The organism is Mesorhizobium sp. M0410, assembly GCF_040321435.1.
Taxonomy (GTDB): Bacteria; Pseudomonadota; Alphaproteobacteria; order Rhizobiales; family Rhizobiaceae; genus Mesorhizobium.
Genome location: NZ_JAMYRN010000005.1, coordinates 219,316 through 327,057, shown reverse-complemented (window position 1 = coordinate 327,057; position 107,742 = coordinate 219,316). Strand labels below are relative to the sequence as shown.

Annotated in this window: 118 protein-coding genes, 2 tRNA genes, 1 pseudogene and 1 riboswitch (2 of these 122 cut by a window edge); of the genes and pseudogenes, 64 read left to right on the top strand and 57 right to left on the bottom strand. The window is 63.4% G+C overall.

Translation table 11 applies throughout. The annotated features are described in order from the left end of the window. The 5 genes from NKI63_RS09800 to NKI63_RS09780 form a co-directional block, all read left to right on the top strand. A protein-coding gene (locus tag NKI63_RS09800) for a lipopolysaccharide biosynthesis protein (RefSeq protein WP_352821246.1) crosses the window boundary here: on the top strand, positions 1 to 566 show its end. Its footprint begins 835 nt before the window's first position; the window shows 566 of its 1,401 coding nt (coding positions 836–1,401); its start codon lies beyond the left edge, outside the window; the stop codon is at positions 564 to 566. After that, the gene (locus NKI63_RS09795; protein WP_352505132.1) at positions 566 to 1,846 is read left to right on the top strand and encodes a GNAT family N-acetyltransferase; all 1,281 of its coding nucleotides are present in this window, start codon (positions 566 to 568) and stop codon (positions 1,844 to 1,846) included. The genes NKI63_RS09800 and NKI63_RS09795 overlap by 1 nt, the downstream gene beginning before the upstream one ends. Before the next feature lie 216 nt (positions 1,847 to 2,062). Next, positions 2,063 to 2,671, top strand: a complete 609-nt coding sequence (locus NKI63_RS09790) for a hypothetical protein (RefSeq protein ID WP_352505131.1) — start codon at positions 2,063 to 2,065, stop codon at positions 2,669 to 2,671. A 210-nt stretch (positions 2,672 to 2,881) separates the two neighbouring features. Then, positions 2,882 to 3,358: a hypothetical protein gene (locus NKI63_RS09785; protein WP_352505130.1), complete on the top strand. Its 477-nt coding sequence runs from the start codon at positions 2,882 to 2,884 to the stop codon at positions 3,356 to 3,358. Positions 3,359 to 3,540: 182 nt separating this feature from the next. After that, the gene (locus NKI63_RS09780) at positions 3,541 to 3,747 is read left to right on the top strand and encodes a sugar phosphorylase (RefSeq protein ID WP_352505129.1); all 207 of its coding nucleotides are present in this window, start codon (positions 3,541 to 3,543) and stop codon (positions 3,745 to 3,747) included. A 94-nt stretch (positions 3,748 to 3,841) separates the two neighbouring features. Here the strand turns inward: NKI63_RS09780 and NKI63_RS09775 are convergent, their stop codons facing one another. Next, positions 3,842 to 4,615: an SDR family NAD(P)-dependent oxidoreductase gene (locus NKI63_RS09775; RefSeq protein ID WP_352777795.1), complete on the bottom strand. Its 774-nt coding sequence runs from the start codon at positions 4,613 to 4,615 to the stop codon at positions 3,842 to 3,844. Between the two features lie 113 nt (positions 4,616 to 4,728). Then, positions 4,729 to 5,547: an antibiotic biosynthesis monooxygenase gene (locus tag NKI63_RS09770; protein ID WP_352777796.1), complete on the bottom strand. Its 819-nt coding sequence runs from the start codon at positions 5,545 to 5,547 to the stop codon at positions 4,729 to 4,731. A 150-nt stretch (positions 5,548 to 5,697) separates the two neighbouring features. On the opposite strand from NKI63_RS09770, the gene NKI63_RS09765 reads away from it, so the two are divergent. Further along, complete coding sequence (locus tag NKI63_RS09765; protein WP_352777798.1) at positions 5,698 to 6,129, top strand: winged helix-turn-helix transcriptional regulator; 432 nt, start codon at positions 5,698 to 5,700, stop codon at positions 6,127 to 6,129. Positions 6,130 to 6,655: 526 nt separating this feature from the next. Here the strand turns inward: NKI63_RS09765 and NKI63_RS09760 are convergent. Next, positions 6,656 to 6,740: transfer RNA gene (locus NKI63_RS09760), tRNA-Leu, on the bottom strand. Positions 6,741 to 7,013: 273 nt separating this feature from the next. Here NKI63_RS09760 and NKI63_RS09755 point away from each other — a divergent pair. Next, positions 7,014 to 7,601 carry a YqaA family protein gene (locus NKI63_RS09755; protein ID WP_023677958.1) on the top strand — a complete coding sequence of 196 codons (588 nt, stop codon included), beginning with the start codon at positions 7,014 to 7,016 and terminating at the stop codon, positions 7,599 to 7,601. A gap of 29 nt (positions 7,602 to 7,630) precedes the next feature. Further along, positions 7,631 to 8,149: a disulfide bond formation protein B gene (locus NKI63_RS09750; RefSeq protein ID WP_352777800.1), complete on the top strand. Its 519-nt coding sequence runs from the start codon at positions 7,631 to 7,633 to the stop codon at positions 8,147 to 8,149. 220 nt (positions 8,150 to 8,369) lie between these two features. Here the strand turns inward: NKI63_RS09750 and NKI63_RS09745 are convergent, their stop codons facing one another. Both NKI63_RS09745 and NKI63_RS09740 read right to left on the bottom strand, forming a co-directional pair. Next, entirely contained in the window at positions 8,370 to 8,927 is a 558-nt protein-coding gene (locus tag NKI63_RS09745) for an HNH endonuclease (RefSeq protein ID WP_254816681.1), read from the bottom strand. A 129-nt stretch (positions 8,928 to 9,056) separates the two neighbouring features. Beyond that, entirely contained in the window at positions 9,057 to 9,698 is a 642-nt protein-coding gene (locus NKI63_RS09740; RefSeq protein ID WP_352777802.1) for a DNA-3-methyladenine glycosylase family protein, read from the bottom strand. Positions 9,699 to 9,821: 123 nt separating this feature from the next. On the opposite strand from NKI63_RS09740, the gene gluQRS reads away from it, so the two are divergent. Continuing rightward, complete coding sequence (gene gluQRS, locus NKI63_RS09735) at positions 9,822 to 10,697, top strand: tRNA glutamyl-Q(34) synthetase GluQRS (protein WP_352777804.1); 876 nt, start codon at positions 9,822 to 9,824, stop codon at positions 10,695 to 10,697. A 149-nt stretch (positions 10,698 to 10,846) separates the two neighbouring features. Then, complete coding sequence (locus NKI63_RS09730; protein WP_352821238.1) at positions 10,847 to 11,722, top strand: DMT family transporter; 876 nt, start codon at positions 10,847 to 10,849, stop codon at positions 11,720 to 11,722. 44 nt (positions 11,723 to 11,766) lie between these two features. Here the strand turns inward: NKI63_RS09730 and NKI63_RS09725 are convergent, their stop codons facing one another. After that, positions 11,767 to 12,618, bottom strand: coding sequence for a YihY/virulence factor BrkB family protein (locus NKI63_RS09725; protein WP_254816677.1), 852 nt, complete (start codon positions 12,616 to 12,618; stop codon positions 11,767 to 11,769). A gap of 57 nt (positions 12,619 to 12,675) precedes the next feature. Here NKI63_RS09725 and NKI63_RS09720 point away from each other — a divergent pair, with 57 nt between their 5' ends. The 7 genes from NKI63_RS09720 (at position 12,676) to NKI63_RS09690 (ending at position 18,087) form a co-directional block, all read left to right on the top strand. After that, a complete protein-coding gene (locus NKI63_RS09720) occupies positions 12,676 to 13,542 on the top strand; it encodes an SDR family oxidoreductase (RefSeq protein WP_352777809.1) in 867 nt (288 codons plus the stop codon). Between the two features lie 23 nt (positions 13,543 to 13,565). After that, complete coding sequence (locus tag NKI63_RS09715; protein ID WP_352505113.1) at positions 13,566 to 13,757, top strand: twin transmembrane helix small protein; 192 nt, start codon at positions 13,566 to 13,568, stop codon at positions 13,755 to 13,757. A gap of 25 nt (positions 13,758 to 13,782) precedes the next feature. After that, positions 13,783 to 14,364, top strand: a complete 582-nt coding sequence (locus NKI63_RS09710; RefSeq protein WP_352777810.1) for a cob(I)yrinic acid a,c-diamide adenosyltransferase — start codon at positions 13,783 to 13,785, stop codon at positions 14,362 to 14,364. Between the two features lie 22 nt (positions 14,365 to 14,386). Then, positions 14,387 to 15,190: a rhomboid family intramembrane serine protease gene (locus NKI63_RS09705; RefSeq protein WP_254816674.1), complete on the top strand. Its 804-nt coding sequence runs from the start codon at positions 14,387 to 14,389 to the stop codon at positions 15,188 to 15,190. Positions 15,191 to 15,396: 206 nt separating this feature from the next. Next, positions 15,397 to 16,146 (top strand): electron transfer flavoprotein subunit beta/FixA family protein, encoded by a 750-nt coding sequence (locus NKI63_RS09700; RefSeq protein WP_352777811.1) that lies wholly within the window; start codon positions 15,397 to 15,399, stop codon positions 16,144 to 16,146. 18 nt (positions 16,147 to 16,164) lie between these two features. Next, positions 16,165 to 17,094 carry an electron transfer flavoprotein subunit alpha/FixB family protein gene (locus tag NKI63_RS09695; protein WP_352777813.1) on the top strand — a complete coding sequence of 310 codons (930 nt, stop codon included), beginning with the start codon at positions 16,165 to 16,167 and terminating at the stop codon, positions 17,092 to 17,094. Positions 17,095 to 17,208: 114 nt separating this feature from the next. Further along, positions 17,209 to 18,087, top strand: a complete 879-nt coding sequence (locus tag NKI63_RS09690; protein ID WP_352777815.1) for a 3-hydroxybutyryl-CoA dehydrogenase — start codon at positions 17,209 to 17,211, stop codon at positions 18,085 to 18,087. Positions 18,088 to 18,096: 9 nt separating this feature from the next. On the opposite strand, the gene NKI63_RS09685 is transcribed toward NKI63_RS09690, so the two are convergent. After that, complete coding sequence (locus NKI63_RS09685) at positions 18,097 to 18,735, bottom strand: NrsF family protein (RefSeq protein ID WP_352777816.1); 639 nt, start codon at positions 18,733 to 18,735, stop codon at positions 18,097 to 18,099. 2 nt (positions 18,736 to 18,737) lie between these two features. Continuing rightward, entirely contained in the window at positions 18,738 to 19,280 is a 543-nt protein-coding gene (locus tag NKI63_RS09680; RefSeq protein ID WP_254816670.1) for a sigma-70 family RNA polymerase sigma factor, read from the bottom strand. A gap of 201 nt (positions 19,281 to 19,481) precedes the next feature. Between NKI63_RS09680 and NKI63_RS09675 the strand changes: the two genes are divergently transcribed. From NKI63_RS09675 to NKI63_RS09665, 3 genes are all read left to right on the top strand, one after another. Beyond that, the gene (locus NKI63_RS09675) at positions 19,482 to 20,489 is read left to right on the top strand and encodes an iron ABC transporter substrate-binding protein (RefSeq protein ID WP_352821233.1); all 1,008 of its coding nucleotides are present in this window, start codon (positions 19,482 to 19,484) and stop codon (positions 20,487 to 20,489) included. Between the two features lie 166 nt (positions 20,490 to 20,655). Further along, a complete protein-coding gene (locus NKI63_RS09670) occupies positions 20,656 to 22,239 on the top strand; it encodes an ABC transporter permease (RefSeq protein WP_352704397.1) in 1,584 nt (527 codons plus the stop codon). Then, on the top strand, positions 22,236 to 23,318 hold the full coding sequence (locus NKI63_RS09665; protein ID WP_352505106.1) for an ABC transporter ATP-binding protein: 1,083 nt from the start codon (positions 22,236 to 22,238) through the stop codon (positions 23,316 to 23,318). Before NKI63_RS09670 ends, NKI63_RS09665 begins: the two co-directional genes overlap by 4 nt. Positions 23,319 to 23,340: 22 nt before the next feature. On the opposite strand, the gene ugpC is transcribed toward NKI63_RS09665, so the two are convergent. The 4 genes from ugpC to ugpB form a co-directional block, all read right to left on the bottom strand. Continuing rightward, complete coding sequence (ugpC, locus tag NKI63_RS09660) at positions 23,341 to 24,408, bottom strand: sn-glycerol-3-phosphate ABC transporter ATP-binding protein UgpC (protein ID WP_352691036.1); 1,068 nt, start codon at positions 24,406 to 24,408, stop codon at positions 23,341 to 23,343. Between the two features lie 7 nt (positions 24,409 to 24,415). Beyond that, entirely contained in the window at positions 24,416 to 25,264 is an 849-nt protein-coding gene (ugpE, locus tag NKI63_RS09655) for a sn-glycerol-3-phosphate ABC transporter permease UgpE (protein ID WP_254816666.1), read from the bottom strand. An 8-nt stretch (positions 25,265 to 25,272) separates the two neighbouring features. Next, positions 25,273 to 26,157 (bottom strand): sn-glycerol-3-phosphate ABC transporter permease UgpA, encoded by an 885-nt coding sequence (gene ugpA / locus NKI63_RS09650; protein WP_352691050.1) that lies wholly within the window; start codon positions 26,155 to 26,157, stop codon positions 25,273 to 25,275. An 81-nt stretch (positions 26,158 to 26,238) separates the two neighbouring features. Continuing rightward, complete coding sequence (ugpB, locus tag NKI63_RS09645) at positions 26,239 to 27,549, bottom strand: sn-glycerol-3-phosphate ABC transporter substrate-binding protein UgpB (protein ID WP_352691037.1); 1,311 nt, start codon at positions 27,547 to 27,549, stop codon at positions 26,239 to 26,241. A gap of 292 nt (positions 27,550 to 27,841) precedes the next feature. On the opposite strand from ugpB, the gene NKI63_RS09640 reads away from it, so the two are divergent. Then, the gene (locus NKI63_RS09640) at positions 27,842 to 30,274 is read left to right on the top strand and encodes a bifunctional diguanylate cyclase/phosphodiesterase (RefSeq protein ID WP_352821228.1); all 2,433 of its coding nucleotides are present in this window, start codon (positions 27,842 to 27,844) and stop codon (positions 30,272 to 30,274) included. A 2-nt stretch (positions 30,275 to 30,276) separates the two neighbouring features. Here NKI63_RS09640 and tlpA read toward each other — a convergent pair whose 3' ends face one another. Then, complete coding sequence (gene tlpA / locus NKI63_RS09635; RefSeq protein ID WP_352691040.1) at positions 30,277 to 30,960, bottom strand: thiol:disulfide interchange protein TlpA; 684 nt, start codon at positions 30,958 to 30,960, stop codon at positions 30,277 to 30,279. A gap of 35 nt (positions 30,961 to 30,995) precedes the next feature. Between tlpA and argH the strand changes: the two genes are divergently transcribed. The 3 genes from argH to lysA all read left to right on the top strand — a co-directional run bounded on the left by argH (position 30,996) and on the right by lysA (position 33,960). After that, on the top strand, positions 30,996 to 32,396 hold the full coding sequence (argH, locus tag NKI63_RS09630) for an argininosuccinate lyase (protein WP_352691041.1): 1,401 nt from the start codon (positions 30,996 to 30,998) through the stop codon (positions 32,394 to 32,396). 71 nt (positions 32,397 to 32,467) lie between these two features. Next, positions 32,468 to 32,674, top strand: coding sequence for a hypothetical protein (locus NKI63_RS09625; protein ID WP_023677931.1), 207 nt, complete (start codon positions 32,468 to 32,470; stop codon positions 32,672 to 32,674). Between the two features lie 17 nt (positions 32,675 to 32,691). After that, positions 32,692 to 33,960, top strand: a complete 1,269-nt coding sequence (lysA, locus tag NKI63_RS09620; protein WP_352691042.1) for a diaminopimelate decarboxylase — start codon at positions 32,692 to 32,694, stop codon at positions 33,958 to 33,960. A 10-nt stretch (positions 33,961 to 33,970) separates the two neighbouring features. Here the strand turns inward: lysA and NKI63_RS09615 are convergent, their stop codons facing one another. Beyond that, positions 33,971 to 34,273 (bottom strand): ArsR/SmtB family transcription factor, encoded by a 303-nt coding sequence (locus tag NKI63_RS09615; protein WP_352691043.1) that lies wholly within the window; start codon positions 34,271 to 34,273, stop codon positions 33,971 to 33,973. A 63-nt stretch (positions 34,274 to 34,336) separates the two neighbouring features. Here NKI63_RS09615 and NKI63_RS09610 point away from each other — a divergent pair, with 63 nt between their 5' ends. After that, positions 34,337 to 35,278, top strand: a complete 942-nt coding sequence (locus NKI63_RS09610) for a threonine/serine dehydratase (protein WP_352691044.1) — start codon at positions 34,337 to 34,339, stop codon at positions 35,276 to 35,278. A 212-nt stretch (positions 35,279 to 35,490) separates the two neighbouring features. Further along, the gene (locus NKI63_RS09605; RefSeq protein ID WP_352704395.1) at positions 35,491 to 38,106 is read left to right on the top strand and encodes a TIGR02302 family protein; all 2,616 of its coding nucleotides are present in this window, start codon (positions 35,491 to 35,493) and stop codon (positions 38,104 to 38,106) included. Positions 38,107 to 38,176: 70 nt separating this feature from the next. Here NKI63_RS09605 and NKI63_RS09600 read toward each other — a convergent pair whose 3' ends face one another. Next, the gene (locus tag NKI63_RS09600; RefSeq protein WP_352649318.1) at positions 38,177 to 39,034 is read right to left on the bottom strand and encodes a LysR family transcriptional regulator; all 858 of its coding nucleotides are present in this window, start codon (positions 39,032 to 39,034) and stop codon (positions 38,177 to 38,179) included. Positions 39,035 to 39,257: 223 nt separating this feature from the next. On the opposite strand from NKI63_RS09600, the gene NKI63_RS09595 reads away from it, so the two are divergent. Beyond that, positions 39,258 to 40,208 carry a DMT family transporter gene (locus tag NKI63_RS09595; RefSeq protein ID WP_352821223.1) on the top strand — a complete coding sequence of 317 codons (951 nt, stop codon included), beginning with the start codon at positions 39,258 to 39,260 and terminating at the stop codon, positions 40,206 to 40,208. Positions 40,209 to 40,226: 18 nt separating this feature from the next. Here NKI63_RS09595 and NKI63_RS09590 read toward each other — a convergent pair whose 3' ends face one another. The 3 genes from NKI63_RS09590 to NKI63_RS09580 form a co-directional block, all read right to left on the bottom strand. After that, the gene (locus NKI63_RS09590) at positions 40,227 to 40,598 is read right to left on the bottom strand and encodes a response regulator (RefSeq protein WP_352691048.1); all 372 of its coding nucleotides are present in this window, start codon (positions 40,596 to 40,598) and stop codon (positions 40,227 to 40,229) included. A 191-nt stretch (positions 40,599 to 40,789) separates the two neighbouring features. Then, the gene (gene hpt, locus NKI63_RS09585) at positions 40,790 to 41,332 is read right to left on the bottom strand and encodes a hypoxanthine phosphoribosyltransferase (protein WP_352821220.1); all 543 of its coding nucleotides are present in this window, start codon (positions 41,330 to 41,332) and stop codon (positions 40,790 to 40,792) included. 182 nt (positions 41,333 to 41,514) lie between these two features. After that, positions 41,515 to 41,805 (bottom strand): hypothetical protein, encoded by a 291-nt coding sequence (locus NKI63_RS09580; RefSeq protein ID WP_352683073.1) that lies wholly within the window; start codon positions 41,803 to 41,805, stop codon positions 41,515 to 41,517. Positions 41,806 to 42,041: 236 nt separating this feature from the next. Here NKI63_RS09580 and ftsE point away from each other — a divergent pair, with 236 nt between their 5' ends. The 3 genes from ftsE to NKI63_RS09565 all read left to right on the top strand — a co-directional run bounded on the left by ftsE (position 42,042) and on the right by NKI63_RS09565 (position 44,530). Continuing rightward, positions 42,042 to 42,701, top strand: a complete 660-nt coding sequence (ftsE, locus tag NKI63_RS09575) for a cell division ATP-binding protein FtsE (RefSeq protein WP_023677923.1) — start codon at positions 42,042 to 42,044, stop codon at positions 42,699 to 42,701. Next, entirely contained in the window at positions 42,694 to 43,677 is a 984-nt protein-coding gene (locus NKI63_RS09570; protein WP_352616030.1) for a cell division protein FtsX, read from the top strand. Before ftsE ends, NKI63_RS09570 begins: the two co-directional genes overlap by 8 nt. 88 nt (positions 43,678 to 43,765) lie before the next feature. Beyond that, positions 43,766 to 44,530, top strand: a complete 765-nt coding sequence (locus tag NKI63_RS09565) for a YdcF family protein (RefSeq protein WP_352687400.1) — start codon at positions 43,766 to 43,768, stop codon at positions 44,528 to 44,530. Between the two features lie 29 nt (positions 44,531 to 44,559). Here the strand turns inward: NKI63_RS09565 and NKI63_RS09560 are convergent, their stop codons facing one another. Then, complete coding sequence (locus tag NKI63_RS09560) at positions 44,560 to 45,180, bottom strand: pyridoxamine 5'-phosphate oxidase family protein (RefSeq protein ID WP_352471424.1); 621 nt, start codon at positions 45,178 to 45,180, stop codon at positions 44,560 to 44,562. A gap of 132 nt (positions 45,181 to 45,312) precedes the next feature. On the opposite strand from NKI63_RS09560, the gene NKI63_RS09555 reads away from it, so the two are divergent. Next, positions 45,313 to 46,221 carry a LysR family transcriptional regulator gene (locus NKI63_RS09555; protein WP_352687398.1) on the top strand — a complete coding sequence of 303 codons (909 nt, stop codon included), beginning with the start codon at positions 45,313 to 45,315 and terminating at the stop codon, positions 46,219 to 46,221. 106 nt (positions 46,222 to 46,327) lie between these two features. Continuing rightward, a complete protein-coding gene (locus NKI63_RS09550; protein ID WP_352687396.1) occupies positions 46,328 to 47,128 on the top strand; it encodes a lysophospholipid acyltransferase family protein in 801 nt (266 codons plus the stop codon). Positions 47,129 to 47,155: 27 nt separating this feature from the next. Here the strand turns inward: NKI63_RS09550 and NKI63_RS09545 are convergent, their stop codons facing one another. Next, the gene (locus tag NKI63_RS09545) at positions 47,156 to 47,776 is read right to left on the bottom strand and encodes a LysE family translocator (protein ID WP_352687394.1); all 621 of its coding nucleotides are present in this window, start codon (positions 47,774 to 47,776) and stop codon (positions 47,156 to 47,158) included. Between the two features lie 78 nt (positions 47,777 to 47,854). Continuing rightward, entirely contained in the window at positions 47,855 to 48,802 is a 948-nt protein-coding gene (locus tag NKI63_RS09540) for an aldo/keto reductase (RefSeq protein ID WP_352821215.1), read from the bottom strand. 344 nt (positions 48,803 to 49,146) lie between these two features. On the opposite strand from NKI63_RS09540, the gene NKI63_RS09535 reads away from it, so the two are divergent. Together NKI63_RS09535 and NKI63_RS09530 are read left to right on the top strand one after the other, a co-directional pair. Next, the gene (locus tag NKI63_RS09535) at positions 49,147 to 49,467 is read left to right on the top strand and encodes an alcohol dehydrogenase catalytic domain-containing protein (RefSeq protein WP_352821212.1); all 321 of its coding nucleotides are present in this window, start codon (positions 49,147 to 49,149) and stop codon (positions 49,465 to 49,467) included. Between the two features lie 5 nt (positions 49,468 to 49,472). Beyond that, positions 49,473 to 50,126 (top strand): zinc-binding dehydrogenase, encoded by a 654-nt coding sequence (locus tag NKI63_RS09530; protein ID WP_352821209.1) that lies wholly within the window; start codon positions 49,473 to 49,475, stop codon positions 50,124 to 50,126. Between the two features lie 44 nt (positions 50,127 to 50,170). On the opposite strand, the gene NKI63_RS09525 is transcribed toward NKI63_RS09530, so the two are convergent. After that, positions 50,171 to 50,704: a gamma-glutamylcyclotransferase gene (locus NKI63_RS09525; protein WP_352687388.1), complete on the bottom strand. Its 534-nt coding sequence runs from the start codon at positions 50,702 to 50,704 to the stop codon at positions 50,171 to 50,173. A gap of 114 nt (positions 50,705 to 50,818) precedes the next feature. On the opposite strand from NKI63_RS09525, the gene NKI63_RS09520 reads away from it, so the two are divergent. Beyond that, complete coding sequence (locus NKI63_RS09520) at positions 50,819 to 51,820, top strand: DUF2125 domain-containing protein (protein ID WP_352687387.1); 1,002 nt, start codon at positions 50,819 to 50,821, stop codon at positions 51,818 to 51,820. A 31-nt stretch (positions 51,821 to 51,851) separates the two neighbouring features. Here NKI63_RS09520 and NKI63_RS09515 read toward each other — a convergent pair whose 3' ends face one another. Then, positions 51,852 to 52,787, bottom strand: a complete 936-nt coding sequence (locus NKI63_RS09515; RefSeq protein WP_352687385.1) for a prephenate/arogenate dehydrogenase family protein — start codon at positions 52,785 to 52,787, stop codon at positions 51,852 to 51,854. A 6-nt stretch (positions 52,788 to 52,793) separates the two neighbouring features. Next, positions 52,794 to 53,903, bottom strand: coding sequence for a histidinol-phosphate transaminase (gene hisC, locus NKI63_RS09510; protein ID WP_352687383.1), 1,110 nt, complete (start codon positions 53,901 to 53,903; stop codon positions 52,794 to 52,796). A gap of 138 nt (positions 53,904 to 54,041) precedes the next feature. Beyond that, positions 54,042 to 54,119, top strand: a riboswitch (SAM riboswitch). A gap of 94 nt (positions 54,120 to 54,213) precedes the next feature. Here hisC and metX point away from each other — a divergent pair. Together metX and metW are read left to right on the top strand one after the other, a co-directional pair. Further along, on the top strand, positions 54,214 to 55,383 hold the full coding sequence (metX, locus tag NKI63_RS09505) for a homoserine O-acetyltransferase MetX (RefSeq protein ID WP_292661143.1): 1,170 nt from the start codon (positions 54,214 to 54,216) through the stop codon (positions 55,381 to 55,383). A 58-nt stretch (positions 55,384 to 55,441) separates the two neighbouring features. Further along, complete coding sequence (gene metW, locus NKI63_RS09500) at positions 55,442 to 56,056, top strand: methionine biosynthesis protein MetW (protein ID WP_352687412.1); 615 nt, start codon at positions 55,442 to 55,444, stop codon at positions 56,054 to 56,056. Between the two features lie 25 nt (positions 56,057 to 56,081). Here the strand turns inward: metW and NKI63_RS09495 are convergent, their stop codons facing one another. Further along, complete coding sequence (locus tag NKI63_RS09495) at positions 56,082 to 56,402, bottom strand: DUF1330 domain-containing protein (RefSeq protein ID WP_352687381.1); 321 nt, start codon at positions 56,400 to 56,402, stop codon at positions 56,082 to 56,084. Between the two features lie 272 nt (positions 56,403 to 56,674). Here NKI63_RS09495 and NKI63_RS09490 point away from each other — a divergent pair, with 272 nt between their 5' ends. The 3 genes from NKI63_RS09490 to NKI63_RS09480 all read left to right on the top strand — a co-directional run bounded on the left by NKI63_RS09490 (position 56,675) and on the right by NKI63_RS09480 (position 58,486). Beyond that, positions 56,675 to 57,154 (top strand): SDR family NAD(P)-dependent oxidoreductase, encoded by a 480-nt coding sequence (locus NKI63_RS09490; RefSeq protein WP_352821203.1) that lies wholly within the window; start codon positions 56,675 to 56,677, stop codon positions 57,152 to 57,154. Then, complete coding sequence (locus tag NKI63_RS09485) at positions 57,129 to 57,389, top strand: hypothetical protein (protein WP_352821200.1); 261 nt, start codon at positions 57,129 to 57,131, stop codon at positions 57,387 to 57,389. The genes NKI63_RS09490 and NKI63_RS09485 overlap by 26 nt, the downstream gene beginning before the upstream one ends. Before the next feature lie 71 nt (positions 57,390 to 57,460). After that, positions 57,461 to 58,486 (top strand): RNA polymerase subunit sigma-70, encoded by a 1,026-nt coding sequence (locus NKI63_RS09480; protein ID WP_352821198.1) that lies wholly within the window; start codon positions 57,461 to 57,463, stop codon positions 58,484 to 58,486. A gap of 18 nt (positions 58,487 to 58,504) precedes the next feature. Here NKI63_RS09480 and NKI63_RS09475 read toward each other — a convergent pair whose 3' ends face one another. The 3 genes from NKI63_RS09475 to NKI63_RS09465 all read right to left on the bottom strand — a co-directional run bounded on the left by NKI63_RS09475 (position 58,505) and on the right by NKI63_RS09465 (position 62,137). After that, a complete protein-coding gene (locus tag NKI63_RS09475) occupies positions 58,505 to 59,311 on the bottom strand; it encodes a DUF1194 domain-containing protein (protein WP_352687375.1) in 807 nt (268 codons plus the stop codon). 75 nt (positions 59,312 to 59,386) lie between these two features. Next, entirely contained in the window at positions 59,387 to 61,219 is a 1,833-nt protein-coding gene (locus tag NKI63_RS09470; protein WP_352687374.1) for an ABC transporter ATP-binding protein/permease, read from the bottom strand. Positions 61,220 to 61,354: 135 nt separating this feature from the next. Further along, a complete protein-coding gene (locus NKI63_RS09465) occupies positions 61,355 to 62,137 on the bottom strand; it encodes a class I SAM-dependent methyltransferase (RefSeq protein ID WP_352687372.1) in 783 nt (260 codons plus the stop codon). Positions 62,138 to 62,235: 98 nt separating this feature from the next. On the opposite strand from NKI63_RS09465, the gene gloB reads away from it, so the two are divergent. Both gloB and NKI63_RS09455 read left to right on the top strand, forming a co-directional pair. After that, positions 62,236 to 63,003 (top strand): hydroxyacylglutathione hydrolase, encoded by a 768-nt coding sequence (gloB, locus tag NKI63_RS09460; RefSeq protein WP_352821193.1) that lies wholly within the window; start codon positions 62,236 to 62,238, stop codon positions 63,001 to 63,003. Positions 63,004 to 63,024: 21 nt separating this feature from the next. Next, positions 63,025 to 63,453 carry a cupin domain-containing protein gene (locus tag NKI63_RS09455; protein WP_352687368.1) on the top strand — a complete coding sequence of 143 codons (429 nt, stop codon included), beginning with the start codon at positions 63,025 to 63,027 and terminating at the stop codon, positions 63,451 to 63,453. A 4-nt stretch (positions 63,454 to 63,457) separates the two neighbouring features. Here NKI63_RS09455 and NKI63_RS09450 read toward each other — a convergent pair whose 3' ends face one another. The 3 genes from NKI63_RS09450 to NKI63_RS09440 are packed head-to-tail and all read right to left on the bottom strand — an operon-like array spanning position 63,458 to position 65,845. Then, positions 63,458 to 64,126 carry a lysoplasmalogenase family protein gene (locus NKI63_RS09450; protein ID WP_352737943.1) on the bottom strand — a complete coding sequence of 223 codons (669 nt, stop codon included), beginning with the start codon at positions 64,124 to 64,126 and terminating at the stop codon, positions 63,458 to 63,460. Beyond that, entirely contained in the window at positions 64,126 to 65,013 is an 888-nt protein-coding gene (gene yddG, locus NKI63_RS09445) for an aromatic amino acid exporter YddG (protein ID WP_254816632.1), read from the bottom strand. The genes NKI63_RS09450 and yddG overlap by 1 nt, the downstream gene beginning before the upstream one ends. A 40-nt stretch (positions 65,014 to 65,053) precedes the next feature. Then, complete coding sequence (locus NKI63_RS09440) at positions 65,054 to 65,845, bottom strand: DUF3108 domain-containing protein (RefSeq protein WP_352821188.1); 792 nt, start codon at positions 65,843 to 65,845, stop codon at positions 65,054 to 65,056. Between the two features lie 600 nt (positions 65,846 to 66,445). Between NKI63_RS09440 and rpmB the strand changes: the two genes are divergently transcribed. The 3 genes from rpmB to NKI63_RS09425 all read left to right on the top strand — a co-directional run bounded on the left by rpmB (position 66,446) and on the right by NKI63_RS09425 (position 68,235). Further along, positions 66,446 to 66,742, top strand: a complete 297-nt coding sequence (gene rpmB / locus NKI63_RS09435) for a 50S ribosomal protein L28 (protein WP_006328411.1) — start codon at positions 66,446 to 66,448, stop codon at positions 66,740 to 66,742. 82 nt (positions 66,743 to 66,824) lie between these two features. Beyond that, on the top strand, positions 66,825 to 67,505 hold the full coding sequence (locus tag NKI63_RS09430; RefSeq protein WP_254816630.1) for a queuosine precursor transporter: 681 nt from the start codon (positions 66,825 to 66,827) through the stop codon (positions 67,503 to 67,505). A 55-nt stretch (positions 67,506 to 67,560) separates the two neighbouring features. Further along, the gene (locus NKI63_RS09425) at positions 67,561 to 68,235 is read left to right on the top strand and encodes a polyamine aminopropyltransferase (RefSeq protein ID WP_352821185.1); all 675 of its coding nucleotides are present in this window, start codon (positions 67,561 to 67,563) and stop codon (positions 68,233 to 68,235) included. 56 nt (positions 68,236 to 68,291) lie between these two features. On the opposite strand, the gene NKI63_RS09420 is transcribed toward NKI63_RS09425, so the two are convergent. The 6 genes from NKI63_RS09420 to NKI63_RS09395 form a co-directional block, all read right to left on the bottom strand. Continuing rightward, the gene (locus tag NKI63_RS09420; RefSeq protein ID WP_352687358.1) at positions 68,292 to 68,777 is read right to left on the bottom strand and encodes an SRPBCC family protein; all 486 of its coding nucleotides are present in this window, start codon (positions 68,775 to 68,777) and stop codon (positions 68,292 to 68,294) included. After that, a complete protein-coding gene (locus tag NKI63_RS09415) occupies positions 68,755 to 69,234 on the bottom strand; it encodes an ArsR/SmtB family transcription factor (protein WP_502900466.1) in 480 nt (159 codons plus the stop codon). Before NKI63_RS09415 ends, NKI63_RS09420 begins: the two co-directional genes overlap by 23 nt. Positions 69,235 to 69,336: 102 nt before the next feature. Continuing rightward, positions 69,337 to 70,362, bottom strand: a complete 1,026-nt coding sequence (locus tag NKI63_RS09410; protein ID WP_352687356.1) for an esterase-like activity of phytase family protein — start codon at positions 70,360 to 70,362, stop codon at positions 69,337 to 69,339. Then, positions 70,359 to 72,257 (bottom strand): cobaltochelatase subunit CobT, encoded by a 1,899-nt coding sequence (gene cobT, locus NKI63_RS09405; RefSeq protein WP_352505070.1) that lies wholly within the window; start codon positions 72,255 to 72,257, stop codon positions 70,359 to 70,361. Before cobT ends, NKI63_RS09410 begins: the two co-directional genes overlap by 4 nt. A gap of 11 nt (positions 72,258 to 72,268) precedes the next feature. After that, the gene (gene cobS / locus NKI63_RS09400; RefSeq protein ID WP_352505069.1) at positions 72,269 to 73,255 is read right to left on the bottom strand and encodes a cobaltochelatase subunit CobS; all 987 of its coding nucleotides are present in this window, start codon (positions 73,253 to 73,255) and stop codon (positions 72,269 to 72,271) included. A 122-nt stretch (positions 73,256 to 73,377) separates the two neighbouring features. Beyond that, a complete protein-coding gene (locus NKI63_RS09395) occupies positions 73,378 to 74,007 on the bottom strand; it encodes a J domain-containing protein (RefSeq protein WP_254816626.1) in 630 nt (209 codons plus the stop codon). Positions 74,008 to 74,140: 133 nt separating this feature from the next. Here NKI63_RS09395 and NKI63_RS09390 point away from each other — a divergent pair, with 133 nt between their 5' ends. Next, positions 74,141 to 74,443, top strand: a complete 303-nt coding sequence (locus tag NKI63_RS09390; RefSeq protein ID WP_352687354.1) for a BolA family protein — start codon at positions 74,141 to 74,143, stop codon at positions 74,441 to 74,443. A gap of 1 nt (position 74,444) precedes the next feature. On the opposite strand, the gene NKI63_RS09385 is transcribed toward NKI63_RS09390, so the two are convergent. The 4 genes from NKI63_RS09385 to NKI63_RS09370 are packed head-to-tail and all read right to left on the bottom strand — an operon-like array spanning position 74,445 to position 77,926. Next, positions 74,445 to 75,251 carry an alpha/beta hydrolase gene (locus tag NKI63_RS09385; RefSeq protein ID WP_352505068.1) on the bottom strand — a complete coding sequence of 269 codons (807 nt, stop codon included), beginning with the start codon at positions 75,249 to 75,251 and terminating at the stop codon, positions 74,445 to 74,447. A 40-nt stretch (positions 75,252 to 75,291) separates the two neighbouring features. Then, the gene (locus NKI63_RS09380) at positions 75,292 to 76,188 is read right to left on the bottom strand and encodes an HlyC/CorC family transporter (RefSeq protein ID WP_352505067.1); all 897 of its coding nucleotides are present in this window, start codon (positions 76,186 to 76,188) and stop codon (positions 75,292 to 75,294) included. Continuing rightward, complete coding sequence (gene aroB / locus NKI63_RS09375; protein ID WP_352476243.1) at positions 76,185 to 77,327, bottom strand: 3-dehydroquinate synthase; 1,143 nt, start codon at positions 77,325 to 77,327, stop codon at positions 76,185 to 76,187. Before aroB ends, NKI63_RS09380 begins: the two co-directional genes overlap by 4 nt. Next, positions 77,324 to 77,926, bottom strand: coding sequence for a shikimate kinase (locus NKI63_RS09370; protein WP_352505066.1), 603 nt, complete (start codon positions 77,924 to 77,926; stop codon positions 77,324 to 77,326). Before NKI63_RS09370 ends, aroB begins: the two co-directional genes overlap by 4 nt. A gap of 158 nt (positions 77,927 to 78,084) precedes the next feature. Between NKI63_RS09370 and NKI63_RS09365 the strand changes: the two genes are divergently transcribed. The 5 genes from NKI63_RS09365 (at position 78,085) to NKI63_RS09345 (ending at position 82,010) form a co-directional block, all read left to right on the top strand. Next, positions 78,085 to 78,234, top strand: coding sequence for a hypothetical protein (locus NKI63_RS09365; protein ID WP_023677884.1), 150 nt, complete (start codon positions 78,085 to 78,087; stop codon positions 78,232 to 78,234). After that, positions 78,231 to 79,148, top strand: a complete 918-nt coding sequence (locus NKI63_RS09360) for a site-specific tyrosine recombinase XerD (protein WP_352505065.1) — start codon at positions 78,231 to 78,233, stop codon at positions 79,146 to 79,148. The genes NKI63_RS09365 and NKI63_RS09360 overlap by 4 nt, the downstream gene beginning before the upstream one ends. 99 nt (positions 79,149 to 79,247) lie before the next feature. After that, positions 79,248 to 80,198: an acetyl-CoA carboxylase carboxyltransferase subunit alpha gene (locus NKI63_RS09355; protein ID WP_352505064.1), complete on the top strand. Its 951-nt coding sequence runs from the start codon at positions 79,248 to 79,250 to the stop codon at positions 80,196 to 80,198. Between the two features lie 211 nt (positions 80,199 to 80,409). After that, positions 80,410 to 81,735: a L,D-transpeptidase family protein gene (locus tag NKI63_RS09350; protein ID WP_352505155.1), complete on the top strand. Its 1,326-nt coding sequence runs from the start codon at positions 80,410 to 80,412 to the stop codon at positions 81,733 to 81,735. A 5-nt stretch (positions 81,736 to 81,740) separates the two neighbouring features. Continuing rightward, the gene (locus NKI63_RS09345) at positions 81,741 to 82,010 is read left to right on the top strand and encodes a sulfurtransferase TusA family protein (RefSeq protein WP_352505063.1); all 270 of its coding nucleotides are present in this window, start codon (positions 81,741 to 81,743) and stop codon (positions 82,008 to 82,010) included. Between the two features lie 167 nt (positions 82,011 to 82,177). Here NKI63_RS09345 and NKI63_RS09340 read toward each other — a convergent pair whose 3' ends face one another. Then, entirely contained in the window at positions 82,178 to 83,332 is a 1,155-nt protein-coding gene (locus tag NKI63_RS09340) for a CobW family GTP-binding protein (protein ID WP_352505062.1), read from the bottom strand. Between the two features lie 4 nt (positions 83,333 to 83,336). Next, a complete protein-coding gene (locus tag NKI63_RS09335; protein ID WP_352505154.1) occupies positions 83,337 to 84,515 on the bottom strand; it encodes a D-alanyl-D-alanine carboxypeptidase family protein in 1,179 nt (392 codons plus the stop codon). Between the two features lie 270 nt (positions 84,516 to 84,785). On the opposite strand from NKI63_RS09335, the gene NKI63_RS09330 reads away from it, so the two are divergent. Further along, the gene (locus tag NKI63_RS09330) at positions 84,786 to 85,949 is read left to right on the top strand and encodes a M20 aminoacylase family protein (protein ID WP_352505061.1); all 1,164 of its coding nucleotides are present in this window, start codon (positions 84,786 to 84,788) and stop codon (positions 85,947 to 85,949) included. A 15-nt stretch (positions 85,950 to 85,964) separates the two neighbouring features. Here the strand turns inward: NKI63_RS09330 and NKI63_RS09325 are convergent, their stop codons facing one another. The 3 genes from NKI63_RS09325 to NKI63_RS09315 form a co-directional block, all read right to left on the bottom strand. Then, positions 85,965 to 86,255 (bottom strand): hypothetical protein, encoded by a 291-nt coding sequence (locus tag NKI63_RS09325; protein ID WP_352505060.1) that lies wholly within the window; start codon positions 86,253 to 86,255, stop codon positions 85,965 to 85,967. Between the two features lie 120 nt (positions 86,256 to 86,375). Beyond that, entirely contained in the window at positions 86,376 to 86,906 is a 531-nt protein-coding gene (locus NKI63_RS09320) for a hypothetical protein (protein WP_352574899.1), read from the bottom strand. 121 nt (positions 86,907 to 87,027) lie between these two features. Next, the gene (locus NKI63_RS09315; protein ID WP_023677873.1) at positions 87,028 to 87,354 is read right to left on the bottom strand and encodes a DUF1330 domain-containing protein; all 327 of its coding nucleotides are present in this window, start codon (positions 87,352 to 87,354) and stop codon (positions 87,028 to 87,030) included. A gap of 174 nt (positions 87,355 to 87,528) precedes the next feature. Between NKI63_RS09315 and NKI63_RS09310 the strand changes: the two genes are divergently transcribed. Next, a complete protein-coding gene (locus NKI63_RS09310) occupies positions 87,529 to 88,221 on the top strand; it encodes a winged helix-turn-helix transcriptional regulator (protein ID WP_352505059.1) in 693 nt (230 codons plus the stop codon). Between the two features lie 47 nt (positions 88,222 to 88,268). Then, positions 88,269 to 88,345 (top strand) — tRNA-Arg (locus tag NKI63_RS09305). Positions 88,346 to 88,660: 315 nt separating this feature from the next. Here the strand turns inward: NKI63_RS09305 and NKI63_RS09300 are convergent. Next, positions 88,661 to 89,083: a RidA family protein gene (locus tag NKI63_RS09300; RefSeq protein ID WP_352687352.1), complete on the bottom strand. Its 423-nt coding sequence runs from the start codon at positions 89,081 to 89,083 to the stop codon at positions 88,661 to 88,663. A gap of 109 nt (positions 89,084 to 89,192) precedes the next feature. Continuing rightward, positions 89,193 to 90,041: an SDR family oxidoreductase gene (locus NKI63_RS09295; RefSeq protein ID WP_352649277.1), complete on the bottom strand. Its 849-nt coding sequence runs from the start codon at positions 90,039 to 90,041 to the stop codon at positions 89,193 to 89,195. A gap of 97 nt (positions 90,042 to 90,138) precedes the next feature. On the opposite strand from NKI63_RS09295, the gene NKI63_RS09290 reads away from it, so the two are divergent. Further along, the gene (locus tag NKI63_RS09290) at positions 90,139 to 91,041 is read left to right on the top strand and encodes a LysR family transcriptional regulator (protein WP_352687351.1); all 903 of its coding nucleotides are present in this window, start codon (positions 90,139 to 90,141) and stop codon (positions 91,039 to 91,041) included. A 190-nt stretch (positions 91,042 to 91,231) separates the two neighbouring features. Here the strand turns inward: NKI63_RS09290 and NKI63_RS09285 are convergent, their stop codons facing one another. Then, positions 91,232 to 91,624 carry a VOC family protein gene (locus tag NKI63_RS09285; RefSeq protein WP_352687349.1) on the bottom strand — a complete coding sequence of 131 codons (393 nt, stop codon included), beginning with the start codon at positions 91,622 to 91,624 and terminating at the stop codon, positions 91,232 to 91,234. Then, positions 91,608 to 91,784, bottom strand: coding sequence for a hypothetical protein (locus NKI63_RS09280; RefSeq protein WP_352687347.1), 177 nt, complete (start codon positions 91,782 to 91,784; stop codon positions 91,608 to 91,610). The genes NKI63_RS09285 and NKI63_RS09280 overlap by 17 nt, the downstream gene beginning before the upstream one ends. A 51-nt stretch (positions 91,785 to 91,835) precedes the next feature. Here NKI63_RS09280 and NKI63_RS09275 point away from each other — a divergent pair, with 51 nt between their 5' ends. From NKI63_RS09275 to NKI63_RS09265, 3 genes are all read left to right on the top strand, one after another. Then, complete coding sequence (locus NKI63_RS09275; RefSeq protein WP_352821171.1) at positions 91,836 to 94,112, top strand: hybrid sensor histidine kinase/response regulator; 2,277 nt, start codon at positions 91,836 to 91,838, stop codon at positions 94,110 to 94,112. Positions 94,113 to 94,519: 407 nt separating this feature from the next. After that, a complete protein-coding gene (locus NKI63_RS09270; protein ID WP_352821168.1) occupies positions 94,520 to 96,265 on the top strand; it encodes an adenylate/guanylate cyclase domain-containing protein in 1,746 nt (581 codons plus the stop codon). A 447-nt stretch (positions 96,266 to 96,712) separates the two neighbouring features. Then, positions 96,713 to 97,294, top strand: a complete 582-nt coding sequence (locus NKI63_RS09265) for a dienelactone hydrolase family protein (RefSeq protein WP_352805149.1) — start codon at positions 96,713 to 96,715, stop codon at positions 97,292 to 97,294. A gap of 307 nt (positions 97,295 to 97,601) precedes the next feature. Here the strand turns inward: NKI63_RS09265 and NKI63_RS09260 are convergent, their stop codons facing one another. After that, positions 97,602 to 98,558, bottom strand: a complete 957-nt coding sequence (locus tag NKI63_RS09260) for an alpha/beta fold hydrolase (RefSeq protein ID WP_352505047.1) — start codon at positions 98,556 to 98,558, stop codon at positions 97,602 to 97,604. Positions 98,559 to 98,763: 205 nt separating this feature from the next. On the opposite strand from NKI63_RS09260, the gene NKI63_RS09255 reads away from it, so the two are divergent. Together NKI63_RS09255 and NKI63_RS09250 are read left to right on the top strand one after the other, a co-directional pair. Next, on the top strand, positions 98,764 to 99,756 hold the full coding sequence (locus tag NKI63_RS09255) for a hypothetical protein (protein WP_352505046.1): 993 nt from the start codon (positions 98,764 to 98,766) through the stop codon (positions 99,754 to 99,756). Position 99,757: 1 nt separating this feature from the next. Continuing rightward, a complete protein-coding gene (locus NKI63_RS09250; protein WP_352687337.1) occupies positions 99,758 to 101,233 on the top strand; it encodes an FAD-dependent oxidoreductase in 1,476 nt (491 codons plus the stop codon). Between the two features lie 24 nt (positions 101,234 to 101,257). Here the strand turns inward: NKI63_RS09250 and NKI63_RS09245 are convergent, their stop codons facing one another. Both NKI63_RS09245 and NKI63_RS09240 read right to left on the bottom strand, forming a co-directional pair. Continuing rightward, positions 101,258 to 101,728 (bottom strand): YbhB/YbcL family Raf kinase inhibitor-like protein, encoded by a 471-nt coding sequence (locus NKI63_RS09245; RefSeq protein ID WP_352505044.1) that lies wholly within the window; start codon positions 101,726 to 101,728, stop codon positions 101,258 to 101,260. A gap of 49 nt (positions 101,729 to 101,777) precedes the next feature. Next, positions 101,778 to 102,215: a DUF2267 domain-containing protein gene (locus tag NKI63_RS09240; protein ID WP_352505043.1), complete on the bottom strand. Its 438-nt coding sequence runs from the start codon at positions 102,213 to 102,215 to the stop codon at positions 101,778 to 101,780. Between the two features lie 240 nt (positions 102,216 to 102,455). Here NKI63_RS09240 and NKI63_RS09235 point away from each other — a divergent pair, with 240 nt between their 5' ends. The 3 genes from NKI63_RS09235 (at position 102,456) to NKI63_RS09225 (ending at position 104,502) form a co-directional block, all read left to right on the top strand. After that, a complete protein-coding gene (locus tag NKI63_RS09235) occupies positions 102,456 to 103,190 on the top strand; it encodes a phosphoribosyltransferase (RefSeq protein WP_352821163.1) in 735 nt (244 codons plus the stop codon). An 11-nt stretch (positions 103,191 to 103,201) separates the two neighbouring features. Beyond that, positions 103,202 to 103,879 (top strand): dienelactone hydrolase family protein, encoded by a 678-nt coding sequence (locus NKI63_RS09230; RefSeq protein WP_352505041.1) that lies wholly within the window; start codon positions 103,202 to 103,204, stop codon positions 103,877 to 103,879. A gap of 122 nt (positions 103,880 to 104,001) precedes the next feature. Then, the gene (locus NKI63_RS09225; protein ID WP_352505040.1) at positions 104,002 to 104,502 is read left to right on the top strand and encodes a DUF6496 domain-containing protein; all 501 of its coding nucleotides are present in this window, start codon (positions 104,002 to 104,004) and stop codon (positions 104,500 to 104,502) included. A 73-nt stretch (positions 104,503 to 104,575) separates the two neighbouring features. Here the strand turns inward: NKI63_RS09225 and NKI63_RS09220 are convergent. From NKI63_RS09220 to betI, 3 genes and pseudogenes are all read right to left on the bottom strand, one after another. Further along, positions 104,576 to 104,767, bottom strand: a pseudogene (locus tag NKI63_RS09220) (aspartate aminotransferase family protein); the annotation flags it as partial. A gap of 27 nt (positions 104,768 to 104,794) precedes the next feature. Further along, positions 104,795 to 106,096 carry a flavin monoamine oxidase family protein gene (locus tag NKI63_RS09215; RefSeq protein WP_352505039.1) on the bottom strand — a complete coding sequence of 434 codons (1,302 nt, stop codon included), beginning with the start codon at positions 106,094 to 106,096 and terminating at the stop codon, positions 104,795 to 104,797. Between the two features lie 76 nt (positions 106,097 to 106,172). After that, positions 106,173 to 106,868: a transcriptional regulator BetI gene (gene betI / locus NKI63_RS09210; protein ID WP_352821272.1), complete on the bottom strand. Its 696-nt coding sequence runs from the start codon at positions 106,866 to 106,868 to the stop codon at positions 106,173 to 106,175. Positions 106,869 to 107,220: 352 nt separating this feature from the next. Here betI and NKI63_RS09205 point away from each other — a divergent pair, with 352 nt between their 5' ends. Continuing rightward, positions 107,221 to 107,481, top strand: coding sequence for a hypothetical protein (locus NKI63_RS09205; RefSeq protein ID WP_352505038.1), 261 nt, complete (start codon positions 107,221 to 107,223; stop codon positions 107,479 to 107,481). Between the two features lie 42 nt (positions 107,482 to 107,523). Here the strand turns inward: NKI63_RS09205 and NKI63_RS09200 are convergent, their stop codons facing one another. Continuing rightward, on the bottom strand, positions 107,524 to 107,742 hold the end of the coding sequence (locus NKI63_RS09200) for a dipeptidase (RefSeq protein ID WP_352821158.1). 840 nt of this gene lie beyond the right edge of the window; 219 of the gene's 1,059 nt are visible here — the last part of the coding sequence; its start codon lies off the right edge, out of view — the gene reads right to left on this strand; the stop codon is at positions 107,524 to 107,526.

Below are 107,742 nucleotides of genomic sequence, written 5' to 3'. Positions count from 1 at the left end.
TGATGGTCGGCGCCTACCTCGATCCCAACGACGTCGCCGTCTATTTCGCCACCGTCAAGACGCTGGCGCTGGTGCATTTCGTCTATTTCGCCGTCAAGGCCGGCGTCGCCCAGCGCTATGCGCAGTTCACCCATGGCGAGCCGCACAAGCTCGCCGCCTTCGCCCGCGAAACCGTGTCGTGGACCTTCTGGCCGTCGCTGGCGATGGCGCTGCTCGTGCTGGCCCTGGGCGAGCCGATGCTGACCCTGTTCGGCCCGGAATTTTCCGCCGGCTATCCGCTGCTGTTCCTGCTGGTGTTCGGCGTCGTCGCGCGGGCCGCCGTCGGCCCTTGCGAAAGCCTGCTCACCATGAGCGGCAACCAGAACATCTGTGCTGCCGTCTACGCCATGACGCTGGCCTTCAACATCGCGCTTAGCGTCGTGCTGATCCCGCTCTTCGGCCTGTGGGGCGCGGCGATGGCCACCGTCTTCGCCATGATCTTCGAGGCCGGCGCGCTGTCCTTTACGGTCTGGCGCAAGCTCGGCATCGCCATGGTCATTTTCGTGCCCGCCAAAGGAGCCGCCTGATGGCTGCCGTCCCCTTGCTCGAGGAAACCAGCGGCGGCCCGGCCGGCGCCATGGTGTCCGGCCTTGCCGGGCTTGCCCGCGAAGCCGATCCCGCCCATGTCGAGATCCTCGCCAACAACCGGCCCGAGCGCAAGCTTGCCATCTATCCGGCCTCCGCCGGCTTCGACCTGGTCGAGGAGCTCGACTATCTCTGTACCCGCACGATCGAGCCCAACGTCTTCTTCAATCCGCGCTTCCTGGCGCCGGCCATGCCCAGGCTCGAGGACCGTGAGGTGCGGCTGGCCGTCATCCGGGACGGCGACCAGTATCGCAACCGGCTGCGCCTGCTGGTGCCGTTCTCGGTCGAGCGACCGGTGGTGCCGCTCGGCGTTCCCGTCATGCGCACCTGGTCGAGCCCGTTCGGCCCGATCGGCACGCCCCTGGTCGACCGCGACGATCCGATCGGCGTCATCGAGGATTTCTTCGCGATGCTGTCGAGGCCGCATCTCAAGCTGCCGAAGGTCTTCGTGCTGCCCGACATAAGGCTGGACGGCCCGGTGGCGAGCCTGCTCGCCAGCGTCGCCGAGACGCGCGGCCTGACGCTGGTCACCACCGGCAAGGCCGACCGACCGGTGCTCGAAAGCGCGCTCGATGGCGAGGAATATCTGAAAGCTTCGCTGCGCGCCCACCATTATCGCGAGTTCCGCCGCCTGAAGCGCCGCCTCGCCGACCTCGGCCGGCTGGAGCATGTCGTGGCGCGCGGGCCTGACGAGATCCGCCACGCCATCGAAAATTTCCTGACACTGGAGGCTGCCGGCTGGAAAGGCCGCGAGCGCACCGCCATGGCGATCGACCGCTACCGCGCCGCCTTCGCCCGCGAAGCGGTGCACCGGCTGGCCGAGCAGGATCTCTGTCGCATCCATTCGCTGACGCTCGACGGCCGCACCGTCGCCTGCCTGGTCGTCTTCGTCGAGGCCGGCGTCGCCTACACCTGGAAGACCGCCTATGACGAGACGCTCGCTGCCTATTCGCCGGGCACGCTGCTGATGATCGAGGTGACCAGGCAGCATCTCGACGACCCCAACATCATGATGACCGATTCCTGCGCGGTGCCCGACCATCCGGTGATGAGCCGGCTGTGGACGGAGCGCAGGCCGATGGGCACGCTGGTGATCGGGCTGACGCCGGACGCCGACCGCCCCGCCCGCCAGGCGGCGTCGCAGCTTCACCTCTATCGCGAGACCCGCAACATGGCGCGCCTGCTGCGCAACCGGATGAGGAGCCTGTTGCGCCGGCGCTAGTGCATGGGGTCCAAAGCGGGACCCGGCCCGGCCGTCCGTCTCCGCACCGTCGGCTCTCTCGGGCCTAGGTCGTCAGGGTTAATTCTCCCGATCAGCGGAAAGGATTAGCATCGACGCAGTCCCAACCGGGATGAGGCGATCAATTACGGCCGCGCGTCCAGCATCACTGCCGCCTCGGTCCTGCACGGCCAGAAGAAAAAAATCTGGGAGGAATGCATGATGAAAACAACTCACTTCAGGCGTGTCGGTATCCTCACCTTGGCAGGTCTCGTTGGCGCGTGTCTGAACGCCGCCACTCCTCGGGCGGCCGAACCCGACAAAGCCGAGATCGATGCCCTGCGTAAATCGCTGTCCAGGTATGAAGACTACAAGGTTGCCATTCGCGAGCTTTATCTATCGACGGTAGGATGCGTCTTCTACAGCGGCGAAAAGGTAGAGGGGGCGATGGACTACCCGAAGGGCGCGATGGGCATCCATTTCGTCAACGTCACGACTGTCGGCCCGACCGCGGATCCGACGCGCCCCAATGTGCTGATCTATGAGCCGGTCGGCGGCGAATTGCGCCTGGTCGGCGCGGAATGGCTCGTGCCCTTGACGCCGGACACAAAGGAGCCGCCGAAGCTCTTCGGCCAGACATTCCAGGGGCCGATGGAGGGGCATTACCCGCTCATCCCGAAGGAGTTCCACCACTACGACCTTCACGCCTGGCTGTTCAAGGACAACCCGCTCGGAATGTTCAGCCCGACGAACCCGGACGTGAAATGCGACAACTATCCGTTTCCGATGCCGGAGCAGCCAACCAAGATGGTGCCGGGGCCGATGTAATAGCGGCCTGGCTGCGATCCGAGCTTGCCAGGAAAGGCAGCCGGACCTCAAAGGCGTTATCCCGGAGGACGCTCCTGGGATAACGTCCAACCAAAAGCCCGTTCCCGGAACCTTCGGACTCGTTTCGCCGTTTGGCAATCACGACTCGACCCTGCCGCGGGTTGACAAAAGGCGTTCCAAGGAGCCGACCGCGAAACGACGGAGGACCAAGTGAAAAGCCTGATCCAGACAGGATTGTCCGCAGCCGTTTCGGGTACGATCGTCAGCTTCGCCACGACAGCTGCGCTGGCCCTGCTTGCAAGGCGGGAAGGCAAAGGCGCCCTGCAGCCCACGAATGCGACCAGCCACTGGCTCTACGGCGAACAGGCCGCGTCGGTGCGGCGGGGTGACGTGGCGCACACGCTCGTCGGCTATGGCACGCATCACGCTTCCTCCATCTTCTGGGCATTCCTTTTCGAACTATGGCTCGCCTCGAGGCCGCCGCGTCCGTCGCTTCTGATATTTCGCGATGCGTTGGCGGCAGCGGCCATTGCCGCGGCAACAGATTATGGCTTCGTGCCGAAGCGGTTGACGCCAGGTTGGGAGACGGTGCTGCCGAAGCGATCTATCGCGGCGACTTTTGTGGTGATGACGGTCGGTCTAGCGATGGGCGGCATGATCAACAAGGAATTGCACCGCCAGCATTAGGGACAGGGATTTGAGACAGATGCTTCGCACGGCGCGTTCACATCATCGCGACGGGCGGATCGCCGCGCTCGTCCCATTCTGCGGCATCTCCACCTCATCGGGAACCTTTCTCAAGGGACATGGTTCCGAATGTGCGGCGAAAGCGTGCTGCTCATTCCTGCTATCGCCAAGGAGATTCGACCATGAAGCTTCGCGAGTTGTTGGATCAAGTAAAGGACCTGCCGCCGGACACCTTGGTCTGTGCCGCCGAAATCGATGAAGCCTTTGCAGTCAACATTGTTGGCGTTGAAGCTGTCGAGAGCGCCAGAATCCAAAGCCGCAAACCGGATGGCACCGAAGCTGTCGAACTCGCCAACGGGACCGACAAAGTCATCGTGATCCGCTGGTGAAAACCGGGGAAGTTGCGTTCAACAGCATGACGTTCCGCTCCACTGTGGGGCGCTGAATTGCAAATGCTGGCAGCCTATCGATGGCGGCGGTCGCCTATGGCTTGGTGGGCATGGCTTGGACGAAAGCCGCCATTTGGCGTTCGAGCGCTTTGAACGCGCTTCCGCGCCAGCTCTCGGCCATGGATGCCGATTTTGGATCAGGGAAGATTTCCTCTTCCCCTCGCGCCATGCCGTCCAGGATGCCTTTCGCGACGCTCTCCGCGGAGCTCTTCGGTATATCGGCGTCTCTGCTCATGTCGGTGTCTATGGGACCGGACAGGACTGCATGAACGCTCACGCCACGAGCGCCGGCGAGAGCACGTACCGATTGCGTCATGGAAAACGCGGCGGCCTTCGACAGTGAGTAAGACGGAATAATCGGGAAGGGAACGAGAGCCGCTTCCGACAGGATGTTGACCACGGCGCCGCGCGAATGCGTGAGCAGCGGCAGGAATGCGTGGGTTACGCCATGCACGCCGAGCAGGTTGACGGCGAGGTGTCGCTCAAGCGCAGCACGATCGCCAAGATCGTCGTAGAGCCCGATGCCGGCGTTGTTGATGAGGATATCGAGAGACCCGATCCGCTCGACAGCCGCCCCAATCTGCACCGCATCGGTCACGTCCAGGATCAGCGGCGTGACGCGCCGATCCGCGTGGGCGAGCGGTTTGCGCGCGCCGGCATAGACCCGGTTCGCACCCCGTCTCAATATTTCCTCGACCAGCGCCTTGCCGAGGCCGCGGTTGGCCCCGGTCACGAGAACGGCTTTGTTTGTGACTTCCATCGATTTCGGCACGACGATCTCGCCTCCTCTTGCATGAATGCAAGCCATTCGTTCTTGCATCATGCAAGTAGGCTATGGTTTTCTGTTCCACGCTTGGACGCCGTCTCCCCCGTTGCATTGCTCCAGGGCAGCCGGCGCTATCGCCGGGCGAACCCTTGCAACTAGGACCCGACTTCCAACGTCGTGTAGGAGATCGGCGAAGGCCGCTCCAGGAAGGCGCCGGTTATGGCCGAAACGAAATTCTTAGCGTCCGCCGAGCGTAGAAAAGCGTCGCGCTCCTGCTTCGATGCCCAGCGCTCGACGCAGATGGTAACATGGGGCTCTGCCTCCGAGCGAAAGACGCTATAGTCGATGCACCCGCTTTGCTTGCGGGCCGCCCCCGCCACGTCCCGCAGGGCATTCCGCACCTTGCTTTCGATGCCGGGCTTCGCCGCTGCCGTCGTCATGACGATCATCCCGGCGCCATCGCCTGCCGCCTTGCGCTCGACGGCGCCGAGGTCCTCGTTTTGCGGCACAACCGTTGGGTTGGCGTTCTCTTCGCCCTTGTTGGGTTGCCCCTTGCCCGTCGAAATCAGGTCGCGGAGACTCGCGACATAGAAGCGCCACGAGTCATGGCAGACATCGTAGCATTCTTCACTCGGCTTCAGCCCGACATGGGTGAAACGCAGTTCGGTCCCCTTATCAGTCGGCGCGATCTCGAAGACCACGTCCGTGCCGGTCCACTCGGTCGCATCCTTGACGAAGTTGAAGTAGTTCTGAGCGACGTGCCAGACGACCTTCTTGCCAGGCACAAGCTCCGTGACCTTGAATGTGCCGCGGTGGATATCCTTGAAATGATAGTAGAATATCGCACCGAGCTTGTTGGTATCGCCATCTATATCTTCCGACCACCAGGCTCGCGGATTGACAATCGCGGCAAAAACCTCTTCGGGGCTTTGCTTAACGACGAATGACGTCGTGTAATCTTCTTTCTTTTTCATAGCATATCTCCTGTCTGGATCTGATTGGTTGATGGACACCCGAAATCTCGGGCGATGAAGTGGAGCGACGCTCTCTCGACCTCTGTCGCTTGCATCATGCAAGCACAATGCATACTTGCATGATGCAAGTCAATAGGGTATGTTCACACCATGCTTGGTCGTCTCTATGAAAAACAAAACTGCTCGGCCTCACGCGCCCTGGAACTGGTCGGCGAGCGCTGGAGCCTGTTGATCCTGCGCGACGCGATATTCGGCGGCTGCACGCGCTTTTCGCAATTCCAGAAGAGCCTGGGGATCGCCACCAACATCCTGGCCAAGCGCCTCGAGGATTTCGTCGAGGCCGGCCTGATGGACCGTCGCCCGGGTGCCCCCGGCGAGCAGGCCGAATACGTCCTGACCCGGAAGGGGCTGGAATTCAAAACGGTCATTATCGCGCTGACCGAGTGGGGCGACAAATGGGTGCGGCCCGGACCCATCGTCTATTGCGACCAATCCGACGGCAAGCCGGTCGAGGTGCAATTGCGTCGCGCCGGCAATGGCAAACAGGCCGACGTCGGCGACGTCGTGGCGGTCCTCCGCTAGAGCAATTCCAGGAAAGTTGTAGAACGGTTTTCCGTCCGGAATTGTGCAGAAACAAAGGGATAGAGCGGTTCGGCCTTTCCGTGAAACGATGAACCGCTCTAGGCGTGGCGGCGGGGCGAGGCCGCAGCACGATCCAGACGAAGCCGTTTCGCGTTGTGCCACAACGTTACCGCATAGCTCACTTCTCCAGGTTGCATCCGGGGCTCGGGTCTGGTGGATAGTTCGCGGGAGGAAACACGTCCGTCGGACAGCGATCGAGTATGCGGCGGCGTCTTTTCGCGTTTCTCGTCGCCGGCCTTGGTGGACTGTCCGGTTCGGCTATACCGGTGCTGACCGCGGACGTTGGCGGCGCATCCCTCGCAATGACCGAGACCGCGGCACGTCAGATTGCGTGTGGTGAGGAACGCCCGGTTGAGCAGCTTGCGGCAGCAGCAAGATGCGATCATCGGCCGCCGTCGAGCGCATCGGAGGACAATCCCAGCCACGCCATTGGGTTTAATACGAAATAGCGTGGGGATTTAGGAAATGGTGCCCCTAGCCGGGATCGAACCAGCACTCCTTGCGGAACTCGATTTTGAGTCGAGCGCGTCTACCAATTCCGCCATAGGGGCTCAGGCCGGACGGCCTGGATGGCGCGGACTATACGGTTGGAGGCCTGTTCGTCAACTGGCCAAATCCCGACATCTGGGCTCGCTCAAGCCTCAGCCTTTCGATTTCGTGAAGCAGCTGCCATTGTGCAGCGCGGAAAATCTTTCTAGACAGGCGGCGCATGTCATTGAAGCGCACCTTGTCCGACGAGGGTGATGCGGGGCGCTTCCAAGTCTTGTTTGTACATGTCGTGATCCCAAGACCGGTTCTGGTTTGGGCGTGCATTAGGAGTGCCGATGCTTCGCGGACTTTACGACTGGACCTTGTCTCTGGCGGCGAGCAAATCCGCCGAATGGTGGCTGGCCTTCATCGCCTTCGTCGAGAGTTCGGTGTTCCTGGTGCCGGCCGACGTCCTCTATCTGCCGATGGCGCTGTCGCGGCCGGATCGCGCCTATCGTTACGCGCTGGTCGCCACCGTCGCCTCGGTGCTCGGCGGCATCGCCGGCTGGTTCATCGGCCATTATGCCTATGATGCGGTGGCGCGGCCGATCCTCGAATTTTATGGCAAATATGACGAGTTCGAAGCGATGCGCGTCTCATCGGGTGTCGGCTTCATCATCCTGATGCTGGTCACCTCCGGCCTCGCCCATCTGCCGCCGATCAAGGTAGTGACGATCCTGTCGGGCGTCATCGGTGTTCCTTTGCTGCTGTTCATCGTGCTGGCAATCGTGGCGCGCGGTGCTCGCTTCCTGTTTCTCGCGTGGCTGTTGCGCCGCTATGGCGAGCCGATCCGCCACTTCATCGAAAAGCGCCTTGGCCAGATTGCGGGCGCCGCCGCCGCTGCCCTGATTTTGCTCTATATCGTCGTCAAATACGCCGTCTGAACGGCATCGAACCGAACGGACTGAGCCCGATGACAGCGACCGTGAATGCCGATACCGGACGCCAGCGGCTGCGCACCGCCCTGTTTCTCGCCGTCGCCATGGCCGCCACGGTCGGCTCGGCGCTGGCCTTCCAGTATGTTGGCGGCTACATCCCCTGCAAGCTCTGCCTCGAGCAGCGCACGCCTTACTACGTCGGCGTGCCCTTGATGCTGCTGGCGGTGCTTGCGTCGGCGCTTCGGGCACCAGCCTGGGTAAGCCGTGGCCTGCTGGCCATTGGCGGCCTGCTGATGCTCTACGGCGTCTATCTCGGCGTTTATCACTCCGGCGTCGAATGGGCGTGGTGGCCAGGCCCGACCGATTGCACCGCAGCCGCAGGGCCGGTGGACACCGGCGGCAAGGGCGTGCTCGACGCGCTCGACAAATTTGTCCCGCCTTCCTGCGACAAGGCGGCGCTCCGCATCCTCGGCCTGTCGCTGGCGGGCTGGAATGCCATCGCCAGCTTTGTCCTCGCCGCCGTCGCGTTCCGCGGCGCCTTCGCCCGCGACTGAGTGGCACAACGCAGAATTCGTTCAGAAATTCGTCAGGCCGGAGTGCATGACGTAGCTTTCGAGAACCGGAGCGGAGCGTGCTAAACTACGTGAGCACCGGCCTACGCCGGCCGTAGCCTTAACTACCACGCCACGACCGCTCATGAATGCTTCGGCCGGCGAAGGCCGGAAGCGTAGAAAGCTGCGTCAGGCGACCGGCATGGCGGATTTCTGCCGAACTCTATGGTTCGAGTTCGACATCCCAGTAAAGATAATCCATCCAGCTTTGGTGCAGATGGTTGGGTGGGAACAGCCGGCCGTTATTATGCAAATCATGCACCGTCGGCTGGTAGGGCTTCTGCAGCGGCCACATCTTGGCGTGGGCCGGCATCATGCCGCCCTTCCTCAGATTGCAGGGGGAACAGGCAGCGACGACATTCTCCCAGGTCGTGGCGCCGCCGCGATGGCGCGGAATGACATGGTCGAACGTCAGATCGTCCGGCGTACCGCAATATTGGCACTGGAAACGGTCGCGCAGGAAGACGTTGAAACGGGTAAACGCCGGATGCCTCGACGGCTTCACGTAAGCCTTCAGGCTGACGACGCTCGGCAGCTTCATCGAAAAGGTCGGCGACGAGACGGCGTGTTCGTATTCGGCGACGATGTTCACCCTCTCGAGGAACACCGCCTTGATGGCATCCTGCCAGGACCAGAGCGACAAGGGGTAATAGCTGAGCGGACGGTAATCCGCATTCAGCACCAGCGCTGGAAGCCCATCCGGAGATACGGCAACCGTCACGTCGTTGACCTCCTTCACCCTAGAACCGGTCGACGCGGATACTGTAAGCCCGACATGACAGGGATGTGAAGCGGATTGTCGATCATGCCCGGTCTCAAAAACGCATGATTTCAATGCTTTTTTGCGGATTCAGGCCGGAGGCGCGGCATCCCTGCCCTTCAATTCTCGATAATAAGCCCAGAAAAGCCGCGATGCGACACCGCGCCACGGGCTCCATGATTCGGCAAGCCGGATCAGCATTTTCTCCGGCGGACGCGGGTCGATGCCGAGCGCATGGCCGACCGCGCTCTGCAATGCAACGTCGCGCGCCGGAAAGATGTCCGGGTGTCCGGCGGCAAACAAAAGGTAGACTTCAGCCGTCCACGGGCCGATGCCCGGCACCCTGGTCATGGCCGCGATAGCCTCGCTTGCATCGAGCCGGCAGAGGTGATCGAGGTCGAGCCCGTTGGCCACCGCCTGGGCGACGGCAATCAGTCCGCGCTGCTTGGGCCGCGATAGTCCCGCGTTGCGAAAGATCGCCTCATCGGCGGCAAGGATCGCCTGCGGCGTCAGCGGATCGAGCAGTTCCGTCAGGCGGCCGAAGATGGCATCGGCGCTCGCGCGGGACACTTGTTGCGAAACGACGATGGAAGCAAGGCTCCTGAACCCCGGCTCCGACAGCCTGAGCGGCACCTCGCCGGCCATGCCGCGCACTTTTTCCAGGCGTGGGTCGAGCAAGCATAGCCTATCCAGCCCTTGCGCAATGTCGTCGAGGCTGGCGATGCGTTGCATGTCTGCTTATTCCAAAATCAAAAGTGCCGCACGTTTCGTCACGTGTCCCTCTGGACGCACGACGCTGCCGGCGCAAAGTAGCAATTGGCGAAAGCGCCGCACAACCCGATTGCCCGCCGGACAATGACACTGCTGACATTCCGCTTCGCGCCGAGCCCGAACGGCGAACTGCATCTCGGCCATGCCTATTCGGCGCTGCTCAATCAGAAATTGGCAAAGGCGGCGGGCGGACGCTTGCTGCTGCGCATCGAGGACATCGACACGACGCGCTGCACGCCGGAATTCGAGGCAGGCATTTTTCGCGATCTGAAATGGCTGGGGCTTGGCTGGGAGGAACCGGTGCGCCGCCAGTCCGAGCATTTTGCCGAATATCGGGCGATGCTCGAGCGGTTGATCGAAGCGGAGCTTGTCTATCCGGCCTTCATGAGCAGAAGTGAGATCCGCGCCTTCATCGCCGACAGCGAAAAGCGCGGCCGCGACTGGCCGCGGGACCCGGACGGCGTGCCGCTCTATCCCGCCGCCGACAAGGCGCTGCCGACGAGCGAACGCAAGCGGCGCATCGCCGAAAATGTGCCATTTGCCTGGCGGTTGAACGTCGATGCGGCAATAGAGCGCGCCGGCAAGGACCTGTCATGGGCCGAATACACGGACGAGACGCTCTCCGCGGCGCGTCGTGTCGAAGCCCATCCGCACGAGTGGGGCGATGTGGTCGTGGCGCGCCGCGAAATCCCGACCAGCTATCACCTCGCCGTCACCGTGGATGACGCGCTGCAGGGCGTCAGCCATGTCGTGCGCGGCCAGGATCTTTATTCCGCGACCAGCGTGCAGCGGCTGCTTCAGCAGCTGCTTAGCCTGCCGCAGCCGGCCTATTTTCACCATCGCCTGATCCTCGGCCCGGACGGACGAAAACTGTCGAAGAGTCTTGGCGATACCAGCCTTGCCGCCCAGCGTGCGGCGGGCGCCTCGCCCGACGATGTTAGGCGGCTGGTCGGTCTCTAGCTAGACCTGCGAGCTGACGGCCATCAACGGCGCTCCTTCAATTCAAATGACTCTATGGATCAACCGTTTGGTTTTGCTTGCCGGCCCGAACGGCATTAAGCAGTCGCCGCAGTCGATCCCTCACCCGAATTCACCGCGGCCTCCTGAAAATGCACAGCCTCAAGCGGTTCATCCCCGCCTCTTTCGTCGTCCTGTGGGCGACCGGCTTCATCGGCGCGCGCTATGCCATGCCGTGGGCGGAGCCCTTTACTTTCCTGGCCGCGCGCTTTGTCCTGGCCGCAATCCTGCTTGTCGCTTTGATGGCCGCATTAGGTTCGAGCCGCGCCACCCGTGATGAGGCGCTGCACGCGACCGGCGCCGGCATCCTGATGCATGGGGTCTATCTCGGCGGCGTGTTCTGGTCCATCCACCGGGGCATGCCCGCTGGGCTTTCAGCCCTGATCGTCGGCCTTCAGCCGCTGATCACGGCAGTGCTCGCCGGCCGGCTTCTGGGCGAGGCCATCCTGCCGCGCCACTGGGCCGGTCTCGGTCTCGGGTTGATCGGCGTGGTAATCGTGCTCTGGCCGAAGCTCGGCGCGCTCGGCGGCGGGGTGACGGCCGAAACACTGGGCGCCTCGCTGGTCGCCGTACTCGGCATGAGTGCGGGCACGATCTGGCAGAAGCGTTTCGCCTCCGGCGGCGATCTGGTGGCTGCCACGTTCTGGCAATATGTCGGCGGCGCATCGGTGATGGCTCTGGCCTCGTTCGCCTTCGAGACCCGAACGGTCATCGTCAACGGCGAACTGATTTTCGCCATGGCCTGGCTCGTGCTGGTGCTATCGATCGGCGCCATCTTCCTGTTGATGGTGATGATCCGCGACGGCGAGATGTCGAAGGTCGCCTCGCTGTTTTACCTCGTGCCGGCCGTCACCGCGGTCATCGCCTGGGCATTGTTCGGTGAGCAGTTGAGCCCGCTCCAGATCGCCGGCATGGCAATCGCGACGCTCGGCGTCGGGCTGGCGACCGCTCAGCCGCCAAAAGCATGATCCCAAAAAGTGGGAACCGGTTTTCGGAAAAGATCATGCTTAACTCAGCCGACTCTCGCACGCGCCTCTAAATAGCGGCTGATCGCGGCGTTGAGCTCGCCACCGAGGATGAAGATCGCCGAGACGATATAGAGGAATACGACGGCGATCATGATCGAGGCGAGGCCGGCATAGGTCGTCACATAGGACGAGAAATGATCGAGATAGGCGGCGAAGATGGTCGACCCGATAAGCCAGCCGATCAGCGTGAAGATGATGCCAGGCACGATCGAAACGAAGCGGCGCTTGCCGGCCGGCAACCAGAAATGCACGGCGAACAGACCGCCGATGATGACGACCGAGGCGATGACGTAACGCCACAGCGTGATCGTGCCCATGTAGGGCTTTATCCATTCGAAATGCGACTCGGCCAGCCGTGCCAGCAACGGCGCGAAGACCAGCAGCACGCTGATCGCCAAAAACCCGGCCGTCGCGATCAGCACGAAGATGATGCTCTGCACCCGCCGGTAGATGATGCCCCGCGTTTCCGAGACACGATAGGCGCGGTTGAGCGAAGTGCGCAGCGCCTCGATGCCGTTCGAGGCGAAGTATCCGGCAAGCACGATACCGTACGTCAACAGGTCGCTGCGCCTAACGGTAAGCACGTTGAGCACTTCGCGTGCGATCGGTTTGGCGATCTGCTCGGGCCATGTGTCGAACACAAGGTGCACGGCGGTGTCGGCGAAGGCCTGCGCGCCGAAAAAACTCGCCAGCGTCGTAGCGAAGATCAGGAAAGGAAAAAGCGCCATCAGCGCGGTGATCGCCAGATGGCTGGCCATTGCCCAGCCGTCGTCGGTGTTGAAATGGCCGAGCGCGTCGTAGAGGACGCGTTTAAGGGCTACGATCTTCCGCAACAAGAACCGCGTTCCCTTCGATTGTCCGGACGCCGCGAATATGGGAAGGGTTTGCAGTAAATGACAACCCTAGGTCAAACCACCATTCCTCCCGGAAAAGAGTTGCGCACCATCATTGTCACAGGTGCCTCTTCCGGTATAGGCGCCTATTGCGCCCATGCTCTTAAGAAGGAAGGCTGGCGGGTGTTCGCAACGGCCCGAAAGCCCGAGGATATCGCCGCGCTCGAGGCCGACGGCATTGAGGCCTTCTATCTGGACTACACCGAGCCCGGATCGATCGAGGCGCTGGTGACGTCGGTGCTGGAACGGACCGGCGGCCGACTCGATGCGCTCTTCAACAATGGCGCATACGGACAGCCCGGCGCCGTCGAGGACCTGCCGGTCCAGGCTTTGCGGCAGCAGTTCGAGGCCAATGTCTTTGGCTGGCATGATCTCACTCGCCGCGTCGTACCGGTGATGCGCCGCCAGGGCCATGGTCGTCTCGTTCATTGCTCATCGATCCTCGGCCTCGCGCCGGTGCCTTTTCGCGGCGCCTACTCGGCATCGAAGCACGCTATCGAAGGGCTGATGCTGTCCCTCTATCAAGAACTCCGGGGTAGCGGCATCCATGTTTCGCTGATCGAGCCGGGGCCGGTAAGATCGAAGATCGCCAGCAACAGCCTCGCATGGTTCCTGGCGAATATCGATCACGAGAATTCCGTTCATCGCCTCGCCTATGCGGCGCAACTCAAACGGCTGCGGGCCGGCGGCAGCACATCGCGGCTGAAGCCCGGGCCGGAGGTGGTTTATGCCGCCTTGCACCATGCGCTTCTGTCGCGGCGCCCGCGCCCGCATTATGTGGTAACAGTGCCGGCCAGGATCGGCGCGATCTTTAAACGCATCCTGCCGGCATCTGCACTCTACCGTCTGCTCGCCAAACGCGCCTGAACGCAATTCAACTGGAACACACCATGGCAACCGTCTTCAACATCCTCGCCGTTCTTGTCATGGTCGCAGTGGTGATCGTGCTGATGCGCGGCCTCATCAACATGATGCGCGGCGGCTCCAGCATGACCTCCAACAAGCTGATGCAGACGCGCGTGCTCTTGCAGTTCGTGGCCTTGGTGCTGATCATGCTGGCGGTGTATTTCACCCGTAAGTGACGCAGCACCAGTCGGGAGGTACCCCGTGGTCAAGCTCAACAAGATCTACACCCGCACTGGCGACGACGGCACCACCGGTCTCGGCTCCGGCGAGCGGCGGCTGAAATCCGACCTTCGCATCGACGCCTACGGCACCGTCGACGAGGCCAATGCCTGCATCGGCATGGCCCGCATCCATACAGCGGCAGTAAATCCGGCGATCGATGCGATGCTCGGCCGCATCCAGAACGATCTTTTCGATCTCGGCGCCGATCTGGCAGTCCCCGATAATGGCAAGCCGCTGGACTACGAGCCGCTGCGCATCGTCGCCTCGCAGACCGACCGCGTCGAACAGGACATCGACCTCCTCAATAAAAATCTGCGGCCGCTCAAATCCTTCGTGCTCAATGGCGGCACGCCGGCCGCCGCCGCCCTTCACCTCGCCCGTACGGTCGCGCGCCGCGCCGAGCGCATCATGGTGGCGCTGTCGCAAGACCCAAACGAGCCCGTCAACCGCGAGACAATAAGGTACATCAACCGCGTCTCGGACTTCTTGTTCGTTGCCGCGCGCGCGGTCAATGACAACGGAAACGCCGACGTGCTATGGGTTCCTGGCAAGAACCGCTGAAATCCGCCGAGCTGGGGACCCGATGTTCATCCCGCTTTACGACACCAACAGGCTGCGGCACATCAAGCTGCAATATGTGACCATCGGCCTGATCGCGCTCAATGTGTTGATCTACCTTGTCACCACGCTTGGCGGTGAGGACTTCTCCAACGCCGCGGTGCTGGGCCTCGGCTTCATCCCGTCGGTCGTGCATGACAGCGTCGAGCTCGCTCCGCAATTCGTCGTCATTCCCGAGAGCCTGAGCTACCTGACCTATTCCTTCCTGCACGCGGATATCTTCCACCTCGGCGGCAACATGCTGTTCCTGTGGGTATTCGGCGACAATGTCGAGGATGCACTCGGCCACATCCGCTACCTCATCTTCTACCTGCTTTGCGCCATTGCCGGCGCTTTCTTCCAGGGTCTGGTGGCCTGGGATTCGCAAGTGCCGCTGATCGGTGCGTCGGGCGCCATCGCCGGTGTCGTCGCTGCCTATCTGATCCTTTATCCGCGCGTGAAGGTGTGGGTGCTGGCCTTCGCCCGCATCCCGTTGCGTATCCCGGCTTTCATCCCGCTCATCCTGTGGATCCTGTTCCAGATCTTCATGTTTGCCCAGGGAGGCGAGGATCAGGTCTCCTGGGCCTGCCATATCGGCGGCATCATCGCCGGAGCCGTGCTGGTGCTTGTCTTGCGCAGCCGCGGCGTGCCGCTGCTCGCCGCTGCGGATGAAGAGACTGTGGTGGTCGCCGGCCATGTGCCCGTTGCCGTAGAGCCGGCGCCAAGCGAACCACAACCTGCGCAGCAGGCGCCGCGCTGGGGCCGAGGAAGCGTTTCCGGTCCGGACTGAACTGATTTGAGTGCTTCGCCGAGGATCCGAGTGCGCCCGGATATTGACGCGCGGGGTCGCCGCAACTACGGAAGCGCCACCCTACTGGCGTGGCGAAGACCAGAATTCCGTCCGGAATGTCGGCTTTCGACAACTCTGAAGAGGTGCACGCTGCTATAGCGCGTCCGACGAGCGTGAGAGACTATCGTGAAAGAGGTGACAGGCAAATGAAGATCCTTGTGCCCGTGAAGCGGGTTGTGGATGCGAACGTCAAGGTCCGGGTGAAAGCGGACGGTTCGGCGGTGGAACTCGCCAACGTCAAGATGGCGATGAACCCGTTCGACGAGATCGCGGTGGAAGAGGCGATCCGGCTGAAGGAAGCTGGTAAGGCCGAAGAGATCATCGTGGTGTCGATCGGGCCGCAGCAGGCACAGGAGACCTTGCGCACGGCGCTCGCCATGGGCGCCGACCGCGCCATCCTGGTCAAGACCGACGAGCAGACTGAGCCGCTGGGCGTCGCCAAGGTGCTGAAGGGCGTCGTCGAGGCAGAACAGCCCGACCTTGTCATTCTCGGCAAGCAGGCGATCGACGACGATTCCAACCAGACCGGCCAGATGCTGGCCGCACTTCTCGGCTGGGCGCAGGGCACCTTCGCCTCCAAGATCGTGCTCGACGGTGAAAAGGCCACGGTGACGCGCGAGGTCGATGGCGGCCTGCAGACGCTGGAACTGAAGATGCCGGCAATCGTCACCGCCGATTTGCGCCTGAACCAGCCACGCTACGCGTCGCTGCCCAACATCATGAAGGCCAAGAAGAAGCCGCTCGACGAGAAGAGCCCTGCCGACTACGGCGCCGACGTCAAGCCGCGGCTGAAGGTGATCAAGACCGAGGAGCCGGGCGGCCGCAAGGCGGGCGTCAAGGTCAAGAGCGTCGCCGAACTGGTAGACAAGCTGAAAAACGAAGCCGGCGTGCTGTAGGCCAGGAAGGGATAAAAAATGACAGTTCTTCTGATCGCCGAACACGACAACGCTGCGCTTTCCGACCAGACCGCCAAGGCGCTTTCGGCGGCGCTGCAGATCGGTTCGGACGTGCATGTGCTAGTTGCCGGCAAAGATGCCAAGCCGGCAGCGGACGCAGCCGCCAAGCTCAAGGGCGTTACCAAGGTGCTGCTCGCCGACGCTGACGAACTGACCGAGCGTCTCGCCGAACCGCTGGCGGCACTCGTCGTTTCGCTTGCTGAGCCATACGAGACGATCATCGCGCCGGCGACCTCGTCGGGCAAGAACGTCGCGCCCCGCGTGGCGGCGCTGCTCGATGTCGCCCAGATATCGGAAATCATCGAAGTCTTGTCGCCCGACACCTTCAAGCGGCCGATCTATGCCGGCAACGCCATCCAGATGGTGCAGTCGAGTGACGCCAAGAAGGTCATCACGGTGCGCACCGCTTCCTTCCAGGCAGCACCCGAGGGTGGTTCCGCGCCGGTCGAGACGGTTCAGGCGGCGGCCAATCCCGGCCTGTCGAGCTTTGTCGAGAACAAGCTCTCCGAGACCGACCGTCCAGAGCTGACCTCGGCCAAGATCATCATCTCGGGCGGCCGTGCGCTGGGCTCCTCCGAGAAGTTCCAGGAGGTCATCCTGCCGGTCGCCGACAAGCTCGGTGCGGCGGTTGGCGCATCTCGCGCCGCCGTCGATGCCGGCTATGCGCCGAACGACTGGCAGGTCGGCCAGACCGGCAAGGTAGTAGCGCCCGACCTTTATATTGCCGTCGGCATCTCCGGTGCCATCCAGCACCTTGCTGGCATGAAGGATTCGAAGGTGATCGTTGCCATCAACAAGGACGAGGAGGCGCCGATCTTCCAGGTCGCCGACTACGGTCTCGTCGGCGATCTCTTCGTCATTCTGCCGGAACTGCAAAAGGCGCTTTGACGCCTTCTGCCAAAGCGTATTAAATTCCGAGGGGTGGGGTAGACGAGTCGCCCCGCCCTTTTAGTTTGCACTGCACAAAAAAACGGGCCGCAAAGGCCTCGACGGGATCGGGTAATGAGCAAGATCGAGACGATCGGCATCATCGGCGCGGGCCAGATGGGTGGCGGCATCGCCCATGTGTCGGCGCTGGCGGGCTATAGGGTGCTGGTTTACGATATTTCGCCCGACCGCATCGAAAAGGGCATTGCTACGATCAGCGGCAACATGGCCCGTCAGGTCGGCTCCGGCAAACTCGAGGAAACGCTGCGCAATGAGGCGATGGCGCGTATTTCGGCGGCGCCGGCCATGGCCGACCTTGCGGGCGCCGATCTGGTGATCGAAGCAGCGACCGAGGACGAGACGGTCAAGCGCAAGATTTATGCCCAGCTCTGCCCGCAGCTCAACCCCGAGGCCATCCTGGCGACGAACACATCATCGATCTCGATCACACGGCTGGCTTCGCAGACCGACCGGCCGGAACGCTTCATCGGCATACATTTCATGAATCCGGTTCCGGTGATGAAGCTGGTCGAACTGGTGCGCGGCATCGCCACCGAGGACCAGACCTTCGAGGCGGCAAAAACCTATGTGAAGCAGCTCGACAAGACGATCACCGTCTCGGAGGATTTCCCGGCCTTTATCGTCAACCGCATCCTGCTGCCGATGATCAACGAGGCGATCTACACGCTCTATGAAGGTGTCGGCTCGGTCGACGCCATCGATACCGCCATGAAGCTCGGCGCCAACCATCCGATGGGGCCGCTGCAGCTTGCCGATTTCATCGGGCTCGATACCTGCCTGTCGATCATGCAGGTGCTGCATGACGGGCTGTCCGATTCGAAATACCGCCCCTGCCCGCTGCTGGTCAAATATGTCGAGGCCGGCTGGCTCGGCCGCAAGACCGGGCGCGGCTTTTACGACTATCGCGGCGAGCATCCCGTTCCGACACGCTGATCCTTATCGCTACCAGCGCACAAAAAGTCGTCCGCCGAGCGCCCCGAGCACGGCAAGGATGGCGACCGCGATCGTATACCAGGTGCCGACGAAAAGCGGCGAATCGTCGAAGCAATGCGCCGCATAGAAGGTCGCCGCCAGCCCGCCGGCAAGCAGGCCCGCGGCCGCACCGGCAAGCACCGGCCTTGTCGGCGCGCCATGGCGCAGGACCGCGAGAAAGACGGCAAGCGGGCCGATCCCGATCAACGGAATGAAGGTCAGGCAGATGACCATGTTCGTCCCGACCAGGCGTGTGCCCCAGTCGGACGCAGGCACGGCGAAGAGTTCGAGAATCACGGCCACAATCACCAGCAGCGGGGCGGCGATCATGCAGCTTGCCGCTCGGCGGGTCGATGCACCGGGGGTCGACAGCGCATGCACCAGGGCAAAGGCGCTGGCCGAAAGAGCGATCGTGAAGACGAATTTGGACAGGAACCGCATCGTGTGCATGGCGATCGCAATGTCGGGGCGCGGGCCGATCGTCAGCCAGAAAACCGCGGCCGCGATCACCATGGCCGCACCGGCGGCAAGCCACCAGGCGGCGCCTAGCGGCAGCGCCTTGCTGCGGGCATCGGCGTCGAGCGCCTTGATGAGATCTTCGGTCCTCATTTTTATTCCCGCCTCGCCCCGAACCGTTTGGCAATGGCGGCAAGCCCGCGGTGCAGTGACACCCGCACAGCCGTCTCGCTAATGCCGAATTTTGCCGCCGTCTCGCCGATCGAACGGCCTTCGACCGATACGGCCGAGACGACGGAACGCTGTGCCGGCGACAGGCTGTCGAGCGCCCGGTTGACGTCGCGCTCGCTCACCGTCTCCGATTCCGGCTCGGCAAAGGTCTCGGCGATTTCGTCGATCTCGACCTCGATCCGCCGGCCGCGCCGCCGGAACGCGTCGATCAGCTTGAAGCGGGCTATTGCATAGACCCAAGGCAGCACCGGCGCATTATCGCGCCAGGTGTGTCGTTTCACATGAATGGCCAGCAAGGTTTCCTGCACGACATCCTCGGGATCCACCCCACCCTGCACGATCTTGCGCCGGGCAAAGCCACGAACGAGCGCGGCGATCCGGTGCAGAAAGTCGGCATAGGCCCTTTCGTCTCCGGCGATCGCGGCCCGCAGCAGCCGTGAAAGCTCGGCTTCGTCCTTGCCGCTCACAAGAGTTCACTCCCCGATATTCGCGTCTCGGCGCTGATTTGTTACGGGGCCGGCGAAATAATGTCCAAGGCAAATTAGCTGAGCATCACGAAAGTTTGGCCTTTTGAGCAATTGAGTGGGCCAGCAATGTTGACTGCGCTAGTCATGTATTGGTAGGTGCAGCGTGCCAAGCCAACGACCATCGAAATCGAGGACGACGCCATGAAATATGCTCTTTCCGCCCTTGCCGGTGCGACAGCACTTGCAATCAGCCTGATCGCCGGCCCGGCAATAGCAGAGGACGAGGGTATCGTCGTCTACAACGCCCAGCACGAAAACCTGACCAAGGCCTGGGCGGAGGGATTCACCAAGGAAACCGGCATCAAGGTTACCGTCCGCAATGGCGGCGACAGCGATTTCTCCAATCAGATCGTTGCGGAAGGCACCGCTTCGCCCGCCGATGTATTCCTGACGGAGAATTCGCCGGCCATGGCATTAGTCGAGGCGGCCGGCCTGTTCGCACCGGTCGACACCGAGACGCTGGCCCAGGTTCCGCAGGAGTACCAGCCGGCGAGCGGCAAATGGGTCGGCATCGCCGCGCGCAGCACGGTCTTTGCCTACAACAAGACCAAGCTGGCCGCCGACCAGCTGCCCAAATCGCTTCTCGATCTCGCCGATCCGAGCTGGAAGGGCCGTTGGGCCGCATCGCCCTCCGGCGCCGATTTCCAGGCGATCGTCAGCGCGCTTTTGCAGCTCAAGGGTGAGGCAGCGACGGCCGAATGGCTAAAGGCGATGAAGGAGAATTTTACCGCCTATAAGGGCAACAGCACGGTGATGAAGGCGGTCAATGCCGGCGAGGTCGAAGGCGGCGTGATCTATCACTATTACTATTACGGCGATCAGGCCAAGACCGGCGAGAACAGCAAGAACGTCGAGCTGCACTATTTCAAGCACCAGGATCCCGGCGCTTTCGTCTCAGTGTCCGGCGGTGGCGTGCTGGCCTCGAGCAAGCACCCGAAGGAAGCGCAGGCTTTCCTGAAATGGGTCACCGGCAAGGGCGGCCAGGACGTACTGAAGACAGGCGATTCGTTCGAATACGCAGTCGGCAAGGGCGCTGAGTCCAATCCGAAGCTGGTGCCGCTGGCCGATCTGCAGGCGCCGAAAGTCGACCCGACGACGCTGAACTCGAAGAAGGTCACCGACCTGATGACGGCGGCCGGCTTGCTTTAGCCGGCGTTCGTCCTAAAAGGGCAACCGACTGCGCTCCTGTGGGAATTCGCTTTCCGCGGGAGCGCTCTGTTTTCAAGATGGCATTTGTCCATGACCACAAGCTGCTCGCCGCATTCGCCGACGATTGTTTCCGCCTTCGGGCGGAAACGGCACAACGTCTGATCTGATGCAGTCGGCGATCGATCTTGCACCTTCAGGCTTGCCAGCCGATACGACGGCCGTGCGGGCACGTCGTTGGTCGGTCTCATGGATTGCACTGGCTGCCGTCTTTGTTTCGCTTTTCGCGCTGCTGCCACTTGCCTTCATCGTCTGGGTGGCGGTGCAGACTGGCTGGGAAACCGTGGCGGCGCTGGTGTTCAGGCCGCGCGTCGGGGAACTTCTGGTCAACACCAGTCTGCTGGTGGTGCTGACCGTGCCGATTTCGATCGTGCTGTCGGTGGCGCTGGCCTGGCTGACCGAGCGCAGCGATCTGCCGGGGGCCCGCCTATGGGCCTGGTTGTCGGTGGCGCCGCTCGCCATTCCCGCCTTCGTCCACAGTTACGCCTGGATCACCATGGCGCCCAGACTGCACGGCCTGTGGGCCGGCGTGCTTGTATCCGTCATCGCTTATTTCCCGTTCCTCTATCTGCCGATAGCGGCAGCTTTGCGCCGGCTCGATCCCGCTCTCGAAGATGCAGCAGCGGCCCTCGGGCTTGGCCCATGGCGCGTGTTTCGGCGTGTCGTGCTGCCGCAGCTCCGACTCGCCATTTGCGGCGGCTCGCTGCTGGTCGGCCTGCACCTCCTGGCCGAATACGGGCTCTATGTCTTCATCCGCTTCGACACCTTCACCACCGCGATCGTCGACCAGTTTCAGTCGACCTTCAACGGTCCCGCCGCCAACATGCTGGCCGGCGTGCTGGTGACCTGCTGCCTTGTGCTGCTCGGGCTGGAGGTGCTGGTGCGCGGCGAAGAGCGCTATGCCCGCGTCGGTTCGGGTGCCGCGCGCCAGCAGCAGCGCACGAGCCTTGGGCGCGCCACCATTCCTTGCCTGCTGCTGCCTGCCATTACCACGCTACTGGCGCTCGGCGTGCCGTTCGCCACCATCGGCCGCTGGCTCATGGCCGGCGGCGCCGATGTCTGGCGGCTCGACGAGATCGGCCTGGCGCTTGGCCAAACGCTGTTCCTGGCGATTGCCGGGGCGCTGCTCGCCACCGTCGCGGCAATGCCGATGGCGTGGATTTCGATCCGCGCACCGGGGCGGCTGCAACGCGTCCTGGAGGGCTGCAACTATATCGTCGGCGCGTTGCCCGGCGTTGTCATCGCCCTGGCGCTGGTCACCATCGCCGTGCGTGTCGCCATGCCGCTCTACCAGACCCTGTTCACCATCCTGGTCGCCTATGCGCTGATGTTCCTGCCGCGCGCCCTGATTAGCCTCAGGGCGTCGATAGCACAGGCGCCAGTCGAGCTCGAACGCGCCGCCTCCAGCCTCGGCCGGTCGCCGCTCAAGGCGCTGTGGTCGACGACCATCCGCCTGTCGGCGCCGGGCGCCGCAGCCGGCATGGCGTTGGTTGCCCTTGGTATCATGAACGAATTGACCGCAACCCAAATGCTGGCGCCCAACGGCACCCGCACGCTGGCCATGGCGTTCTGGTCCTATAGCGGCGAGATCGACTATGCGTCGGCGGCGCCTTATGCCCTGATCATGGTGGCGATGTCGCTGCCTTTGACCTGGCTGCTCTACGTCCAGTCGAAGCGGATGGCCGGGCGATGAGCTTTCTCGAGCTGAGCGGCATCCACAAGCACTACGGCCCCGTCGCAGCACTTGCCGGCGTCGACCTCAGCGTGGCCAGCGGCAGCCGTACGGCAATTGTCGGGCCATCCGGTTGCGGCAAGACCACGTTGCTGCGGCTGATCGCCGGCTTCGAGGCGCCGGACCAGGGCCGCATCGTGCTCGATGGCGAGATGCTGGCCGATGGCGACACGGCCGTGCCGGCGCATCGCCGCGGCATCGGGCTGGTGGCGCAGGACGGCGCTCTGTTCCCGCATCTGAGCATCGCCGCCAATATCGGCTTCGGCATGGGGCGTCACGAGGAAAAGCGCAGCGAGCGCATCGCCGAGCTCGCCTATGTCGTCGGGCTGGACAAAGGTATCCTGAAGCGCCGTCCGCACGAACTCTCCGGCGGCCAGCAGCAGCGCGTCGCGCTCGCCCGCGCCATGGCCATGAAGCCGCGGCTGATGCTGCTCGACGAGCCGTTCTCGGCGCTCGACACCGGCCTGCGCGCCTCGATGCGCAAGGCCGTGGCCGAGCTCCTTGAAACCGCCGGCATCACCACCATCCTGGTCACCCATGATCAGGCCGAGGCGCTGTCATTCGCCAGCCAGGTCGCGGTGATGCGCGACGGCAAATTCTCGCAGATCGGCACGCCGCGCGAGCTCTATTTCAGGCCGAAGGACAGGATGATCGCCGAGTTCCTCGGCGACGCCATCGTCTTGCCGGCCAGGATCGCCGATGGCTTCGCTACCTCGCCGCTCGGCCGCATCGCCGTCGACAGCACCGAGCGGCGCGACATTGCCCGCATCATGCTGCGGCCCGAGCAGGTGCTGCTGAAACGAACCTCGCGTGAAGGCATGTCGGGCACGCCGGACATGCTGTTCGGCGAGGTCACGGAATCCGAGTTCGCCGGCTCGATGTGCACCATCGCCGTGCGTCTCTTGAACAGTCCCGATCCGCCCGACGCGGCCGCCATCGGCAACACGCCATTGATCCTGCGCAAGCCGGGCATGGACGCGCCGGCGGTCGGCGAGATCGTGCGGCTGACCGTGTCGGGCAAGGCGCATGTGTTTGCCTGAACGGTTTTGCGCAAGGCCGATTTCAATCGACCCGTTTGCCCGCCTGATCGAACCAATGCAGCGTTTCGGACCTGGCCACGACGCGCAATCGGTCACCTGGCTTGGCGTTGGCGCGGCCTGAGACGCGCACCACGATGCGGCTGCCGGCTGCCACGCAATGGAGAAAGCTTTCGGCACCGACCGGTTCGACCGCTTCCACTGTCGCAGGCAGCGCGAGCGCGCCGGCCGGCGCCTCTGCCGCGAAGGTGATATCGGCGTCCTCCGGACGAAAGCCTAGTGTCACCACCTTGCCCTGTCGAGGCGCCAAGCCAATCACCGTACCGTCGGCCAATACCGAGCTTGGGGAGGCCCCTGTGAGCGCCAGCAGATTCATCGGCGGTGCGCCTATGAACGAAGCGACGAAGGTCGAAGCCGGTTTCTCGTACACATCAAGCGGAGCGCCGGTCTGCTCGACCAGTCCGGCGTTCATGACGACGAGGATGTCGGCCAGCGTCATCGCCTCAAGCTGGTCGTGCGTGACATAAACCGAGGTGACGCCAAGCGAGCGCTGCAGATTCTTGATCTCGATGCGCATCTGCCCGCGCAATTTCGCATCGAGGTTGGACAGTGGTTCGTCGAACAGGAAGACCTTCGGGTTGCGCACGATGGCGCGACCCATGGCGACGCGCTGGCGCTGACCGCCTGAAAGCTCGCGCGGGCGCCGGTCGAGCAGCGCCGAAAGCTCCAGCACCTTGGCCGTCGAGCGTACCCTGCTATCGATCTCGTCCTTCGGCGTGCCGCGGTTGCGCAGGCCATAGGCCATGTTGTCATAGACCTTCATATGTGGGTAGAGCGCGTAATTCTGGAACACCATGGCGATGTCGCGCTCGGTCGGGCCGATGGCGTTGACCACCTTGCCGTCGATGGCGACTGTACCGGCCGAAATGGTCTCCAACCCGGCGATCATCCTCAGCAGCGTGGACTTACCGCAACCTGACGGCCCGACCAGCACGCAAAGCTCCTTGTCGGGAATGGCGATGGAGACGCCCTTCACGGCTTCGACGCCGCTGGGATAGACCTTCTTCACGTCCTTCAGATCGACGGTCGCCATCAGAGTCTCACTTTTCGGATTCGACCAGGCCGCGCACGAACCAGCGTTGCATCATCACCACGACGAGGATCGGTGGCACGATGGCCAGCATTGCCGTGACCATCACGAGGTGCCATTGGGTGTCGGCGTCGGCGAACGAAACCATCTTTCTCAGCGCGATGACGATGGTGTTCATGTCGTTGCTGTTGGTGACGAGCAGCGGCCAAAGATACTGCGTCCAGCCATAGATAAAGAGGATCACGAACAGCGCGGCGATGTTTGTCCGCGACAGCGGCAGGAGGATATCGAAGAAGAAGCGCCATGGCCCGGCACCGTCGACACGCGCCGCCTCGACCAATTCGCCCGGTATGGTCATGAAGAACTGGCGAAACAGCAGCGTTGCGGTGGCTGAGGCGATCAGCGGGACGATCAGGCCGGCATAGGTGTCGATCATGCCGAGATCGACCATCACCTTGTAGGTCGGCAGGATGCGCACCTCGACTGGAAGCATCAAGGTGATGAAGATCAGCCAGAAGAAGGTCATGCGCAGCGGAAAGCGAAAGAACACGATCGCGTAGGCCGACAGGATCGAGATGAAGATCTTTCCGACCGCAACGCCGAGCGCCATGATCGTGGTGTTGAGGAGCAGCCTGCCGACGCTGACCCCGCCGATACGGCCGATGCCGCCGAACAGCGCCTCACTGTAGTTGTTCCATAGCTGGCCGCCCGGCAAGAGCGGCAGCGGCGGCCTGAGGATCGTTTGCAGCGTGTGCGTCGAGGCAACGAAGGTGTAGTAGATCGGAAAAGCCACGATCAATATGCCGAGGATGAGCACGGCATGGGCGATGAAGGTGCGGAGCGGGGACTGGCCGATCATCGCTGCCCTCAGCCGTAGTGGACTTTGCGTTCCACATAGCGGAACTGGATCGCTGTGAGCGCGATGACGATAGCCATCAAAATGACCGACTGCGCCGCCGAGTCGCCCAGGATCAGATTGACAAAGCCGTCATTGTAGACCTTGTAGACCAGCGTCTCGGTCGTCTTGCCCGGCCCGCCGCCGGTGACGGCATGAACGATGCCGAACGTGTCGAACAGGGCATAGACGGTGTTGACGACCAGCAGGAAAAAGGTTGTCGGCGCAAGCAGCGGGAAGACGATGGTCCAGAAGCGCTTGGTTTCGCCGGCGCCGTCCATGGCCGCCGCTTCGATCAGCGTTTTCGGCACCGCCTGCAGGCCGGCGACGAAGAACAGGAAATTGTAGCTGATCTGCTTCCAGGCAGCCGCCGACACCAGCAGGATCATGGCGTGGGTGCCGTTGAGCAGTGGGTCCCATGCGATGCCGAGGCTTCTCAGCAAATAGGCCAACGAGCCTATCGAAGGGTTGAACAGAAACAGCCACAGCATGCCGGCAATCGCCGGCGCCACGGCATAAGGCCATATCAACAGTGTGCGGTAGAGGCCTTTGCCGCGCATGGCCTTCTCGGCCATAACCGCGAGCAGCAGGGCCGCAACCATGGCAACGATCGCGGTCGCAAGCGAGAACACCACCGTGACCTTGATCGAGTTGAGATAGGCCGGATCGGCCAGCACCTTCCGGAAATTGGCAAACCAGACGAACCTGCTCTTCAGCCCGAACGGGTCTTGCCTGAGCATCGACTGGTAAAGCGCCTGACCGGCCGGCCAGTAGAAGAAAACCAGGGTTATGGCGAGCTGTGGCGCCACCAGCAGGTAGGGCAGGATATTGTTGGGAAAGACGACGCGTGGAGACAGGCTGATTTCCCTCGCTATCCAGGCATCGCCCACACGCGCGCGCGTGGGCGATATTCCAACCGACTGACCGAGACGATCTCGTTAGTTGTCCAGGGCTTCCTTGATTGCGGCGTCGCCGCGCGCGACCGCATTGTCGAGGGCCTGCTGGGCGGTTTGCTGGCCGGCCAGCATCTTCTCCAGCTCCTCGTTCTGGATATCGCGCACCTGCGGCAGATTCGGCAGGCGCACGCCCTTCGAATTGTCGGTCGGCGGCTTGCCGATCATCTGCAGGATGGGTGTCTCGCGGCCGGGGTTCTTTTCATAGAAGCCTGATTTCTTGGTCGCCTCGTACGCGGCGAGCGTCACAGGCAGGTATCCCGACTTCTGGTGCAGGTATTCCTGCACATCAGTCTTGGACAGATAGGCAAAGAAGGCGGCAACGCCCTTGTATTCCTCGTCCGACTTGTTGCCGAACACCCATAGGCTGGCACCGCCCGGCGTTGTGTTCTGCGGGGCACCCTTGGCGTCACTGTCGTAGGGAAGCTGGCCGATGCCATAATTCATGCCGGACTTGACGATATCGCCGAGGCCGCCCGACGATTCGGTGAAGATGCCGCATTCGCCGGCGAGGAATATCTGCTTGGCTTCGGAGGTGCGTCCGCCATATTTGAACGTGCCGTCCTTGGCCAGGTCGGCGAGCGCCTGGAAGTGGTTGACGAAAATCGGCGCATTGATCTTGAGTTCGACGTCGCCGCCGGCCAGGCCATTCTGCTGGGTCGCCCAAGGCACGTCATTCCACGCCGCGAAATTCTCCAGATGGATCCAGGTCAGCCAGGTCGAGGTATAGCCGCAAGAGGCGGCGCCGCTCGTTTTGATCTTCTTGGCGGCTTCCCAAACCTCGTTCCAGGTCTTGGGCGGATTGTTCACGTCGAGGCCTGCCTTCTGGAAGATGTCCTTGTTGTAGTAGAGGATCGGCGAGGAGGAGTTGTAGGGGAAGGACAGCATGGTGCCGTCCGGCTTGGAATAATAGCCGACGATGCCGGGCAGATACTGGCTCTTGTCGAAAGTCATCCCGGCGCCGGTCATCACATCGGCCACCGGCTTTATCGCACCCTCGGCCGCCATCATCACGCCGGTGCCGACGTCGAACACCTGGAGGATATCGGGCGCTTGCCCGGCACGAAAGGCAGCGATGCCGGCATTCAGCGTCTCCGGATAGGTGCCCTTGAACACCGGAACGAGCTCATATTCGCTCTGGCTGGCGTTGAAATCCTTGGAGATCTTGGCGACGACCTCGGCGTTGGCGCCGGTCATGGCGTGCCACCAGCTGATCTGCGTGACGGCGAAGGCGGAGGTGGTGGAAAGCAGGGTCACGGTGGCGGCGATACCGGCCGCAAAGCCGAAGAACTTCATGTTTCATCTCCCGTTTGTCATTGGCGAAAGGGGCACCTCCGCAAAGCCAATATGTGGCGCTGATGACAATCGGACAACGGTTTTGTTGCCGATCAATGAACACCATTCCTTCCTAAAGTGCACTCGCTACCGAAACCGGGCGTCAGAAACGACATCACCGCCTTTTCGGCGCAGCGGCATCGGTTTTCCCCCGAAAAGACCCGCCTCATGGCCTACGGGTTAACTATTCGTTAAAATCTCCAAGAGCTAATCCGTCACACCTCCCCTGTTAGTTTTGACCGAGTGAACCAGGATGCTGACGGTCTATAATTGTATCGTAAATCAGCACGACCTGAGACTGGTTGCGCTCGCCGCACTCGTCTGTGGAATTTCTTGTTTCTCAGCAGTTAATCTCCTTAAGCATGTCGGCCGATCGACCGAGCGAAACCGGCTTGTCTGGCTGATGATCGCCGCGGCCTCGACCGGGTTCGGCATATGGGCGACGCATTTCATCGCCATGACCGCGTTTACGCCGGGAATACCGAACGCATACAATCCGGGATTATCCGCCTTTTCGCTTGCCGCCGCCGTCATCCTGACCGCGCTTGGGATGTGGGTCGCCACCTTGCGCCGCGGCATCGACCATTTCCTCGTCGGTGGTGCCATTCTGGGCGGCGCCATCGCGACGATGCACTACATCGGCATGGCGGCTTTCGAGGTCGAAGGCCGGGTCGTATGGAACCTGCTCCTTGTCGCGATGTCGCTTCTGGCCGGCGTGACCCTTGCGGCACTGGCACTCCTGGTCGTTTTGCGCCGCCCGTCAGCAGTCGCGACTCTCGGCGGCGCCGCGCTTTTGACGCTGGCCATTTGCAGCTTGCATTTCATCGCGATGGCCGCGGTGTCGATCATTCCGGGTTCCTCGATTGAAATATCCGAACATTCCATCGAGCCCATTTCCCAGGCCTTTGCCGCAGCGGTCGCCAGCCTTGTAATCCTTGTGCTGTCAGGTGCCGCGCTGTGGATCGATCTGCGCTTTCGCCACCAGAAGCTCGAGGCCGAGCGCATGCACGATCTCGCCAATGCGGCGGTGGAAGGTCTGATCGTTTGCGATGGCACCCGCATCGTCAGCGCCAATGACAGTATGGCGAAGCTGACCGGAACAGCGACAGCCACCCTGAACACGATGCAACTCGGCGAGCTTTTCGACGGACAGAGCGCAGCCGCTATGTCCGGCTTCGGCGAACAGGCGCAGGAAGCGAAATTAAGGGGCAGCGACGGCGCGAGAATTCCTGTCGAGCTGATCGCCAGGAAGATCACCTACTGCGGCAGGCCTCATACGGTGCTTGCCGTTCGCGACATCCGTGAGCGCAAGAAGGCAGAAGAAGAGATTCTCCGCCTCGCGCATTTCGATCCGCTTACCGGGCTTGCCAATCGGCGGAGCTTTTCTTCCCGGCTGGAAGCAGAAGTCGCCTCGATGGATCGTGGCGGCAAGGATGGATATCTGGCGCTCCTGCTGCTTGACCTCGACCGGTTCAAGCAAGTCAACGACCTCTACGGCCACAGCGCCGGTGACGCGATGCTGCAGAAGCTCGCGCACTGCATCTCCGGCATCCCGCGCAACGGACAGATGCTCGCGCGTCTCGGCGGTGACGAATTTGCCATCATAGCTCCGAACCTCCCCGACCCCTTGGCCGCAGGCCGGATAGCCGAGGACTTGCTGGCGGCGATCTGCGAGGAAAACAGGGTTTCGGTCGGCTCCGGCCTCGTCTCGGCCAGCATCGGCATCGCCTTCTTTCCGCTGGATGCCGAAGACCAGGCCGGCCTGATCAGCCATGCCGACACGGCACTCCATCGCGCCAAAACCGAAGGCAGGGACACTTACCGGTTTTTCGAGATAGCCATGGGCACCGCGGCCCGCGACAAGCGCGTGATGGAGCATGAATTGCGCCAGGCCATCGCCCGCAAGGAGTTCCACCTCGTCTACCAGCCTCAGAAGGAAATCCGCGGCGGCAGGATGATCGGCTTCGAAGCCCTGGTCCGGTGGCAGCACCCTGAGCGGGGTGATATTTCTCCGGCTGTTTTCATCCCCGTGGCCGAGGACAGTGGCGCGATCGCCCAGATCGGCGACTGGGTGCTGACGACGGCTTGTAACGATGCTGCTCGCTGGACAAATCCGCTGATGGTCGCCGTCAACGTCTCCGCCGTGCAGCTTCACAATCCGAACTTCAGCCGCAAGGTGCATGATGCACTGGCGAGGTCCGGCCTGGCACCCGGCAGGCTGGAACTGGAGATCACCGAAACAGCCCTGGTGAAGGATATGCCCCGCGCGCTGGCGGCCTTGAGGCAGGTCAAGGCGCTTGGCGTGCATGTAGCGATGGACGATTTTGGCACCGGCTACTCTTCGCTGTCCAACCTTAGCGCCTTTCCCTTCGACAAGATCAAGATCGACGGGTCGTTCATCAAATCGGTCGACAAGAACGCCCAGTTCGCGGCGATCGTCCGCGCCGTGCTGGGGCTTGGACGCGGTCTCGGCCTACCGGTCCTTGCGGAGGGCATCGAGACGCCGGGTGAATTGCAGTTCTTGGATGCCGAGGCTTGCGAGATCGGGCAAGGCTATTACCTCGGCAAACCGGCTCCGATCGAGACGTTCGGCGAACTGACGGGCGTGGCTGCTCCGGCAATCCGCACAGCCAGCCGACGCGGCGCAAGCATTGCCGTGCTCAAGCCGCGCCTGCGCACGGTCTGAGCCTATCCCGGCTGAAGCGCCGCCTCGACCAGACGCTTGGCATCCGGCCCCGACCATTCGGCCGGGCCGTTCATATGGGCGATGAGGCAGCCTTGCCCATCGATCAGCATGGTGACGGGCAGACCTAGCGCCAGGCCGCGCGTCTTGACGTCGTTGAACAGCGACATCGTGGCATCGCGATAGTAGCCGAGCGACTTGACGCCGGTGTCCTCCAGGAATTTCTTCGGTTTGGCATCGTCGCCGGCATCGACGTTGACGGCAACAACCTGAAACGCATCGCTGCCCATCTCCTTCTGCAGCGCATCGAGCGCCGGCATTTCGGCGCGGCAAGGTGCACACCATGTCGCCCACAGATTGAGCAGCACCGTCTTGCCGGCATGATCGGCGATCGTCGTCGGCTTGCCGTCGGGGCCGTTGAAGGCAAGGCTTTTCAGCGATTGCGGCGGATCCGCCGGCAAAAGCGCGGCAACCTGGCCGGTAGCAGCGGCGGCGATCTTCTTGGCACGGTCGGTCTTGGCGACGCAGGCGGCGTCGTCCTTGCCGCCGCCGGCGGCCACTTGCGCGGGCGCCTTGTTGCCAGAACTGCTTTCCCTGACATATACCGCGACCGCGCCGGCCAGCACGCCCGCAACCAAAGCGGCGAGGATGAGACGCAAAGCCGGGAAGAATCTATTGCCGTCTGCCATTTTTTAAAAACTGCTCCGGAGCACGGGTTATAGCGATGAACGACAAGAAGGCCAGCAACCAGATGTGGGGCGGACGTTTTGCCTCGGGTCCGGCCGCAATCATGGAAGCGATCAACGCGTCGATCTCGTTCGACCGCAAACTCTATGCGCAGGATATTCGCGGCTCGATCGCCCATTGCCAGATGCTGGCGCAAACGGGCATTATTTCGGCGGCCGATCAAGAAAAAATCACTCACGGGCTGAACACGATCCTGGCAGAGATCGAGACCGGCACATTCGAGTTCTCCACCAGGCTGGAAGACATCCACATGAATATCGAGGCCCGTCTGGCCGATTTGATCGGGCCCGCAGCTGGCCGCCTGCATACCGCCCGCTCGCGCAATGACCAGGTGGCGGTCGACCTCAGGCTGTGGGTCAAGGACGAGTGCTTTCGCGTCGCCGAGGCGCTGAAGGGCCTGATCACGGCGTTCCTGGATCGCGCCGAGGAGCATGCGGCAACGGTGATGCCGGGCTTCACCCACATGCAGGCGGCGCAGCCGGTGACCTTCGGCCATCACTGCATGGCCTATGTCGAGATGTTTGCGCGCGACCTGTCTCGCGTCCGCGATGCGATTGAGCATATGGATGAAAGCCCGCTCGGCGCTGCCGCCCTTGCCGGCACCAGCTTTCCGATTGACAGGCACGAGACAGCGAAGGCGCTTGGCTTCCGCGAGCCGATGCGCAATTCGCTCGACAGCGTTTCGGATCGCGATTTCGCGCTCGAGTTCCTGGGCGTAGCAGCGATCTGCGCGACGCATCTGTCGCGACTGGCTGAAGAGATCATCATCTGGTCGACGCCGCAATTCGGCTTCGTCAGGCTGTCGGATAGTTTCTCGACGGGTTCGTCGATCATGCCGCAGAAGAAGAATCCCGACGCTGCCGAACTGGTGCGCGGCAAGACCGGCCGCGTCACCGGGCACCTCGTCGGCTTGCTGACAGTAATGAAGGGCATGCCGCTGACCTATGGCAAGGACATGCAGGAAGACAAGGAATCCGTCTTCGACGCGGCCGAGACGCTCGACCTGATGCTGGCGGCAATGACCGGCATGGTGCGCGACATGACGGTGAACACCGCGGCGATGAAAAAGGCTGCCGGCGCCGGCTATTCGACTGCGACCGACCTCGCCGACTGGCTGGTGCGCACGCTCGGCCTGCCGTTCCGCGAGGCGCACCATATCACTGGCCGGGCGGTGGCGCTGGCCGACGACAGGAAGATCGGGCTCGACAGGCTTTCGCTGGAGGATCTGCAGTCCATTCACCCCGGTATCAGCGCCGACGTGTTTTCGGTTCTTGCCGTGCAGAATTCTGTAAAGAGCCGCACGAGCTTCGGCGGCACCGCGCCGTCCGAGGTGCGCAAGCAGATCCGCTACTGGAAAAAGCGGCTCGCCAAGGCGTAAGACGCGGGGTGCAATGGCCGCAAAACTCGGCTAGAAGCGGCTGCGGGCAACAGTTTCGGACGGATGGCACGATGACCGGAAGCAGGATTTTGGTGACGCTGACGCTGTTGGCAGCAATGGCCACCGTTGCGGCCTGCGGCAGGAAGGCTGCGCTCGATACGCCCTACGCGGCCGCCGTGCAGGCCCGCAAGGACGCCGAGAAGGCCAAGCAACCTTTGCCGCCGGAGCCGGAAAAACCTGTTGAGGACAAGAAATTCATCCTCGACCCGCTGCTCTGATTTTTCGGACCAATCTCGTGAACCATTTCGACTACCGCGACGGCGCGCTGCATGCCGAGGACGTGGCGATATCAGACATCGCCGCCAGCGTCGGCACGCCATTCTATTGTTATTCGACGGCGACGTTGACCAGGCATTTTCGCGTCTTCACAGAGGCCTTTGCCGGGCTCGACGCCCTCGTCTGCTATGCCATGAAGGCGAATTCGAACCAGGCCGTGCTGAAGGTGTTGGCAAGACTCGGCGCCGGCGCCGACGTGGTCTCGGAGGGCGAATTGCGCCGCGCTTTGGCGGCCGGCATTCCGGCAAGCAAGATCCTGTTTTCGGGCGTCGGCAAGACCGCGCGCGAAATGGATTTTGCGCTCTCGGCCGGCATTCTCTGTTTCAACGTCGAATCCGAACCGGAGCTGGAGCTGCTGTCGGCCCGCGCGACCGCGCTGGGCAAGATCGCGCCGATCTCGCTGCGCATCAATCCGGATGTCGATGCCAGGACGCACAACAAAATTTCGACTGGGAAGGCCGAGAACAAGTTCGGCATTCCCTGGCAGCAGGCACGAAAGGTTTATGCCCGCGCGGCTGAGCTGCCGGGCATCAAGGTCACCGGCATAGACACCCATATCGGCAGCCAGATCACCGAATTGCAGCCCTTCGACGAGGCCTTTGCGCTGCTGGTGGAGCTGGTCGGCGCCCTGCGCTCCGACGGTCATGCCATCGAGCACATCGATCTCGGCGGCGGCCTTGGCATTCCCTACCGCGTCGACAACAACCCGCCGCCTTTGCCCGATGCCTATGCCCGGATCGTCAGAAAGCATGTCGCCGAGCTCGGGCTGAAAGTGATGTTCGAGCCAGGCCGGTTGATCGTCGGGAATGCCGGCATCCTGGTCTCGGCGGTGATCTTCGTGAAGGAGGGCGACGCCAAGAACTTCCTCGTCGTCGACGCCGCGATGAACGACCTGATCCGGCCGACGCTTTACGACGCTTTCCACGACATCAAGCCGGTGGTGCAGCAGCCGGCCGCAGCACCGCGCATGAAGGTCGACGTCGTCGGCCCGGTTTGCGAGACCGGCGACTATCTCGGGCTCGACCGTGACCTGCCCCGGCTGAAATCCGGCGACCTGATCGCTGTCGCCACCGCCGGCGCCTATGGCGCCGTCCAGGCTGGCACCTACAATACCAGGCTGCTGGTACCGGAAGTGCTGGTCGACCGCGACCGCTTCCACGTTGTGCGCCCGCGCCAGACCTATGACGAGCTGATCGGACTGGACTCGGTGCCGGACTGGTTGGAGTAGAACTCTGCAGCTACAGGCGGTGCTGAATGAGCGCCCTGGTTTCGGCGATCCTGTTCTCGTTCCGGCGATAGAATGTCCACTGCTTGATGCGCTTGCTGCGCAAAAGCCCTGCCTGGGTCAGCACGCGCATATGTTCGCTGAGCGTCGCCTGGGTGATCCCCAGCTTTTCCGCGATCAGCAGCGCGCAGACTCCGTCGTCGACCAGATCGCCGTCCGCCTGCGGCGGAAAATGCGCGCGCGGGTCCTTGAGCCAGTCGAGGATCTGCAGCCTGCGCTCGTTGGCAATCGCTTTGAAGAGGTCGACCTCTTGCATTTAGCCACTTTGCCAAGTTACTAAGTAATGTCAACTCTGAATGTCAGCCCTGGGAGTGAAAGCATGCTGCACGGCCACACGATCACACGCGAGCGCATTGCGGCGATGGAACCACGCATCCGACCCTTCGTGCGCCACACGCCGGTGCTGCGCGTCGACATGGCCGATTTCGGCCGCCCGGCTCTGCCGGTCGACCTGAAGCTTGAGTGCTTGCAGCATTCCGGCTCGTTCAAGGCGCGTGGTGCGTTCACCAATCTCCTCGAACGGCCGGTTCCTGCGGCCGGCGTCGTCGCCGCATCGGGCGGCAATCACGGCGCCGCCGTCGCCTATGCCGCCATGCGACTCGGCCACAAGGCGACCATCTTTGTTCCCGAAGTGAGCCCGCAGGCCAAGCTGGACCGCATCCGTGGCTACGGCGCCGAGCTGATCGTCGGCGGCGCCCGTTATGCCGAGGCGCTGGCCGCCAGCGAGAGCTTCGCCGAAAAATCCGGCGCCCTGCAGATCCACGCCTTCAATCAGGAGGAGACGCTGGTCGGGCAGGGCACGCTCGGCCTCGAAATCGAGGCCGACCTGCCGAAGCTCGACACCCTGCTGGTCGCTGTCGGCGGCGGCGGCCTGATCGGCGGCATCGCCGCCTGGTTTTCCGGCCGCATCAGGATCATCGCTGTTGAGCCGGAGGGTGCGCCGACGCTTCATCGCGCGTTCGCGGCGGGCCGACCCGTCGACGCGCCGGCTGAGGGCGTCGCCGCCGATTCGCTCGCGCCAAAGCGTGTCGGCGAAATGATGTTTCCTATCGCCGAGGCATTCGTCGAGCGCTCGATCCTGGTCGGCGACGACGACATTGTCGCCGCCCAGGCGGCGCTGTGGGACCGCGTGCGAATCATCTCCGAGCCGGGCGGTGCGGCCGCCTTCGCGGCGCTCCTGTCCGGCCGCTACGCACCGGCTAGAGGCGAGCACGTTGCCGTACTGGTCTGCGGCGCAAACGCCAATCCGGCGAAATTCTGACAATATCCGGGGCATTATTGTTCACGTTTTGGGGAACCGCCTCGCCTTCGCCGTGTTTGTTGGTATCCTTAGGGCGATGTGCATCCGCTTGGACGCACGAAGTACGCGCTAAGATTTTAGGTCTTCGCATCGTGCTTCCCGGAAATCGACTTTTCGGGCCCATGCGATAGACTCGTGAGGCCTGGGCTATCCCGCCCGGCCAGGAAGGGCCGATGACGCAACGACCCATTTTCACCAGCGATCGCAGTCTGGCCAGGCGCCTTGCCTTGAGCCGGCTGGGGACGCAGGTCTCGATAATCGTCGAACGCGGCTGGCCATTGCTGCTGCCGCTGATCATCGTCGCCAGCCTGTTCCTCAGCATTTCGTGGCTCGGCCTGTTCCCATTTTTGCCCGATCTGGCGCGGATCGGTCTTATCACGGCATTCGGCGTCGCAGCGCTTGCCGCACTCTACCCGCTGCGTTTCTTCCGCACGCCATCCAGTGCCGAGGTCGACCGCCGCATCGAGGCGGCCAACCGGCTGCTGCACAGCCCGGTGCAGGTCCAGACCGATCGCCCGAGCGGCAAGGAAAGCATTTTTTCGCAAGCCCTGTGGCGCGAGCATCAGCGGCGCATGGCTGACCGGCTGGGCGAGCTTGGCGGCGACGTGCCGCGCACACGCGTGCCGGAACGCGACCCGTGGGCGTTGCGCGCCGTTGCCGCGCTTTTGTTGGTCACTGCCTTTGCCTTCTCCTTCGGGCCGTCGGGCGGCAGGCTGGGCGACGGCTTTGTTGCCCGTGCCGCCCGCGACGTCGTGCCGCCGCGCATTGATGCCTGGGTGACGCCGCCGGCCTATACCGGCAGGCCGCCGATATTCCTGAACGCCCCAGTCCTTGCCAACAACGCCACTCAAACGGCGCCGACCTTCACCGTTCCGGAGGGCAGCGATGTGTCGCTGCGCGTCACCGGCGGTTCGGGCGAGGAAACGCTGAGTTACGCCGACACCGGCGGCAACACCCGCGCCATCGATCCGACCGGGCCGCAAGCCGCCAAGACTGAGGCAGCTCCGGCAACGCCTTCCACCGTGCGCCAGTTCAGCGGCAAGTTGACGGCCGACGGCACGCTGACGCTGCAGTCCGGCGACGGCGAGCTCGGCCGCTGGGCCTTCGCCATAATTCCCGACAAGCCGCCGCAGATCCGCTTTGTCGGCGAGCCGAAGCGCGCCGTCAACGGCGCCTTCGAACTCAACTACCAGATTGACGACGACTATGGCGCGGCCTCCGCCAAGGCCGTTTTCGCATTGGCCGATCCGCAGGCACCCAACGCGCATCCGCTCTATGGCCCGCCGGAAATGCCGCTGACGTTGCCGCGCCGCGGCGGGAAGGCGAATGCCGCTAAGACGACGAAGGACCTGACCGACCATGTCTGGGCCGGTGGTAACGTCAAGCTGTCGCTTGTCGCCACCGACGGTGCCGGACACACGGCGACCAGCGAAACCAAGACGCTGGTGATGCCGGAGCGGCCATTCTCCAACCCGTTGGCGCGGGCTGTTGTCGAGCAGCGCCGCATGCTGGCGCTCGACGCCTATGCCAAGGACCGGGTGCTCGACCTGATGGATGCGATCACGCTCAGGCCCGAAGACACGTTCGACAACATGACGCACTACCTCGCCATCATGAGCGCCCGCACCCGGCTGAAGATGGCTGACAGCGACGACCAGTTGCGCGACGAGGTCGCTTACCTCTGGGAGATCGCGCTCGGCATCGAGGAAGGCAATCTGTCGGCGGCCGAGAAGCGGCTGCGCCAGGCGCAGCAGGCGCTGCAGGATGCGATCAAGAACGGCGCCAGCGACCAGGAGATCGAGAAGGCGATGAAGGAACTGCGCGAGGCGATGAACCAGTTCCTGCAGGAATTCGCTGCGCGGGCGCAGCAGAATCCGAATGCGCCACAGATGCAGCAGAACGGCCGGGAACTGCGCCAGAGCGACATCGACCGCATGATGGACCAGATCGAGAACCTGGCGAAATCCGGCAATCGCGACCAGGCGCAGCAATTGCTGTCTGAGCTGCAGGACATGATGAACAATCTGCAGGCAGGCCGCCAGCAACAAGGCGGTCAGCAGGACAGCGAGATGCGTCAGCAGATGGATAAGCTGGGCGAGATCATGCGGCGCCAGCAGGAGATGATGAACGACACCTTCCGCATGGACCAGATGCAGCGTGGCCAGCAACAGCGCGGGCAGAACCGCGACGAGCAGCTCGGCGAGAACGGTGAGCCGGGCCCGATGGACGAACAGGGCAAGCCCGGCCTGGGCGACGACCGCGATCCGCTCGGCCGGCCGGGGCAGATGACGCCGCAGGAATTCGCCGATGCGATGAAGCAGTTGCAGGAAGGCCAGGGCAAGCTGCAGAGCGAGCTCGATCAATTGAGGAAGAGCCTCGAAGGCATGGGCCTCGACTCCAATGAGGGGTTTGGCGAGGCCGGCAAATCCATGGGCAATGCCGAACAGGCGCTCGGCGAGGGCGAAGGCGACCAGGCCGTCGGTCACCAGGGCCGCGCATTGGAAGCCTTGCGCAGGGGCGCCAAGGACATGATGAAGCAATTGCAGGCAATGCAAGGCGACCAGGGCGGCAACGGCCAGGGCGGACGACAGCAGAATGCCGACCGTGACCCGCTCGGGCGGCCCCGCACCAGCGAGGGTCCCGATGACGGGAGTTCGGTGAGAGTGCCTGACGAGATCGACGTGCAGCGTGCCCGCCAAATCCTCGAAGCGATCCGCAAGCGGCTCGGCAATGCACTCAGCCCCGATATCGAGCGCAGCTATCTGGAGCGGCTGCTGGAGCTGAAGTAAGGCTGCCTGTATTCGGAAGATCGCCGCGCGCGGTCCGTGCTGGCCGCTACCGCCGGACTGAGCGGCATTCTTAACGGTTGGTGAACGCCTCGCGGATAGCCTCTTCCATGCCGTCGATAGCCTCGCCGGAAGCGTTCGGGTTGCGCCGCAGCACCACGTTCGAGGAATCGATGTCGCCGAACCCGTCGGCGGTCGTAAGCTCGCGGCAGCCGGCCGGGATGTTGCTGCGCGAGATCGGCGCAATCGCCAGCCCGGAGGTGACGGCGAGCCGCAGGCCGCCATTGGTATCGCTGGTGTAGGCGACACGATAGGCGAGATCGCGCTGTTCCAGCGACTTTATCGCGAAATCCTTGCACCAACCGGCACGGTTGTAGAGCGCGATCGGCACCGGCCGCTCCTCATGCATGTGATGCAGCTCTGACGTCACCCATACGGTCGGGTCATGCATCAGCACCTCACCCCCCGACAGATCCTGCCATTCGAACACCACCGCCAGATCGAGCTCGCCAGCGGCGAGCGCCGCGATCTGCGCACCGGAATGCGCGTAGCGGACGGTGATGTCGACCTGAGGATGGCGCTTGGCAAAGGCGCCGAGCGCGCGCGACAGGATCGCGTGGCCATATTCCTCCGGGATACCGATGCGCACCGGCCCGCCAAGCGGCGCCGCGACCATCGATGCCGCCGTCTCGTCGAGCAGTGAAACGATGCGCCTGGCGTTGGCGATGAGCTCGCCGCCGCGCCGTGTCAGCGCCACACCGCGCGAGCCGCGCTCGAACAGGCTGTCGCCGATCATCCCTTCAAGCTTCTTCATCTGCATCGAGACCGCCGACTGGGTGCGGCCGGCCCGCTCCGCCGCCTTGGTGAAATTGCCACTGTCGGCGACCGCCACGAAGGTTCGCAACAGGTCGCTGTCGAGATTGGGTCGCATGTGCCCGCCATAAGAAAATCTGATTGCTGGCATCATTCCAATTCGTTTGCAACATGTCAAACGGCGGACGATAGTTCGCCTTACCCATTGGATATGCGGCCGCGAAATCGGCCGCGGACCAATCAAAAGTCCTCACTCGTACCCGCTGCCCGAAATGGCGGCGGGTTCTTTTTACCCGGATGCAGGCCTGCGTTCGGCCGCGCACGCGGGGACAGGAGCGCCTATGCAGAATCGGCTTGTGCTCGGCATCCTCAGCCTCTGTCTCGGCGTACTGGTCTTTTCGCTGCAGGACCCGCTGGTCAAGGCGGTGTCGAGCCACTATCCGGTCACCGAGGTGATGGCGATCCGCTCGATCGTCGCCTTGCCGATCCTGGTTTTCCTCGTCCACGCCGATGTCGGATTGCAGGCAATCCTGTCGAAGCGGTTCGGCATGCTGACGATGCGCGCCTTCATCCAGTTCACCTCCTACACGGCCTACTATCTGGCAATCGCCGCCCTGCCGCTGGCTGACGCGGTGGCGCTCTATTTCATGGCGCCGCTGTTCATCATGGCGCTGGCCGGCCCCTATCTCGGCGAACGCGTGTCCTGGCAGGCGCTCGCCACCGTCCTGGTCGGCATGCTCGGCGTGCTGGTGATGGTGCGCCCGGGCGCCGGCTTGTTCGACTGGGCAGCGCTGCTGTCGCTAGGTTCGGCTCTGCTCTACGGTTTCTCGCAGCTGATGGCACGCAAGATCGGCGACACCGAATCCTCGACTGTCATGGCGTTCTATCAGAACGGCGCCTATCTGGTCGGCGCCGCCTTGGTGGCGGCATTGTTTTGGCTGGCAGGCATTGACCACGCCGTGCATCCGAGCCTCGAATTCCTCGTCCGGCCATGGGTCTGGCCGGCGACGCCGGATCTCCTCAAGATGGGGACATGCGGCTTCGTTGCCTCGGCCGGCATGATCCTGTTGTCGCAGGCCTACCGGCTGGCGCCCGCCAACAGCGTCGCCACCTTCGAATACACCGGTATCATCTGGTCGCCGCTATGGGGTTTTCTGTTCTTTGCCGAGGTGCCGCGACCAGCGACGGCGGCCGGCGCAGCCCTCATCATCGGCGCCGGGCTTTTTGCGCTCAATGCCGGCCGGCGCCGGAGCGGCGCGCCAGCCAATACGGTGACCTGCGACCCTGCCTGAAGGCGGTCGGCCTTGGGCTTAGGCGAAGCAGGCGAGCGCCTGTTCGACGCGGGCGCGGATTTCAGCCAGCGTGAACGGCTTTTGCACGACGTCGAGAATAATGCCGTCCAATTCCTCGGCGCGCTCGCGCTGGTCGGCATAGCCGGTCATCAGCATGATCTTCATCGCCGGGAACAGCGCTGCTGCCGCCTTGGCCATCTCGATGCCGTCCATCTCCGGCATGCGGATGTCGGACAGCACAAGGTCATAGCTCCCTTGCGCCGCCCGGATCAGAGAAAGGCCATGTGCGCCGTCCGCGGCGACAGTGACATTATGCCCGGCGCGCTCGAGCGCGCGAGCGGCGAGAGTGCGGACGGATTCATCGTCCTCGACGATCAGGAGCTTTGCCATGGGCAAGATATTTGGCGAGGAAAAGTTGATGTTTCCTGAAAGCCAGGAAGGCCATGAGGCCTTTTCAGAATTCGCTCCGCCGAGTCATATGACGTGGTTTTCGAGACCCGGAGCGGACGTTCGAGTCCGTGAGCACCGGAAGCGCAGAAAACCGCGTCAGATGACCGCCGGAGTAGAATTTTCAAAAGGCCTCAGGCGTCGCCCTTGACGATGCCGACGAACGGCAATTCGCGAAACGCGTGGGCGACGTCCATGCCATAACCGACGACGAAATAATCGGGGCAGTCAAAGCCGACATAGTCGGCGTTGAGCGTGGTCTGGCGGCGCATGCGCTTGTCGAGCAGCACGGCGATGGCACAGTTCCTTGCGCCGCGCGACAGCATGAGGTCGCGGGTGAAACTCAGCGTCTTGCCGGATTCCAGAATGTCGTCGATCAAAAGCAAATCGCGACCGGCGACCTCGTTGTCGATGTCGCGCAGCACCCTCACCTCACCGCTGGTCGTGCCGGCGCCATAGCTGGAGATGAAGATGAACTCGACCTCCGGCGACAGGCCGACATCGTGCATGGCACGGATAAGATCGGCGGCGAAGATGAACGATCCCTTCAGCACCGAGATTACCAGAAGGTCGTGGTAGTCGTGCCCGGCGATCTCCTTGGCAAGTTCCAGGTTCCGCCGCGCGATGGCGGACGCCGAAAACAGGACTTCGATGTCCTTGCCGCGCACAACTGGCATTGGCTGCCCTTCCAGAATGATCGCCTTTGTAGGCGAAGCCGACCGAAACGGTCTTCAACCCGTTTCTAGGCATGTCGTGCCGTCTGGCAAGGCCAAATCTTTCGCAGGGCACCCGCGAACGGTCGGATGTCCCACCGTCGCGAATCGTTTATCTGGTGACCTGTTGATTTTCTGGCGCCGCTCTAACGAACCAGCGCATGGCCGCCCGAAATCCAGAAGGCGGCAAAGACGGCACCGACGCCGACAATCCAGAAGATCGGCCCACCATGCACCCACAACGGCCGTTCGACGGCGGTTTCGGGCTTGCGCAACATGTCCATGCCTTCGATCGAAGGCATGGAAATCATGCGCGCAGGCGGCGGCGCAAAGTCTTGACGTGTAAAATGGCGGGGCAGCACCTCATAGTCGGCATCGATGACCTCGGCGGTCACGTCGCGCATGATGCGTTCCGGCTCGGCGGCCGGATCGGTCATGATTTCGCCGGAAACCGGGCGCGCGGTTCGATCCTCAGCCATCATGGCCCAACACTACCGAACCTGTTCGCTGTTCGTTTCTTTTGGGTAAACGGAAATGGTTAACGCTTCCCCACCGGAACCCCTGTGACTCGCTCGAAAAGCCCCCAAATTAACCGTCGGTTAACCATGCCGGCCGATGGTCTTTCCACAGAAAGGGCTGGCATCTTGCCGCCGAGAATTTCAGGTCGTCGAAAGTGATCCGCTTCGAAAATGTCGGCCTCCGCTATGGCATGGGTCCGGAGATTCTCCGCGACATCTCCTTGCACATTCCGGAGCGCTCCTTTCAGTTCCTGAGCGGACCTTCAGGCGCCGGCAAGACGACGTTGCTGCGGCTTTTGTTCATGTCGCTGAAGCCGACGCGCGGCCTGATCACCATTTTCGGCAAGGACCGCTCGCGCATCTCGCGCACCGAATTGCCGCATCTGAGACGTCGCATCGGCGTGGTGTTCCAGGATTTTCGCCTGCTCGACCATATGACCACCTACGAGAACGTGGCATTGCCGCTGCGCGTGCGCGGCCGCGAGGAGGCGACCTATCGCACCGACGTCACCGAGCTGCTGAAATGGGTCGGCCTCGGCGAGCGCATGCATGTGCTGCCACCGGTGCTGTCTGGCGGCGAGAAGCAGCGCGCCGCCATTGCCCGGGCGTTGATCGAGCAGCCCGAGATCCTGCTCGCCGACGAGCCGACCGGCAATGTCGACCCGCCGCTGGCGCGACGCTTGCTGCGGTTGTTCATCGAGCTCAACCGGCTGGGCACCGCCGTGGTGATCGCCACACACGACCTCGGCCTGATGGAACAGGTCGACGCACGGCGAATGATCCTGGCCGGCGGAAGGCTGGACATCTATGACTGAGCTCTCCGTCGAACATTTCGAGGGTCAGGACGCCGCGGCGGCAAAGCCCCGCGTCCAGCGCAAAATGGCGCCGATCGTGCCGGCGCAGAACATCGCCGGCCGGGCGCTGGTGCTGGTCATTGCCATCATGACGTTTCTGTCCTGTCTGACGTTTGGCGCAGTCACGCTGGTGCGTGACACCGCCTCCGTCTGGGAGAACCAGATCTCGCGCGAAGCGACCATCCAGATCAAGCCGGTCGACGGCCTCGACATGGAGGCCGCACTTGCGCTGGCCTCGCAGATCGCCGGCGAATTCCCTGGCGTGAAAAGCGCCAGGATCATCGATCGCGAAGCAACGGCCCGACTGCTCGAGCCTTGGCTAGGCTCGGGCCTGAACATCGATGAGCTGCCGGTGCCGCGCTTGATCATCATCACCATCGACGAGAATAGTCCGCCCGATTTCGCCGCACTGCGCGCGGCAATCACGCCGAAGCTGCCGAGCGCCTCGCTCGACGATCATCGCACCTGGGTCGACCGGCTGGTTGCCATGGCCCGCACCACGGTAACGATCGGTATCGCAGTGTTGGCGCTGATGCTGTCGGCGACGGTGCTGACCGTTGTATTCGCGACGCGCGGCGCCATGGCCGGCAATGGCCACATCATCGAGGTGCTGCATTTCGTCGGCGCCGAGGCGCGCTTCATCGCGCGCGAATTCCGCCGGCATTTTCTGGTCACCGGCATGAAGGGCGCCGCGGCAGGCGGCGCCGCAGCGATCCTGGTCTTCATCGTCTTCTCCTGGTGGTCGTCACACAACATGGCAACGCCGCAGGCCGACCAGGCGACCGCCCTGTTCGGCAATTTCGCCATCGGCTCGGCGGGTTATCTCGGGGTCGCTGTCATGGTGCTGGTGATCGGCGCGCTGACGGCGGCAACCTCCCATTTCACCGTGGTTGCTTATCTCAGCGACATCGACATTCGCCAGCCGGACGCCGGCTAAAGGAAAGATCGATCACGGATGAAAACGCATCGTCACGAAAATTGCATTTTTTTCCTACCAAAGGCCGTATTTCGGGATTAACCATTTCATGATGGACGTTCGGGACTCGACCGATACCGCTGGATGCATGCCAGTGCTGGTTGCGCGCCCGCCTGTATTCGCCGAGCCTGATGAATTTGCCAAGCCGGATCAGTTTGCCAAACATGGGCGGCTGCTGGCAGGCCGCTCCTTGCGCATCTCGGCTCTCCTTCTGCTCGCCTTTATGGCGCTGTTTGTCGCCGGCTTCGGCTGGTTCGCCAATACCGTCAGCCGCCTGACTACGCCCGCCAATCCGGCAAGGGCCGACGCTATCATCGTGCTGACCGGCGGCCAATCGCGCCTCGACGCTGCGATGGGCCTGCTTGCCTTAGGCAAGGGCGAGCGGCTGCTGATCAGCGGCGTCCATCCCTCCGCCAGCCGCCGCCAGCTTCAGGCCGCGACCGGCGGCGACAAGAGGCTGTTTTCCTGCTGCGTCGACATCGACCGCGCCGCGCTCGACACGATCGGCAATGCCGAGGAAAGTGCCAAATGGGTCGAGGACCATGCCTACGGCACCGTCATTCTCGTCACCAATAATTATCATATGCCGCGTAGCCTGCTGGAAATGGGCCGGCTGCTGCACGGCGCAAGGCTCGAGCCCTATCCGGTGGTCAACACCAACCTCGAGAATGGCGGCTGGCTGACCAAGCCGGAAGCGCTGCGCGTGCTGTTCACCGAATACAACAAATACCTGCTGGCGCTGGCGCGCGGCATCATGCCGGTGAAGCAATCGCCCAACGGCGTCACGCTGGCCGACGCCGCGGGCGGAAACTGAACGGCACCGGCACTTTTATTCCCTAGCTCTTATTCCCTGGCTGCTGCATCTGATCGCAAGCGTGCGATCTCCTGTTCGAGCCGTTCGATGCGCTTGTCGCGTTCGCCCAGCGCCGCCGCCACGTCGGCCGCTTCGAAACGCTGCGGGATGTGCTGCGAGCAATTTGAATCCCAAGCCGAAACCGTAAACAGGATGACCTGCTCGGGTCGCGCCTTATAGTCTTGCGGCATCAGCTTTGCCGTCAGCTCGGCATCGCCCTCGACGACTTGCGCTTTGCCCCAGATCTTGATGCGCTGCCGGTGCGCATAATCGATCAGGAATAGGAAAGCCTGTGGGTTGTCGCTGAGGTTGCCCTGGGTGATGAACTGCCTGTTGCCGGAAAAATCGGCAAAGCCGATCGTCCGTTCGTCGAGCACCGTGAGGAAACCGGCAGGCCCGCCGCGATGCTGGATGTAAGGCTGCCCGTCCGCATTGGCGGTCGACAGAAAGACGCTGGTCTGCGCCTCGATGAAGGCGGCGAGATCGGGCGTAATTGCCGCCTGCCAGCCGCCACGCTCCTCGACACGGGCATAGGCCTGGCGCGAGCCCTTGCGCGCCTGAATCGCCTTCACCGTCGGGGTGAAAGCAACATCGCTGGTGTGAGCGTTCATGGAAGCCTCCTCAGGCGCCGAGCTGCGCTGCATTGCTAGTCAGGAAAATACGTCCTTCCATCTTCGAGATGCAGATGCCATATCTGCAATCCATCCTTCCGCTTTCCGGAAGGGCAAATTTTCGGGAGAGCTATGGATCGCCTCCAGTCCATGTCGCTTTTCGTTGCCGCGGCGGAGACAGGCAGCCTCTCGGCTGCCGGGCGCCGCTTCGGCATTCCGCTGACGACGGTCAGCCGCAAGGTTTCGGACTTGGAAAAGCACCTGAAGACACGGCTGTTGAACCGCTCGGCGCGGCAGCTGTCGCTGACCGATGCAGGCCACGCCTATCTCGCCGCCTGTCGTCGCATTCTCGATGAGGTCGGCGAGGCCGAGCGAATAGCCGCCGGCGAATACAGCGCCCCGACCGGCGAACTGATCGTCACTGCGCCGATCGTCTTCGGCCGCCTGCATGTGCTGCCGGTCGTCACCGGCTTCCTCTCCGTCTATCCCGAGGTAGGTGTGCGGCTGACACTCGCCGACCGGATAACCCAGCTGGTCGAAGAGCACATCGACCTCGCCATCCGCATCGGCGAGCTTGCCGATTCGGCCCTGATCGCCACCCGCCTGGGTTCAATCCGCCGCGTCGTTTGCGCAAGCCCGGCCTATCTCGCCGAGCACGGCACACCGAAAACGCCGCAGGAGCTTGCAGCACACAGTGCCATCACCTTCGAAGGGCTCACCGCCGCAGCCTGGAGCTTCGCCACCGGCAAGACCGAATTCAGCGTGCCGATCCGCTCCAGGTTACGGGTCAACACGGCTGAGGCAGCGATCGATGCGGCGATTGCCGGCGTCGGCGTGACGAGGCTGCTTTCCTATCAGATTGCCGCCGCAGTCCGGTCGGGTACGCTGCGCCCGGTGCTGCAAGAGTTTGAGCCAGACCCATGGCCGGTGAGCCTCGTCCATGCCGGCCAGGGGCTACTGCCGGTGAAGCTGCGCGCATTCCTCGACTTCGCCGCCCCGCGCCTGAGACAGCGCCTGCTGCAGGCCGCGTGGGAAACGTGACGAAGACGGCCCTCGCAAGGCCGGGCCGATCGCCCGCCTCGCAGCGTTTCCTTTTTGCCGGCGCTTGGTGTAACGAACGCACACCTCCTCACCGGGCACTTGTTGTATGCTGTATTTCCGCTCGCTGGCGTTCAATCTCGCCTTTTACCTCAATCTGATCATCCAGATGATCCTCTGGACCCCGTATTATTTCCTGTCGCCGCGCCATCGCGCCTGGTTCGTGCCGAAATTCTGGTCGCGCACCAGCATGTGGCTCTACGACAAGATCGCCGGCACCAGAAGTGAGATCACCGGCCAGGAAAACCTGCCTGACGGCTCCTTCATCCTGGCGCCGAAGCACCAGTCCTTCTGGGACACGATCGCTTTCCTGCCTTATCTCGACGATCCCGTTTACATATTGAAACGGGAGCTGACGTGGATCCCGTTCTTCGGCTGGTACATTTTGAAGATGCGGATGATTCCTGTCGACCGCGGCAGCCGCTCGAAGGCATTGAAAATGGTGATCGCCGCGACCAAACAGGAATTGGCGCGCAATCCGCGCCAGCTGATCATCTACCCCGAGGGCACCCGCCGGGCGCCGGGCGACGAACCGGTCTACAAATACGGCATCGTCGAACTTTATGCCCAGCTTGGCATTCCGGTGGTGCCGGTCGCCCACGTCGCCGGCCTCTATTGGCCGCGCCGCAAATTCCTGCGCTATCCCGGCACGATCAAGGCGCGCTTCCTGCCGCCGATCCCGCCCGGCCTCGGCAAGGACGAATTCATGCAACGGCTGATCGGCGAGACGGAAGCCGCCTGCGACCAGCTTCTCGTCGAGGCGGCACAGACGCCGAACCCGCCGCCGATGCCGCCGACGGCAATGAAACGGCTTGGTGAGCTCGATGCGAAACCTGAATTGAAAGGCTGAGACACCCGCCGCGCATGCCGGAAAGGCTCACGGCAAGGCAGCCAGGGCGGCTGTTGCAACCAGCGTCAAGGCAAACACCAGATTGATGATCCGCGACGCCAGCGGTTTGCGCAGCAAATGTGCAAAAGCCGCGCCGGCGAGAAGCCACAAGAGATGAATGGCAGCAATCATCAAGGCGAGGACCGCCAGCTTGGCTGAAATAGCAAGACCGCCGGCGCCGGAAGACGCGCCGGCAAACACGGCGGCAATCGCCACATAGGCTTTCGGATTGGCAACGGCCAGAAGGAACCCGCCCAGGAAAGTGGGAAGCGCCGCCCCACCAATGCGTGCCGCCAGTGGCGGCGCCGTCGCAATCTTGAACGCCAGATAGAGGATGTAGGCTGCTGACGCGACCGCCAACAGCGCTGCGAGCTTCGGCAGCGCGGTGAGAACGGCCATGATGCCCGTCGCCACCACCAAAAGCACGAGAACCGTCCCGACAACGATTCCCGAGGCATAGCGCAGCGAACCGCGCAGGCCGAACGCGGCGCCGATCGCGGTGACGCTTATCGTCGCCGGCCCCGGGCTGCCCATGACGATGGCCGACGCCAACACAAGCGCCAGCAATCGCTGCCATAGCTGCTGATCGATAAGACCCTGTCCGGCCATGCGACGTCCCTGCATCCTGTGACGAGGCAGGGACGGTAGGGCAAGGCAGCGGCGCCGGTCTTGAACGATCGTGCGCGGCTACGCGCTGGCCTTGTCGAGCTCGGCGATATCGTCCGGGCCGAGCTGCAACGACGCGGCACGCACCAGGCTGTCGAGCTGGTCGAGCGTCGTCGCGCTGGCGATCGGGGCGGTGACGCCGGGCCGCGCCATGACCCAGGCAAGCGCCACTTCCGCCGGCCTGGCCGAATGTCTGGCCGACACCGCATCGAGCGCTGAGAGAATGCGCATGCCGCGCGCGTTGAGATAGCCTTTCACACCACTGCCGCGCGGGCTTTTGCCGAGGTCGGACTCGCTGCGGTACTTGCCGCTCAAAAATCCCTTGGCGAGGCTGAAATAGGTGATGACGCCGATGTCCTCGGCCACGCACAGATCGCGCAGCGGACCATCGAAGGACGAGCGGTCGTAGAGGTTGTACTCCGGCTGCAGCACCTCGTAGCGCGGCAGGCCCCGCAGGCTTGCTACGTCAAGTGCGGCCCGCAGCTGGGCGGCGTCGAGGTTGGAAGCGCCGGTATAACGGATTTTTCCCTTGTCGAGCAGTTTCTGGTAAGCGCCGAGCGTTTCCTCATAAGGGGTCGCCGGGTCGGGCCAGTGCGACAGATAGAGATCGACGCTATCGACCTGCAGCCTCTTCAGCGAAGCATCGATGGCCTGTTCGATATAGGCGGCGGACAGGTCCCTCTTACCCTGTCCCATATCCGAACCGACCTTGGTGATGACGACAACCTTGTCGCGGTTACCACGGCTCTTCATCCATTTGCCGATGATGGTTTCGGATTCGCCGCCTTGGTGGCCGGCAATCCAGCGCGAATAGGAATCGGCCGTGTCGATGGCGTTGAAACCGGCGTCGACAAAGCGGTCGAGCAGGTCGAACGAGGTTTTCTCATCGGCGGTCCAGCCGAACACATTGCCGCCCAGAACCAATGGCGCGATGGATAGGTCGGTGCGACCGAGACGACGTTTCTGCAAGGCTGATCTCCATGGTGATTCATGCTGGGGCGGGTGGGAGCCGCCGACCGAGCTAACCTATGTCGCACCGTGGCAACGTCAAACGCATAGCCTCTTTTCCAGCCCGCCGGCGCTTCACAAAACCGCGACCCGCCGCGCCGTGTCGGGCTTCAAGAGGCTGTCCCGAATTTCCAAACCAGTACCCTCTGGGGAAACAATCTGGCAAGTTTAGCACATAGATTGTCAAATCTGCCAATTCAGACCTTTGCCGGCCGGCCATAGGTTCCGCGGCGCCGACGCAAATCTCGGCACGGTCTGGCCAAGCCCGGACTGTTTGCCCCGGATCGTTTGTTGTGGAGACCGGCATGAAAGCAATCGTATTTGACGCCATCGGTTCGCCGCGCGACGTGCTCTACATGGACGACCTGCCGATTCCGCGCATCGGCGACGGCGAGGTGCTGGTCAGGATGGTCTCGGCTTCGATCAATCCGGGCGACTTCCTGTTTATCCAGGACCTCTATCCCGAACCGAAGAAGCCGCATTTTCCCCGGCAGGTCGCAGGAAACCATGGCGCCGGCATCGTCGAAGCCGTCGGCGCGGACGTCTTGCTGGAACCGGGCACGCTTGTCGCGTCAGCTATTATGGCAGCTGGGCCGAGTACGCGGCCATTCCCGCCGAATGGCTGATCCCGTTGCCTGCGGACTATCCGGTCGAACGCGCCGGGCAGATGGTGAACCCCATTACCGCGTGGGATCTGCTGACGGATTCCCGTGTCCGGCCCGGGCAGTGGCTGGCTGTCACGGCCGGCTATTCGTCAATTTCGACAATGGTGATGCAGTTCGCCCAACGACGCGGCATCAACGTCATCGCGCTGGTGCGGCGCTCGCACCAGAGCTTCGACCTGAAGACGCTTGGCGCCTCTGTCATTCTTGACCTTTCGGACTTGAAGGCAAGTATCCGGGAAGCGGTGATGGATATCAACGGCGGCGCCGGATTGAACGGGATTATCGACAATGTCGGCGGACCTGTCAGCGGCGAATTGATCCGCACCCTGGCGCTCGGCGGGCAGATGGTGATCAATGGCGGAATGAGTGCCGAGCGCTTCGAACTGCACAATTTCGATGTGTTGCTGAGCGGCGTCGAAATCAGGGCAAATATCTATCGCTACTTCTTTTCGCCGCCTGCCGAAGCCGACCGGCCTGTCCTACGCGAGATCATCGACATCTTTGGCCAGCCGGGCTTCCACGTTCCTGTCGGCGGTCTCCACGCGCTGACCGAGTTCAAGCTTGCGGTGGCAAACAGCCTGGATCGCGCCGACCTTGGTAAACAGATTTTCAGGATGTAGCCCGCGTCACGGCACCGAAAACATCATGATAACGATAAAAGGCGCTACGTCGCGATCCGTCTCGTCACGTCTTCCAGCCAATGATCGCTTATACCCAGTGCTTCGAGGTGCTCCAGCGTGCTGAGCACGTAATCCTTATTCCTCCCCGACTGGCCGACGGCGCCGCGAACGACGGCCGCCGCCTCGGCCGGGTCGAGCGCACCGGCATATTGCTCATGGCTGCGGTCCACGACATAGGCGACGGCGTCGACCGTCTTGCCCCCATCCGTTTCACTTTTGTCGAGGCGAACGCTGAGCACACGTTCGAGATAGACGTTGGTGACCAGCTCGCGTTCGCGCAGATAGGTGATGACCTCGTTGCGCAGCTCGCCTGGGACCCGGAACGCCAGCCCGATGCAGGAGCCTCCGCGGTCGAGGCCGAGCACCAGGCCCGGCCGTTCGCGCGTGCCGCGATGCACGAAAGAATAGACGCAGAGCGAACGGCGGTAGCCATGCAGGCGGGCACGCCGCGTCTCGACATGCGCGAATCCCGGCCGCCAGATCAGTGAGCCGTAGCCAAAAACCCAAAAATCGCCCATATCGCCAAGCCTGATTGTAACGAACCACTCCACCGGTGGTGTTTCAGTCCGTCTACCTGTTGTTGCCGCAAGCGACAGCCCGCCCGTGCCACCCGCGTTAACGAAAGCCGCAGCATGACGTCAAGTGACGAGCGCCCGCCGCCCAGCCAGCGTCGCCGCCTGTTGTGGCTTGCCGCTTTCATTCTCGTGCTGTTCGGCATCTACAGCGCGGGCTGGTTCTACCTGGCGGATCTGGTCGAGAGCGCCGCCGACAAGGCGGTCGCCGATCTCGATGACAAGGGCGTCAAGGCCGACTGTGCCAATCTCGCGGTCAGCGGCTATCCCTTCAGCTTCACCCTTTCCTGCGACAGTCTGGCTTACGAGGACGACAGCCGCAACGTCGCGGCCTCGACAGGCAAGATCAACGCCGCCACCCAGATCACGCGGCTTCTGTCGCCTGCCGCCGAGCTTAGGGGGCCACTCAGGACCTCCGTTCCCGGCATGACCCCGCTCTGGATCGACTGGGATGATCTGCGGGCCGACATGAAGCTGTCCTGGCCGCTGCCGAGACGCCTCTCGCTGCAGGCAGAAGGCCTGTCCGGCCAGACCGATCCCGCAGACGATACCGATCCCGTCTCGCTGTTCAGCGCCGGAACTGCCAGCGGGCAATTGCGCCCAAACGGCCCGGACATCGACTATGCCGGCAATTTCACCGATCTCGAAATCGACGCGGCGGCCATCGACGGGCGCGTCTTGCCGCCGCTCGATGGCAGCGGCGATGTGACGCTGAAGAACGGCGTGATGCTGATCATGGCAAACCCGAAGAGCCTGCGCGGCCTCGCGGCCGAAATCCACGAGCTCGATCTGTCGTCCGGAACTGCGCGCATCACCGTTTCCGGACCGCTGTCGGTCGATGACGGCGGTCTCATAAATGCCGATCTGACGATCAAGCTCAATGATCCAAAGGCCGTGGCGGCGATCCTTGCCACCGCCATCCCCGAGCAGAAGAAAGAGATCCAAACCGGCTTTGCCGGACTGGCGCTGCTCGGCAACCAGCCGTCGATGCCGCTGAAGATCGTCAGGGGCAAGGCCTCGCTCGGCTTCATCCCGCTCGGCAAGATCAAGCCGCTTGACTAGGCGGTCGGGACTGCGATCGGCCTGCCGCGGCTTATCCCTTCGGCGGGTGTTCGACTGCCTGGCGACCGAAATCCGGTACGTCGATGTCCTGGCCGGCCTCGATGATCGAGCGGCGGACGGCGCGGGTGCGGGTGAACAGGTCGAACAGCTTTTCGCCGTCGCCCCAGCGGATCGCCCGCTGCAGCGAGGACAGATCTTCCGAGAATCGCGCCAGCATTTCGAGGATGGCGTCCTTGTTGTGCAGGCAGACGTCACGCCACATGGTCGGGTCGGACGCCGCGAGACGGGTGAAGTCGCGAAAGCCGGAAGCCGAGTATTTGATGACCTCGGACTTGGTCACCGACTCCAGATCGTCGGCGGTACCGACGATGTTATAGGCGATGATGTGCGGCAGGTGCGAAACGATGGCCAGCGTCATGTCGTGATGCTGCGGGTCCATCGTGTCGATGTTGGAGCCGCAGCGGCGCCAGAATTCCGAGAGCCTTTCCAGTGCCGCGGGATCGGTGCCGGGCAGCGGCGTGAAGATGCACCAGCGGTTCTCGAACAGTTCGGCAAAACCGGCATCTGGTCCCGACTTTTCGGTGCCGGCCAAAGGATGGCCGGGAATGAAGTGCACGCCATCAGGCACATGCGGCTGCATCTGCGCGATCACCGATGCCTTGGTCGAGCCGACATCGGTAAGGATGGCGCCCTTCTTCAGCGTCGGCGCGATTTCCGCGGCGACGGTACCCGAAGAGCCGACCGGCACCGAAACGACGACCAGATCGGCATCGCGAACCGCCTCTTTCGCATCCGTCGTGTAGGTGTCGCCGAGGGCGAGTAGGCTCGCCCGCGCCAGCGTCGCTTCGCTGCGCGTCGAAATCGCGACTTGGCCGGCGAGCCCCTCACGGCGGATGACGCGGGCCAGCGACGAGCCGATCAGGCCGATGCCGACCAGCGCGATCTTTTCGAACATCGGTGAGGTCATGGTGTTCTAGCTTTTCAGGAATGTCGCGAGTGCGGCGACAACGCCGCGGTTGGCCTCTTCGGTGCCGATGCTCATGCGCAGCGCGTTCGGAAAACCGTAGCCGGAAACGCGCCGCAATATGTAGCCGCGCGCACTGAGGTAGTCGTCGGCGGCCGCCGCCGAATGCTTTTTGTCCTCGGGAAAGTGGATAAGGATGAAATTGCCGACGCTCGGTGTCACCCGCAGCCCAAGCCCGCTTAGTTGCTCGGTCAGCCATGCCAGCCAGGTCTCGTTATGCGCCACGCTGCGCTCGATATGGACGCGGTCGCGGATCGCCGCGATACCGGCCTCGATAGCCGTCGCATTGACGTTGAAAGGCCCGCGCACGCGGTTGATCGCGTCGATGATATGCATTGGCGCATACATCCAGCCGATCCGCGCGCCGCCCAGGCCCAACTTGGAGAAAGTGCGGGTCATGACCACGTTTTCTGCGCTACCCACCAACTCGACGCCGGCTTCATAATCGTTGCGCCGGACATATTCGGCGTAAGCTGCATCCAGCACCAGAAGCACGTTTCGCGGCAGGCCGGCATGCAGGCGGCGCACCTCCTGGAACGGCACGTAGGTGCCGGTTGGATTGTTGGGATTGGCAAGGAAGATGATCCTGGTACGCGGCGTCACCGCGGCAAGGATTGCATCGACATCGGCGCGTTCATCGGTCTCCTTGACCGTAACCGGGACGGCACCGGCCGATTGTATGTAGATCTTGTAGACCATGAAGCCGTGTTCGGTGATGATGGCTTCGTCGCCGGGCGCGAGGTAGGTCTGCGCCAGCAGGCCCAGAATCTCGTCGGAGCCGTTGGAGCAGACGATGTTCGCCGGGTTGAGCCCGTGCACCTCGGCGATCGCTTCCCTCAGACGCCTGGCGCTGCCGTCGGGATAGACCGCGAGCTTGTCGGCGACCGCGCGCGCGGCCTCTATCGCCTTTGGCGAAGGGCCGAGCGGGTTCTCATTCGACGACAATTTGTGGACCTTGGCGACACCTTCAGGCGCCGCGCTCTTGCCGGGTACATAGGCTTCGATGTCCATGATGCCGGCGCGGGGCCTTGGACGTGTCTGATCCGGTATCTGGCTCATTCCATGAAATCCGTCGAGAGTGCCTCCATCCGGAAGCCGCAGCGGAAATACAAGCCGTGGCCCGGAATGTCGAGGGGCGGCAATTCGGGATCAAGAACTTGCCGTTGACGAAGCCATGCGTCGGTCCTAGAAGAGCAGCGAAAGTTCCGTGGTGATTTGGCCGGTCGGCTTGCAGCCACGTTAAACAACTTGCTAAAGGGCCGTTTGCATCTTGTAACCGGCTTTGCGAAGGCATGGCCGGTTTTTTGTTGCCCTGGCTGGTTGTTGCCCAGACTGGCGGTGGACAACTGAAGGCGGGCAAGGAGATATGATGGTCGCTTTGCGCGCGCGAAAAACCAACAACGAGGCCGACCAGCCGTCGAGCCCGGTGTTGCGTTTCGGCGCCGACAAGCCGCTCAAGCTCGACGCCGGCACGCTGCTGTCGCCCTTCCAGATTGCCTACCAGACCTATGGCACGCTCAACGACGCGCGCTCCAACGCCATCCTCGTCTGCCATGCGCTGACCGGCGACCAGCATGTCGCCAACACCAATCCGGTGACCGGCAAGCCAGGCTGGTGGGAAGTGCTGATCGGCCCCGGCAAGATCATCGACACCGATCGTTTCTTCGTCATCTCGTCCAACGTCATCGGCGGCTGTCTCGGCTCCACCGGCCCCGCCTCGACCAATCCCGCCACCGCCAAGCCCTACGGGCTCGACCTGCCGATCATCACCATCCGCGACATGGTGCGCGCGCAGCTGATGCTGGTCGAGCATTTCGGTATCGAACAGCTGTTCAGCGTGCTGGGCGGCTCGATGGGCGGCATGCAGGTGCTGCAATGGGCCTCGAGCTATCCCGAGCGCGTCTTCTCGGCGCTGCCGATCGCCACCGGCGCCCGCCATTCTTCGCAGAACATCGCTTTCCACGAGGTCGGCAGGCAGGCAGTGATGGCCGACCCGGACTGGCATGGCGGCAAATACTTCGAGCACGGCAAGCGGCCGGAAAAGGGGCTGGCGGTGGCGCGCATGGCCGCTCACATCACCTATCTGTCGGAAGCAGCGCTGCACCGCAAGTTCGGCCGCAACCTTCAGGATCGCGAAGCCCTGACCTTCGGCTTCGATGCCGACTTCCAGATCGAGAGCTACCTGCGCCATCAGGGCATGACCTTCGTCGATCGCTTCGATGCCAACTCCTATCTCTACATGACCCGGGCGATGGACTATTTCGATCTCGCCGCCGACCATGGCGGCCGGTTGGCCGATGCCTTCGCCGGCACCAAGACGCGCTTCTGCCTGGTTTCGTTCACCAGCGATTGGCTGTTCCCGACCGAGGAAAGCCGCTCGGTCGTGCACGCGCTGAACGCGGCCGGCGCCTCGGTCTCGTTCGTCGAGATCGAGACCGACCGCGGCCACGACGCCTTCCTGCTCGACGAACCGGAACTGTTCGCCGCCATCAAAGGCTTCATCGCCTCGGCGGCGCGGGCGAGAGGGCTCGGCGCATGACCCCGAAAAGTTCCGGATTGTTCGGATCAGGACCATGCGCCAGGCAAGTGACGAGCCCATGAGCGTCAACCGCGCCCAGCGCGTCGACCTCGAGGTCATCGCCGATCTCATCCCGCCGCAGTCGCGGGTGCTAGACGTCGGTTCCGGCGACGGCCTGCTGCTCGAATTGCTGCAGGCGACCAAGAAGGTCGACGGTCGCGGGCTGGAACTGTCGCAGCGCGGCGTCAACGAATGCGTGGCGCGCGGCCTGTCGGTCATCCAGGGCGATGCCGATAAGGATCTCCAATTCTATCCCGATAAGGGCTTCGACTTCGTCGTTTTGTCGCAGACCTTGCAGGCGACCCGCAATCCGAAATTGGTGCTCGACGAACTGCTCAGGATCGGCAACCGCGCTATCGTCTCATTCCCAAATTTTGGTCACTGGCGGGTGCGCTTTTCGCTACTGTTCAACGGCCGCATGCCGGTTACCAAGGACCTGCCCTATTCCTGGTATGACACCCCCAACATCCATTTCTGCACCATTCGCGATTTCGTCAATCTGTGCGACGAGCTTGGCGCGACGGTGGAAAAGGCGACCGCGCTCGACGCCAATGGCCAGCGGATCGGCTTCTCGATGCCGTGGTGGTTCTGGAATTTTTTCGGCCAGCAGGCGGTGTTTCTGCTGAAACGATAAGAGCCAATCGTCGCGGATCGTCCCCTTATTCGAGAACGTCGGTGGCCTTGTGCGGGTGCTGGACGCCATCGACCAGGACCACGTCGGACTGAGAATTCTCGGTGCGCAGCGGCAAGATCTCCTGATAGGCGGGCGAGCGGTACCATGCACGCACCTGCTGCATGTCTGGAAATTCGATCATGACGAGGTGGCCCGGCCAGGTGTTTTCAACGACTTCCACCTCGCTGCCATGCACGATGAAGCGCCCGCCAAACGGCTCCAGCGTGGCATCGATCTTGTGCAGGTACTCGACGATCTGCGGCCCCGGCGTGACCTGGCGCATATGCGCGACGGCGTAGGCGGTCATGGCTGTACTCCCTGGTGGTCGAAGCCGGACAACCGGCTTGATGGGAGCAGTTTGCCGAGACCTTGCACGCTGGTCGATTACCCCCGAGGTAATGACACTGAATACAAAACCGACGCGCCTCTGCCGTTGCTGCTCCGAACAGGGCCGTGCGCGAGCCCTGCTGTCACCTGAAAAATATTTCCGCCTGGCGCCGATGATTTCCGCACGCCTGCGCTGTCCTTATCGATGAGCGCGCCTGGATGGTCCGGCGGCCGGGAGCAGAGAGGTGATCCATGGGATCGTTGCAAGGTCAGAATGTTGTAGTCGTCGGAGGCAGCCGCGGGGTCGGCCGCTCCATCGCGGAGGCCGCCCTCAAGGAGAGAGCGACGGTGCTGGCCGTGGCCCGCGGAAAACAGGCCCTGGCGCAATTTGCCTGGGAGGTCTCGGGCGTGAAGACGCTCGTGGTCGATGCGACGGTGGACTCCGCCCCCGATAAGGTCTTCGCCGCGCTGGAACCGGACGTGCTGGTAATCTGCGCAGGCGCTGGCCCCTTCCGCGCCGCTGCACGAACAGAACTGGAAGGCGTTCTCCGCAAATTGGGACACGGACGTCAAGGCATCGTTCCTGTTTTGCCGGGCCGCTCTGCGGCGTCCGCTCAAGCCGGGAACCCGTATCGTTCTGATCTCCAGTGGCGCGGCCTTGACCGGCGGGCCACCCAATACCGGCGGCTATGCCGGCGCAAAACGCATGCAGATGTTCCTGGCCGGTCATAGCCAGAAGGAAGCCGACCGGCTCGGCCTCGGCCTTCGCTTCATGGCGCTCGCGCCGATGCGCATCATGCCGGAAACCGGCGTGGGCAAGGCCGGCGTCGACAGCGTCGCTGCCTATATGGGCATCCAGCCGGCGGACTTCATCGCCGCCATGACCGACATGCAACCCCGGCCGACGTCGGACGGGCGGTGGTCGCGCTCGCCACCGGCCAGCCGCAAGGCAGTTCCTTCATGGTGAGCGGGAGCGGGCTTGCACCGGCCGCTTGAGGCGCGCGTAATGCAACGCTCACTCGTAACCGCACAGCCCGCATGACAGACGCTCAACCACCTCTGGAACCAGCAGGCCAGCCGATCCTCGATCGGCTGGCCTTCGAGAAGGTCACGGCCGTCCATCGCCGCGAGCTCAAGCTGCATTGCTATCGCATGATGGGTTCGCTGCACGAGGCCAACGACCTCGTCCAGGACACGTTGCTTCGCGCCTGGCGCGCCAGGTCGGAGTTCGACGGGCGGGGTTCGGTTCGCGGTTGGCTCTACATGATCGCGACCAACGCTTGCCTCAACGCCATCAATGCGAGGTCGAGGGCGCGTCGCATTCTCCGGGAACTCGGACGGCCGCCCTCGCACGGGGCGGCCGTAGGCGGGCCCGTAGCCGACATCGCCTGGCTGGAGCCCTACCCCGACGCCGAGCTTCCAGACATTGCCGGCAGCGAGCCAGGTCCGGAAGCTCGTTACGAGAGCCGCGAGGCCGTCCAGCTCGCCTTCGTCGCCGCGATCCAGGATCTGCCGCCCAGGCAGCGCGCCGCGCTGCTGCTTGCCGACGTCCTGGGATGGTCGGCTGTTGAGACGGCGCGTTTGCTGGGTGGATCGACGGCTTCGATCAACAGTGCGTTGCAGCGGGCCCGTGCAACGCTGGCGGCGCGCTATCCTCAGGGACGGCCGGCCAGCCGATCACGACCCAGCCCCGAAGAAGGCCTGCTGCTCGAACGCTACATGCAGGCCTGGCAGGCCGCCAATCTCGACAGCTTGATCGAGCTGCTGCGTGAGGACGCCATCTATACAATGCCGCCTTGGCGCGAATGGTATCAAGGCCGCGAAGCGATCCGCGGTTTCTTCGAGACCGTCTGGCCGAGGTTTGGCGGCTTCCGCACGCTGGCCACCCGGGCCAATGCCCAGCCGGCGGTCGGGGTTTATTCCCGCAGCCACGATGGCCCTGAATGGCGGGCCCATTCCCTGCACGTGTTCGACGCAGCCGAGGGCGGGATCGCTTCCTTGACGATCTTCATAGGACCGCTCGGGCCATCTCTGTTCCCGGCCTTCGGCCTGCCACCAGCCTAACCTGCCCCTGGGCTAGCCTTATCGGTCGAGTTCCGGGAAATATGGGTCCGAGAAAAACCGCCGGTCGCGCTCGCCTTGCAGGCAGTCGATCGGTGTGTCGATGCGGATCGTCCTCGGATCCACCTTGGGATACTCGATGCCGCTGACCTCGAGGATCAGTTTGCGGCGAGTGGCGGTGGCGAATTCGGAAGCAGCATAGATCGGTAGCACGAACGAGCCAGGCCCGCCGGTGACGCATTCGGCATAATACCGGTCGAGATGGCTGAAGGTGGGTGACGGGCTGATCAGGATCGGCAGCCCGTTGATGACGATGCCCTTCGCCAGCGCCGCATCGCGTGCCGTCGTGACCGGCAAGCCGGTGTTGTTTGGGCCGTCGCCCGAGACGTCGATGACGCGACGTTTGCCGGTGAAGGCCGTGCCGTTGAAAAGCTCGACGCCGAAAGCCACTGCGCCGGAAATCGAGGTGCCGCGAAAGCTTCTGAACGGGCGGGCCGCGATCTTGTCGGCGAAAGCGTTGGCGCTCTCCTTGCTGTCGACGACCTGCCAGGCAATGACCGCATCGTCGCGGATGGTGCCGGCCCATTCGAAATAGGCGATGGCGATGCGGCCGGAGGTGCCGGCACGCACGGCGTTGATGAAGTCGGGATGGCGCAGCGCCGCGACATAGCCGGCGCGCTGCAGGGCAAACTCCCTTTCATCCATCGACTGCGAGATGTCGACGGCCAGCACCAGCTCGACATCGACGGCAAGTGCATTGGCCGGCGCGGCCACGGGTGCCGCCGGGGCGCAGGCAAGGCAGGCGAGCAGGGCGAAAGCGTCAAGCATGGCCGATCGGAACGTTCCCATCTGAACGATCGCGACAGTTTTTCGCCGCGATCGCGGCGAAATAAAGCTTGGTTTCTATTTCTTTCGGCCAGCCGAGGCGATGGCCGGGGGCGGTTCGATGGCCCCTGCCCTGATACGGGCCGGCTTGAGGGCCGGTTGGCCGGCATCCTTGACGATGGTCAACGCCCGCCGGAAGAAGCGGCCATTGTGCTGGCCGCGGCCGATATTGAGGATCGCGGCGTCGGGAATGCGCTTCTCCAGCATCGACAGCACTTGCCTCAGCGTCGGGCCGTCGAACGCGTCCAGCGCCTCGTCGATAATCACCCATTTCGGCCGTCGCAAGGCGAGCCTGGCAAAGGCCAGCAGACGCTGCTCGTCGTCGCTGAGCTCACGCTCCCAGCGCGCCGACCGATCGAGCGAGGACGACAGGCGCTGCAGCCCGACATCGGCCAGCACCTCCGAGATCTCGGCATCGGCCGCCTCCGCCGCGCCGTCTGCATGGTTGAGCACCTCGCGCAGCCTGCCGAGCGGGAAATAGGGGGTGCGCGGAACAAAGATCGGCGCTTCTCCGGCCGGCATGCCGATCCGTCCGCTGCCCCACGGCCACAGACCGGCAATGGCCCGGAAGAACAGCGTCTTGCCGGCGCCCGGATCTCCGGTGATCATGACCCGGTCGCCGGCGCGGATTTCGACATGCGGCTCGGCAAGCTTGGTGCATCCCTCGGGCGAGGCGATCTCGAGTTTCTCGAAGGTCAGGCTGCCGTCCGGGTTTTCGCCGAACGAAATGCGCCTTTCCGTATCGTGCAGCGCGTCGGTGTCGCCAAGCGCGATGCGGAAGTCGGCGACCCGCATCAGCGTGGCGCGCCAATCGGCGATGCCGCCGATATTGTTGATGAACCAGCGCAGCGAGGAATGAACCTGGTTGAAAGCGCCGACTGCCATCATCAAGCCGCCAAAGCTGATATCGCCGGCGAAATAGACCGGTGAGGCGACCAGGATCGGCGCAACGACTGTGATCCAGCCGTAGGTGTCGGTAACCCAGGAAAGATTGATCTGGGCGCTGTAGATGCGCCGCATGGCGCCCAGCACCATGCCGAGATCGAATTCGAGCCGGCGTCTGGCATCGGCCTCGCCATGCGCCAGCGCGATGGCATCGACATTCTCGTTGACGCGAACCACCGAGGAGCGCAGCTCCGCTTCACGCGTATAGCGATCGTTGTTGAAGCGGATCAGCGGCCGCCCGACCAACCAGCTCAACCAGGAGGCGGTGCCGGCATAAAGGATCGCCGCCCAGACCATGTAACCGGGTATGGCCAGCGAATGGCTGCCTATGTGGAAGACGAAGCCGGAAGACAGCGACCACAAGACGCCGACGAATGAGGCAAGCAGGATGCAGGACTGCAGCAGGCCGATGCCGAGGCCGGTGGAAAGATCCGAGAGATGCGCGACATCCTGCTGCAGGCGCTGGTCGGGATTGACGCCGATGGCGCCGGCATGGGCCAGCCGGAAGGCGCGCGCCGGCCGCATCCACTCGCCGATCAGATCGAGCGTCAGCGCCTCGCGCAGCTTCAGGCGGATCATCTGGTCGAGCCAGGTCTGGCCCACGTTAAACAGAAGCAGCCCGCCGGCTATTGCCGCAAAGACCAGAAGCTGATGCAGGAAGGCCTGCATGTCGCGCCGCGCCAGCGCGTCGAAGAACGGTTGGTTCCAGCGGTTGAGCAGAACCTGCCCGACGGAGGTTGCGACAATGACGGCGACGATGCCGATTGCGGCCCAAAACAATTGTTTTCGCACTGGCGAGGTGGTCAGCGCTATCTTGATTGTTGCCAGCTGCTCACGCAGGCTGCTGGCTTCGATCGACGCGGCAAGCTTCTGGGCGCTGGCCTCGACATCCGGATGATCAGCCATGAGTGAATCCTTGCATTCGGAAGCGGTGCTGAAGCCCGGTCATAGAAATCGCCGGTCATAGAACCGATTGCGTATGCCTTCAATCGGGCAGCGAACCCGTCCGCGACAGATAGGTGAGAAAAAGCCTGCGTCGGATCACGAACGCGTCATCTTGGCGGCGCCGGACGTTTGGCCCGCGACAGTCCGGCCAAGCGTCGGCGCGCCATGCGGCGAGAGAACCGGCACGAAGACGCGGCGGGACGCGCGCTGGGCAACCGGCACGCCTTGATAAAGCCGCTTCTGCGCCTCGACGACGATAACGCCCGAAAAGATCGGCCAGAAGCGCCGGCCGGCGCGTTCCAGCACATTGTGAAACTGCATCATGAAACGTCGCGGCGACGGCGGGAAGAACAGCGCATCGGACCATGCCGCCGGCGTGAAATTCGCTTCGCGCAGCAATTCAGTGAGCTGGCCGCGCGAGAACGGCCGGCCATTGCCGAAAGGCGTATGCTCGAAGCGCGCCCAGACGCCGCGCCGGTTGGGCACAACGATGACGACACGGCCGGCCGGCGACAGCACCCGCCAGATCTCGTTCAGCGTCTCGCGCGGGTTCTCGACATGTTCGAGCGAATGGACGAGCAGCATGCGGTCGATGCAGGAATCGACCAGCGGCAGTTCCTCGTCGAACACCAGCGCGGTCGCCGTCGGCCCCGTCGCCGGCCAGACCACCGCGCCCTGTGTTGCCGGCATGAAGGCAAAGACACGCTCGGCATCGCTGCCGAAGCGTTCCAGCCACGGCAAGGTATAGCCGAGACCGACCAGCCGCTCGTTGGGCACTACGGCCCATATCGAGGACAGCGCCATGGTGATCGAGCGTTCGGCCAGGCGGCCGAGCGTGGTCGAATAAAAAGAACGGAGATCGACAATGTCTGAATGCATGCGCGGAACGGTAGCTTCGAAGCAGTCCAAGTTCAACAAAGGCAGATGACATCGGCTGGCAGGCGCCCTATGTCTGCGGCAATAAAGGGAGAGATGCGATGCCGGTCGAGATCGAACAATTCATGTGCCGCAGCGACAATTTCGGCGTGCTGGTGCACGACCCGAAAAGCGGCCAGACGGCGCTCATCGATGCGCCCGAGGAGGCGCCCATCCTGGCGGCGATCAAGCGCACCGGCTGGACCCCGACGATGATCCTGACCACCCACCACCATCTCGACCATGTCGAGGCCAATCTGGCGCTGAAGGAGCGTTTCAAGCTGCGCATTGTCGGTCCGGAAGCCGAAAAGGCAAAGATTCCCGGCATCGACGAAACCGTCGAACAGGGCTCGGTTGTCCGCCTCGGCGACGAGCGGATCGAGGTCATCGCCACGCCCGGCCACACTGCGGGCCATGTCACCTATCATCTGCCGGCGTCGAAAGTGGCATTCGCCGCCGACACGCTGTTTGCGCTCGGCTGCGGGCGGCTGCTCGAATGCAAGCCGCCGGTGATGTACGAATCCCTGAAGAAGCTCGCGGCGCTGCCGGCCGACACGGTCGTCTATTGCGGCCATGAATATACGCTGGCCAACGCCCGTTTCGCGCTGACCGTCGACCCGACCAATTCGGCGCTGAAAGAGCGCGCCGCGAAAGTCGATGCGTTGCGCGCCGACGGCAAGCCGACGCTGCCGACGACGATCGGCGAGGAACTGTCGACCAATCCGTTCCTGCGCTGGCACGATCCGGCGATCCGCAGACATCTCGGCCTGGAGAAGGCCTCCGACGCCGAAGTGTTCGCCGAGATCCGCAAGCGCAAGGACAATTTCTGAGCGGCGCCAGGAGCTAGGGTCATGACCAGTTCCGCCGAAATCATCGCTCTGCTCGGCCTGAAGCCGCATCCGGAAGGCGGCTGGTATGCCGAGACCTTTCGCGACGGCGCGGCAGGCACGCGCGGCCATTCGACGGCGATCTATTTCCTCCTCGAGAAGGACCAATTGTCGGCCTGGCACCGGGTCAAGGACGCGGCCGAGGTCTGGCATTTCTATGACGGTGCGCCGCTGGCGCTGTCGATACATCGAGAAGGCGGTCCCGGCATCGAGGAGATCCTCGGTACCGGGCTCGCTGCAGGCGAGCGGCCGCAGATCGTCGTGCCGGCAGGCTGGTGGCAGTCGGCACGCAGCCTCGGCGAATGGACCTTGGTCGGCTGCACTGTGGCGCCGGGTTTCGATTTCGCCGCCTTCGAACTTGCCGAACCAGGCTGGCTGCCGGGAACCCCATAGGCACCTAGCCCAGCAGGAAACCCAGCGTGATCGCCAGCTGGCCGACGTAATACAGCGCCCATGCCGCATGGCGCACCCAAATGCGGTGCGGCGAGATGGCGGGCAGCAGGAACTTTTCCGCGGCATGCAGCCCGTCGGACAGGATGAGCAGGACGATGCCGCCAATGACCCCGACGCTGTTCAGGGTGAGCGCCGCAATGCCCATGGCAAGCAGTGCCGCGGCATGCACGCCAATCGGCAAACGCAAGGCGGGGCCGACGCGGCGCCGGAGCGCGAAAACCATCGCCAACACCAACACGGCCATCGCCAGCACGATCGCTGCTCGCCACGGCTCGGCCAAAAGCAGCCCGAGGCCGCCGCCGGCACGCAGGAACAGCACGACGTAAAGCACGTGCGCGGCAAGAAAACTGGTTGCGCCGCCAAGAAATGCCTTCTCGCCGTCGCGCGACAGGAGGGCGTCGCCGACGGCGCTGACGCCGAGTGCGGCGACGAGCAGCCATGGACCGCCCTGCTGCACGACCAGCACCGCAAGCATCGCCACCGCCAACGTCCTTGCCGCCGACCGCGAAAGGCGCGGCGGCATGCCGAGGCTGAACGCGTAAATCACCGCCGCCGCCAGCGAAAACACCAGCGTCGCATTGGCATTGGCATCGATGCCGCCGGGAAACGGCATCAAGCGTTTGCCTCGCTCGTAGCCCTCTTGCGCAGGAACAGCGATTTCGCCGCGAGTGCCGCGCCGCCGGTGATCAGCACGCAGGCGGCGAGGATGCGCCATGACGGCTGGGCGAAGCCGGCGGCGATCAGCACCAGGGTGGACAGCAGCGGCGCGGCATAGCTCGCCGCCCCCAGCACCTGGATGTTGCCGCGCTTGACGCCGATGTCCCAGGCATAGAACGCCGCCCCCACCGGCATCAGACCGAGGCCGAGCACGGCCAGCCACTGGCCGGCGCCGGCGGGCAGCACCGTCTGTTCAAGCAATAGGTGGCAGACCAGCGAAAGGACCGCGGTGGCGGCGCAGAACCAGGTAACGATGCTGGTCGGCACCGACGGGAAGCGCCGCGACAACAGCGAATAGGACGACCACAGCACCGCACAGACGCCGGCCATGGCGTAGCCGAAGGCATAACGCGCGTCGAAGGCAAGCCCGCCACCTTTGGTGACGATCAGGACCGTGCCGGCAAGGCCGAGCAGCGCGCCGGCGACGTGATTCCAGGCCAGCCGCTCGCCCGGCATCAGCGCCGACCCCAGCACGATCAGCAGCGGCCACAGATAGGCGATCAGGCTGGCCTCGACGGCCGGCGCATTGCGCAGCGCGGTGAAGTAGAAGAAGTGGTAGCCGAACAGGCCGGCAATGCCGATCACCCAGACCTGGCGCGGTATCTTCGCGGCGCCATCGGCTGCCGGCATCAACAGCCGGGCAACCAGCCCGACGCAAGTGCCGATCGTAAAGGTGATTGCCGAAAGCAGGAACGGCGGCACGGCGCCCGAAGCATCCGTAAGCAGCGCCAGCAGCGCCCACATGGCGACCGCGGAGAAGCCGATCAGTGTTGCGCGCGCCATACCCGTCGCCCCGTGCCCCGTTGGCGGCGCACCATCACGCCTATTCGTTTGCTTCGAACCGCTCCGCGCTGATCGTCAACGGACCGATTTGCGTGCTGACCGTGGCGCGGATCGGCGCATATACGCCGCTTTGGCCGACTGGTGCAAACGTCACCATGATGCGGCTGCGTTTCTTCAGGTAGTTCAGCGCTTTGCGGTTCTTGCGGTAACCGGCCACCGGCTCGAAGCCCAGCCTGCAAGTGACCGTATCGCCCTTGTAGCCGGCCACCGAAATCGACCCTTTGGACTCGTAGGTCAATTTGAGATCGGCCCGCATTTCGCCGTCATAGAGCTTCACCGTGCGCCCGCAGACCTGGTCGAGGCTGTCGGCATGGATGACGGTCGCGGCCATGGGGTCGAGGACCGATACGAGATCGCTGCCGGCCAGCGGTATCCAGTTGTTGGGATTGCGCTTCTTCGGCTCAGGCACGACCTTGGTCGAGGTGACGACGCCGTTGGCAAACCGGATGTCGATCATCGATGCCTTCTTGCCGGAGGTGTAGTCGGCGTGGAACGCTTGCGGCTGCAACCGCTTGCCCGAAACCTTGCCCTTCGACGAGATCGTACCTCGCGTATCGTCGAACAAAGTGGCGAGGCCGGCAGCGGAGACGCTGCCCTCGATCGAATAGGTGTCGCCCTCGTAATGGCTGGAGAATTTCGCTTTGGCCACGGAAAGGCCGAGGAACGATACCGAATACTCGCCCGTGAAGGATTGCGGCTCAGCGGCCGAAACCGTCGTCGACAGCGCGACGGCCATCAGCACGACCAGGGCATGGAGGAAAGAACGAGGCATGGCGGGTCCTTGGTTGTCGACCGGACGGGCGGCTCCGGTCTGGCATGTCCCTGTGCGACCGCTTATAGGCTGAATTCCGGCCTTAATGTGAAAGGCGGCGTCGGCAGGGAACGCTGGGGAGGGTCCAGGGCCAGAAAAAAACCCGCCTCGGCGGGCGGGTCGTCGGTGCGAATCAGCACCATACCTAAATTAGTAGCATAGCTGCCGGCACAAAGCAAGAACAAAATGCGGCCATCGACGAATTTGCGGATCTGCCTCGGCCCGGATGAGGGAAAGGGTTGCGGCTTCACTCCGGCTTGGGCTCCTCGCCCCACGAAAGTGGGGAGAGCGCAACCATCATGCGGTGGGCGAGGAACCCAGGTCTTGAGAGAACTGCGGGACAGCAATATCTCCTCCAGAAGAGGGCGATCAGCAGCTTCACTGACGACACCTACTCCGAAAGTGCGATTCCCCATCCCCGAAGCAACCCCCAAGCTTGACGCCTCGGCGAAATGCAACTATGGAACGCCAACTTTTTCCATGAGGCCGCCTGACCGAAACCGCGCGCCACCCGGCGCGGGTCGAATGTTTGGCCAGGACCGAGAACCGAAGGTTAGTATCATGTCCCGCACTTGCGAACTCACTGCCAAGGCAGTCATGTCCGGCAACAATGTGAGCCACGCCAACAACAAGACCAAGCGTCGCTTCCTGCCCAATCTCGTCAATGTGACGCTGATCTCGGAAGCGCTGAACCAGAATGTGCGCCTGCGCATTTCGGCCAACGCGCTGCGTTCGGTCGAGCATCGCGGCGGTCTCGATGCCTTCCTGGCCAAGGCCGATGCCAAGGAATTGTCGCAGCGCGCCCGCCTGTTGAAGAAGCAGATCGCCAAGAAGCTCGCCGAACAGCCGGCCGCCTGAGTTTTTCGGCGGCAGCCGCCTTCCAGGGCGTGACCCGGGTTCCGGATCGCGTTCCGCTGGTTCCATTACCCAGGATAAAAAAATGATCTTCCTCTCGCGGTACCTGCCCTTCGTGGCGGCCATGGCGCTCGTCGTCGTGGCCTCGAACATCCTCGTGCAGTTCCCGATGCAGGGTGCTATCGGCGGATTGTCGTTGGCCGACATCCTGACCTGGGGCGCCTTCACCTATCCGTTCTCATTCCTGGTCACCGATCTCGCCAATCGCCGTTATGGGCCGGCGGTGGCGCGCAGGATCGTCTTTATCGGCTTCATGACAGCGGTGATCTGCTCGATCGTCATCCCGCCGCTGCTGTTTCGCCACGGCCTGATCGAATTCGAGACCGCCGCCGACCGGCTGGTGCGCATTGCCGCGGCCTCGGGCGCCGCCTTCCTCACCGCGCAGTTGCTCGACGTCACCGTGTTCAACCGGTTGCGCCGGCAGAGTTGGTGGCGCGCGCCGATTGTCGGCACGCTGGTCGGCTCTGTCTTCGACACGGTGGTGTTTTTCACCGTCGCCTTTGCGGCGGCTTTCGCCTTCGCCGGACCGAACGACGGCTTTGCGTTGGAAACCGCGCCGCTGATGGGTGTGTTGCCGGTCGAGACGATGCGCTGGGTATCCTGGGCGCTCGGCGATCTCAGCGTCAAGCTGGTCATAGCGGTGGTGGCGCTGATCCCCTACCGGCTGCTTGCCGCCCGCTGGAGCCAGCCGGCACTGGCAGCATGATCCCGAAAAGTGGGAACCGGTTTTCGGACAAGATCATGCTCAAAGACTATCGAGCATGATCCCCTGGCTTCAACTGGACTCGGCAAAAACGCCTGACGGCGGACAGGAACTCCGCCTGAAGCGGCGCGGCGGCGAATTCTCGATCATGCTTGGCCCGAACGAGCTGATGAACAGCCGGCTCAGCGATTCCGAAGAGGCGCTTGCGAAACTGTCCTGCCAAAGGATTGCCGGCCGCCGGACCCCAAACATCCTGATCGGCGGCCTCGGCATGGGCTTTACCTTGCGCGCGGCGCTGGCCGAGCTCGGCGACGGTGCGCAGGTCGCCGTTGCCGAACTGGTGCCGGCAGTCGTGATTTGGGCGCGCGGCCCGATGGCCGAGGTTTTCGACGGCTGCCTTGATGACCGGCGCGTCAGCATTCGCGAGGCCGATGTCGGTCAGCTCATCCGTTCGGAAGCATCGACCTGGGACGCGATCCTGCTCGATGTCGACAATGGCCCCGAGGGCATCGTCTACAAGGCCAACGATGCGCTCTACAGCGCAGCCGGCCTGATCAGCGCGAGAGCAGCTCTCAAGCCCGGCGGTGTGCTGGCGGTCTGGTCGCAGGGCCCTGACGCAGGTTTCACCCGAAGGCTCAAGCAGGGCGGCTTCACGGTCGAGGAGGTCAAGGTGCGGGCTCACGGCAAGCGCGGCGCCCGGCACATCGTCTGGCTCGCGACCAAGGGGCAATAGGCCACCTCGCAATCCGGGCGGGCCTTGTGGTCACCGCCCGCCACGCCGACGAACCTCTACTTCGCCTTCTGAAGCTCGGCGGCGAGCGCCTGCAGCAGCCCGCGTGTGCCCTCCTCGCGCCCTTGCGCTGAATCGACGCCATCGAAGAACGCACCCTGTTCGGTATAGGTCAGGCGGGTGCCCTCGCCGGAAGGTGCAAGCTCGACCGTGGTGAGCGACGCCGACAGCGGCTGCGCCCCGACCGCCATCCGGTATGAAAATACGATGCGCCGGTCAGGGACGATGTCCTGGAACTGCGCATCGAGCCTGATCTCCGGGCCGCCCTGGTAGCTGAACCGCGAAACCTCGCCACCGCCGACACGGAAATCGAAGGTGAATTCGGCGATGGTGAACCCGTCGCCTTCGACGCGCCAGCGCCGCACCGTCGCCTTGTCGGCAAAGGCGAAGAAGACGCTCTCGGGCGATTGCGGATAGGTCCGCTCGATCGTGAAGGTCGAATGGATGACGGAGTGCTCGTCGTTAACCGGGGCAATCTGGTTCATTTCTTGTCGTCCTTTTCCTGCTCGTGGAGTGTTGCTTTCGGTTGGTCAGTCTCCGCCAGGATCTGGCCGAGACGGTCGAGCTGGCGTTCGGCGGGCGCGCGGCGATCCAGTCGGCGAGCGGGGCTAGCCCGCCGGGCTCGATCCGGCAGGTGCGCACGCGTCCGACCTTCTCGCTGCGGATCAGCCCGCACGCTTCCAGCGCCTGGAGGTGCTGGAGCACGGCGGCGAAGGTCATGCCGAACGGCTCCGCCAACTGGCTGACGGTGGCCGGCCCGCGGCTCAGCCTTTCCAGGATTGCCCGGCGCGTCGGCTCGGCAAGAGCCCGCAGGATGCTGTCGATCTCGGAATACTTAAGCATGGACTTGAGTATTTCGCCGATGACACCAACTGTCAAGTCACGACTAAAGTATTTTTGCAAATGGTGAGAGCCGGCTGGAAAACCCGCGACGCGGGTCATTGCCAGAGAAAATCGCCAGGGGAAATTGCAAGGGAAATTGCCTGCGCTGCAAAACGGCGCGGAAACGCCAGCGATGCTGTCAGCCAGCAGGCCGGTCGCGCGTCAATCCTCGTGCAGCACAAATTCCAGGTAAAGATTGCGCTGCAGGATCGAGTGGTTGTCATCGGACATCAGCGACACGATCAGCGCGCCATCGTCGCGGGTCCAGACGTCGAGCGCTTCCATGTTGTCGATCTGGTAGCCCATGTCGGCTTCGAGCAGCACCGGCCCGTCGGCGACGGCGCCCTTCTCGACGCCTTCGCCATAGATGCGCCGCAGCCGCATCTTGACGCCGCCGGCCATCGAAAAACTGCGCTCCAGAAGCAACAGGTCGCCGTCCGGCAGGAAGGCGCCGTCGGTGATGTCGAAATCGCCATTGCGCTTGACGGTGAAGACGCCCTTGTGCGGCCCTTCGATGATCGCGGCAAAGATGTTGCCGGCCTTGTCGAGGCTCTTTTCCGACACCACGACCAGTCCGCCCGCGTGCTGCCCGTTGGGACTGGCGCGGGTGACGGTCTCAAAGCCGCGATTGCGGCGAAGTTCCCAGGCTGGGATCAGGAAGTCCAATTGCCTGAACGGCACCTTCATGCCGTCCGGATCGATCTTGAACTCTGCGATACGGTGATCGCCCTCGAAACCGACCGTGGCAATACCGTCCTTGACCGCGAGGCCTTCGGCATCGACCGCCCATTTCTCGTCGATCGACTGGCCGGCCGCATCGACCATCTGCTGCATGCGAAAATTCTGGATGCCGGAAGGCCGCTTCTCGGCATCGTGGACGAGGGTGCCGAAGAACCAGAAGCCGGTGTCGGCAACGCCGATGAAATCGCTGCCGGGCTTGAGGAACCGAAGCGCCGAGAGCGCGCCGAAATCGCGCGTCGACGAGGTCATTTCGAGCCCGCCGACGAATTCGAGCGGCCCGAACTGTTTGTCCGGCCGGCCGATATGGAATTCGCTGATCGGCCGTGCCGAGATTTCGGCCGGCTCGACCGAGGCCAGGCCGGCAGCGATAGCCGGCGCCAAACTGATGCCTAACAACGCACTGGCGGCCAAAAGCTTCTGCCAAAAGCCGCCGCGGGAAAAAATCATCCGGCGCGCCGCATGCCGCCGCGCCGCGTGTCCCGCACGGTTTCCTCGGCGAACAGCGAGGCCAGCTGCTCGGTCATGGCGCCGGCCAGTTCTTCGGCATCGACGATGGTGACGGCGCGGCGATAGTAGCGGGTGACGTCGTGGCCGATGCCGATGGCCAAAAGCTCGACAGGCGAGCGCGTCTCGATGAGCTCGATGATGGCGCGCAGATGCCGCTCGAGATAATTGCCCGGATTGACCGACAGCGTCGAATCGTCGACCGGCGCCCCGTCCGAGATCATCATCAGGATCTTGCGCTGCTCCGGCCGCGCGATCAGCCGGTTGTGCGCCCACAGCAGCGCCTCGCCGTCGATGTTTTCCTTGAGCAGGCCCTCGCGCATCATCAGCCCGAGATTGCGGCGCGCCCGCCGCCACGGGTGGTCGGCGGATTTGTAGATGATGTGGCGCAGATCGTTGAGCCGGCCGGGGTTCGGCGGTTTGCCTTCCTTCAGCCATTTCTCGCGCGCCTGCCCGCCCTTCCAGGCGCGGGTGGTGAAGCCGAGGATTTCGACCGAGACGCCGCAGCGTTCCAGCGTGCGCGCCAGGATGTCGGCGCAGGTCGCGGCGACCGTGATCGGCCGGCCGCGCATCGAACCCGAATTGTCGAGCACCAGCGACACCACCGTGTCGCGGAATTTGGTATCGCGCTCCTGCTTGAAGGACAGAGGCTGCATCGGGTCGATGACGACGCGCACCAGCCGTGCCGGATCGAGATAGCCTTCTTCGAGGTCGAAATCCCAGGAGCGGTTCTGCTGCGCCATCAGGCGGCGCTGCAGCCGGTTGGCCAGCCGCCCGACGACGCCGGAAAGGTTGGCGAGCTGCTTGTCGAGGAAGGCGCGCAGTCGGTCGAGCTCCTCCTCCTCGCACAGTTCCTCCGCACCAACGGTCTCGTCGAAGGCCGTGGTGAAGACCTTGTAGTCGATCTCTTTCGGCAGATTGGTGAAGGGATTGTCGTTGCGGCGCGCCTCGCCGGGCGTCTCCGCATCGGCGTCGTCATCGTCGGAGAGATCCTCGGCGGTGGCGTCGGAGGCTTCCGTCTCGGCCGATTGCTCGTCGTCCGACGATGCCTCGGTATCCTCGGACTGCGACTGCTCGGAGCCCGAATCGTCTTCGCCGCCCTCCTCGCTCTGCTCCTCGCCTTGCGGCTGGTTTTCGTCGTTGTCCTCGGAGTCTTCCGTCTCCTGGTCGTCGCCGAGCTCCTCCGCCATTTCCATGGAGGCGAGCATCTCGCGCACGACGCGGGCGAACGCCTGCTGGTCGTCGAGCTTTGCCGACAGCCCGTCCAGATCGGCACTGGCTTTTTCCTCGACCCAGGGGCGCCAGAGATCGACCAGCCGTTCGCCGCTCTTCGGCACAGTGCGGCCGGTCAGCTTTTCGCGCACCATCAGCGCCAGCGCCTCCTCGATCGGCGCGTCGGCCTTGTCCTTGACGTCGGCGAGGTTGGCCCTGGCGTATTTGTCCTCGAGCATCGAGCCGATATTGTCGGCAACGCCCTGCATGGCGCGGCTGCCGATCGCCTCGACCCGGGCCTGCTCGACCGCGTCGTAGATGGCGCGGGCCTGTTTGCCTTCCGGCGCCAGCCTGGTGTGGATGCGCGTATCATGGCAGGCGCGCTTCAGCGCCATGGAATCGCCGAGCCCGCGGGTAATGGCGATATCCGCCTTCGATGCCTTCTTCGGCAGTTCGGGCAGCCGGGCGCGACTGCCGGCCAGCGCCGGCCGGTCCTTGGCGAAACCGACCTCGAGATCCTTGTCGCCGGCGATGGCGCGCATGCAGACGGTAACCGCGCGCTTGAAGCTGTCGGCCTCAGCGCCGGTCTTGGATTTGTTTCGTGTGTTGTCGCCCGGACCCGCCATCGAGACTCTGCTTAGCCCAGCACCACATTCGCCGCCGATTCCGGCAAATCTTCGCCGAAGGCGCGCTGGTAGAACTCGGCGACCAGCGAGCGTTCCAGCTCGTCGCATTTATTGAGGAAGGTCAGCCGGAACGCCATGCCGATATTGCCGAAGATTTCGGCATTCTCGGCCCAGGTGATAACCGTGCGCGGGCTCATAACCGTCGACAAATCGCCGTTGATGAAGGCCGAGCGCGTCATGTCGGCGACACGAACCATCTTGTTGACGATCTCCTTGCCCTTGCCGTCGCGATAATGCTTGGCCTTGGCCAGCACGATGTTCACTTCATTGTCGTGCGGCAAATAGTTCAGCGTAGTGACGATCGACCAGCGGTCCATCTGCGCCTGGTTGATCTGCTGGGTGCCGTGGTAGAGGCCTGTGGTGTCGCCGAGCCCGACCGTATTCGCGGTCGAAAACAGCCGGAAGGCCGGATGCGGGCGGATAACCCGGCTCTGGTCGAGCAGCGTCAGCCGGCCCGACGATTCCAGCACGCGCTGGATGACGAACATCACGTCCGGGCGGCCGGCATCGTACTCGTCGAAGCACAGCGCGACATTGTGCTGATAGGCCCAGGGCAGGATGCCGTCGCGGAATTCGGTGATCTGCAGCCCTTCCTTGACGACGATGGCATCCTTGCCGACGAGATCGATACGGCTGACATGGCTGTCGAGGTTGACACGCACGCAAGGCCAGTTGAGGCGGGCGGCGACCTGCTCGATATGCGTCGACTTGCCGGTGCCGTGATAGCCCGACACCATGACGCGGCGGTTATAGGCAAAGCCGGCGAGGATCGCCATCGTCGTGTTCTTGTCGAACAGGTAGTCCGGATCGATGTCGGGCACATGCTCGCTCGTCACCGAATAGGCCGGCACCACCATCTTGGAGTCGAAGCCGAATGTCTCCTTCACCGACACCGTGGTGTCGGGCAGGTTGGCGATGTCGCGATCGACCTTGTTCATCTCTATCACGTCTCCACAAGCGAAACGCCGCGTTTCGCTGGCAATCGATTTTGTTCGGGGGCGGTCTTAGAGCCTTTTCCAACCCTATGAAAGTTGGAAAGCGACACGAACCGTAAGGTCGCTCAGCACAAACCTGCCTGCTTGAGCACGCGATACGCCTGGAGCACATCGCGGAACCGGTCTTCCGAACCTCTGTCGCCGCCATTCGCATCCGGATGGTGGCGTTTCACAAGTTCCTTATAGCGCGCCTTGATATCCTTGCCACTTGCCTTTGTATCAAGGCCAAGCGTTTCCAGTGCCTTGGCCTCAAGCGGCTTGGCCTTGCGCTCGCGTGCTTCGCGCGGGTCCTTCGGGCCTTTGAACAGGTCGAAGGGATCGCGCATGCGATTGTAGTAGCCGGCACGGCCGGAACGCGCCTGGGCGAAGTCGGGCGAGGAGCGTGTCGAGGCGCCGTTGACGCCCATTTTCCAGGTCGGCCGGTGGCCGGTCATGGCTTCCTTCTGGAAGCGCGCGATCTCGGTATCCGGAACGCCCGAGAAATAATTGAAGCCCTTGTTGTACTCGCGCACATGGTCGAAGCAGAACTGGAAATACTCGCCTTCCTTCATCCGCCCGACCGGCGCGCGGTGGGTACCGGCCTCCTTGCAGCCATCCCATTGGCAGATCGGCGAACGCGACTTCAGCTCCGCGTCCTTCTCCGGGCGGATGCGAATCTTCTCGAAATATTTTGGGTACGGCTTCATCTCACCCATTTATGGGCCGTTCGCGGATGCGAAACAAGAATTGACATTTTCGCGATGATCGCCCTAACCGCTGAATCGCGGCATAAAACCGGCGAATGGCGAATTTTGTGCGATGACATAGATGTGGTGAAGGGAAGCGACGATGTCCATACAGGCAACGATGGAAGATAAGCTGAAAAAGGCGTTTTCGCCGGAACGGCTGGACGTCATCAACGAAAGCCATCTCCATGCCGGTCATCATCACGCGGATTCCGGCCATCACGCTGCCTTCGACGGCGCCGGCGAGACGCATTTCCGCATCCGCATCGTCGCGCCAGCCTTTGCCGGCATGAGCCGCGTCGAGCGTCACCGCGCCGTCAACGATCTGCTGGCCGAGGAGTTGAAGTCCGGCGTGCATGCCCTGGCGATCGAGCCGGCGGCGCCCGGCGAAAAGACCCGCTGGTAGATCAGCCGACGCTCGACCTCAAGAAGGCCATCACCGCTGTGGTCAATGCATCGCCTTCGGTGCCGAAGTCGCGATTGATCGACATGTGCGAATAGGCGCTGCCGTCGAACAGCGTGACCCTGGTTCCGGTGGCGCGCAGACGCCCGGCGAAGGCCTCCGCGTCCGCCGCGCGGGCTTTCGCCCGTGAATGGGCGATGAAGGTCGGCGGGTGCTTGCGGCCTTCCACATAGGTGACAGGCGACAGCGCGCGCCACTGCGCCGGATCGGGAAAGGCGCGGGCATAGACCCCTGCCATGCCGCCGCTCCTGGCCAATGCCTCCAGGTCGTAAGCCCTGGTGTCGTCGAGGACCAGCGCCGCGACCCCGGGCAGGCCGCCGCGCAGGCCGGTCAATGCGACGAGATGGCAGCCGGCCGAATGGCCCATCGCGACGATCCGGTCCGGATCGCCGCCATGCCTGGCGATGTTGGCGCGGACGTAGCGATAGGCCAGTTCGACATCCGCCGCCTGGGTGGCGACGTCGGCCTCGGGCAGCATCCGGTAGTCGATCGAGACGAAGCAGAAGCCATTGTCGAGCAGGAATTGCGGCTTGGCATTGACGTTGCCGCGACTGCCGACCCGCCAGGCGCCGCCATGGACGAAGAAGACGACCGGCAGGCCGCTTGCGCCGTCGCGGGAATAGATGTCGAGCTTGGCCGGCCCATAGTCGAAGGTTTCGGGCGACGGCGAACGCAGCCGCAATGCCGCCGCCTGCCCCGGCAACAGCGCCGCCATCGACACCAGAAGCAGGCTTCGCCGATCGATTGTCATAGACTCCTGACCGCCCACAGGTGCCGCAAGATGCGCGCTGTCATTCGCCAAGCATTACCGGCTTGATCCTCAGCCGCGCGATTCGGTTCTTGTCGCGCTTCATGACGACGAAGCGCTTGCCGTGAAACGTAAAGGCCTGCTTTTCGTCCGGGATCGACTGCGCCTCGTGGATAACGAGGCCGGCAATGGTGGTGGCTTCCTCGTCCGGCAGGTGCCAGTCGAGCGCCCGGTTCAGGTCGCGGATCGGCACCGTGCCGTCGACGACGACGGAGCCGTCGGCCTCCTGCTTGACACCCTGGATGTCGATATCGTGCTCGTCGGCGATCTCGCCGACGATCTCCTCGATGATGTCCTCCAGCGTCACCAGCCCTTCGACCTCGCCATATTCGTCGACGACGATGGCGAAATGCGCCTTGCGGCGCAGGAAGGCGTTGAGCTGCTCCTGCAGCGTCGTGGTGTCGGGCACGAACCACGGTTTAGATGCGATCTTCATCACGTCGATCCGGGAGAAATCGTTGCCGACCTCGTTCAGCGCGCGCAGCAGATCCTTCGCGTGCAGCACGCCAACAATGTTGTCGAGCGAACCCTTCCACAACGGCATGCGGGTGTGCGGGCTCTGCAGGATCTCGCGAACCACCGCTTCGGGCGGGTCATCGGCATTGACCGAGCGCATATTGGTGCGGTGGACCATGACGTCCGACACTTCGAGCTCCTCGAGGTCGAACAGGCCGCCGATGCGGGCGCGGTCCTCGCGCACCACCTGGCCGTCGCGGCGGAAATCGTCGACGGCGCCGCGCAGTTCCTCGCGCGCCGAGCGCTGCGGCTCGATGCGCTGCAGCTCATAGCCGAAGGCGGCGAGCAGGTGCCGGCGCAGGACGAAGCCCAGCAGGCCTAGGCCGGCGAGCACTGCAGCCGCGATCCAGCCGGCCTGACTCATCCCGGGCGGCTTTCCTGCCGACCCGGATGGTTCTCCCTGAGGAACGCCAGCACTTCCGAGGCCGGCACATCCCTGGCGATGAAGGCCTGTCCGACGCCGCGCGTCAGGATGAAGGTCAGCGCGCCGCGCGACACCTTCTTGTCCTGGGTGATGAAGGAGAACAGCTGCTCGGCGTCGGGCAATTCGCCCGGAATGTCGGCCATGCGCCAGGGTAGGCCGACGGCGCGAAGATGCGCCTCGACGCGCGCCGCATCGTCGGGGCTCGCCAAATTGAGCCTTGAGGAAAAGCGGTGCGCCAGCGCCATGCCGATGGCGACGCCTTCGCCATGCACGAGCCGTGCGCCGTCATAGCCGGTCGCCGCCTCCAGTGCATGGCCGAAGGTGTGGCCGAGATTGAGCAGGGCGCGGTCGCCGGTCTCGAACTCGTCGCGGGCAACGACGTCGGCCTTGGCACGACAGGCCTCGGCGATGGCCGCAGCCCGCTCCGGCCCGCCGGCAAACACTTGGCGCCAGTTTTCTTCCAGCCAGGCGAAGAACTCCGGCCGGTCGATCAGCCCGTATTTGGCCAGTTCGGCATAGCCGGCGCGAAACTCGCGGATCGGCAGCGTGTCGAGCACTTCGGTATCGGCCAGCACCAGCTTGGGCTGGTGGAACACCCCGACGAGGTTCTTGCCGCGCTTGCTGTTGATGCCGGTCTTGCCGCCGACGGAGGAATCGACCTGCGCCAGCAGCGAGGTCGGAACCTGCACGAAATTCATGCCGCGCCGCGCGATGCCGGCGGCAAAGCCGGCCAGGTCGCCGATGACGCCGCCGCCGAGCGCGATGACGACGTCGCCGCGCTCCAGCTTGGCGGCCAACACGCCATCGACCACCTCTTCGAGATGCGCAAAGCTCTTGGTCTTTTCGCCTGGCGGCAACGTGATGACGGCATGTTGGATGCCACCGCTTGCCAGGCCGGCCGCAAGCGTCGCGAGATGCGCGGCCGCGACGTTTTCGTCGGTGACGACCGCCGCCCGCGTCCCCGGCAGACGGCGCGAAATCTCGGCGCCGGCGCGTGACAGCAGGCCGGGACCGATCAAAATATCGTAGGCACGCTCGCCAAGCCCGACTTCGACAGAGACCGTTGCATCAGCGCTCACGACCGCACCTCGTCAATGTCGGCAATGCCGAGATGGCCGCGCAGCGCGTCCACCACTTCGGCGGCAATGATCTCCTTGCGGTCGTCGCGGGTCGGCACGATGACATCGGCCGCGGCATAAACCGGGTAGCGTTCCGCCATCAGCCGTTCCAGCACGGCGCGTGGATCGGCGCTTTTCAGCAGCGGCCGGTTCTGTTTCTTGGAAACGCGCTCCATCAACAGGTCGATCTCGGCTTTCAGCCAAACCGAAACGCCATGGCTGGCGATCGCCTCGCGCGTCTGCGCGTTCATGAAGGCGCCGCCGCCGGTCGACAGCACCTGCGGCCCGTGCTCCAGCACACGCAGGATGACGCGCTGCTCCAGTGCTCGGAACTCCGCCTCGCCATAGCGCTCGAACAGGTCCGGGACGCTCATGCGCGAAACAGTTTCGATCTCCTGGTCGCTGTCGATGAAGGGTAGTGCCAGCATCGCCGCCACCTTGCGGCCGATCGCCGTCTTGCCGGCGCCCATCAGCCCGACAAAGACGATGGAACGGCCGCCCAGCCGGCCGAGCAGCGCGGCATGGCTCTCGCCCGGAGGATTTGCTGGTAGCGCGTTCATGCTTCTAGGGCCTCTTTGGCGGCGTATCGACATCAAAAGCCTGTTTGCGTCAAGCGCGGCGCAACCGGGACTATGGGCTTCACCCTTGAATTGGCCGGATTGGCGTCTCATAAGGGCACAGGGTTGGAAATGCAGAATAAGACGACGGGCGAAAATTAATGCCAACACTGTTTCGCTTTGTCGTGACGCTCGCGATTCTGGCCGGCATTGTCTATGGCGCGATGTTCGCCCTGGTCATGTTCGTCGAGCCGAGAAAGGCGGAAATGAGCGTGCGTATCCCTCCGGAAAAGCTCAATCCCAAAAAATGAACAGCGCCGCCCGCATCGAAGCCTTCCTGGAGATGATGAGCGCCGAGCGCGGCGCGGCCGAAAACACGCTTTCCTCCTACCGCCGCGACCTCGAAGACGCTTCCGCCGGGATCGGCGGTGGGCTTGCCGCTGCCACCAGCGCCGACATCCGTGCCTATCTCGACGACATCGCCGCGCGCGGCTTTGCCGCCAGCTCGCAGGCGCGCAAATTGTCGGCGATCCGGCAGTTCTTCCAGTTCCTCTACGCCGAAGGCCTGCGCGGTGACGATCCGACCGGCACGCTGGACAGTCCGAAGAAAGGCCGGCCGCTGCCTAAGACGATGAGCGAGGCCGATACCGGCCGGCTGCTCGACCGCGCGGCGCAGGAGGCGATGGACCCCTCCATGCATGACGGCGACAGGCTGGCGGCGCTGCGCCTGCACGCGCTGGTCGAGGTGCTCTACGCCACCGGCTTGCGCGTTTCGGAGCTGGTCGGCCTTCCCGTGACGGTGGCACAGCGCGACGACCGCTTCTTCATGGTCCGCGGCAAGGGCAACAAGGAGCGCATGGTGCCGCTGTCGGCCAAGGCGCGCACCGCGATGCGGACATGGCTTGCCGCACGGGGGGCGGTGCCGGCTCTTGCCGACAGCCCGTTCCTGTTTCCGGCTGCCTCCGACAGCGGCTATCTCTCGAGACAGGTCTTTGCCCGCGAGCTGAAAGGGCTTGGCGCTCGGGCCGGCATTGCCGCGGCGAAGATATCGCCGCATGTGCTGCGCCATGCTTTCGCCAGCCATCTCTTGCAGAACGGCGCTGATCTCAGGGCCGTGCAGCAGTTGCTCGGCCATGCCGATATTTCAACGACGCAGATCTACACGCATGTGCTGGAGGAGCGGCTGGTGCGTCTGGTCAACGATCATCATCCGCTTGCCGACTAGGCGTCATGTCGCTATGTGAGAACGACGTTCCACCGCGCCCAGCCTGCATTTTCAGGCTTGCGTCAGTCATTGCCTTCCGACTTGCCGGTCCGCCCAAGAATGTACAATTACCTCGATTTCGAAAAGCCTGTGCAGGATCTCGAAGGCAAGATCCTTGAGCTGAAGAAGCTTGCCGAGAACGGCGAGGCGGTCGATGTCGGCGATGAGATCGCCCGTCTCGAGAAGCGCTCGCGCGATGCGCTGCGCGACGCCTACAAGGCGCTGTCGCCGTGGCAGAAGGTGCAGGTGGCGCGCCATCCGGACAGGCCGCATTGCATCGACTACATCAAGGGCCTGCTTACCGATTTCACGCCGCTCGCCGGCGACCGCAATTTCGGCGAGGACCAGGCGATCGTCGGCGGCTTCGCCCGCTTCCGCGGCGAGCCGGTGGCGATCATCGGCCAGGAGAAGGGTTCCGACACGGCAAGCCGGCTGAAGCATAATTTCGGCTCGGTGCGGCCGGAGGGCTACCGCAAGGCGGTGCGGCTGATGGAACTCGCCGACCGCTTCCAGATCCCGCTGCTGACGCTGGTCGACACGGCCGGCGCCTATCCCGGCGTCAACGCCGAAGAGCGCGGCCAGGCGGAAGCCATCGCCCGCTCGACTTCGGCCTGCCTTGGCCTGAAGGTGCCGTCGATCTCGGTGGTGATCGGCGAAGGCGGCTCGGGCGGCGCCATAGCAATCGCCACCGCCAACCGCGTCTACATGCTCGAACACGCCATCTATTCGGTGATCTCGCCGGAGGGCGCAGCCTCGATTCTGTGGCGCGACACCACGCGGTCCAAGGACGCGGCGACCAACATGAAGATCACGGCGCAGGACCTGCTGGAGCTGAAGATCATCGACGCCATCATTGCCGAGCCGCTCGGCGGTGCCCATCGCGCCCCCGAAACGGTGATTGCCGCCACCGGCGACCTCATCGCCAGGACGATGAATGAATTCTCCGGCGCCAACACCGACTTCCGCGAGCATCGCCGCGAGAAATACCTGGCGATGGGCCGCAATCTGTAACATCCGGCAGGCACGCGACCCGAAATGTGGCGGCGTGAACCAGTTTCGCCACAAAAATGCCGCCGCATTCGGCTCAGTGAGCTTAACGCAAGGGGACGCGCCGCTTGATTGCGGTAAGGAATTTTCAAGGTTAACAGGCTTAAGGTCCGTCAGCGGTCGGTTTAGCAGCTGCGGCATCCGCGGCGCAGAGATGAAGACGATAGCCATATCCATGTTTGCCAAGCTTGCCCGCACCGGAGTTCTGATCGCTGCGATCGGCGTCGCCGGCTGCAATGACGCTTCGATGAAGGATTTTGCGCCGCAAGCCAACAAACCGCTGCCGGACAAGATCCTGGCCGAGATGAAAGCCAAGGGCATGGTCCGCACCTCTTCGGTGATGGCCCGCATCTTCAAGGAAGAAGGCAAGCTCGAAATCTGGAAGGCCAAGACCAACGGCCGCTACGACCTGGTCGCCAGCTACGACATCTGCAAATGGTCAGGCAAGCTCGGGCCAAAATTCACCGAAGGCGACCGCCAGGCGCCGGAAGGCTTTTACACGGTCCGCCCGGCACAGATGAACCCGCGGTCGAATTACCACCTGTCTTTCAACATCGGCTACCCGAACGCCTATGACCGCGCTAATGGCCGCACGGGTTCCAACCTGATGGTCCATGGCGCCTGCTCGTCGTCCGGCTGCTATTCGATGACCGACGCGCAGATCGAGCAGATTTACGCTTTCGGCCGCGACGCCTTCCAGGGCGGCCAGACCGAGTTCCAGATCCAGGCTTTTCCGTTCCGCATGACCGCCGCCAACATGGCGCGCTATCGCAACGACCCGAACTACGAATTCTGGAAGATGCTGAAGGTCGGCTACGACAATTTCGAGGTCACCAAGGTGCCGCCGAAAGTCGACGTCTGCGAGAAGCGCTACGTCTTCAACCAGGTTGCGGCCGACGGCTCGACCTTCAATCCGACCGGCGCTTGCCCTGCGACCACCCAGCCCGATTCGCTGAAGAGCGCCATCAACGCCTATCAAAGCACCTATGAGGCGGCCTTCAACGGCGCCGTCAAGGCCAGCGTGCCGGCACCCAAGCCGACCATCGCCGGGATCAAGGAAGCCAGCATCGTTTCCGACTGGTCGAAGCGGCGTGCCCGCGGCGAACGCGTTCCGATCGAGCCGCCCTCGCTCAACCCGGACGGCACGGTGGCCGAAACGGCGCGCATGGGCCGCATCGATTCGCCGGCGGGCCGCAAGATGGCGGCCCTCGACGCCGAAAAGGCTGCCAAGCAGAAGGCCGAGGAACAGCGGCTTGCCGCGATAGAAGCGGCGAAGGCAGCGAAAGCGGCAGCCAAGGCACAGGCCTTGGCCGAGAAGGAAGCTGCCAAAGCCCAGGCGCTCGCCGAAAAGGAAGCTGCCAAGACCGCCGCAGAGATGCCTGTCGCCACTGCCACCGTAGCGCCATCGGACGCCGCCCCGGCAGTCGAAACGCAGGCTGCGGACGCCGAAAGCACGGCGACAAGGTTGAAGAAAAAGCTGCTCGGCATGTTTGGCGGCTGAACTTCATGCTTGAACAAGAAGATGGGGGCCAAGAAGAGAGGCCCTCAACCAGCCCCGCCGCCGTCTACGACCTCAAAGGCCTGAACTGCCCGTTGCCCGTGCTCAAGGCAAAAAAGCGCCTGGCCACAATGCAGCCGGGCAGCCGCCTGTGGCTCGAAACCACCGACCCCCTCGCCGTCATCGACATTCCCGCCTTCTGCGCCGAGAGCGGCCATCGGCTGGTCGAGACAACGGCGATGTCAGCCGGCCACCGCTTCCTGGTCGAGCGCGGCTGAGCGCGTGATCTCCCCCCTCGAGGGGGAGATGTCGCCGAAGGCGACAGAGGGGGTTGCCTCGGCTGGCGCGACGCCATGTACGACCAAAGAGAAAGTTGGCGCTTCACGCGCGGCAACCCCCTCTGGCCTGCCGGCCATCTCCCCCTCGAGGGGGGAGATCAGCCGCTTCACCGCCCGGCGATGGCCAGCGGATTGCTCTCCAGTGCCGCCCGGTCCGGCGTGTCGATCGACGGCTGGTTGGTGAAGGCGGCGAACAGCCGGCGGACATAGTCTTCCGGCATGTCGAGCGTGATCAGCACCAGCCTGGTGCCGCGCTGGCTGTCCGGCCAGGCCGGCAGTTGCACCGGCGGATGCAGGATCTTCTGCACGCCATGGATAACCAGCGGCCGCGACGGGTCTTCTGCAAGCTCGATGACGCCCTTCATCCGCAACAGGCGCTCGCCATGCGCCGAGCGCAGCAGATCGAGGAACATCTCGATTGCCGAAAACGGCACCGGCCCGTCGTGAACCAACGAATGCGAACGCACGCGGGAATCGTGCCTATGGCCATGACCATGATCATGGTGATGGTGATCGCCACCGTCATGCCCGTCGTCATGATGCCCGTCGTCATCATGCCCGCTGTGGTCATGCCGGCTATGGTCATGGTCGTCGCCGGCTTCTTCGCCCAGCCAACGCTGCACATCGACCGATTTGGTGGCCGGATTGTAGAGGCCGCAATCGAACAGAGTCGCGGCGCTTGCCTGACTCGCGTCGAGCACCACGGCGCCCGGGTTGAGCTGCCTGAGCCGCGCCCGCAACGCCTCGACATCGCCTGCATCCGTGGCCAGGTCGGCCTTGCTGAGCACGATACGGTCGGCGACCGCCACCTGCTTCACCGCCTCGACATGGGCATCGAGCGCCGCATTGCCGTTGACGGCGTCGACCAGGGTGATGACGCCGTCGAGCCGGAAGGCCTGGACCAGGGCCGGATGCGCCATGATCGACTGCAGCACGGGGGCGGGATCGGCGAGCCCGGTGGTCTCGACGACGACGCGGGCAAGCCGGTCGATGCGGCCGGTCTGCAGGCGGTCGACGAGGTCAGCCAGCGTGTCGACCAGCTCGCCCCGCACCGTGCAGCAGAGACAGCCGTCGGAGAGCTGGATGATGCCGTCGGAGGCCTGCTCGACCAGGAGATGGTCGATCGCCACCTCGCCGAACTCGTTGATGATGACGGCGGTGTCGGCGAGCGCGGGATCCCGCAGCAGCCGGTTGAGCAGCGTCGTCTTGCCGGCACCGAGAAAGCCGGTGAGCACCGAAACGGGGATCGGGAAGCCGGCCATGCGGCTAGTTCAGCGCCTTGGCCGGCTGCTGGACCTGCGCGGCGGTGGCGGATCCGGCCACAACTGGCTCGGCGCCGGCCGGCGGCGCCCGGTCCGGCCGCCATGTCGGCAGCGGCACGTCGGCATATTCCTGCCCGGAGGCGTCGAGCATCGCCTTCGGCTTCGGTCCCGTGGCGCCGCCAAGGCCGACGGCGATCAGCGTCGGTACATGGTCGAGCTTTTCCTGATAGGGCGATTTCGGCACGTCCTTGCCCTTGTCGCCGACGGCGGGTGCGGTTTCCGACTGCTCATCGACCGGCTTCTTCTTGCAGATTTCGTCATTCATGTCGTTGGCCGACATGGTGTCGCCATAGGCGGGCAGCGCCGCTACCGTCAGCCAGCTCGGCGCCGGCGTTGCAAAGCCCTGGTCGAGCAATTTTGCCGCCGCCTCGGCGCGGGTGACGGCCGATTGCTCGCCGAGCACCACGGCGACCAGGGTGCGGCCGTTGCGGGTCGCCGAGCCGACCATGTTGAACCCGGACGAGCAGACGAAACCCGTCTTCATGCCGTCGGCACCCGGATAGCGGCCGATCAGCAGGTTGTAGTTGGAGATCGCCTTCTTGCCGACGGCAAGGCCTTCGATCGAGAACCAGGGGGCATATTGCGGAAATTCCTTGCGAATCGCCATCACCAGCAAAGCGAGATCGCGCGCTGTCGTATACTGGTCCGGCGAATAGAGCCCGTTCGGATTGACGAAATGGGACCCGCTCATGCCGAGCCTCTGCGCTTCGGCGTTCATGCGTTCGGCGAAAGCCGCTTGCGAACCGCCGATATTCTCGCCGACCGCCATGGCGATATCGTTGGCCGATTTGACCAGCATCATCTTCAGCGCATTGTCCAACCGCATCACCGAGCCCGGCTTGAAGCCCATCTTGCTCGGCGGCTCGCCGGCGGAATGTTTCGTCACCTTGATCGGCGAATCGAGCTGGACCTCACCCGCGGCAATCGCACGAAACGCCACATAGGCGGTCATCAGCTTTGTCAGCGAAGCCGGGTACCAGCGCCTGAACGCCTCCTGGTGCTGCAGGATCTTGCCGCTGTTCAGGTCGAACAGGATTGTCGGATTGGCCAAGGCAGGCCCGGCCAGCGACGCAAGCGCCACCGTGCCCGCCACCAACAGTTTGAGGAAATGCCTGTAGCGCATCATGAAAACCGAAATAGCCTCTTGCCGCAGTCCCACCTGGCTCCGTAAGATTTCGTTACACGATCGCCAGGATAATGGTCCGGCCCTCTGTTCCCGGACCACAGTCGCGGTGCTATTTACTCTATGTGACGTCAACATGGCAAAGTGCTGCCGATCACAATGTGGAAGCAGCAGCACAATGCAAAGCAGCGTGCATGGTTGCAAGGCAACAGGCACAATTGCAAAGCAGCAGGCCAAGACCGCCTGCTCCAACAGCGAAATGGAACCATCATGCCGATCCTGAACCGAGCCGCCGAAATGCAGGACGAGGTGGCCGGCTGGCGCCGCCATTTGCACCAGACGCCGGAGCTGAATTTCGACGTCTTCAAGACCGCCACTTTCGTCACCGAGAAGCTGAAGGCTTTCGGCTGCGACGACATCGTGACGGGTTTGGGCAAGACCGGCGTCGTCGGCATCATCCGCGGCCGCCACGGCGAAGGCTCGACCATCGGCCTGCGCGCCGACATGGATGCCCTGCCGCTCAACGAGATCACCGGCAAATCCTATGCCTCGACCGTCCCCGGCAAGATGCACGCCTGCGGTCATGACGGCCACACCGCGATGCTGTTGGGTGCCGCCAAATACCTCGCCGAAACGCGCAATTTCGCCGGCTCCGTCGCGGTCATCTTCCAGCCGGCCGAAGAGGGCGGCGGCGGCGGCAACGAGATGGTCAAGGACGGTATGATGGAGCGCTTCGGTATCTCCAAGGTTTTCGGCATGCACAACATGCCGGGCCTGCCGGTCGGCCAGTTCGCCATCAGGCCGGGCCCGATCATGGCGGCGACCGCCGAATTCACCATCACCGTCAAGGGCCGGGGCGGCCACGCGGCGATGCCGCACGGCACCATCGATCCGATCGTCATCACCAGCCAACTCGTCGGCGCATTGCAGACGATCGCCTCGCGCAGCACCGATCCGGTCGAGGCGGTGGTCGTCTCGGTGACGAAATTCCACGCCGGCGATGCCTATAACGTCATTCCCGAGACCGCCGAGATCGCCGGCACCGTACGCACGCTGAAGAAGGAGGTCGCCAAGAAGGCCGAAGAGCGCATCCGCGCGCTTTGCCAAGGCCTGGGCGCTGCCTTCGGCGCGACAATCGAGGTTGATTACAATGCCAATTACCCGGTCACCTTCAACCATCCGGAAGAGACGGTCTTTGCCAGCGACATCGCGGCCGACGTCGCCGGCGACAGCTATGTGCACCGCGCGATCCAGCCGGTGATGGGCGGCGAGGATTTCTCCTACATGCTTGAAGCGCGGCCGGGCGCCTTCATCTTCATCGGCAATGGCGATACCGCCGGCCTGCACAACCCAGCCTACGACTTCAACGACGAGGTCATCCCGCACGGCATGAGCTATTGGGTGAAGCTGGCGGAAACAGCGCTGGCGGCGTAGCCGTTCGGCATTGGCTTACGGCCCGCTCTTCGGATCCTCGACCTCCAGCGCTTCCATGACCGGCGCCAGCTCGTTGTCGTCGGCGGGTTGCGGTTCTTCGCCTGTCCTCGCCTTCTTCAGGGCTGCCTCGATCGCCTCCTGGATATTGCCGAGTTCGTCTTCGCGAACCTCGTGGCCATAGCCGGCAGCGTCGGCGTCCTGCTCGAATTGCTGCGCCAGAACGGCGACGCTCACCTCGCTCTCGGCAGGCAAATTGCCGACATTCTCCTGCAGCCACGTTTGAAAGAACTCTTTGGTGGCGCTCATGCGGTGTCTCCTTCGGGACACTAAAGCGCGCCGGCGTCCCGAAAGTTCCGCTATCCCGACCTCTTTGGGGCCTGCTCCCACATTCGGCCAGGCGGCGTTGGCGCCGCCTGGCTCGGCTGCTTACTGGCTGACAGCAGTCGTCGGTTCGCACGACACGTTCGGGTTCATATCCGCGAACGCGCCGGTCGGGTTGCCCTTCCAGGCCCAGACATGCAGCTCATAGAACGGACCGAGGCCATAGCGATTGGGCGCGCTGTTGAAGTTGAACAGATGCCCATCGAGCGAGGCCGGGCCTTTCGAGGTGATGTATTCGACCGCGATCAGTTTTAGCGTGCCGTCGGCCATCGGCTCGTACATCACCGCTTCCGGCTTGGCGACATCGACAGCGTCGTCCTTGAGGTAGCCGGGATTGACGTAGTGGATGCCCATGGCGCCGCCGGTGATGCCGCTGGCGCAGGGGATCGGCGCATAGCCCTCGGCGGTCGCCGCCGCCACATTCTCGAAGCGGCTGTTGGCGGCGCGTACCTTGTCGGCCAGCGGATTGGGACCGGACGCGGGCGCTGCCTGATGCGCCTGCGCCAACGCAGTGCAGGCCGACAGCAGCGCCGCGGCAGCGAGAAGTCTATTGCGAAAGTTGATTGTCATAGTCATTCCATTCTTCTTGAAAAGCACAGCCCGGCTGGCCGCCGGAGGTAAGGAGGTCCGGCAGGTGGGCGCTGTGGCTGTTGTTGCTGGGAGATCCCTATCCCGATGCGACGAATGCAGGGGAAGATCATCCCTTCGGCAGATACGGGATCGTCCCAGCCAGATCGGAGTTGTCGATCAGCTGGAAACGGCTGTCGCTGCCGCCCTGACGGGCCGAAACGAACGGTGCGTAGGCAGGATCGTCGGTGAAGGCGCGCGCCGCTGCCTCGGTCGGGAACGCCATCAAGGCAATCAGCGTCGTGTCGAGCGGCTTGCCTTCGAGTGTCTTCACATTGCCGCTGCGCGACAGATATCTGCCGCCGTGCTTGTGAACGAGGTCGTGGACCGACGCGGCATAGGCCGGCATCCACTTCGGGTCCCTCACCTTGATGTCTGCGATAACGTAAGCGGTCATGGGTCATGTCTCCTGGTCGTGCACAGGGGTATCCCGTGCAGCGGCAGAGGGGTCGCACGGCAAGGGTCGCGCCAGCCAGTCCGCGATCTGTACTGGTGTGGTACAGTTTCTGTACTCGCCGCGTCGCTGGGAAAGGCCTATGGTTCCGGCGGAGTTTGAGGGGAAGGCAACATCGTGACCCAGTCCGGATACAAACAGTTCTGCCCGTTATCGATGGCCGCGGAGGTGCTGTGCACCCGCTGGACCATGGTTCTGCTTCGCGAATTGGTGGCGGGCTCGACCCGTTTCAACGATCTGCGCCGCGGCGTCCCCAAAATGTCGCCGACCCTTCTGTCGCAACGCCTCAAGGAGCTCGAGCTGGCCGGGATCGTCGAGCGCAAGGAGGTGCGCGGCGAGAAAGGCATCTTCGAATACCGGATGACCGAGGCAGGCAAGGATCTGCGTTCCGTTGTCGAGGCGATGGGCTTTTGGGGGCAGAAATGGGTCGAGTCGCGGTTGTCGCTGAAGAACCTCGATCCGTCGCTGCTGATGTGGGACATGCGGCGCAACCTCAATGCGTCGCCGCTGCCCGATGGCCGCACGGTGATACAATTTCTGTACCAGGAGCTCCCCGCCTCGAAACGGTCGTGGTGGCTGATCGTCGAGAAGCACGGCGAGGTCGACCTCTGCTGGTACGACCCGGGCTTCGATGTCGATCTCTACGTCTCGACCGACCTGCACACCATGACCGAAATCTGGATGGGACTGATCACCGTCGAGAAGGCCGGGCCGAAAGTCATCTTGACTGGCGACCAGGATATCGCGCGCAAAATGCAGACCTGGCTCGGCCTGAGTCCGTTCGCGGTGGAGCCGAAGCGAGCGGCCTAACTGCCTCTTGGCGAAACGATCCGAAGCGGTTATGTGTCGGGCCGCGTGGTCCCGTAGCTCAGTAGGATAGAGCGGCAGATTCCTAATCTGTAGGTCACAGGTTCGATTCCTGTCGGGATCACCAAAGTTTTCAATAACTTAGTGAATTGGTGCCGTACTTTTTTGCCAATTGGTACGGCACCTCGTCTATGGCACGAGCGGCGAGGGTTATTGGACCTCTGAGAAAGTTGATTGGATTGTCTACTGTTCGCACGAAGGGACGATCACGCTTGGCGGGTCAATAACAGCAATCGCCCCATCAAAACTCCCTTGCGGCTGATTGGAGTTAACGTCCGCTCCGGGTTGGGAGTTGAATGGCAGCTATCCTTGAACCAGCTCCTTTGACCGGACGGTCTGAAACCGGCCCAAATCGCCGATGCAGAAATTGCAGGGTGAACGATCATCCCTTGTCCGCTGGCTGACCGCTTGTCGTCAAAGGGATGCGGGCGATGACCTTGATCTCGAAATCGAAACCCGCGAGCCAATTGACGCCCACTGCCGTCCAGTTCGGGTAGGGAGGTGCGCCGATCTCTTCCGCGCGGACAGCCAGCACCGTTTCGATCTGTTCGTCCGGGTTGGTGTGGAAGGTGGTGACGTCGACAACGTCATCGAAGCTACACCCGGCGGCGGCCAAGACCTCACGCATATTGGCGAAGGCCCGCCGAACCTGATCCTCGAATACGGGCTCAGGCGAGCCGTCCTCACGGCTCCCGACCTGACCCGACACGAAGAGAAGATCGCCAGAGCGAATGGCCGCGGAATATCGATGAATATCGTATAACGCGTGGCGTTTGGCCGGGAAAATGGCGTCACGTGCAGGCATTTCGTATTCCTTTCTGTCTTAATAACGGCGCCGGGCCGGAGCCTGGGGCATCAACGGGCGGAGCTGCATGCCGGTGGCCTGCGGCTCTGGATCGGCGGCACAGGTTGGGTCACAGCCGCGCCAGCTCCTCGTCGGTGAAATCCGCCGCAACCGCGATGTCCTTCTGCCGGTCGAGCTCCTCGATGCGCCCGCCGAGTGCCTTGCGGATGCCGGCATAGGCCTCGGCACCAAGCACCAGCCGTTTCGGGAGTGGACCATCCTGATCGGCAAGCCGGATCATTGCGTCCGTCATGCGGTCGGGGTCGCCCTTGATCACCCATGAGACACCCAGCGCCTCGCGGATCTGACCGGCGGGTGTTCCCTCATAGGCCGCGAGCGGCTTGGTCCGCGCGAGATTGCCGCCGAACCCGGTCCGCGCCGGCCCAGGTTCCACAAGGCTGAATTCGATGCCGAAGGGAGCAGCCTCCTGCGCCACGGACTCGACGAATCCCTCGATACCCCACTTGGTCGCGTGATAGAGGCTGAAAGCCGGATAGGCGATCTGGCCTCCCTCGCTCGATACCTGTAAAATCCGGCCGCCACCCTGGCTGCGCAGATGCGGCACCGCCGCCCGGATGAGTGCGATCGAGCCGATGAGATTGGTGTCGATGATGTCCCGGACCTGCACATCGCCAGCCTCTTCAGCCGCGCCGAGGAGGCCATAGCCAGCATTGCTGACGACGAGGTCGATCCGAGCGGATGCCGCGAAGGCGCGGTCGACCGCGGCGCGGACCGAGCTCTGGTCCTTGAGGTCCATTGCGACGATGCGGAGCCGTTCGGGGTAACTTGCACGCAGGTCGGGAAGTGCGTCCTCGCTGCGGCTGGCACCGACGACGCGGTCTCCCCTGATCAGGGCCTTCTCCGCCAGCAGCCGGCCTAGACCAGAAGACACACCCGTTATGAGCCAGGTCTTTTCCATTTCTCATTTCTCCAATTGATCCAGGCGGGAGATAGGGCAGTCGCATTGCGCGCATTAGCCGTTGAAATCGGCATGGGATAATGCAAAATCCCCATCAATGCCCCGCCCGTCGCTCAACGATCTCACCGCCTTCGTCACCGTTGCCACACATCGCAGCTTCCGCCGCGCAGCGGACGAGATCGGCACGGCACCTTCCACATTGAGCCATGCGATGCGTGCGCTCGAGGAACGCATGGGCGTGCGACTTCTGAACCGCACCACACGCAGCGTCTCGCCGACAGAAGCCGGGTTCCGGTTGCTCGACCGTCTTCAGCCGGCGCTCGCCTCGCTGGACGAGGCGCTCGACAGCGTCGCGGGGTTCCGGGGCAATGTCGCGGGCACGGTCCGCATCAACGCACCGCGATTGGTGGCCGGGCTTCTCGTTCGCCGGGTCCTTCCGCAGGTGGCGGAGCGCCATCCGGACGTGACCGTGGACATCGTCGTCGAGGGGCAGCTCATCGATATCGTGTCCAGCGGGTTCGATGCCGGCGTACGCCTCATCACATCAATTCCCAAAGACATGATCGCCGTGCCGTTTGCACGCGCGTTGACGTTCATCTGTATCGCGTCGCCCGCCTATCTCGATCGCTTCGGGGAGCCGGGAACGCCCGAGGAATTGCAACGCCACCATTGCATCGGCCACCGTATGCCCAGCGGCAAGCTCTATCGATGGGAGTTCGAACGCGCAGGCCAGGAACTGGTGATCGGGGCAAACGGCCCCATCGTCCTTGATGACGAGGAACTGATGGTCGAAGCTGCAATAGGGGGTCTGGGCATCGCCTATGTGGCGGATTGGGCCGCCGAAGCGGCGTTGTCCGATGGCCGGCTGCGCAAGGTCCTGACCGCGTGGACGCCAGCACCGGAAGAAGTTGCGGTCTACTACCCCGGACATCGAGCCGTACCGCCCGCACTGCGAGCTTTTCTCGACGTAGTCAAAGACCTGCGGAAGAAAGAACCTTAACTGGATCACAAACGACGCCCTCGCGCGGAACAGCCGCTCTGCGGACAAAGCTAACCTCGCCACCGGTTCCTTGGCCATACGCGTCTGAAGTTAGTCCGTGTGTCTGAGCTGGGCTGTGTGGGCGCCTACCCACTGTGTAAGACATGGCGCAGGAAAAGGACGCCTTTGACGCTAACTCCTTGGCCGATAATCAGGCGGTGACTGGCTGCATCAGTTCGAAGATGTTGCCCCAAGGATCGGAGAAGAACGCGATGCGGCTGCTGATCGCCGGAACATCGAATGGCTCATGCACGATTTTCACGCTACGGCGCTTCAACTCGGCAACGGCCTTGTCGACGTCGTCCAGGCGAAGGCAAAGGTGATGCCACCCCGACAGGCCGAGGCTGGCGCCAAGATCCGCGTATACGGGGCGCTCGGCAGCGCCGGGGCCTGCCAGAAGTTCAAGGCGGAAGCCGTCATCCACTGCCGGCGAAAGAAAGACGAAGGTCATATCGTCGCCAGACGGTACGGTATCCACGACGCTGAAATCCAGCTTTTCGGTGTACCACGAGATCGCGGCATCGCGGTCAGGCGCTCGGAGCAAAGAAGGGTCGCATCAGGTCATAGCGCGAACGGCAGGTTTCGAAACGCGCCATGAGGGTCAGCAAATGGCGCTCCTGTCCTGCTGGTGCAAGCGTTTCCCCACCCCGCACCGTACTGCGGTCGGATTCAGGCATCTTGCCGGAACTCACGATAATCGTCATCCTTGCCGGCCCGACGGCCAGCGTACCGACCGGTCGTCACGGAGCCCGCCCTTGCAAGAAGACGATGACGGAAACGCATTCCAACAGGCGATCCTCGCTTCGGTGGTTCGCTCATCGCTCGACTGCGTGATCGTCACGGACGAAGCCGGATTGGTTGTGGAATTCAACGCGGCGGCCGAGGCGACCTTCGGCTATTCGCGCGCTGAAGCGGTCGGCAGACAGATCTCGGAGCTCATCGTCCCGCCGCATCTGCGCAAGGCGCACGCAAACGGGCTTGCCGCCTATCTTGCGGGTGGCGCCCCGCGGTTGCTCGGGCGTCGCACAGAGCAGACTGCCATGCGAGCGAACGGCACCGAGTTTCCGGTGGAACTCACGATCACCGAAGCCCGGAGCGGCAAACGTCGTTTCTTCACGGCGAGCTTGCGCGACCTGTCGCAGCGCCACGCTGCCGACGCAGCTCTGCGAGCCAGCGAAGCCCGCTTGGCGGCATTCATGAAGCATGCTCCCGTAGGCATGTACCTGAAGGATACCGACGGACGCTATCTGGTCGCCAATCCGGAAATGGGAAAGGTCTTCGGCCGGCCAGCCGAGAGCGCGATCGGACTAAGCGCGGCCGACATTTTCGGGCCGCAGGAGGCCGCGATGATCGCGGAAAACGATCGCCGCGTGCTGGAATCGGGACAGGCGATTGCAATCGAGGAATTTCTAAGCAACGCGGTCGATTATGCCTGGAGCCTTGTCGTTCGCTTTCCCGTGCTGTGGGCCGATCAGCAACAGGCGCGCATCGGCGGCTTCGATATCGACATCACCGAGCAGAAGCGCGCGGCCGAGCGCCTGCAGCAAAGCGAGCGGCGCTTCCGAGACCTCACTCACCACCATCCGGTTCCGGTCGTGTTCATAGACTCGCGAACGAGGCACCTGATTACCGCAAATCCCGCCTTCCGCGAGATCATGGGTATAGGCCCGCGTGACGAGGACCGCTTCCGCCAGCACCGCTGGTTCGCCACACGGGAAGACTATCGGCGCATCAGGGCCCTGTCACGTCAGCAGCCGCGCGCCGACGGCGTGGAGGCTCAACTTCGGCGGCTGGACGGCTCCGTGTTTCCCGTGTCGCTGAGTTGGCGCCACATCGAGATGGACGACCGACCGGTGATCGTCGGCAGCATTCTTGATCTCACCGCAACCAAGGCGGCTGAAGCCGAACTGGCGCGGTCGCGCGAGGCATTGGCGCAGAGTGAGCGGCTCAACGCACTTGGTTCGCTGCTTGCCGGCGTTTCGCACGAACTCAACAACCCCTTGGCGGTCGTCGTCGCGCAGGCCCAGTTGCTGGAAGAATTTCTAGCCGGAACCGCCCATGCACAGCGGGCCGGCAAGATCAGACTCGCCGCCGAGCGCTGCGCGCGCATCGTGAAGACTTTCCTGGCAATGGCGCGACAACGCCAGCCGGAGCGCCGCAGTACCGACGTCAACGATCTGATCCGCGCAGTTCTTGACATCGCCGGCTACGGTTTGCGCACGGCAGGCATCGAGGTGCAATGCCGGCTCGCCGAGGGCCTGCCGCCTTTGGAAGTCGACCCTGACCAGATGCATCAGGTGTTCTACAACCTGATCGTCAACGCGCAACACGCCCTGCAGGAGATACCGGCACCGCGGCGGATCGAGATCGAAACGTCGCTTGAAGGCAATGACCTCCAGATCGTGATCGCCGACAATGGCCCCGGTGTGCCCGCCGAGATCCGGAACCGCATTTTCGATCCGTTTTTTACCACCAAGGCTCAGGGCGCGGGCACCGGGATCGGGCTCGCTTTCTCGCTCGGCGTGGTGCAGTCGCACAATGGGCGGCTGACCCTGCTTGACCGTGCGGACGGCGCGCATTTCCGGTTGCTGTTGCCGGTGGAGGCCTGCACTTCGTCAGATTCAGTCGAAAGTGTTGCGGCTCACTCGGTCGCGGACATCGGCTGTACCGCCCTTGTGGTCGATGACGAACGGGAGGTTGGAGAAACGGTGGCAGAACTACTAGAGGCTGAAGGTTTTGCCGTCAGGATCGTCGAGGACGGTGCCGGCGCCAAGGCAGCGCTGATGAGTGCTGTTTTCGATGTGATCTTTTGCGATCTGCGGATGCCGAACATCGACGGCCCCGCCTTGTTCGACTGGGCCTGTCAGGCAACCCCGGGCATAGCGGAGCGATTCGTTTTCGTTACCGGCGACACGCTCGGCGGCGCTGCGGCGCGCTTCCTTGAACGGGCCGGTCGACCAGTTGTCGAGAAGCCATTTTCGCGCGACTCTATCCGCCGGGCACTAAGCTCGTTGGCAGACGTTCCGCGCTAGCCAACGACCTCAGCACCTCTAAGCGCGAACGTCTGGTGTGATGCCCGATGCGCGTTCGTAGGCATCTCGCTGTTACATCGCGGTGACAAAAACACCGCCACGGTGGCGTCAATCGGTTACCAAGGGCAGTAAATATCTCCGGCCTTCTGGGAGGAGTGGCGTGTCAGCGTCCCAGAGGCTGCGTGGGCGTATCGCCGGTTGGCTGTTAGCGCGGCGACTGGATCGCTCCACGCCTCGCAAGCGGGATAGCGAAATCTCGTGAAGGCAAAGTCGAGCTGCGTTTTCCGTTCTGTATCGGCGACCGGCGGCGACTGGGAGAGACGGATACCATGCACATGGGGCGTCTGGAAGGTGCCAGGACATGGACGCGGGGCGGCCCGCGCGCAGGCGCTTGGTCGAGCGGTGCAATGACCACGCAGCGCCACCTCGCAGCGATCATGGTTTGCGACGTGGTCGGCTATTCGCGCCTGACGGAGCGCGACGAGCGCGGCACGCTCGAGCGGCTGAAGGTCTACCGCAAGGACCTGCTCGAACCGCTGGTCTCTGAGCACCAGGGTCGGATCGTCAAGCTCACCGGCGACGGCATGCTGTGTGAATTCGCGAGCGTCGTCAACGCGGTGGCCTCGGCGATGGCGATCCAGCAGGCCCTGGCAGAACACGAGGCGGAGATGCCCGAGGAAGAGCGGATTCGCTTTCGCATCGGCGTCAATCTCGGCGACGTGGTCTGCGAGGAGGACGGCGACCTCTACGGCGACGGGGTCAATATCGCAGCCCGCCTCGACGGCATCGCCGACCCCGGCACCGTGGTCGTCTCAGGCACCGCCTACGACCACCTTCAGGGCAAGCTCGACTGCAGCTTCACGCCGCTCGGCAACCTGCGCCTCAAGAACATCGAGCGGCCTGTGCGCGCCTACCGCGTCGAGACCGACGCCGGCGCCTCGGTGGCTGCATCGCCTCCGCTGCCCGCGAAACCCTCGATCGCGGTTCTGCCTTTTACCAACATGAGCGGCGATCCCGACCAGGAATACTTCGCCGACGGGCTGGTGGAGGACATCATCACGGGATTGAGCCGGGTGAACTCCTTCTTCGTGATCGCCCGCAACTCGTCGTTCACCTACAAGGGCCGGGCGGTGGACCTGCGCCAGGTCGGGCGCGAGCTGGGCGTCCGCTACGTACTCGAAGGCAGCATCCGCAGAGCAGGATCGCGGGTGCGCATCAGTGGGCAGTTGGTGGACGCGATCAGCGGACACCATGTCTGGGCCGACCGCTTCGAGGGCGACGTGAGCGACATCTTCGACCTGCAGGACAAGGTTACCGAGAGCGTCGTCGGCGCTGTCGAACCGAGCATCCGGCTGCAGGAGATCAAGCAGGCGCGCATGAAGCCGACCGACTACATCGGTGCCTACGACCTCTACCTTCGTGCGCTGCCGCGCTTCTACAGCATGACGCGCGAAGGCTTCGCCGACGTGCGCCGGCTCACCAACGAGGCGCTCAGCATCGACCCAGACTTCACCCTGGCGAAGGCACTCGGTGCCTATATCCGCAGCCGGTCGGTGAGTCAGTGCTGGCACGAGCCCGACGATATCCGCGTCGCCGTGCGCATGGCCCGCGAGGTGCTGGCGGACGCGCGAGACGACCCGACAAGCTTGCGTTTCGCCGCGCAGGTGATCGCCTACAGCGCCAAGGATTACGAGACGGCGCTGGACACGATCGAACGGTCCCTGCTCCTCAACCCCAATTCGGCGCAGGGCCATACGGGCAGCGGCTGGGTGAACGCCCATTCCGGCCACCCCCTCGTCGCGATCGAGCACTTCCACAGGGCAATGCGGCTGAGCCCGGTCGACCCCGAGAAGGGCATCGCGCTCTCCGGCATCGGGATGAGCTACCTGATGCTCGAACGCTACGAGGAAGCGCTGGCTTGGGGAGAACGAGCGCTGCGCGAGATGCCGAATTACGGCTCCTCGCACCGGGTGGTGATCATGGCGCTGGTCAAACTCAACCGGCTGGACGAAGCGCAGGCGGCGGCGCGGCGGCTGATGGAGGCGTTCCCGACCTACACGCTCGGCCTGCAGAAGCAGATCAACCCGTGGCGGGACAAGGTGTTCGCCGAGCACTACGTCGAAGCGTTGGGTATTGCCGGCGTGCCGGAGTGATCGTCGCGGTTGCAAAGATGCCCGCTCCTGCGCGTCACGTCCGGCCAGGCGACGCGCCCCTTGATCCCGCGTCGCTTCAGGAAGGATAGTTCTCTGGCCGGCTTGTCGAGGACCGAGCGTGTAGAGCAGCTGTGAACAGCCGGCGAGCTCTCGTGGCACTTTCGTAGGATGGCGTTTCGTGGTGACCCCAAAATTGACCTTGGCGGAAATTCGAACCAAGATTACCGTCGCGGTGCGTCCGTCAGGCGGACGCGGGTAACGCCGGAAAGCATTTTCGTCGCCGCCTATCTGTTGGTGTAGATCGGCCCCGCGTTGTCACGCCGGCAAAGACGATGGGCCGAGGCTTGTCATCATTTGGAAGTTCTTCGATGCACAGCGAAATCGCTTGCAGTTCTGCGAAGCGATTCGCAATTATCGCCGCAATCCACGTCCCACCTGGAGGCTCCCATGGCCGAGGTCCTGCTGTTCCACCACGCACAAGGGTTGACTCCCGGCGTGCGCGCGTTCGCTGACGACCTGCGGGCAGCCGGGCACACCGTGCATACGCCGGACCTGTTCGACGGACGCACATTCCAGAGTATTGACGAGGGTCTCGCCTACATCGGTGAGATCGGGTTCGACGACATGCGGGAGCGCGGCGTCCGCGTCGCCGGCGAACTGACGCCCGAGCTCGTTTACGCCGGATTCTCGTTCGGGGTACTGCCGGCGCAGAAGCTCACACAGACACGACCCGGTGCCTGCGGAGCCCTGCTCTTCCACTCCTGTCTGCCGATTAGCGGCGAGTGGGCGTTCGGACCCTGGCCGGACGGCGTCCCGGTCCAGATCCACGGTATGGATAACGACCCGATCTTCATCGGCGAGGGCGACATCGACGCCGCTCGCGAGATCGTGGAGAAGGTCGAGGACGCGGAGCTGTTCCTCTATCCCGGCGACCAGCACTACTTCGCCGACAGCTCGCTGCCGTCGTACGACGCTGCTGCCAGCGCACTGCTCACGCGGCGCGTGCTCGAGTTCCTGGACCGTGTCTGACCATGTCGGCGAGGGCCTTATTGAGGAGTATTGGCAGTTCTCGTCAAATCTCCATAGGGTCGAGTTCGCGATCACCACCCGCGCGTTCGTTCCCTGGAGGGCTTCCGGACGCCGGCCCCGGCGCACGGCACCTCTCACAGAGGGCCGGCATCTCCTCCACAAGATCTGCCAAGGCATTTCCTCGAACAAGTGGCTGCTTTGGGGTCTCGGTGCTGGTTGCCGTGAATGTCAGCTATCAGGCAGCATAATATGCTGATGAAGGTACAAATTCCTAATCTGTAGGTCACAGGTTCGATCCCTGTCGGGATCACCACGTGTTCAAGAGGTTACCTGACGGTTGCGTCGGTGCTCGGCTGTGAACGCGTGCGAGGAAGTCGCGCACCAACGCAAGCGCCTCATCGAAATGGGTTTCCAGTAGCCAGTGGGCGGCGCCATCGAGGAGATGGAGCTCTGCTTGCGGCAAGTCGCGCTTGTAGGCGCGGGCCGATGCGGCCGGCATGTAGCCATCCTCAGGACCCCAGACGATCAGTGTCGGTGGTTGCCGTTCGCGCAGATAAGCCTGGTATTTCGGGAACCAGTTAAGATTCGCCTCCAGCTTCTCCATCAGGCCGACCGCGAGCCGCCGACGGGGCGGCGTGTCCATCAGAGGCCAATGGAGTTTCCACAGATCCGGTGGCACGCGCTCGGCCACGACCTCGCCAACCTCACCGATGAACTCGTGCCGGAAGCCCTCCTCGCTCACCGCTTCTTCCAGCGGGCGATGCTTGTCGGGCGTCTTGTCGTTCCAATACGCCTTGATGGCTGCGTATTTCGGGCCAAGCACGTCTTCGTAGATGTCGCCGTTCTGGATGATAAGCGCGGCAACGCGCTCCGGATAGGCGATGGCGTGGCGCAATCCGATCTGCGAGCCGTAATCGTGCAGCCAGAGCGCATAGTGGGACAGGCCGAGCGTGTCCGCGAAAGCCGCCAAAAACCCGGCATAGGTCTCGAAATCGTAGCCGAATGCAGCCATGTCGGGCGTAGCGCTATAGCCGAAGCCAGGAAAGTCCGGGGCGAACGTGTGCCAGTGATCAGCCAGTCCGGGCATCAGCCTTCGAAACTGATAGGAGGAACAGGGATAGCCGTGCGGCAGCAGAAGCACGGGAGCGTCGGCCGGCCCTTCCTCGCGAAAGAAGACAGTAATTCCGTCAACTCTGATTTGGCGGTGTCGCAACTTTGCCTCCTCGATTGAAAGGCTCCGAAAATGACTGGTAACCTCCCGCATCCCGTTGTGAGCGCCTGGACCCGAAACTCATGATCGGGTCGAGGGTTCCCGGTCGCGGCCGGTGGAAGCGACCAAGGAACCCCGCCGCCGATCAGATCGTTTGGCGATATCTGGCCAGATCAACCTGAGGCAGATATGCCGCATGCTCGCAATCGCATGGAGCCGAACATCGGCAAAGTCTGCCGTGGATTCGGGGCTTGGCGCAATGCTGCGTGACGTCGATTATGTCCTGCAAAAACTCGACTGGATGCGCGCCGAAGGCATCTGGCCCAACGGCTTGCGATATCTGTGGACCGATGCATTCGGGGTCGTGCTCTACGTCTCGCTTTATGCGGAACTTGGCGAAGAGCGCTGGCTGGACGAGGCCGAGCGGCTGGTGGTGGATGTCGAGCGTGTGCTCGGCCGCCGGCGCGGATTGAGGATCGGCGAAGCGGCCGATCGCGACGGCCAGTATTTCCACTATCTGGCGATGTGGCTGTTTGCCCTGGCGCGTCTCGGCGATCTGAAGCCGGAATACCGCGAACGCGGCATTGCGCTGGCGCGGGACATTCACCCGGCGTTTGTGGTCCCCGGCCGCGGCGTGATCTGGAAGATGCAGGAGGATTTGAGCGGTCCTTACCCCGGCTACGGCCTCGGCAGCATGGATGCCTATGACGGCTACGTCTCTTATCGCATGCTCGACGAAGAGGAACTGGCGCCCGAGATCGCGCAGATGCGTGACCTGATGGAGCGCGATTGGCGCACACTCGACGTCGACCAGGACCTCGGCCTCGGCATGATGCTGTGGCTCGCCCATTTCTTTCCCGACGAGCCGTGGGCCGAGGCCCAGACGAGGCGTTCGCTACGAACCCTGGAAACGATGTGGGTCGACCCGCCCGGTTATTTCAGCCGCGCGCCATGGCTGCGCGATACCAAGTTCGCCTTCACCAATTACGGCGTATCGCTCGGCCTGCAAGCCGCCGGCATCTGGCCGGGGCGTGTCGATAGGCTGAATGCCTTCTTCGAGGACTGGCGCTCCGGCGACGAATACGACCGCGAGGCGATCACCTGGGTGATGGCCTGCACCTCGCGCCTTCCCGGTGCTTTTCTGACCCGGGGTGGCGGGACAATGACTGAAAGAAGCAACCAAGCTCGGGAACGTTCCCCTGCTGGCGCGGTTGTCGATGGAAGTGCATCGAGACGCAAGGAGCGCGGTTGAAATGGCCATTCTCTTGGGAAAACCGGGAAGCTGTTGGGCAGCGGCAGCCAGATCCACGAACTATCCCCAGCTCGAAGGTTCGATCCGTGCGGACGCCGTTGTCGTGGGTGCTGGAATTGTCGGGCTGACGACGGCGCTTCGCCTTTGCGAGGCAGGCCGGTCGGTGGTCGTCGTTGAAGGCCTGCGCACGGGCGGCCAGGTGACCGGCCGCTCGACGGCCAAGATCACCACGCAGCATGCACTGATCTATCGTCATCTCATCGACACTGTCGGCCGGGAGTTGGCCCAGGTCTACGCCGATGCGAATTCCGCCGGCGCCCGACAGATCCGCGATTGGGTTCGCGAGTACGCCATCGCCTGCGATCTCGAGAGCAAGGACGCCTACACCTACACCTGCGATGAAAGCCGGCGCGCGGAGGTCGCGGCCGAGGCGGAGGCCGCCCGCCAGGTCGGGCTGGAGGCCGAGATCCTCGACCACGCGCCGCTGCCTTTCGAAACGGCCGCCGCGCTACGGTTTTCTGACCAGGCGCAGTTCAATCCGGCGATGTATCTGGTTGGCCTGGCGGAAGCGGTGACGGCCCATGGTGGTCGGATCTTCGAAAACAGCCGCGCCACGTCGATCGACGAGGCAAGCCGCTGGCGCATCGTCACCGATGGCGGCGCCGTTGATGCCGGGCATGTCGTCGTCGCCACCAACATGACGGTGAAGAGCCCCATCGGCATGGCGAACCGGACGCAACCGCGCTGCCACACCGCCATGGCCTTTCGGATCGACGATCCCCTCACTGTCGACGGCATGTTCATCGGCATCGACGATCCGACGCATTCCATCCGCACGGGCCACGATGCCGAAGGGCCGCTGCTGGTCGCGCTCGGCCCCAAGTTCAACACCGGCTGGGACGGCGACGTGGCCAAACGGTTTGTCGAACTGGAAAAATGGGCAAGAAAGAACCTTTCGGTCGGCGACGTCGCGTGGCGCTGGTGCAATGAGGATTATGATACGGCCGACAGGATTCCATATGCCGGCGAGCCCGATCCCGCCAAGGCAGCCGGCTTCCACATTGCCACCGGCTTCAACGCCTGGGGCATCACCAACGGGACGGCCGTGGGCACGATGATCGCCGACCTGATCTGCGGCCGCCCGAGCCCATGGCAAAAACTCTACGATCCGGCCCGGGCCTATCCTGAGGACTTCCACAAGAACGGCCGCAGTCAATCGATCGTCTCGAGCACCCACGACATTGCGCCTGGTATGGGGGGCGTGATCGTCAGGGGAGACGAAAAGATTGCGGCGTGGAGAGACACCGAAGGTGCACTCCAGGCGGTTTCGGCGACTTGCACCCACAAGGGCTGCACCGTAACCTGGAACACTGCGGACCACACCTGGGATTGTCCCTGCCACGGCTCGATCTTCGCGGCCGATGGTTCGGTCATCCACGGCCCTGCCCGAAAACCGCTTGCCCAGATTACGTTGTGAAGGCGGCGACCGACGCCGCCCGCGTCACGCCGGCCGTTCGTAGGTTCCGACCAACTCCGTCTCCTCCAATGCGTGTTTCTGGGCTTGCTTCCAGACCTGATGCACGCCCGCCTGTCCCGGTACGCTGAGGCTCGGCACATCAAGCGCGGCCAGCCGGAAATGGTAATGATGGACGCCATGGCCTACGGGCGGCTGCGGGCCATCGTAATAGGCATTGCCGAAATCGTTGGTGCCTTGCCTGAGTGCCGACGGACCGGGCTTGCCGTCTGCTGCCTCGGCGAGTTCACCGGCATCGGGTGGGATGTTGAATACCGCCCAATGCCCGAAAGTCCCGCTTGGCGCATCGGGATCCAGCACGACAAGAACAAGGCTCTTGGCACCATCCGGAACACCGGACCACTTCAGTGGCGGCGAGACGTTCTGGCCGTCACGCGTATACCTTTCGGGAATTTTTCCGCCTGCCGGGAACGCCGGGCTGATAAGGGTGAGTGGCATTGCTGTTTCCCCAAGAAGATTGCGACCAAGAAACCCGCGCCGGCGCCGTTCACGCCGCTTGCTGAGCTTCGGCGACGCGTCTGATCTCTCCTGGCAGGGATTCCCAGACCTTGTGCATCTGTCCTTCTCCGACATGATGGGCAAGCACCTTGGACACGGCCCTGAATGCATCCTTGGAATCGACCGGACGGGTGAATTCAAGCTCCGCCTTGATCTTGGCCAGAAACTCGTCGAGCGACCGCACCTTCTCGGGAGCCTTGGAAGGCTGATATTGGTCATAGAAGGCGCCACGCACCAGAATCGGCAGCTGCGAGCCGAGGTGGGCTGCAAGATCCGGCTGCATACGGTCGCGCAGGGCGTGCAGCACCGCTCCGAGAACGTGCCAGGCGACCTGCCGATCCGGTCCGATCTCGTCCATGATCTCGTCGAGCCAGATGTTCGTGGTCTGCAGTGTCTTGTCGAATACGTCGAGTCCGGTGGCGTTCATCGAATCCTCCTTCCGTTCAAATCCGATTACGGCGGATGTGACCAAACAGTCCTACCTGCCGGTTGTTCCCCGATGCGCATTCCGCGGTTTTTCGGACCGCCTTTCCCGGCCGGCGTGCGGAACATCCTCATGGGCGGACGAGTTTTATTTGCTGTCGCCGATCAGCCATCCCACGGGATGTAGCCGCAGGTTGGTTAAAGCACATCCACCGGGAAAACAGATGCACGCGGATTGAAGGTCATGGCCGTCATATTTTCAGATCGCCGCGAGGCCGGGCGGCAACTCGCCGGGGAGCTCGTTCGCTTTGCCGGCCGCGACGACGTGATCGTATTGGCGCTGCCCCGAGGCGGCGTGCCGGTCGGCTACGAGGTCGCGCAGGCACTCAAGGCACCGCTCGACGTCTTCGTCGTGCGCAAGCTCGGCGTCCCCGGCCACGAGGAACTGGCCATGGGGGCGATCGCGCCCTCCGGCGTACGTGTCCTGAACGACGAAATCGTCAGCGGTCTCGCGATCCCGCCATATGTCATCGACGCGGTCGCTGCAAAGGAGGAAAAAGAGCTTCTGCGCCGCGAGCACCTCTATAGGGCCGGGCGACCCCCACCGCAGTTGAATGGACGGACCATTATCCTCGTGGATGACGGGCTTGCGACCGGATCGACCATGCGGGCCGGAATCAAGGCGCTGCGAAAAAACCACGCCGCCCGTATCGTCGCGGCCGTTCCCGTCGGTAGCCCCGACACTTGCGACGCGATGCGGGCGGACGCCGACGAGGTCGTTTGCACGACGACACCAGAGCCGTTGCTCGGTGTCGGGCGCTGGTACGTGGATTTCTCGCAGACGAGCGATGAAGAGGTCCGCGCGCTGGTCGCCAGGTCCGTGCCCAAGCCTGCAGCTTCCGACAAGCCTGCCGCTTCCGAAGAGGAGTTGGCTGGGCACGCGGGCGCGGGTCCGGCGCGCGGCACTAGATCGCCATAGCGGAGGTGGATATGGACCGGCATAGCGAGCACGTCGTTCATGTTCCCGCGGGGCCTGTCACGCTTGAGGGCAATCTTTCGTTGCCCCCGGATGCTCGCGGCCTCGTGCTCTTCGCCCATGGCAGCGGAAGCAGCCGCCACAGCCCGCGCAACCGCTACGTGGCCGCAAGGCTGAACGAGGCGAACCTCGCCACCTTCCTCGTCGACCTGTTGACGGCCGAAGAGGAGCGGATCGACCAGGTCACGGCCGAGTTGCGCTTCAATATCGGACTGCTCGCCGATCGGCTGGTCGGCGTCACGGATTGGCTCGGCGCCTCGCCGGACACGTCGGGGTTGCGTCTTGGCTATTTCGGCGCGAGCACGGGCGCCGGTGCCGCCCTGGTGGCGGCGGCCGAGCGGCCCGACCAGGCCGCGGCGGTGGTTTCGCGTGGTGGCCGGCCCGATCTCGCAGCGCTCGCCCTGCCGCGCGTCCGGGCGCCGACCTTGCTCGTCGTCGGAGGCGCGGACACGCAAGTGATCGCACTCAACCGCTCGGCGCTGGTGGCGCTCCGCGGCGAGAAGGAGCTCGCCATCGTCCCTGGCGCGACACATCTGTTCGAGGAGCCCGGCGCCCTGGACGAAGTCGCGGATCTCGCTACTCAATGGTTCTTGCGCCATCTGATTTCGGACGGATCGGCGTCGACGTCTTGACAGCCGGGGCTTGGATCACCAGTCCCGGGATCATTTGCGTCCTCAACGCGTTATGATCCTCATAAGATCGTGCGCCGCTGCAACCTGAATGGCTGTCGCAACCCATATGTGGGAGAAAGACAATGCCGGAGAAGAAAACCATCGAGAAGGCCCGAAAGGATAAGCGCGAGGGCAAATCGCCGAGCACCCAGGCCGGCGAGTTCGTGCACGAGGAGATCGATAAAATCCGCCGCGGCGAGCACGGCGCGCGCTCGACCCAGCAGGCTATCGCCATCGGGCTTTCCGAGGCGAGACGCGCAGGCGTAGACCTGCCCCCGCCCAAAAAGGGCAAGGTGAAGGAGAGCACGCGCAAGAGCGCCGAATACGCCTATGAGGCCGGCCAGGGCGAACGCACGCCGAAACGCCGCCCGCGGGTCTCGAAAGCCGTCTCCAAGGTGCTCGAGCATGAGCCGAAGAGCACGGCGTCGCACGAGGCGCTCTCGCAGCAGGCCAAGCGTGCGGCCTCACGCCGGACGGCTGAGGAGCGCTCGGCCGCCGCAAAGAAGGCCGCCGAGACGAAAGGCGCCAGCGGAAGGAAGGCGGCGGCGCAGAAGGCCGCCAGAACGCGGGCACAGCACGCATAGTTCAAGACGGCAGTTCGCCTCCTGGAAACCCGATATGGCCCAAACGACCTGCGAGAACGCCAGTCATAAACGCTTATCCCCGCCAGACCCCTTCCCGGCGCAGATCGTCCATCGTGCGCGAAATGCCTTGGCGCAGGATCGACACCATGTCGTCGATCCGCTCGCGCGTGATGATCAGCGGCGGGACATGACGCATATGACGGATATCGCATATATTGATCAGCGGCCTGACCAGCAGGCCGAGCTCGTGGCAATGGGCGTCAATCCCGCTCGGCAGCTCGATCCGCCTCGCTCATGACCCCGAGGCTCTGCTGTCGATGGCCGACTGAATAATTTTTCGGGCAGCAATGCGGCCGGCGACGATGGCGCCCTCGACATAGCCTGGAAATGACGGCGACAGCTCCGACGAGGCGAAATGAATCGGCGACGCGCCGGCGCGGATAATGCGTTCGGCATCAGTTGCCGTCACATCCACGATCAGATCGCTGTAACCGCCGCCGCTCCAGCGATCCCCAGTCCAATCGCGATAACTGAGATCGATAATGCCGGCCGCCTCGATACCGAGCGCCTGTTCCAGCTTTGACGTCACCTTTGCGCGTAACGCCGCGTCGTCCAAATCCCGCCAGCGCTGCGCCAGCGGCCCGCCGATGAAGACGACAAGTGCTGCATGATCCTCGTCCCTGCTGGCATCGCAGGCAAAAAGCCCGTGCGGGTCGCGCCACATCACCATGCCGCTCAAGCCCCTGTCGCGCCAGAAAGCCGTGGGATAGCGCACCAGCATCTTGATCACCGCGCCGCTTTGCCAGACGCCGAGGGCCCTCTTCAGCACAGCCGGCAGCGGCGGCACGAAATCTACTCTCGAGGCCATCATCGGCGGTACGGCGACCAGTACCGCTCGTGCCTCGATCGCGCCGGCAGGCGAAACGACGCGAACCCCTCCCGGCCCGTGCTCAATGGCCTCGACAGCTGTATTCAGCCACAGTCGATCGCCGAGATCCCGCGCAAGATCATCCGCCAGCGAATGCATGGTTTCGCCCACGAAATACTGCAGCTCCGACACCTCGTTGGTGATGCGGCGATCATTGTCGATCAAGTACCACAGCGGCAGCCTTTCCATTGCCAGGCACCACAGGCCCTCGATCATCGACCGAAAGGCGGCCTTCGCATCGTCGGGATCGGCCTGGCGATCGAGCCATGCCGCGACCGTCAAGCCGGCAATGGTCGGGTCGTTCGGTGCGATCGCGTTCATCCGCTCGCGCATTCGCATCGCGGTGCCGTAAGTGCGCCCGGCTTGCGCCTCGCCCATTCGCGGCTGCGTGACGAATTCGCCTGCGATATGGGTCTCGACCAATGTCTTGCCGCGCGCTTGCACCAGCGCCATCAATTCCGGCATGTCTTCGCACAGGAACTGGCCGCCGCTGTCGATCCGCTCGCCGAGCCCGTTCTGCACGGCTTCGACGCGGCCGCCGACACGGTCGCGGGCTTCGAGCAGCACGACATCGATGCCGGCGTGGTTCAATTCACGCGCGGCCGACAGGCCGGTGAAGCCGGCGCCGACGATGGCTACATCGGCTCGTTCGATCTTGAACTTCATTAGCCGGCCTTGATCTTCTCGAATGTCAGGGGCCGGATCATTGTCTTCATTGCTGGTCCACCCTCTTTTTGATGGTTCACGCCGGCCTGGCACCGCGGGCTGCGGAGTTCGGATAGTGCTTGGGGAATGCCGCAGACAGGAACTCGTTCGCAGCCTGCAGCGCCGTCTCGCGTGTGGCGTCCTCGATGCCCATCATCAAATGCAGCCACAGACCATCCAGCATGGCGCTGAGCGCCAGCGCCATGACTTGCGGCTCATAGGCATAGAAGCCGTTCTGCTTGAGCGCCGCGCAAAGGTCGATGAAGATGTTCTGGTAGACGGCATCGCGTGCGCTGCTCAGCGCCTGATATTTCGGTCGCGATTTGGCCTCGCCCCAGAAGGCACACCAGGCAGCCAGCTTACGCTTGTTGCATATCGAGCGGTCGAAATCGGCCGCCACCAATGCCTGCAGCTGGCGGGCGGGATCATCGCCGGCCCTTTGCAAGGCGCTGCGCCAATGCGCCGAATACTCGTCATGCATGTATTGCAAAGTGGCGACGAGCAGCTTCTCCTTGCTCTCGAAATGGAAATTGACGATGCCGCGCGACAGGCCGGCGCCGTCGGCGACGTCGGCCATAGTCGTTTCCGAATAGCCGCGCTTGGCCAATGAATCGATAGTCGCTTCGATCAGTTGAACCTGCCTTGTCTGCTTCGACGCTTTGCGGCCGCGCTTATCGAAATCGCTTTTTCGCGCCGGTTCGAGGAGGGCTTCGCGCGCCTCTGTTGTCTTCATCGGGTAACGGTCTCCAGCATCGCCGGCTAGCCGACCGGCTTCGGCCGCGAAGATCAGTGGGACGGTGTTTGGCACTGTCAAGCACCTTCTGCATGGCTGCCCATATTCGAATGTTCTCGTCGAGACTGCACCCTTATAGAAAACGACGTCGAAGGCGCCGTCGGCGAAAGGCAACGATCCCGGCACGCGGACCAGATCAGCACCGCCGAGTCCGCCTGTAGCGGATCTTGGGTCGAGATCTACGCCAGGCGCGAGCTGCAATATCAAAAGCTGCTGAAGCGTGCCAAACTGGTGCCGCGGCTGGTCATCAAGCTCGGCCGCCGCACTGCCAATCGCCTGCGGATTTCTGAATATGGCCGACGACATCGACAGTCCCGAAATCGACGCCGAAGCCGCCGAACAGTGGCAGCTGGTCAACACGCCGCTCGGCGAAAAATGGTCGGGCCGCACCCGCTATGCCGCGGCCATGTTCTTCTACAAGCGCGGCGAGATGAGCGCTGAAACGCTGGAGGTCTACCGCATTTGTGCGAGGCTGGATTCGACCGATCCGCTGCCGATCATCCGCGACCGCGGCATTGGCCAGGACTGGCTTAAACGCATGGGTTTCGAATAGTCCGCCTCCAACCTGTGTTCCGGACAAGCCGGCATCACCCGCTTAGCCGATGGTCTTCTCCAAGATGCCGAGCCAGTTGCGATAGGCGATCTTCTCGATCAGCGCGCGCCCGAAGCCGCGCGCCGCGAAAGCGTCGAGCAATCTTGGCAGGCCGGCAACGTCGCCTATCACGGCCGGGATCATAGCGCCGTCGAAATCCGAGCCCAGGCCGACGCCGTCTTCGCCCAGCGCCTGCAGCAGTGAATCGACATGGCGCACCAT

What these genes read in the sequence shown, in the direction of transcription:
- NKI63_RS09795 (WP_352505132.1), top strand. Translation starts at nt 566, where the DNA reads ATGGCTGCCGTCCCCTTGCTCGAGGAAACCAGCGGCGGCCCGGCCGGC.
- NKI63_RS09790 (WP_352505131.1), top strand. Translation starts at nt 2,063, where the DNA reads ATGATGAAAACAACTCACTTCAGGCGTGTCGGTATCCTCACCTTGGCA.
- NKI63_RS09780 (WP_352505129.1), top strand. Translation starts at nt 3,541, where the DNA reads ATGAAGCTTCGCGAGTTGTTGGATCAAGTAAAGGACCTGCCGCCGGAC.
- NKI63_RS09775 (WP_352777795.1), bottom strand. Translation starts at nt 4,615, where the DNA reads ATGGCTTGCATTCATGCAAGAGGAGGCGAGATCGTCGTGCCGAAATCG.
- NKI63_RS09770 (WP_352777796.1), bottom strand. Translation starts at nt 5,547, where the DNA reads ATGAAAAAGAAAGAAGATTACACGACGTCATTCGTCGTTAAGCAAAGC.
- NKI63_RS09765 (WP_352777798.1), top strand. Translation starts at nt 5,698, where the DNA reads ATGCTTGGTCGTCTCTATGAAAAACAAAACTGCTCGGCCTCACGCGCC.
- NKI63_RS09755 (WP_023677958.1), top strand. Translation starts at nt 7,014, where the DNA reads ATGCTTCGCGGACTTTACGACTGGACCTTGTCTCTGGCGGCGAGCAAA.
- NKI63_RS09750 (WP_352777800.1), top strand. Translation starts at nt 7,631, where the DNA reads ATGACAGCGACCGTGAATGCCGATACCGGACGCCAGCGGCTGCGCACC.
- NKI63_RS09740 (WP_352777802.1), bottom strand. Translation starts at nt 9,698, where the DNA reads ATGCAACGCATCGCCAGCCTCGACGACATTGCGCAAGGGCTGGATAGG.
- gluQRS (WP_352777804.1), top strand. Translation starts at nt 9,822, where the DNA reads ATGACACTGCTGACATTCCGCTTCGCGCCGAGCCCGAACGGCGAACTG.
- NKI63_RS09730 (WP_352821238.1), top strand. Translation starts at nt 10,847, where the DNA reads ATGCACAGCCTCAAGCGGTTCATCCCCGCCTCTTTCGTCGTCCTGTGG.
- NKI63_RS09720 (WP_352777809.1), top strand. Translation starts at nt 12,676, where the DNA reads ATGACAACCCTAGGTCAAACCACCATTCCTCCCGGAAAAGAGTTGCGC.
- NKI63_RS09715 (WP_352505113.1), top strand. Translation starts at nt 13,566, where the DNA reads ATGGCAACCGTCTTCAACATCCTCGCCGTTCTTGTCATGGTCGCAGTG.
- NKI63_RS09705 (WP_254816674.1), top strand. Translation starts at nt 14,387, where the DNA reads ATGTTCATCCCGCTTTACGACACCAACAGGCTGCGGCACATCAAGCTG.
- NKI63_RS09700 (WP_352777811.1), top strand. Translation starts at nt 15,397, where the DNA reads ATGAAGATCCTTGTGCCCGTGAAGCGGGTTGTGGATGCGAACGTCAAG.
- NKI63_RS09695 (WP_352777813.1), top strand. Translation starts at nt 16,165, where the DNA reads ATGACAGTTCTTCTGATCGCCGAACACGACAACGCTGCGCTTTCCGAC.
- NKI63_RS09690 (WP_352777815.1), top strand. Translation starts at nt 17,209, where the DNA reads ATGAGCAAGATCGAGACGATCGGCATCATCGGCGCGGGCCAGATGGGT.
- NKI63_RS09685 (WP_352777816.1), bottom strand. Translation starts at nt 18,735, where the DNA reads ATGAGGACCGAAGATCTCATCAAGGCGCTCGACGCCGATGCCCGCAGC.
- NKI63_RS09675 (WP_352821233.1), top strand. Translation starts at nt 19,482, where the DNA reads ATGAAATATGCTCTTTCCGCCCTTGCCGGTGCGACAGCACTTGCAATC.
- NKI63_RS09670 (WP_352704397.1), top strand. Translation starts at nt 20,656, where the DNA reads ATGCAGTCGGCGATCGATCTTGCACCTTCAGGCTTGCCAGCCGATACG.
- NKI63_RS09665 (WP_352505106.1), top strand. Translation starts at nt 22,236, where the DNA reads ATGAGCTTTCTCGAGCTGAGCGGCATCCACAAGCACTACGGCCCCGTC.
- ugpC (WP_352691036.1), bottom strand. Translation starts at nt 24,408, where the DNA reads ATGGCGACCGTCGATCTGAAGGACGTGAAGAAGGTCTATCCCAGCGGC.
- ugpE (WP_254816666.1), bottom strand. Translation starts at nt 25,264, where the DNA reads ATGATCGGCCAGTCCCCGCTCCGCACCTTCATCGCCCATGCCGTGCTC.
- ugpB (WP_352691037.1), bottom strand. Translation starts at nt 27,549, where the DNA reads ATGAAGTTCTTCGGCTTTGCGGCCGGTATCGCCGCCACCGTGACCCTG.
- NKI63_RS09640 (WP_352821228.1), top strand. Translation starts at nt 27,842, where the DNA reads ATGCTGACGGTCTATAATTGTATCGTAAATCAGCACGACCTGAGACTG.
- tlpA (WP_352691040.1), bottom strand. Translation starts at nt 30,960, where the DNA reads ATGGCAGACGGCAATAGATTCTTCCCGGCTTTGCGTCTCATCCTCGCC.
- argH (WP_352691041.1), top strand. Translation starts at nt 30,996, where the DNA reads ATGAACGACAAGAAGGCCAGCAACCAGATGTGGGGCGGACGTTTTGCC.
- NKI63_RS09625 (WP_023677931.1), top strand. Translation starts at nt 32,468, where the DNA reads ATGACCGGAAGCAGGATTTTGGTGACGCTGACGCTGTTGGCAGCAATG.
- NKI63_RS09615 (WP_352691043.1), bottom strand. Translation starts at nt 34,273, where the DNA reads ATGCAAGAGGTCGACCTCTTCAAAGCGATTGCCAACGAGCGCAGGCTG.
- NKI63_RS09610 (WP_352691044.1), top strand. Translation starts at nt 34,337, where the DNA reads ATGCTGCACGGCCACACGATCACACGCGAGCGCATTGCGGCGATGGAA.
- NKI63_RS09605 (WP_352704395.1), top strand. Translation starts at nt 35,491, where the DNA reads ATGACGCAACGACCCATTTTCACCAGCGATCGCAGTCTGGCCAGGCGC.
- NKI63_RS09600 (WP_352649318.1), bottom strand. Translation starts at nt 39,034, where the DNA reads ATGCGACCCAATCTCGACAGCGACCTGTTGCGAACCTTCGTGGCGGTC.
- NKI63_RS09595 (WP_352821223.1), top strand. Translation starts at nt 39,258, where the DNA reads ATGCAGAATCGGCTTGTGCTCGGCATCCTCAGCCTCTGTCTCGGCGTA.
- NKI63_RS09590 (WP_352691048.1), bottom strand. Translation starts at nt 40,598, where the DNA reads ATGGCAAAGCTCCTGATCGTCGAGGACGATGAATCCGTCCGCACTCTC.
- hpt (WP_352821220.1), bottom strand. Translation starts at nt 41,332, where the DNA reads ATGCCAGTTGTGCGCGGCAAGGACATCGAAGTCCTGTTTTCGGCGTCC.
- NKI63_RS09580 (WP_352683073.1), bottom strand. Translation starts at nt 41,805, where the DNA reads ATGACCGATCCGGCCGCCGAGCCGGAACGCATCATGCGCGACGTGACC.
- NKI63_RS09570 (WP_352616030.1), top strand. Translation starts at nt 42,694, where the DNA reads ATGACTGAGCTCTCCGTCGAACATTTCGAGGGTCAGGACGCCGCGGCG.
- NKI63_RS09565 (WP_352687400.1), top strand. Translation starts at nt 43,766, where the DNA reads ATGATGGACGTTCGGGACTCGACCGATACCGCTGGATGCATGCCAGTG.
- NKI63_RS09560 (WP_352471424.1), bottom strand. Translation starts at nt 45,180, where the DNA reads ATGAACGCTCACACCAGCGATGTTGCTTTCACCCCGACGGTGAAGGCG.
- NKI63_RS09555 (WP_352687398.1), top strand. Translation starts at nt 45,313, where the DNA reads ATGGATCGCCTCCAGTCCATGTCGCTTTTCGTTGCCGCGGCGGAGACA.
- NKI63_RS09550 (WP_352687396.1), top strand. Translation starts at nt 46,328, where the DNA reads ATGCTGTATTTCCGCTCGCTGGCGTTCAATCTCGCCTTTTACCTCAAT.
- NKI63_RS09545 (WP_352687394.1), bottom strand. Translation starts at nt 47,776, where the DNA reads ATGGCCGGACAGGGTCTTATCGATCAGCAGCTATGGCAGCGATTGCTG.
- NKI63_RS09535 (WP_352821212.1), top strand. Translation starts at nt 49,147, where the DNA reads ATGAAAGCAATCGTATTTGACGCCATCGGTTCGCCGCGCGACGTGCTC.
- NKI63_RS09525 (WP_352687388.1), bottom strand. Translation starts at nt 50,704, where the DNA reads ATGGGCGATTTTTGGGTTTTTGGCTACGGCTCACTGATCTGGCGGCCG.
- NKI63_RS09520 (WP_352687387.1), top strand. Translation starts at nt 50,819, where the DNA reads ATGACGTCAAGTGACGAGCGCCCGCCGCCCAGCCAGCGTCGCCGCCTG.
- NKI63_RS09515 (WP_352687385.1), bottom strand. Translation starts at nt 52,787, where the DNA reads ATGACCTCACCGATGTTCGAAAAGATCGCGCTGGTCGGCATCGGCCTG.
- hisC (WP_352687383.1), bottom strand. Translation starts at nt 53,903, where the DNA reads ATGAGCCAGATACCGGATCAGACACGTCCAAGGCCCCGCGCCGGCATC.
- metX (WP_292661143.1), top strand. Translation starts at nt 54,214, where the DNA reads ATGGTCGCTTTGCGCGCGCGAAAAACCAACAACGAGGCCGACCAGCCG.
- metW (WP_352687412.1), top strand. Translation starts at nt 55,442, where the DNA reads ATGAGCGTCAACCGCGCCCAGCGCGTCGACCTCGAGGTCATCGCCGAT.
- NKI63_RS09495 (WP_352687381.1), bottom strand. Translation starts at nt 56,402, where the DNA reads ATGACCGCCTACGCCGTCGCGCATATGCGCCAGGTCACGCCGGGGCCG.
- NKI63_RS09490 (WP_352821203.1), top strand. Translation starts at nt 56,675, where the DNA reads ATGGGATCGTTGCAAGGTCAGAATGTTGTAGTCGTCGGAGGCAGCCGC.
- NKI63_RS09485 (WP_352821200.1), top strand. Translation starts at nt 57,129, where the DNA reads ATGCAGATGTTCCTGGCCGGTCATAGCCAGAAGGAAGCCGACCGGCTC.
- NKI63_RS09480 (WP_352821198.1), top strand. Translation starts at nt 57,461, where the DNA reads ATGACAGACGCTCAACCACCTCTGGAACCAGCAGGCCAGCCGATCCTC.
- NKI63_RS09475 (WP_352687375.1), bottom strand. Translation starts at nt 59,311, where the DNA reads ATGCTTGACGCTTTCGCCCTGCTCGCCTGCCTTGCCTGCGCCCCGGCG.
- NKI63_RS09470 (WP_352687374.1), bottom strand. Translation starts at nt 61,219, where the DNA reads ATGGCTGATCATCCGGATGTCGAGGCCAGCGCCCAGAAGCTTGCCGCG.
- NKI63_RS09465 (WP_352687372.1), bottom strand. Translation starts at nt 62,137, where the DNA reads ATGCATTCAGACATTGTCGATCTCCGTTCTTTTTATTCGACCACGCTC.
- gloB (WP_352821193.1), top strand. Translation starts at nt 62,236, where the DNA reads ATGCCGGTCGAGATCGAACAATTCATGTGCCGCAGCGACAATTTCGGC.
- NKI63_RS09455 (WP_352687368.1), top strand. Translation starts at nt 63,025, where the DNA reads ATGACCAGTTCCGCCGAAATCATCGCTCTGCTCGGCCTGAAGCCGCAT.
- NKI63_RS09450 (WP_352737943.1), bottom strand. Translation starts at nt 64,126, where the DNA reads ATGCCGTTTCCCGGCGGCATCGATGCCAATGCCAATGCGACGCTGGTG.
- yddG (WP_254816632.1), bottom strand. Translation starts at nt 65,013, where the DNA reads ATGGCGCGCGCAACACTGATCGGCTTCTCCGCGGTCGCCATGTGGGCG.
- NKI63_RS09440 (WP_352821188.1), bottom strand. Translation starts at nt 65,845, where the DNA reads ATGCCTCGTTCTTTCCTCCATGCCCTGGTCGTGCTGATGGCCGTCGCG.
- rpmB (WP_006328411.1), top strand. Translation starts at nt 66,446, where the DNA reads ATGTCCCGCACTTGCGAACTCACTGCCAAGGCAGTCATGTCCGGCAAC.
- NKI63_RS09430 (WP_254816630.1), top strand. Translation starts at nt 66,825, where the DNA reads ATGATCTTCCTCTCGCGGTACCTGCCCTTCGTGGCGGCCATGGCGCTC.
- NKI63_RS09425 (WP_352821185.1), top strand. Translation starts at nt 67,561, where the DNA reads ATGATCCCCTGGCTTCAACTGGACTCGGCAAAAACGCCTGACGGCGGA.
- NKI63_RS09420 (WP_352687358.1), bottom strand. Translation starts at nt 68,777, where the DNA reads ATGAACCAGATTGCCCCGGTTAACGACGAGCACTCCGTCATCCATTCG.
- NKI63_RS09415 (WP_502900466.1), bottom strand. Translation starts at nt 69,234, where the DNA reads ATGACCCGCGTCGCGGGTTTTCCAGCCGGCTCTCACCATTTGCAAAAA.
- NKI63_RS09410 (WP_352687356.1), bottom strand. Translation starts at nt 70,362, where the DNA reads ATGATTTTTTCCCGCGGCGGCTTTTGGCAGAAGCTTTTGGCCGCCAGT.
- cobT (WP_352505070.1), bottom strand. Translation starts at nt 72,257, where the DNA reads ATGGCGGGTCCGGGCGACAACACACGAAACAAATCCAAGACCGGCGCT.
- cobS (WP_352505069.1), bottom strand. Translation starts at nt 73,255, where the DNA reads ATGAACAAGGTCGATCGCGACATCGCCAACCTGCCCGACACCACGGTG.
- NKI63_RS09395 (WP_254816626.1), bottom strand. Translation starts at nt 74,007, where the DNA reads ATGGGTGAGATGAAGCCGTACCCAAAATATTTCGAGAAGATTCGCATC.
- NKI63_RS09390 (WP_352687354.1), top strand. Translation starts at nt 74,141, where the DNA reads ATGTCCATACAGGCAACGATGGAAGATAAGCTGAAAAAGGCGTTTTCG.
- NKI63_RS09385 (WP_352505068.1), bottom strand. Translation starts at nt 75,251, where the DNA reads ATGACAATCGATCGGCGAAGCCTGCTTCTGGTGTCGATGGCGGCGCTG.
- NKI63_RS09380 (WP_352505067.1), bottom strand. Translation starts at nt 76,188, where the DNA reads ATGAGTCAGGCCGGCTGGATCGCGGCTGCAGTGCTCGCCGGCCTAGGC.
- NKI63_RS09370 (WP_352505066.1), bottom strand. Translation starts at nt 77,926, where the DNA reads ATGAACGCGCTACCAGCAAATCCTCCGGGCGAGAGCCATGCCGCGCTG.
- NKI63_RS09365 (WP_023677884.1), top strand. Translation starts at nt 78,085, where the DNA reads ATGCCAACACTGTTTCGCTTTGTCGTGACGCTCGCGATTCTGGCCGGC.
- NKI63_RS09360 (WP_352505065.1), top strand. Translation starts at nt 78,231, where the DNA reads ATGAACAGCGCCGCCCGCATCGAAGCCTTCCTGGAGATGATGAGCGCC.
- NKI63_RS09355 (WP_352505064.1), top strand. Translation starts at nt 79,248, where the DNA reads ATGTACAATTACCTCGATTTCGAAAAGCCTGTGCAGGATCTCGAAGGC.
- NKI63_RS09350 (WP_352505155.1), top strand. Translation starts at nt 80,410, where the DNA reads ATGTTTGCCAAGCTTGCCCGCACCGGAGTTCTGATCGCTGCGATCGGC.
- NKI63_RS09345 (WP_352505063.1), top strand. Translation starts at nt 81,741, where the DNA reads ATGCTTGAACAAGAAGATGGGGGCCAAGAAGAGAGGCCCTCAACCAGC.
- NKI63_RS09340 (WP_352505062.1), bottom strand. Translation starts at nt 83,332, where the DNA reads ATGGCCGGCTTCCCGATCCCCGTTTCGGTGCTCACCGGCTTTCTCGGT.
- NKI63_RS09335 (WP_352505154.1), bottom strand. Translation starts at nt 84,515, where the DNA reads ATGCGCTACAGGCATTTCCTCAAACTGTTGGTGGCGGGCACGGTGGCG.
- NKI63_RS09330 (WP_352505061.1), top strand. Translation starts at nt 84,786, where the DNA reads ATGCCGATCCTGAACCGAGCCGCCGAAATGCAGGACGAGGTGGCCGGC.
- NKI63_RS09325 (WP_352505060.1), bottom strand. Translation starts at nt 86,255, where the DNA reads ATGAGCGCCACCAAAGAGTTCTTTCAAACGTGGCTGCAGGAGAATGTC.
- NKI63_RS09320 (WP_352574899.1), bottom strand. Translation starts at nt 86,906, where the DNA reads ATGACTATGACAATCAACTTTCGCAATAGACTTCTCGCTGCCGCGGCG.
- NKI63_RS09315 (WP_023677873.1), bottom strand. Translation starts at nt 87,354, where the DNA reads ATGACCGCTTACGTTATCGCAGACATCAAGGTGAGGGACCCGAAGTGG.
- NKI63_RS09300 (WP_352687352.1), bottom strand. Translation starts at nt 89,083, where the DNA reads ATGCCTGCACGTGACGCCATTTTCCCGGCCAAACGCCACGCGTTATAC.
- NKI63_RS09295 (WP_352649277.1), bottom strand. Translation starts at nt 90,041, where the DNA reads ATGGAAAAGACCTGGCTCATAACGGGTGTGTCTTCTGGTCTAGGCCGG.
- NKI63_RS09290 (WP_352687351.1), top strand. Translation starts at nt 90,139, where the DNA reads ATGCCCCGCCCGTCGCTCAACGATCTCACCGCCTTCGTCACCGTTGCC.
- NKI63_RS09280 (WP_352687347.1), bottom strand. Translation starts at nt 91,784, where the DNA reads ATGACGATTATCGTGAGTTCCGGCAAGATGCCTGAATCCGACCGCAGT.
- NKI63_RS09270 (WP_352821168.1), top strand. Translation starts at nt 94,520, where the DNA reads ATGACCACGCAGCGCCACCTCGCAGCGATCATGGTTTGCGACGTGGTC.
- NKI63_RS09265 (WP_352805149.1), top strand. Translation starts at nt 96,713, where the DNA reads ATGGCCGAGGTCCTGCTGTTCCACCACGCACAAGGGTTGACTCCCGGC.
- NKI63_RS09260 (WP_352505047.1), bottom strand. Translation starts at nt 98,558, where the DNA reads ATGCGGGAGGTTACCAGTCATTTTCGGAGCCTTTCAATCGAGGAGGCA.
- NKI63_RS09255 (WP_352505046.1), top strand. Translation starts at nt 98,764, where the DNA reads ATGCTGCGTGACGTCGATTATGTCCTGCAAAAACTCGACTGGATGCGC.
- NKI63_RS09250 (WP_352687337.1), top strand. Translation starts at nt 99,758, where the DNA reads ATGGCCATTCTCTTGGGAAAACCGGGAAGCTGTTGGGCAGCGGCAGCC.
- NKI63_RS09245 (WP_352505044.1), bottom strand. Translation starts at nt 101,728, where the DNA reads ATGCCACTCACCCTTATCAGCCCGGCGTTCCCGGCAGGCGGAAAAATT.
- NKI63_RS09240 (WP_352505043.1), bottom strand. Translation starts at nt 102,215, where the DNA reads ATGAACGCCACCGGACTCGACGTATTCGACAAGACACTGCAGACCACG.
- NKI63_RS09235 (WP_352821163.1), top strand. Translation starts at nt 102,456, where the DNA reads ATGGCCGTCATATTTTCAGATCGCCGCGAGGCCGGGCGGCAACTCGCC.
- NKI63_RS09230 (WP_352505041.1), top strand. Translation starts at nt 103,202, where the DNA reads ATGGACCGGCATAGCGAGCACGTCGTTCATGTTCCCGCGGGGCCTGTC.
- NKI63_RS09225 (WP_352505040.1), top strand. Translation starts at nt 104,002, where the DNA reads ATGCCGGAGAAGAAAACCATCGAGAAGGCCCGAAAGGATAAGCGCGAG.
- NKI63_RS09215 (WP_352505039.1), bottom strand. Translation starts at nt 106,096, where the DNA reads ATGAAGTTCAAGATCGAACGAGCCGATGTAGCCATCGTCGGCGCCGGC.
- betI (WP_352821272.1), bottom strand. Translation starts at nt 106,868, where the DNA reads ATGAAGACAACAGAGGCGCGCGAAGCCCTCCTCGAACCGGCGCGAAAA.
- NKI63_RS09205 (WP_352505038.1), top strand. Translation starts at nt 107,221, where the DNA reads ATGGCCGACGACATCGACAGTCCCGAAATCGACGCCGAAGCCGCCGAA.